Genomic DNA, 115,343 nt, shown 5'->3' on the forward strand with positions numbered 1-115,343 from the left:
AGGCGCGGCCAGGCAGGCGCGGGCCGACCGTCGCGTGGCCGGCCGAGCACCGCATCCGGGCAATTGTTGGCACGGATGCGGTCATAGCGCTCGGCATTGATCTCGCGCGGCTGGAACTCTGGCCCACCGCCGATGAGCACGAGCATCTGGGGTACCTCGGGCCCGACCTCCTCGCCGAGGAACCCGATCTTGCAGAAGCCGCGCGGCGCATCCTCGCGGAGCCGACGCGACCGATCACCGGGGCGCTACTTGACCAGCGCAATGTGGCGGGGCTCGGCAATGAGTATGTGACCGAGATGTGCTTCATTCGCGGGGTGCTGCCGACGCGGTCGGTGGCGGAGGCTGGCGAGGTGCACGAGTGGCTTGAACTCGGTCGCCGCTTGCTACTCGCAAACCGCGACCGAGTGGAACGCACGTTCACGGGCAATCTGCGCGACCGCAATTGGGTGTTCAGTCGCGGCGGTGAACCGTGCAAGCGGTGTGGCACGACGATTCTCGAGGGCAAGCACGACTCGGGGTCGCGGCAACGGGGCGCGCAGTGGCGCGACTCAACCTGGTGCCCGAGTTGTCAAGGGTGATCTCGATCCGCGCATCGCGCTACTCGACCAACCAATCTTCCAGAGCTGGTGGGCCTCGATACGCTTCGCTACTCGACCAACCAAATTGAAAGCTTGGTTGGTCGAGTAGCCGGAGCGAAGCGCAGGTGTATCGAGACCCCGCCCACACCGCCTAATCCTGACGAATCAGCGCCAGCGCCGCATCCCGCACCCGCGCCATCGTCTCCGCATCAGCCGCCTCAACGTTCAACCGCAACAGCGGCTCAGTGTTCGACGGACGCACATTCGCCCACCACCACTCGCGGCCACCAAACGAGAACGTCAAGCCATCGAGCTCATCCACCGAAGTGTCGGCACCCCACGCCGAAACCAGCCGCTCGTACGCCGCCGGCACATCCTCGACGACCGAATTGATCTCGCCCGAAGCGACATACGGCGTCTGCTCGGCAGCAATCTCCGACACGCGCCGCGACGCCGAACCCACCTCGGCAAGCACGTGCATCGCCGCAAGCAGACCGTTATCGGCACCCCAGAAGTCCCGGAAGTAGTAGTGCGCCGAGTGCTCGCCACCAAACACCGCACCGGTGCGCGCCATCTCGGCCTTGATCAGCGAGTGGCCAACGCGGGTGCGCACCGGGTTCGCGCCGAGCTGCTCAATCGTCTCGACCACGTGACGCGAGGTGAGCAGGTTGTGGATGATGTACGCATCCTCGTCGCCCGCGCGCGCAATCTCGCGGGCCGCAACGATCGCGCACACCGCCGAGGGCGACACCGCGCCGCCGCGCTCGTCAACGACGAAGCAACGGTCGGCATCGCCATCAAAGGCGAGACCGAGGTCGGCGTCTTCAGCAACCACGCGCTGCTGCAGGTCAACGAGGTTCTTCGGGTCAAGCGGGTTCGCTTCGTGGTTCGGGAAGTTGCCGTCGGGCTCGAAGTACATCGGCACGATCTCGATCGGCAGTTTCGGCAGCCCCGCCTCGCGGCCAAGCACCGCCGGCACCGTGAGTCCGCCCATACCGTTACCGGCGTCAACGACGATCTTGAGCGGACGAATCGCCGAGAGATCGACGAGCGAACGCAGGTACTGCGCGTAGTCGCTGAGCACGTCGAGGGTCGACTCCCCCGCATCCTCAAGCGGCTCAATGCCCTCGTGCAGGTAGACCGCCGCACGGTCACGAATCGCCGACAGGCCAGTGTCGAACGAGATGCCCTGGGCGCCGGCGCGCGAAATCTTGATGCCGTTGTAGGCCGCGGGGTTGTGGGATGCGGTGAACATGGCAGCGGCCGCGTTGCGGACGCCCGAGGCGTAGTAGTTCATGTCGGTCGAGCAGAGGCCAAGCATGACCGGATGCGCGCCGCGCGTGCGAGCGCCGCGCGCGAAGGCCGCAGCGAAGCCGGGCGACGAGTCGCGCATATCGTGACCGATCACGATTTCGGCACCCGCGAGGCCGAGCTCGTCAGCGGTCGCAGCACCGAGGGCGGTGACGAGCGGCTCGGTCATGGTTTCGCCCACGAGCCCGCGCACGTCATAGTTCTTGACGATTGCGTTGAGGTCACCGGATGCGGCGGGATCTGCCGCGGGAATCGGGGTAGTCATAACCCTCGATGCTAGTCGCGAGCGTGCTTCGAGTGCCTCAGCACGCGGGTTGATGCTGATGAACTGGTGCGTGAGGGGCCTCGATACGCGGCTACGCCGCTACTCGACCAACCAATCTTTCTGGGCGGGTGGGCCTCGATACGCTGCGCTACTCGACCAACCAGTCCTCCAGGGTGCGCGAGTCAGTCGCGCGGGGCGCCGATCGGCACGGGCTTGATCAGCGTCCAGCCTGCGGGCACGCTCGTCTTCGCGGCGTGCAATTCGCAGAGGTCGTAGCTGTGCGGTTCGGCGCGATAGGCAAGCGGGCCGAGCGCCGCCATCCGATCGGTGTAGTCGAAGGTGAGCGTGTAGGCCGCACGCCGCGAGCACGTCACTCGACAGCAGGGGCGAGTTCTCATGCCGCTCACGATAGCCCCGCAAGCCGCCCCTGCCCTGCTGCCGCGCGGGAACGCCAAGATGCGGCGTAAGCTGGCCGGTATGCCCCGTTCACGTCGTCAAGTCGCGAGCAGCCGGCGATCGCGCGGTTCGCGCAGTCGGCACGGCCGCGAATTGCGTTCGAGCGCAGCGGGTCCGTTCCTGCCACAGCTCACCGGCCGCATCCCGCGCTTCATGCAATCGGTGGCCGAAACGCTCGGCTACCTGCAGGCCATCGCGCCCGAACTCATGGCCGATGTGCGCATCTCGGTCGCGCCGATGCCGGCGAGCGACCAGCATCGCGATGGCATGGATCGCTGGCAGATTCGGCCACCGAACGAGGTCATCCTCTACCGAGTGCCGATCGAGCGCCTCGCGCGATTGTCACTCTCGAGCCAGGCCGACCAGCCCCGCTACCGCGAGTATGTGGAGCGCACGGTGGTCATGGCCGTGAGCGAGTTGCTCGATGGGCGTCTCGACGAGTTCTTGACCCGCGATTTCTGGGGCGACGAGTCATAGAAGCGACTCGCGACTTCCCCTCATCCGAGTGACCGCCGCTCAAGTTGAGTGGCGGTCACTGCGTTTAGCGAATCACGCGCCCGCGCCTAGCGGAACACCGTCACCGGTTCGGCATCCGGGTTACCGGTGAGCACCGGGATGCTCGCAAACTTGGCATTGCTCGTCACGTGTAGCGCCGCGTACATGCCAACGGCACCCTCGATCGTCGCCTCGCCAGCCGCCACGTCGACCGACACCGCGCCATGTGCTGGGATGCGATGGGTCGCGCCATTGACCACGATGTCGCGTGCTTCATCAGTCGGGTTCGCAATCGACAAGCGCGGTGCATCCCCCGCCGGCACCGGCACGACCTCGCGGTCGCGCATCGGGTTCGGGGCGGCGAGGGAGGCGAACTCGGTCGCATCAATCGGTGCCACGCGTCCACTTGCGACAATTGGCACATCGGAGTCAAAGCGCACGGTGTAGATGCCCTCGGGCACGGCGCCGAGCGGGAAGTTCACGACCTTGCCGGGTTCGAGTTCGAGATCGAGCTCGTGCGCGATCGCACCATCGGCAGTGATCAGCTGCATGGTCGCCTGCGCCACTCGTTCGCCCGTGTTGAGCACCCGCACGCTCGTGCCGAGGCGGGTCGGGTCGGTCTCGTCAACGTTTGGCCGGTTTGCGATCCACATGCCGGGGAGCACCTGCGTCGTCGCCGGAAGCGCCGTCGGGCCCGTCACTTCGATGCCGACGGGCTGCAGCGTTGAGGTGATCGTTTCGTGGAGGAATGCCGCGACGGTCGACCCGGTCGCGGTGATCTTCAATGTGATGGCCGCAAGGTCGGGCGCGATACCCGCAAGGCTCACCTGCTGGTGGCCACCCTCGGGAATCACCATCTCTGGGATACCCGGGCTGATCGCGCCGGAAGGTCCGTACGCCTCGAAGTTCACGCGTGCGGGCGCGGCCCCGGGGTTCACGATGTCGAGCACGAGCGTGTGACCGAGTTCGGTGGATCCGGCCGAGAGCCACTGCGTTGGCGCGGGTTGGATGCAATTGGTCATCGTGTAGCCGCGGGTCTTGTCGGTCGCAATGTCGATTGCTTGCGCGATGCTTGCGCTAGTGGCTTCGCCGTCGGATGCGGGGAAGACGTAACTGCTCGGGCCCTGCTCGCCGATGGGCGTGGCAGATGCGGTCGGTCCCACGGTCGTGACGGTCGGCTGGCCGACCGGCACGGCTTGGCCGGCGACGTTGGTGAGGCCGAGCTGCTGGAGCGGTCCGGCGCAGACACGCACCTGGTCGCCAGCGAGGGGCTGCACTTCCATGCCCTGCGGGGTGATGCTCAGGCTCGGGAGCGGCATCCAGCCCAGGGCCCACACGGTGCCAGCGACGACGCCGAGACCGGCGATGGTGCCGACGGTGCGGTTGACGGCGTTGATCGTGGCGCTGCGACGGCGGTCGGCGGCGGCGCTGCGGCGGCGCTTACGGGCTGCGGTGGAACCGACGGGCCGGCGGCGATCGTGTGCCGCGAGCGGTTCGGCGGGCAGATCGTTGGTCGGCCGCTCACTGGGGGCCTCGTCAGGCCGCTCGCTGAGGTCTTCGTCGGGCCGCTCGCTGAGGTCCTCGAAGTGCGCGGCGTCTTCGACGGGCAGGGGCGCTTCGAGAGCCTCAGCGCGCGCATCCGCCTCAGCGTGCCGCTCGCTGAGGTCCTCGAAGTGCGCGGCATCCTCAGCCGGCAGCGGCGCTTCGAGAGCCTCAGCGCTCGGGGTTGCCTCAGCGCGCGAAGTCTCCTCGACCGACTGCTCACTGAGGTTCTCGGCGTGTGCGGCATCCTCCGCATGTGCGTCGGCGTCGTCGCGTCGTTCTTCGGTCATCGGGCCACCTCCGAAGTCTCCTGTCCGGTGACTTCACCGGTGGCCGCATCCGAATACACATCGACCGATTCTTGGTCGACGCCGTACTTCACGCGCCGACGTCGGTTACCCCGGTCAAGGTTCTCCCAACGCTCGGTCTCCACCATCGACGCCGCTCGCGCCCGCGAGGCGAGTCCACCCGTCGGCAGCGCAAGCAACAGCACGAAACCGAGCAACGCAGTCTGCACGAGCAGCATGAGCCGACCAAACGCATCCTGCCAATTCGTGACGCTGAGCTGAGTCGCGATGTTCGGATCAGTCGGCTGCTCAGCCGCATTGACCACCTGGAAGAGCGAACCGAAACCGCTGATGTCACTCACGGTCTGCACGGCCTGGTTCGTCGACAGCGCCGTCACCATGCGCTGCTCGAGGGCCGCACCACCGGCCGAGGCCGGCTGCACGAGCACGAAACCAATACCGAGTTCGTGCAACATCGCGGTCGGGTTCGTCGAGCCGCTCGAAAGGAAGCCGACGGCGAGCTGCGCGAGTTGCGCGCTGCGCTCAGTGGCGCCCGGGTTCGTTGAGGCGAGCGTCGAGATCTGGTCGAGCTTCTGGCCCGAACCGCGTTCGAGACGAACCTGCATCGTGTGTCCGTCGAGCGGCGTCACCACGAGCGTGCCGAGCTTCGTCGCGGCGCGACCCTGCGCATCCACGAGTGCCGGCAGGGTACGACCATCGGATGCGGCGACCTGCGCGAGTCCGTTGTATTGCGCCGGCGCGATGGGCACGATCACGAGCACCGCGGCGATGAGCGCGAGCGCGGTGAGCGGTGCGCGCAGGGGTCCGATGTTGGCGGCACCCGCAACGGCCGCGACGAGGAGACCGAATAGTGCCAGTGATTGCGCGGGAGCGACATAGAGCGGCACAGCCACGCCGCCGACTGCGGCCACGGCGATGCCACCGGCAACCCCGGCGGTGACGGCGCCGAGGGCGAACATCACGAAGCCGGCAAGCGCGAGCCGCCAGCCACTGCTGAGCAGGCCCACGATCGCAAGCACCACGAGCGGCAGCAACAGGATCGCCAGCACGAGCCACACATCGACCGAGCCGAGGCCGAGCGTGCGCAAGAACTCCGGCCACCCACCGAGGCGCTCATCGGGCAGACCAAAGACGGTGTGCCAGCCGCGCGTCGGGGTGACCGCGACCGGCAGGCTCGGGTCGGCGAGCACGGCGAAGGGGCGGCCACGGTTGATCTGCGTGATGATGAGCGGCAGGAACATCGCGGCGGCCGGCACCGGCAAGAAGATCTGTCGCACCCAGCCGCGGCCCGAGCGAATGAGCGCGAGCACCCAGATCACGAGGAGCGCCGGGAGCAGCATCGGCGAGCACGCGGCGATCGCGACACCGAGGAGCGAGGCGGCGGCGGCCGCGGCCCAGCTGCGCGAGGCCATGAATCCGGCGACGACGAGCCAGGGCAACAGGATGTGCACGAGCACGGCACCGAGGCGGCCGTCGGCGAGGGCGACGAAGAGTGTCGGCGACAGCCCCCACACGAGCGCGGCGAAGGCACGCACCCAGGCGCGGCGGGTGAAGCGGGCGACCGCGAACCAGGCGCCGACCGTGGCAATCGGCAGCGCCAAGAACCAAATGATCGTGATGATGAGGCTCGGCTGCCAGAAGGTGAGCGTGCCAAGCACGGCGAGCAAGAACTGGAAGGGGTCGGCCACCCCGATGCCGCCGCCGGTGTCACGCAGGCCGTAGCCCGTGTTCGCCCAGAGTTCGCCAATCGAACTCGACAGCGGTAGCAGCGCACCGCCAGCAATGACACCGGTACCAATGAGCGGGAAGAGCAGAATCACTGAAGCGATGAGCGCGATGAGGAGCACCCAGCCGCCACCGCCGGTAATGAAGTTGTAGCGGTCGCGGCCCTGTTGCAAGAGCGCTCGCTGTTCATCCCGCAGCCCCGCCTGCATCTTGCGCCACTCAGGTCGCGAGATGCGCAACCGGTCGAGTGCTGAGAGCGGCTGCTTGCGGGTCGCGGCGAATTGGCGGCGGGCACGGGCCGCGCGGGTGCGACCAAACATCACGGTGAGTGCGGCGCGCAGGTCGGGCAGGATGCGGCCGGGCTGCTTCCGGAGCAGGTGCATCACCGCGCGGCCAACGACGGCCGGCAGCATGAGTAGCCACCGCACGACGAACTCGAATGAGTTTGACCAGGAAAGCTGTCGGTGCAGTTCGGCGGTGCGCGTGAGTCGGTAGCGCTGCAGTGAGCGGGTGCGTCGGCCCCATTGCGAGGTGCCGGGGGCGTCGAGACCGAGCGACTCGACTCGAGCATCCGGGGTAAGCAGTACGCGACCATCGCTGAGCCAGGTGCGCACGCTAAAGTCGAGCGATTCGTCGACGGCGCTCAGGCCCGAGTCGAAGCCGCCGAGCCGGTGCCAGGTTTCGCGGCGTACGAGCATGCCTTCGGGCGCGACAGCGAGCACATCGCTGAGTGACTCAAACTGGCCCTGGTCGAGTGCATCCTGGTGCAATTCGACAGCGGTGCCGGTGCGGGTGACCGAGCGGCCATATTCGACGAGCTGGCTCGGATCGTCAGGGTTGATGAGCTTCGGGCCGGTGACCTCGAGCGAGGGGTTGCGTTCGGCGGTGTCGAGCAGCGCCGCGAGCGCTTCTGGCTCGGCGACATTGTCGGCACCGAGCAGCCAGTACCAATCGTTCGGCGGGTCACCCTCGGTCGCTTCGACCAGCGTCTCGGCGAGTTCGTACTCTTCAATGGCGGCAGTGACTGCATCGCCGAAGGAGCTATCGGCATCGACCGTGACGAGGAGGTCAGGTTCGGCGGCCCGCATCACCGCGAGCGTCTCGTCGCGCGACTTGATGTGCACCATCACAGTTGCATTGGGGCGCACTGTTTGCGCCCCCAACCCGGCGATGGTGCGCTCGAGCTGGGTGGCGGCATTGTGTGCCACGACAATGGCGGTGACTCTAGGACGCATCGCCTGAATGGTAGTTCGGGCCGCTAGACGGACCTGGATTCACCCCGGCGCGCCCGCAAGTACGGGCCGGGTGGTCAAAGAACATGTGATTCTGCTCAGTTGATCGAGCCCGGCGTCACTTGGAGTGGTGTGGTGCGTGGTGCGCCGAGCTGGATGCAGTTCGGCCTAGGCCTGTCGGCGCAGCTTCCGGCGTTCGCGCTCTGAGAGCCCGCCCCAGATGCCGAAGCGCTCGTCGTTCTCGAGCGCGTACTCGAGGCATTCGGCGCGCACGAGGCACGATTGGCAGATCTGCTTGGCGTCGCGGGTCGAGCCGCCCTTTTCGGGGAAGAACGCCTCGGGGTCGGTTTGCGCACACAGCGAATCTGCCTGCCACGCCAGCGGATTGTCATCGCCGACATATCCCTGGGTTCCAGGTACGCCAAGTTCAAGCGGATCCACGTACCAGTTCGCTGGTACCGGCCGGTTCAGTCCGTGTGCCATATCACAACTCCCACGCTTAACCTCGGACGACTTGCCCGAGCCACCGCTGTAATTACATCGGTGTAAGGCGATCCACGTCAAGTCATTAGGGCGGAAACCTTAAGGCAACCGTTGAGACTTTGCCGGGATTCACAGCTGAGGAAATTCGGCGTGTCGCCCTGAGCTTTCCCACAACACGCCGGCCATCTCAGCGAAGTGACGGCGCTCAGTCGAGCGGAAGCACCGCATCCGCGGATAGCCCCGCCGTCGCGACCACGAGGTCAACGTCAGTGCCGCGCACGCGCAACTCCCCCTCATCCGGGGTGACAAACATCGCGCCGCCGAGACCGAGCGTGATCTCTTCACCGCTCGGTGCGAGCAACTGCGCGTCGCCACGTAGCGCGAGCACAATCGCCGGGCCCGGGATGCTCACGGTCACGTCAAGAGCACCCCCCTCGGATGCCCGCACTCGCTGCAACCGGAAGTCCGGCTCCTCGGGTCGATAGTCGAGCACGCCCTGCGCGTCGACCACCGGCTCGAGCCGCGGCGGCGCCATCGGCTCACAGGAGAGCACGGAGAGGAGCTCCGGTGCATCTACGTGCTTCGGTGTGAGCCCGCCGCGCAGCACATTGTCGCTCGCGGCCATGAGCTCGATGCCGACGCCGTCGAGGTAGGCGTGCAGGATGCCCGCACGCACGTAAAGTGCCTCGCCACGGCGCAACTCGACGTGATTCATGAGCAGCACCGAGAGCACAGTTGCGTCGTCGGGGTTGGCGATGCGGATGCGGCGCACATTGTCGCGTTCGCAGCGGTACGTCTCGGAGCCGCGCTCGACCCAGGCATCGATCGCTGGGAGCGCGTCGCGGGCGGCCCGCGGCTGGGTGAGCAACCAGGCGAAGATCGCGCGCAGCTCGTCGACGCTCGTGAGCGCCTCGATGCGGGCGGCGAACTCGGCAAAACCTTCAGCGCATCCGGCCTCGTCGGCGAGCTGCGCAATGTCGGCCACGAGCGCGCGCACCTCGTCAAAGGCGCGGAATCCCGCGAGCGCCGACATGGTCTCGCTCAGCGCGATGAGGAGTTCGGGCTTGTGGAACGGATCGCGGTAGTTGCGGTTCGGCGCATCAATCGGGGTGCCGATTGCGTTTTCGGCAGCGAAGCCGCGCTGGGCTCCGTCAAGTGGTGGATGCACCTGCAGCGAGAGCGGTTGCCCGGCGGCAAGCACCTTAAGCAGGAATGGCAACCGCGGGCCATCGCCACGACGCAGGCCCTTTGCGTATTCGCCCAGGGCACGTTCAGGTTCGGTGGCGATCCACTCAGCGAGGTCGGTAGCGCCGTTCGTGCGCGCCGGCTCGAGAATCTGCGAGGGTGAGCCGTGGTGCGCGCCAAGCCACACCTCAGCCTGCACCGGCACCTCGTCGGCACCGAATTCGGGGTCGCGTACGACACCGGTGGCACCGAGGTACTCACTGAGCTTCCCCCGCGCACCCCACGCATAACGCAGTGGTGTGTTCCCGAGTCGTACAAACATCCTTGCGAGCCTAGCGCGTCACGGTTGCGCATCATCGACAACAAACCGGCAATACGGCGGCCTTTCGGCCTACGCTCCGAGACATTGCCGCGGCGCAACGATGCTCGCGATGCCACGAAGGAGCCCCCTCTATGACCGACCAGTTCACGCCTCTGGCCGCTGATTTCACCGCCCTCGCCGCCGAGCTTGCCCCGGTTGAGCAGGAGTTTCTCGCCTCACTGCGCGCGCGACTCGAACGCGATATTGCGCCGATCGTCGATGAGCACTGGGAAGCCGCGTCGTTCCCGAGCGAACTGCCGGGCATCCTTGCTGAGCAGCGGGCGTGCGGTCTCGGGTTTGCCGAGTCGCGACCGTTTGAGAACTCGGCGGTGTTTCGCGGCTGGGTTGCGTTCGAACTCGCGCGCGTGGATGCCTCGGTCGCGACCTATGTCGGCGTGCAGAACGGTCTCGCCATGGGCTCGATCGCGCTGTGTGGTTCGGCCAAGCAACGTCAGCGGTGGTTGCCGGCGATGGCGGCGGGTGACCTGATTGGTTCGTTTGGCCTCACCGAGCCGGAGTCGGGTTCGGATTCGGCGCGCGGCCTGCGCACGACGGCTCGCCGCGAGGGCGATGAGTGGGTGCTCAACGGCTCGAAGCGGTGGATCGGCAATGCCACCTTCGGCGACCTCACCATCATCTGGGCGGTCGATGAGGCCGATGGCCAGGTGAAGGGCTTCGTCGTGCCGAATTCGACGCCGGGGTTCGTTGCCGAGAAGATCGAGCGCAAGATGTCACTGCGCATCGTGCAGAACGCGCAGATCACGCTGACTGATGTGCGCATCCCGGCCGATCACCACCTCGAGCACGCGACGTCGTTCAAGGATGCGGCGCGCGTGTTGCGCGAGACCCGCGCCGAAGTCGCGTGGCTGGCGGCGGGGCTTGCGGCCGGTGCGTACGAGGCGGCGCTCAAGTACGCCGTCGAGCGCGAGCAATTTGGTGCGCCGATTGCGCGCCGCCAGCTCGTGCAGGAGCACCTCGTGATTGCGCTCGGCAATGTGAACGCCGCGATCACGCTCTGCGCTCGGGTGTCGCAATTGCTGGATGCAGGTGAGCAGACTGATGAGCAGGCGGCACTCGCGAAGGCCACGGCCACGCGCCTCATGCGTGAGGCGGTCGCGCACTGCCGCGAGGCCTGCGGTGGCAATGGCATCGTGCTCGATTACGGCGTGGGCCGCTTCTTCGCCGATGCCGAGGCGATCTACTCGTATGAGGGCACGATGGAGATGAATACGCTCATCGTGGGCCGCAAGGTTACTGGTCAGGCAGCGTTCGTGTAGCGCGACTATCGAAGCCGCGATGCGATTGCCCGATATAGCTACCGCTTGCGGTCGAACAGGATGCCGTAGGCGCGCTTCAATAGCGGACGCGGTAGCCGACGGTACCCCTGCCGGAGCGCAAAGTTAAGGACCGCGCGGGGGCGGGAGATCAAGCCGTAGCGAACCAAGTTGGCTTGCATGCGTCGTTCGCTAGTTCCCATCACAGAACCTGTTCGCCGGTCGAACATCGAGTCTCCCGCGTTAAACAGGACCACAGGCTCCTTGGTGCTTCGCAGGGCATAGCCGTGCGAAAGCAACCGGGCGAACAAGTCGTAGTCCTCCATATAGGGCAGGTCTTGAACACCACCAACTGCGGCAACTGCGTCCCGATCGAGAATCACTGTTGGATGGTTCATGGGATTGTTCAGCTTGGCGTACTGCGCAATCTCGCCGGGCTCCGAGGGCAATTCGCGCCGCCTAATGATTACCGATGGGTCCTCATCGAACTCGAGCATCGCGCCACCAACCACTGCATACTTGCCCGACTGGACAAGGGGCCACTGGCGCTCAAAACGATCCGGCAATGACAGATCATCGGAATCCTGGCGAGCAATCCAACGGTGCCTCGCAGCGGCGTAACCAGCACGAAGTGCTGCCGAAAGACCGCGATTCTCTTCGAATCGAATGGTGGTTAGCTGATCGCGCGGTTGTTCAGCGAGAAATGACTCAATTTCCGGTTGAACAGGACCGTCAAACACCACGATGATTTCTTCTGCCGGCCAGCTTTGCTGCGCAACACTCTCGTAGGAACGGATGAACTCCTCCGGTCCCACTTTTTCGTACACGGGCAGTACCACCGATAGTGGCAACGGCGTTGAGTCCGGTTTCGAGTCAGTCATGAAAAAAATTGCCGTCTTTCGAACGATGGCGGTCAGCTCAGATTGGGTTCACGTCTGCTCTGCGCACACAGGAACTTTCGTAGCGAAAACGATACCACCGACCTCAAACCAGGCTTCTGTCTGAGATTCCTGGCTAACCAGACCCCGCACGCGAACACGGCTAATGAGTTGCGAGCCAGCCGCTCCACGAAGACTGGACCATGTCTTGAAGCCCGAGTCGTGCGTGCCAACCGAGTTCATCCCGAGCTCGGCCGACATCAGCAATCAATATTGCAGGATCCCCCGGTCGCCGAGGACAGATCTCGGCTTCAATCTCGTTTCCAGATACTTTCGAAACCGCGTCGACAACTTCGCGTACAGATGACCCAGTACCTGTACCAATGTTGTACTCGCTGGAAATGTCACGACCGTCAGTTAGCGCATCGAGCGCAACGAGGTGTGCTTCAGCAAGGTCAATGACATGTACATAATCACGAATGCAGGTTCCATCTGCTGTCGGATAGTCATCACCGAAAACCTTCGGAGCCTCACCGGCAACGATCTTTTCGATGACCATCGGAATCAAGTTGAGCGCTACTCGGTCACTGAGCATTGCGTTGGCGGCACCGGCAACGTTGAAATAGCGCAACGACACCCCTCTCAACCATCCGGCCTTCTCCGCTGCTTTGATCAGATGCTCACCGTAGAGCTTTGTTTCACCATAGGGATTGATCGGAGACTGCGGCGTCGTTTCGAACACTGGATTGGCGTCTGGTTCGCCGTAGACCGCGGCCGAGGACGAAAATACGATTCGCCCAACGCCAGCGGACTCCATCGCCAACAGTAGATTCGACAGGCCGCCCAGATTGTCGCGGTAGTAGCGTGCGGGCTCAGAAACCGACTCACCAACTTGTTTCCGCGCGGCAAAGTGAATAACTGACGTGACACTGTGCTCACGCATCATGTCAGCGATCGGCTCAATACTGCTGGTGTCGGCAATGTCAAGGTTGAGCAGTGGCAACCCCTCGACCCGTTCCGCGATGCCGGTGATCAAGTCGTCAACGACTACGACCGAGTCACCGCGTTCACGCAACAGAGTAACGACGTGTGCACCAATATATCCGGCACCCCCAGTTACCAATACGGTCATTGCCTGTCCTCCACTTGCATTGGCAGTTCGATTGGCCCAGTCGCATCAAACATCGACTCGTTGCCCTTGGTGTGGGTGGCTTCGAAGCGCAGCGATCCCGTCTTGCGCAGTTCGGCCTCCATGAGCGCGACCTTGCGCGCGAGCACCGTGATGGTGCGGTCGGTCTTGCGGTCGTGGGCCGAAGTCGTGACGACATAGGCGACGAAGAAAACGATGAGGAGGTAGAGCAAGAGGTCGGTGCCACGACCGACGCCGAGCCAGTTCGCGACCGCCGAGGTGAGTTGCGGGAAGGCGATGGCGACAATGCCGCCGAGCAGGCCCAGCACCCAGAAGATGCGGCGGATGGCGAGGCCGCGAGCGCCGCGGCCCGGGAAGATGATCGCGATGGCCGCGATGGCGAAGGCCGCGATGAGTACGACCTTGATGATGATTTGGCTCGTGTCCATGTCGCCGCCTTACTTAAACATGAGGTCGGAGAGGATGTTCACCGAGTTCCACAGCGACTGCCCCTTGGCGCGGGAGTAGTCGGTGTAGATAATGTGCACCGGCTCTTCAGCGTAGCGCAGCTCGTTGAGTCCGATTTCGTTGACGATTTCGGAGGCGTGCGCCATGCGGTTCTGGTTGATCGCGATGGATGAGGCCGCGGTGCGGTTGAGTGCGCGCAGGCCGTTGTGGGCGTCGGTGAGGTCGACGCCGGATGAGAAGCGCTGGAAGATCACCGCGAGCTTGAGCACGATGCGCTTGAGCGCGCCGGGCTTCGTGCGGTTGTCGAGGAAGCGCGAGCCGATGACGACGTCGAGTGGTTCGGTGGCGAGGCGCACGATCATGCGCTGCGCATCCACGACGCGGTGCTGGCCGTCAGAGTCAAAGGTGACGAAGTACTTGGCGCCCGGCTGAGCGAGCGCGTAGTCGAGGCCGGTGCGCAGGGCCGCGCCCTGGCCGAGATTGATCGGATGCTCGACGATGTCGACGCCGGCGGCGAGGGCTTCTTCGACCGAGTTGTCGCCGGAGCCGTCGTTGACGCAGACGATGTTGGGGAAGGTGCGCTTCGCCTCGAGCATCACCTCGCGGATGACCTGGCCCTCGTTGTAGAGGGGCACGACGAGCCAGGATGCACGGGAAAGTTCGTCGTTCCAGCCTTCGGCAATCTCGTCGCTCGGCGCGGTGGCCGAGGATGCGTGGTCAGTCACGTTCGGTTCCGTTCTGCGGTTGCGTCGCGGTGTTGGCAAAGGACTCGTGACGCTCGCCACGGTCGAACAGGATGGCGTAGACGCGCTTGAGGATCGGGTGCGGAAGGGCCCGAAAGGCTTGGCGGCCGACGAAGTTGAAGATGGCTCGCGGGCGGGAGATGAGTCCGTAGCGCACGAGGTTCTCTTGCATCTTGCGTTCGGCCTGCGCCATTTCGCGGCCGGTGCGGCGGTCAAACATGCTCTCGCCGGCATTGAAGAGGACGAGCGGATCTTCGAGGTTGCGAAGTGCGTAGCCGCGGGCGACGAGTCGGGCGAAGAGGTCGTAGTCCTCCATGAGGTGCATATCGCGCACAGCGCCGACTTCTGCGACGGCTTCGGCATCGAAGATGACGGTGGGGCTATTCATGGGGCTGTTCGACTTCGTGTACTTCACCACGGCCTCGGGCTCGGCAGGTAGACGCCGCATCCGCACCAGCTGCGTCGGGTCGCCGTTCGCGAACTCGATCATCGCGCCACCAACGGCCGCGTACTTGCCCGATTCGATGAGCGGCCAGAGCTTTTCGAAGCGCTCCGGCATCGAGACGTCGTCGGCATCTTGCCGGGCAACCCAGCGGTGACGTGCAATCTTCATGCCCTCGCGCATGGCTTGGGCGACGCCACCGTTGACGGGGTTTCGCAGCACGCGCAAGGTCGGCTCGTCGGCTTCAGCGGCCTCGAGCGCGGCGTTCAATTCTTCGGGCACTGGGCCGTCAGCAACAACGATGATGTCGTCGACCGGCTTCGTCTGTTCGAGAACGCTGCGGAGGCTTCGTTCGAAGTCGCTCGCCGGCACCCGGTGGTACACCGGCAAGATCACTGTGATCGGCAGCATGCGACTGAGTCTATCGGTGCAACTCCAGGCTGAGGGCCAAGCGCGGGCGCGGTGCAAGAATGGAGTTCATGTCCGCGCCGCTCCCCTCCCCAGTGTCGAGGACTGGGCCGCGCGCGTGGTGGGGTGCTTGGATGCGCGGAGAGCTCGCATTCACTCGCACCATGGCGCTCGTTGCGGCAACGCTCGTCGTAGCGTTTGCCGGCGATATGTTGCGCTACACGATTGGCTGGCCCGGATATGGCGCAGTGGTGCTTGTGCTAACCGTGCTCCTGGGCGTCGCGTTCGTGCGCCGACGCTCCCCTATGCGTCCGCGCCACCTGCCTTTCGCACTCGTTGCCTTTGTGCTGTGGTGTGGGCTCTCGGTGATCTGGTCGCAGTATCGCGGCGAAACACTCGTGGCCTGGGGTCTGCAACTTCTCACCGCCTTCGCGGGGCTCACAATGGCGGTTTCGCTAACGCGGTTCCAGTTTCTGCGCGCTCTGGGTGTGGGGATGCGCCTGCTCGTCTACGGATCGCTGGTGTTTGAGGCCTGGGTCGCGGTGTTCTCACCGGGCGGATTGATTCCGCCCAGTTACTTGCGAGATGGCACTCTTTCGCAGTTCTTGGGGCCAGATGCGCCGACGACTCCTGCTCAGGTGCCTGCCAACTTCTATTGGAGCTATGGCCACCTTCTTGATGGTGGCGATTTGCAGGGCCTGCCTGGAAACCGAAACCTGCTGGCGATGATTGCACTCATTGCGGTCGTCATCACCGTCGCCGAACTTTGGGATCGTCAGATCGGTGTTACTCGAGCGGTCATTGCCATCGCTGCCGGTGTCTTCGTCTTGCTTCGAACGCAGTCAGCAACTGTGGTTGTTGCCCTGGCGTTTATCGTGCTTGGCGCCGCACTCGTGCTGGCCGGACGGCACCTCCGCCGCAGGGGTAGATGGGTCATGTACGCCACGGTAGGTGGGATTCTTGTTGCCGGGGCAACGCTAGTCGTGATCTTCAATAATGAGATCTTTGCGCTGATGAATCGGTCATCCGATATGTCCGGTCGCGGCGATATCTGGCGTGCAGTGATCAATCTTGGTGACGACAGTCCTTTGGTCGGACTCGGCTGGATCAGCTACTGGGCACCCTGGTTGCCTCAGTTCAAGCACCTCGCTGTTGTCGAGGGAACGTCGTATCACCAGGCGCATAATTCATTCCTCGACGTCTGGATGCAAACGGGCTTCATCGGGCTGGTGTTCTGCAGCGTGCTCGTTTTCACGGCGCTCATTCGGACCTGGTGGATCGCAATTGACCGCCCTGACACTCCGCTAATTGAGTCAGTTCGCGAGCACGGGCACCCGCACCTGGCAGGCATGACAGCGGTGCCATTCCTCATCATGGTCGCGTTGGTGGTTCAAGCCATGACTGAATCACGTTTGCTGATTGAAGGCGGCTGGTTATTCCTCTGCTACGCGTCAATCTACGCAAAGCTACGAGTGCAGGACCCCTCGCTCCTGCCCCGCAAGACGCTCACGGCCCGAACCGGTCCAATCAACGTCATCGTGGACCCCGTCCGCGACATCTAGCTCAGCCGACGAACGACTTCGATTCCTCGGGCGAGTTCTCAAGGGCTGGGCGTCGAACGATTCGCCACGCGAAGTATGCAGTGACCGCACCCAGAACGATCGCAACCAGCAACCATCCCGGAGTGCCAATGACCGGTGCCTGCGAATAGATGCGACCGTCATCGGCAAAGGAAAGCAACCGCGACAGCGGGTTTCCAAAGCCAATGTATTGCCTGTGCAAATTGGCGACAAGCGACACAATATGCGCGCAGCCGAGCGTGACGGCAATCGTGATTCCGAGCCGCGCAGCCAGAGGCTCGGTGATGCGATCGAAATTACGAGCGAAGGCAATGGCCGCAACAAACATGAGCACGACCCAGAGGGGAGAGCCATAGCGCCCCTGCCAGATGAATCCATATTCCATCACAGAAGAAGCCTGCACGAGGGCCGGCATGATCCACAGTGCCGCGAGCGCGGCGATTGTGCCCCAGCGGTGGTGACTCCGCACACGCGAGAGAAGTGCCGCAGCGACGAGTACTGCCGAAATGACCAGGAACATCGACACTGCCCACCGTGATTCGACATCCATCCAGCCAAATAGGGCAAACATCGATCCAAAGAACTCCGGGAACCTCCAGAGCATGAAGAGGAAACCGTTCGGGAACGAGAAGACTCCAGCACCCCACATCGGGCTCGCGCCTGTCAGCGAGTCGAGGGAGAGCATCAGCCATAGGTTGCCTGCGATTCCAGCAAGAACTGCGATCACGGCGATCACGACCGGCGGCTTGCCGATGAAGCGTAGCCAACGGCGCCAACCGGCAAAGATGAAGCCGATCAGCACGATGACCCCAAGCCAAATCCACGCGAGATGTCGCATCTGCACACCAAGGGTGCCCGCCACGAGCATGATGCTCGAAAGTAGCCACAAGAGCCGCCCTCGAGCCTGGGTTTCGAGCGCAACAAGGTATGCGGCCGTAAACGCCGCCAGCGTAGCAATCTCAGCACCCTGCGGGTTGACTCCACCCATATAAAAGAGCGTCGACGGCGTCACTACTGCCATACCGACAAGTACGGGCAGGCGACGATTCGGCAGGAATGAGAGCGCCCATATCGCAAACGCAAGGAACAGTGAGGAGAATAGGGCGCTGACCAAACGCATGACAGTGACGCTTGCGAGGTCGTTGGCGATGAGTGACGGCCAACCGACCACTGCGTAGTAGACCGGGTTGTATCCCCATGCACCAGTCGATGCATCGAATACGGAACCCGCTGGTTCGTCGATGTTAAGTTCACACGTCGAAACTGGCTCGGTACCAATGAATGCGTTGCAGCGGAGGTCGTGTAGCTCTGCGTAGACCTCTGCAACCTTAAACTCCCGGTCAGCGTGATTAGTCGCGTCGGTGCTGATCGTGCCAAACGGGTCCCCATGAACTACCGCTACTGCCTTGATGACGTGTGCAGGTTCGTCGGGAACGGTTGCGATGGGATTCGAAATCGCCCATGTGCCCGAGAGCGCGAAGAGGAGGAGGAAGCTCCAAAGCAGAAGCGACACCCGGTTACCGGTGAGAAGTCGATCAACTAGACGGAATCGGGGTGAGGACACGTTCTGCACGCCGCCAGTCTATGGCAGGTGGTTCGCTACGAGATCCGTCGCTAGTCAAGCACCGCTCTCAGTGGCTCACTCCGCACTTCACCGTCGACATTCGAGTAGACGAGCACGAGGTCCCAGGTGCCGCCGGCAAGGGCAGGATTACTGAGGTTGAGGCGACAGGTGGTTGTGTTTCCACTCACCATGCCTCCTGCGCCCACTTTGTGCTCAACTTCACCACCCGTGACGCGAAGTGAGCAGGTTCCACCATCTTCGGCAACTCCAAGCACGAGGCCAGATGCGAAAAGAGTCGACGTTGCTGCGTCCCACTCCCAGTTCTGCAACTGCACTTCAAGCAAGTCTGTTGCGTCAGCCGTTTCGACCTCAGGTGCATATGCGACTACAGGTGCACCGGCAGGCGGCACCACCGAAAGCACCTGTGCTCCGGGAAGTTGGATTTGCCCGAAGGCGAGGCCGAGCGCAGCAAGCGCGAGTGCGATGGCAAGTGCGATCGCAACGATGATGACGAGCACGCCGCTCAGCGATGCGGACTTTGCCTCCTGCCGGCCAGGCGCTGTGGCTTCGGGTGTGCGATTGCGCTCGATTGTTTTCGGTGCCATTACGTCAGCTCACTACCGGGTCTGGATGGTGAAACAACCAAACCTTGTGTCCTTGCCTGCGCCCTGATTGAGGGCGTCGATACAAACGGCATGCCAGCCTGGCTTGAGTCCCAATTGAACGGCATAACCGGTGTTGTTCGAGAGCGCCGGGTAATAGCGCTTGACGTCGCTTCGCGGTCCGTTCGCAACGTAGTTATAGATATTTCCGTCGACTGTGAAGCGCAACGTCACGGGGCTAGTCGGGCGATCAGCATCTGCAGCCCAACCGGTGACGAGGAGTCCGCCCGAGACCAAGGAAATCTTGTCAATCGAGCCCATCGGATTTGATCCGAGGACGGTTACCGTCTGACACCCCAGAAAGAGATCTTGCGTGCCCCCAACATCAACCGCCCATGCGCAGACCCGTTGCGAGCCTTGAGCCGCAGCAATTGAGGTTGAGAAGCCGGAATATCCGGCCTGTGAATTGATCACCCGGGCTACATCCGTGCGAGCAATTCCGGTGCGAATGATGGTCGAATTGCCACCCACTTCAATTCGCACCTGATTACTCGACGGGCTATCAACGTCGAACGCCCAGCCGTCGACCTTGACCGCGCCTGCGACACCGACTACTGATTCCAGGTTCCCCTTCGGTGGGGTGTTCGTGAGAGTCGTGACCGTGACGGACTTACATCCGAGCGGCTTGCGGCTTCCGCCACCCGTGTTATTAAGGGTGACGCACACTGCATGCGTACCAACAGGCAGAGAAAGGGTGCCCTCGAATCCGGTATTCGAACCAGCTTCTGGATAACTGGCTGTAACGTCGGGACGCGACTTGTTCGCCCGCAAGAACTGACCCTTACCGTTGGCGGTCACCCAGACATACACCGGGGTTGAAAGGTTGTCGGGCTCGAAGGCCCATCCCGAGACGTTGACACCACCGGGAATCGCGCTGGCGACATCGAAACTGCCAATTGGGTCAGCGGGAGACACTCCAGTAACCGAAACGGTCTTGCAGCCCTTGCTTGTGTGCTGCCCGGCACCAATGTTGCTGTAGGTGACGCAGACTTCATGGTTGCCCGAGGTCGCCGGTAGCCGCTCCGAGTATCCAAGATTGCCGCTGAACCCGGGCAATGCGGCCGCGACATCGGGACGCGGCTTGTTCGCGTAGATGTGCTGACCCTTTCCGTCGATTGTCACCCACACATAGAGCGATTGCTTCACATTGTCGGGATCGACGGCCCAACCAGATAGCTCAATCTCGTTGACACCACCGGCAACGACATCAAGACCGCCATAGGGATTCGATTTCGTCGACACGGTTCCACCGCTGGTTGTCGAACCGAACCAGTCGGTGTACATGCGCCAGAAATTGCGATTGCCGTAGGCCGAGCAACCATCACCTGTGCCGTAGAGGTTGTTCAACGCAGCGCGGTTCGGTACGTACGGCGTGTAGATGTAGAGCGAAGCAGTGGCCTGGTTCTCGATATACACGTTCTGGCCGCCGCAAGAGGCATTGGGGTTGTACTGGATGTAGTTCGTACGCCCAGCTCGGTACCCATAGTCGTTCGGGTTCTGCGCGTACCTCTTGAGCTGCGCGGATGCGTTATACACCTGGTTGAAGAACCCGCCATAGTCAGGGTGGCACCAGCCTGGACGCGAGGGATCATCCGGGCAGTAGTAGCCCATTGCCCGCTCATAGCGCCAGTCGCCGGGGCCGTTCATGCTGACAAGCGACGTCTCTTTCTCGAGCAGGACGAGGAGCGCCTTAGGCGAGATGCCACATGCGACAGCAACATTGACGATGATCTGAGCTGCCGTTTCGCCCGCACGGCCGGTGTACGCGTTACAGCGCGAGGTCGCCGGTTGCGAAATCGTCGTTTGACGAAAGTCCTTCAGACAGTTGCTCGTGCAGTAGCGGCCCTTGTCATTGAGGAACGCCTGAACCTCTGCAGCCGACATCGACATGCTGTCATAAAACAGCGCGTCGGCGATGATCATGCCTGGATTGAACTGCGAGGCGTCCGCTGCGCTTGCTTCCGGCGCACGGTCATCGGCGGATTGCGCCACCACGAGGAAGGTTGCGAGGAGGGCGGCGATCCCCAGCCATGCGAGAACGCGCTTAACGCGGGTCATGCATGTACCTCGATGGTCGTCACTTCAGAACGTCCAAAGACCTCTTCGTTTGCGTACTCGACGGTCACATCCCAGACGCCTGATGTGAGACCGGTGATCACGCGGGTCGGACAGACGGTGGTCTGCGCGTCTGGCAATGCTTCAGCTTCGACGCTGACCTCGGTGCCGTCGGCGGCAACTGCGCGATAGATGCAGCTACCCTCGCCGATGTAATCGCTTACGAACGAACGAACTTCGATTCCACCTTCGCCCTCGAGGTATTCGACCCCGATGATCACCAGGTGCACCTCGCGGCGAGTTTCCACTGGTGCGGTCGGGTCAGCGGTTGGCGCGACAGACTCGGCTTCAGTCTCCGTCGGCACCGCGTCGGCCGTAGGCGTTTCGGTTTGGATTACCTCGGTGATGGTCGGTTCAGGATCATCACCTACGGGGGTGCAGCCGACAAGCGCACCAGCAACCAAGAAAGTTGCTGCGCTTGCCACCAACGTCGAACGAAGGACGCTAGCCCGATTAAGCAATTTCACAGACATGATTTTCCTGCTCCTCGGCGTGTCGGCCACAGATTCACTTCAGAAACACTAATCACATTCGCAACAAGAGTCACGCGAGCGCAAGAATACTGGACTCCGTCAATGTTTGACAGGCAAGTTGCAGAATCGGGAAAGTGACAAGGGCTCGACACGAGAGGTCGAGCCCTTGACGTGAACGGCGCTGCTAGATCAGTGCCGAACGAAGCGCCTTGAGGTACGTACTCCCCCAACGCTGGGTCGGTTCGAGGACTGCCCCCTCCGCCCACTCATTCCACGCATTCACGATTACGACGCGATGTTCCTCGTCACGGTTTGCAACCGCCTCAACGCAGGCACGCATCCAACGACGGAACGTGTAGGGATTGGCGCCGTACCAAACGTCCGGTTCCCACTGCCGTCGAGCCGTATTGTCGAATCCGGTCATCGCACCTGGGAAGTCAGTTTCGGGGAGGTCCGTTGCGAGGCGTGCGACACCACCGTCACACATCCCGGCATAGCTGAAGATGTTGCCGTTGAACCGGGCCGACACACCTAGGCCAGCGTGGCCAAGCGGCACATACGGGTGGTTGTGCGGAGGGAATGCGAGCGCGCCCTGAATGCCGGCTTCGAGGTATGACTGATTGAGCCCATCGAAGTTTGCGCCCACGTCAACGGACATGAGGTGGAGTTCTCCGACCCCCTCTTCACGAGCGCGTCGACGCCACGTCTCGATGACCTCGGAATAGTTCGGAATCTGTGCAATGCGGTAAATCGCGACGACAGCCGCACCGTCCACCCGGAAGTAGCGTGGATCTTTGAGCAAGGGCATCACATCGTCGATGAACTGGTCAGCCGGCACCTTCTCGTACTCTTGCGCAATGAGCACGTTCTTGGTGTCGCCGTCCCAACGGCGCGTCCAGTTCTCGTTCGCCCACATGATGCAGAACGGCTGATCGAGATCCGATTCGACGAGCCGCTCAATTGGCATCTCCATGAGCTTCTTGCCCGAGAACCAGTAGTAGTAATACATGAATGCGTTGATGCCGTGAGCTCGCGCCATCTCGGTCTGACGTTCACGAATCTCATCGAGGCGCAGGTCATAGAACCCAAGCTCACCCGGCAAAAACGGTTGGTTCTGTCCGCGGTAGACGGGCTTGGCCTTGGTGAGATTCGTCCACTCAGTGAAGCCCTTGCCCCACCACTGATCGTTCTCGTCAAACGGGTGAAATTGCGGAAGGTAGAACGTCACGCAGCGCGCACGCCAGGCGGGCGCTTCGAGTCGACGCCCCAACTCTTCGGCACCGTAGCGGTAACCGACTTCGAGATCTTGTCGCTCGACAATCGAGTAGCCAGCCTCCTTCGAGAGCATGCCGATCATTCGCTCAACCGCGTGCGCGGTTGTGCCGTCGACTTGCCCTGCTTCTTCCTCGAAATCTTGGCGATCAAGCATGAGCGAGCGCAACCCCTGAAGCACGAACCCGCGCACCCAGTAAATCGAACCGGAAGGAAACTCGAGGTCCCGGCGGTCATAGCCAAGTTGCAAGCGTCGCAGCAGCTCAGCGACGATGGCCTCGTCTCCGCCCCACTGATCGGCTCGAGCGATCGAGCCCTGTGAAGTAACGACACCGAGCTGAGGGTTGTCGTGGAGGGTTGAAATGATGTCGATCACGTTCTCGCTCGAGCCAAGCAAGTCGCGATAGAAGCCCTCCTTCCACTCCGCGCCACTACCGGCAAGCGTTCCGTGGCTTTCACGCCATTCGCTCTTCTTCGTGTGGATCTTCAACACGATGTCGTAAGGGTCAAGGAATCCAGCGTTGACGACCTGGACGAGCGGCCAGATGTCACGTCCGTGATTCTCGACCGGAAGCACGCGGAGATTCACGGCCCCCGAGTCCCGAAGCGGGGCTTCGTCGAGTTCTTCTCCAGAAGCATTCGTAACGACGAGATCAAACGGCACGGGGATGTTTCGGAGCTGCTCGCAAATCTCAGCGACAAGATCGACGTAGTAGACGTGCAAATGGACACCAACTGGCGCGGGTGCCTCAAACGGCTGGTGATCTACGCGCCACTTGGACGGGAACCCGACAAAATGCGCACCGTAGTTTCGTGAGAGGAAGCCATTGAATGAAGCCGCGAGGTCAGTATGTCCGCTCTCGATTGTTCGACCGGCGATCGCATCACCAATCTTCTTACGACCGCTGGTGATCCGACGCTGAATTCCAGCCTTCGTGATCCGACGCATCCATCTACCTTCTTCCTATTTCCGGCGTGCGCCGGCTACATCCAAGTCGCAATGTCAATGTCGAACTCGTCGCGGAGCACCTGCGGCACCCGATCTCCAAGCGTCACAACTTCAGGTCGGGTCAACAGCTCGCGCTTGATGAATGGCACTCCGACGAGCAGCGTCTCGCGCCAGCCGTCGATCATCGGGTTGAGGCCCGGGTGAACGACGCGTGGGGCCTCGAGGAAAGCTGTACTGACGAATCCCTCGTTGTAGAGCCTCGTTGACAGACCGAATTCGTATCGATCGATCACTCGCTGCTTGGTGGATTCGACTTTCACCGAGGCCCAATAGTCCTGGAAAGTCGTCGAGGTCAGGACCGTCGGAGTGAAGCCAAGAAAGAAGCTCTGCAGGTGCGGTGCCACCTGGAAACTACGCACCATTCCCCACCAGTCGCCATAGCTTGCCTCAAAGTCAGCCAGCACCGCATCGAGCGACCAGAATGGGCCGACAAGCGAATCATTGATTTGTAGCACCCGCTCAGCGGAGAAAATCTGTGGGCAGAGGATGAACGCAGTCGCCCAACTGCCGAAGTCATAGCCAATGTTGGGCTTGCGCAAGACTGCCACGTTCGCTGGCAATGGCTCAGGCCACTCAAGCTCGCCTGGCTCGGTGCACGCACTCGACACGAGCACGAAGTAGTCGTGTTCCGCGAGTTCGTGCACGAGCCGCGAAAACGATCGTGTCATCTTTCGCGTAGTCGAGAATTGCGCGACAACAGCGATGCGTTTGACGGCTACGGGTACCCGAACGTCGCCTTCCCATCGCACCTGCGTGCGAATGCCTTCAACGAATGCGCTCCGCATGAACTAGCCGCGGGTCCGTCGCATGACGACGCGCAATGGCGTCGTGACCTTCCAAGACCGAGAATGCCGAAGGTCCTGCAACTGCTGAGCGAACAGCTTCGCAGTCGACTGCTCGGCGTCAACGCGCTTGGCCAGTTCCGCATTGCGCTCACGTAGCTCACGGACTGTCAACTGCGCCGCAAGTAGTTCACCACGCAGACGCGCAAGCTCGTCCTCATGCGATGCCATTCCCGCATCCCTTTCGTTTGGTCATCTGTCGCATCAGTCAAGTCTACGCAGTCTGGGCGCTCCGACCTCGCTAACAGGCCTCCGGGCAGGCGCTCGCTAGAATCAAACGATTACGGCCACTTGGCCAAGTGCACCCGCGGCAATCGCGGGTCCGTCAGACCGAAACGAGACATGACTCAATCTCAAGACGCCGCCGCTGCGACGATCGAGCGCAACCGTCGCCTCAGCCAGGAACCCCTGCGCGAGACCGGCATTCGTGGCAACTTCTTTAGCGGGTTCTTCATTGCGCTCGCTGACATTTGGAACCGACGCGAACTGCTTGATCTCCTCATCAAGCGCGAGATCAAGGCTCGTTATAAGGACTCCGCACTCGGCTTCCTCTGGGGCCTTGTACGCCCGCTTACCCAGTTGCTGATCTACTACCTCGTGCTCGGCCACTTCCTCGGCGCAGCTCGCAACATCCCCGAGTTTGCTGTGTTCATCTTCGCCGGCCTCACGCTCTACGGTCTGGCTGCCGAGATCATTGGCTCGATGACCGCATCCATCGTGGGCAACGCGGGCCTCGTCAAAAAGGTCTACTTGCCGCGCGAGATCTTCCCCTTCGCCGCAGCCGGATCAACCGCGTTCAACTTTGGGATGCAGATCCTGGTGCTCCTCGGCGCCGCAATGATCTCGGGCACGCTCGTGCTCGGCTGGCACTTCGTCTATGCGATCGCGGCCATCGTGGTGGTCATCGTTTGGTCGCTCGCATTTGGTCTCGCCTTCTCGGCTCTCAATGTGTACCTGCGTGACATGCAGTACCTCGTCGAGGTCGTGGTCATGCTGCTGATGTGGTTCTCACCGATCGTCTACTTTTGGCAGTTCGTGGGCACCACCGCAAGCGACTTGGGGCTACCGCCGTGGGTCGCCGAGGTCTATCTCAACAACCCGCTCACCCTTGGCGTATTGGGATTCCAGGCTGCGTTCTGGGCGCCGGGAGCCAACGGCACCCCACAGTTCCCAGACGGTGTTCCATTCCCCGAGCACCTCATGCTGCGCATGGTTATCGCGACCGTGATCGGCCTTATCGCACTCTTCCTCGCGCAGCGACTGTTTAGTCGTCTGCAGGGCAACTTCGCTCAGGAGCTCTGATTTCTGTGACTTCCCCCCTCGTAGCCCCTGCTGCTGAAGAAGCCCCGATCGTCATCGCAGTTGAGAATGTCTCGAAGCGCTTCATCATTCACCAAGACAAGTCGATCAAGGATCGCCTGCTGCATCCAAACCGCACGCGCAAGCACGCGGAAGACTTCTGGGCGCTACGTGACTTGTCAATCAACATCGATGCCGGCAACACCATCGGACTGATCGGCCCGAACGGCTCCGGTAAGTCGACGTTGCTCAAAGTTATCGGCGGCATTCTCGCGCCGACGAGTGGCCGAGTCTTGCACCGTGGTCGGATCGCAGCTCTGCTTGAGCTCGGCGCCGGTTTTCACCAAGACCTCACCGGCCGTGAAAACGTCTATCTCAATGCCTCCATCCTCGGAGTATCGAAGGAAGAGACTGACGCTCGGTTCGATGAGATCGTCGAGTTCTCAGGTATCGAGAAGTTCATCGACACACAGGTGAAGTTCTATTCGTCCGGAATGTATGTACGGCTTGCCTTCTCCGTTGCTGTTCACTGCAATCCCGATATCTTGCTCGTTGATGAAGTGCTTGCGGTCGGTGACGAACCCTTCCAAAACAAGTGTTTGAACAAGATTCGCGAGTTTCAGGAAGAGGGTCGCACCATCATCATGGTGACGCACAACCTCTCTCAGGTCACCGACTTCTGTACGCGCGCGCTCGTGCTCGGACAGGGCAATGTGATCTACGACGGCGCACCGGATGACGCGGTCGCGATTCTTCGCGAGGGTTTCCGCACGATTGAAGAAGCAAGCGTGGTTCGCGAGCGTCTCGAGCGTGAACGCGCCCGTGAAGAAGAGGCAGCCAATCGGCACGCGCTCGGCAAGATCACTGATATTCGAACTATGCCGTCACGCACACCCATGCACCCTGGTGACGATCTCGAAGTAGAAGTTGACTTGGAGGTTGCACGCGATTTCGAGCGCTGGAACCTTGGCATCTCGCTCACCAACGGCCTCAAGCAGATGGTGTTGATGACGACAACTTCTCGCGCCAACCCGAATTACGAGCCAATCAACGCTGGCCAGCACACGATCCGCTTTGCACTTCCGGGCCTCATTCTGCCTCGCGGGGAATACACGGTGAGTGCAGCTTTCTTCGATGAGACGCACTTCGAGGTGCATCGACTCGATGACGCCGGTGCTTTCCTCGCTGAAACAGATGATCGAAGCGCCGGAATGCAGTACACACCGGCAGCCGTAACCGTGAGCTAGCTACCTGGCCGATCGCACGAAGGAGCCCAACGTGACTGGACCAAAGCCAATCGTCATGACCCTCATGGTGCGCGATGAGGTCGACGTCATAGCGGCAATGATCGAGCACCATCTCGCCCAGGGCATTGACCTCATCATCGCTACTGACAACGGCTCTGTCGATGGCACGCGTGAGGTGCTCGCCGACTATGCGGCGCTGGGAGTGGTCGAGCTCCACGATGATCCGCGGCACGAAAAGCAACAGGCCGAAGTCGTCACACGTATGGCACGACGCGCATACGTGGAACACGGCGCGGAATGGGTCATCAACGCGGATGCTGATGAATTCTGGTTCGCGAGTGCTGGCGGAACGGTGGCAGCGGCCCTCAGGAATGCACCGACATCGATCGAGAGCTTCGATGTGCCGGTGCACAACCTTTTCGGGCGGCCACTCGAATCCGGCTCGGCCATCAGGTCTCATGTATGGCGTGACGAACGAACTGAATCAGAACTCAACGCTGTTGGCCTCCACGCCCACCCAACTCAGGACTGCGTACATCGAGGGAATGCCCTCGTCGAAGTGGTCCAAGGGAATCACGCGACGAGCTTGCCGCTGACTCCTGCCGCCGATGTCCCTGAGTCCGCTCGACTCGAGGTGCTCCACCTCCCCTATCGCACTTGGTCGCGCTATCAACACCGCGTCGAAACCACAGCCGCTGCCTATTCGGTCTCTGGCCGTACGCCGTCACCGCGCCATCACGGAATGCGAGATGCGCGCTGGCACGAGCGCGGTGAACTCGACCACGTGTTCGTTGCCCGCCACCCGGTGATTGATGCGGACGGCACAACGAGCACTCCAGGCTTTGTGCACGATGCACGCCTGCGTGAAGAGTTGGAACAGTTGCTCCTAAATGGCGCACGGCTCCCTGAACGGCTTGGCGAATCTTTGGCCGACCCAGTGTGGATGACCGACGAACGTGAGCTGCGCAAGCGCTTCGAAGCGGTGGGCCCGTGGATGGTCGAGGCTGCCGAATGGCGCGCCAACACTGCCTATCGCGAGGCTGACTTCTACAGCGCGGTGCTCAAGCGGGAGCAAGCCGATGAACGAATTGAGCAACTTGATGCAGAACTTGCGGCTACTCGTGCGCAGGCAGCTTCTGCATCTGCCACTGTGAACGACCTCAACACCTACATTGCGAGACTGCTCGGCAACCCGGCCATTCGATTGACTGCACGCGTGCTCACTCCTCGATACGGCTGGCACGAACGCAAGAATAAGTTTTTGAAGGTGGCACGGTCAGTCGTCAGCCGACCGCGCGTTCTGATGCAACGACTCCTCAGAAAGGGCTAGCGGATTGCTACGACACGATATTCGCCAGCTCCTGGCCTCAATTGGGCCGCTTCGCCGAGCCGTGCTTCGCTTTCGTGGCGATGGGGCGACCTCAGACGATCACTCAAATGCCAGGTGGAGTGCCGAGGATCTTGGCGAGAGATCCCGCCTGTTACAGCGCGCCGAAGCCTTCACTAAGTTCCACGAGCTGTGGCCTTCTCCGCCTACTCCAGTTCAACTCTTTGGCAAGCCTTCAATCGGGTCAATACCACTCATCATCTGCCTCTGGAATCGACCGAAGCAGATTGATGAACTACTTGAGCGTATTGATGCCCAAGTAGGCGTGGGCGGTGAACCTCGGCCTCGCTTGCGCCTCATCTTCTGGAACAACTGCGCGCCAGATCAAGATTGGTACGAAGAGCGAATCGCGGCCTTCCGCCCGACGGGAGCAATTGACAGTATCGAGCTCGTTGCGAGTCCGCATAACATTCGCGGCGTCGCTCGTTTCATCGTCGCTCGATGGCTCTACACGGCAGGTGTTCGAGGTAACTTCCTCATGCTTGACGACGACGAACTCATCGGTCCTCACGCACTCAGCGAGCTTCTCCTCGCGGGCGGCGAGCGAACTATCGCCAGTTTCTGGTCTTGGCGGGCGAACCCGGATGACTACTGGCAACGGGAACGCGCTCTCAACGGCGAAGAAGCCGACTATGCCGCGACCTGCGGTTGCGTCTGCGACATCGAACTTGTCGCCGACGACGAGTTCTTCACCGCGCTTCCTGAGCTTGGCCTATTCATCGAAGACGCGTGGATGAGTCGACTGGCACTCAGTCGTGGCTGGAACCTGCGGGCCAAAGACATTGAAGTGGAATTTGTGCTTCACGAAACCAATCAATACGGCCCGCTCATTCTCGATAAGGTTGCCTTTTGGTCTTCCCTGAACGAGCAGTACCCGCTGCCGAAAGCCGAAGAGCGTCGACTGATTCGCAACCAGTAGCTCTTGCCCTGCGCTAGTAGTTGGGTGCCGCGGAAGCCCAAAGGAATCCTTCATAGGTTTGATATGGAGAATTCCAATATTCCAACGCTGTTTGCAGCCCAACGAATCGGAAGTGCCAGGGCTCGTACATGATCCCAGTGATGTGGGTTTGCCCTTGCGGATAGCGCAGGATGAACCCGTAGCGCCATGAGTTGGCCGCAAGCCACTGGCCCGCCCGTGTGCCGCCGAAGCACGTGTCGAGAGTGCAACCTTCAGCGAATGCCCCCAGATCGGCAGCGAGACCAGTTTGGTGCTCGCTGTAGCCGGGTCGCATCGTGTCTTGATCGCGGTTGGGGCCCGCATTTTGATAGAGCTGGGATTGCAACCCATAGCTACGGAAGCCACTGACCAGGTTGAGATAGATTCCGGCTCCGACAGCATCGGCATACATTCGTTGCAACTGCGTCATCGCGTCTCGCCGAAGTGCGTGACCATTGATCGATGGCACACCAACTGCGGAGGCGTAAACCAAATCGTGTGGATAGTAGTCCACCGGCTGCAACGGGTTTCGTTTGTTCACGAGCACGGTCAGGCTCGATGGTGAGGTGGTGTCTTTCGGCACCGCGTTTCCCCACGGAAAGCACACGGTCGTGACCGAGCGGGGTTGAATTCCTGCACCAACTCGCACGATCGTTGCCGTACCCGAATGGGTAGTGGTGCCGAGCAAGCGATTCGCCGTGTCAACGACTTGTTGAGTGGTGCAGTCACTTCGCGTGAGCAGGATCGGCGCCCCTCCAGCAGCAAGCGCGGAACCAACTAGAGCATCGGGGAAATTCGAAGCCGTCGCAACGTGGACACGCATCGGTACCGACCTCACCAAGCGGTTGAGGACCGCCACATTCGTGGCAAACCTGTCTCCACCGGCAAGTCGTTCCGAGGTCACCCCTGCGAGTCCCGCTGGTTGAGGCCCGGGATTGAGGATGTTGCTACCACCAACCATGAAATAGTGACGCGGTTTGATTTGAGCGATGGCATCCCACGTCGCCAAGGTGAACTCTGACGATGTTCCAAGCAACACAGGGATTCCTCTAGCTGCAGCGACTCCAGCCGCCGACAACGCATCAGGGAAGTTCCATCCTGTGGCGACGAACACTTCCCCAACGTTTGGAAAGTACCGAGTTGCAAGTAGCGCCGCGGTTTCATGCCGGTTACTGCCGGCGATTCGTTCCACTTCGGTGTTTGGCAGGAGTCGCTGGATTTGTTCTACGACCGACTCCGGAACAGCTGGAGTCCCGCCGATAACGATCACCTCGGCCGGAGCCTGCCGTTGGAGTGCCGTTACAGTCGCCCCAGGAACGAAATCGCCATGCGTGAGCAAGATAGGCGCCCCAAGCTTCGCAGCGACCGGCCCGGCAGCAAGCGCATCGGGAAAATTCGCGCCTGTCGCGATTATGACGGTGCCGCCAGTGCCAGGGTGCACTCGCTGTGCCACCTGCGCGGCAGTTGCGAACCGATCAGCGCCAGCGATCTGGACAGTCTGAATTGTCGCGGCAACTGCCGTCCGAGCGGCCCCGCCCATGACCAGCAACGGCACCGCAAGCAATAGCACCAGGGCCAACGCTAGAGGCACCCGCGCGCGCCGCTGCAACATAATTACTTGCCGTAGGCGTCGCGCTGTTCGAGCAGGTGGAAGATGTACTCTCCGTAACCCGACTTTCGGAGCGGTGCACCTAGAGCAGCGAATTGCTCATCATCAATCCAGCTGGCACGCCACGCGATCTCTTCGATGCATCCGATCTTGCGGCCCTGGCGATCTTCAATGACCTTGACGTACTCGGCCGCCTGCATCATCGACTCGAACGTTCCGGTGTCGAGCCAGGCGGTGCCGCGGTCAAGCACGTGCACCTGCAACTTTCCCGCGTCGAGATATGCCGAGTTCACCGACGAAATCTCGAGTTCACCACGGTCGGAAGGCTCGACGGCCTTCGCAATCTCGATGACGTCGTTGTCGTAGAAATAGAGGCCGGGAACCGCGTAGTTCGACTTCGGCTTGGCGGGCTTTTCTTCAATTGATAGCGCCTTCATGTCATCGTCAAACTCGACGACGCCGTAGGCCTTCGGGTCAGCAACCTGGTAGGCAAAGATGAGTCCGCCATCGATCTCTCCGTGGGCACGCAGCGACGAGCCGAGACCCGTGCCGTGGAAGATGTTGTCACCGAGCACGAGTGCAACACCGTCGTCGCCGATGAACTCTTCGCCGATGATAAACGCTTGGGCGAGGCCATCGGGCGACGGCTGCACGGCGTATTCAATGCGCATCCCGAGCTGCGAGCCGTCACCGAGGAGCGCCTTGAACTGCGCGTTGTACTCGGGCGTCGTGATGATCAACACCTCGCGAATATCGGCCATCATCAAGGTCGACAGCGGGTAGTAGATCATCGGCTTGTCGTAGATGGGCATGAGCTGCTTCGAGATGCCCTTGGTGATCGGCCAAAGGCGTGTGCCGGAGCCGCCGGCGAGGATGATGCCCTTCATGGCTACTTCGCTCCCTCGTTGAGTTCGGCGTAGAACGCGAGACATGCCTCGTAGTCGGGCAGGATGCCCTGCTCTTTTGCGGTGTTAAGGCCTGGGGCCTCGGTGTCCTTCGGGGAAAGCAGGAGCTCTTCAACCGGGAAGGGGAACTCGAGCCCGATGGTCGAGCAAGTCGGCTTGACGCCATGCTCGCGGCCAGGCGCATACGTGGTCGAGCAGAGATAGCTCACCGTGGAGTCATCTTCTAGCGCGACGAAGCAGTGGCCCAGACCTTCAGCGATGTAGATCGCCTTGCGGTCGACATCGTCGAGGCGAACCGAGTCCCACTGACCGAACGTTGGCGAGCCGACACGGATGTCGATGACATAGTCGATGACGGCACCACGGGTGCAGGTGACGTACTTCGCCTGGCTTGGCGGCACATCGGCGAAGTGGATGCCGCGCACCGTGCCACGCTTCGAGATCGAAGTGTTGGCCTGCTTGAGGTCGAGCGGATGCCCAACTGCCTCGGCGAGCTTGTCGAAGCGGTAGTACTCGAGGAATACTCCTCGGTCGTCAGGGAACTGCTTCGGCGTGATCTCGAAGCTGCCGGGAATGCTGAGTTCGCGAATCTCCATGAATGCAGTCTATGGCGGGCCTACCATGGGGAACGATCTGACTCCGGTCTTCCGCCATCTGAATCGACGATATGCCCGCCACCCCTCACTCGCGCCCCCGCATCCTGGTGCTACTCACGACGCACAACGGAGCTGAGTTTCTCGATGAGCAACTCGACTCTGTGCTGGCGCAAGAGGATGTCGACGTGACCATCATCGTGTCGGACGACAATTCGAGCGACTCCACTCCTGCGTTGTTGGCTGAACGCGCAAGCGAAGATGATCGAGTCCAATTGCTCGAGCAGGGCCACTTTGGTTCCGCGGCTTCAAACTTCTTTCGACTCATTCGGGAAACCGACGCAACGGGATATGACGCGATTTCTCTGTGCGACCAGGACGACATTTGGGAGCCTTGGAAGCTCGGCCGCCACTACGAGTTGCTCACGCGACCGCAAGGTGTCAATGGTCGAGGTCCACTTAGCGCGGTTTCATCGAACGTGACGGCGTTCGCCGTTGATGGCGGTGAAGTGCTCATTGCAAAGAACCAGCCGCAGCAACTCGCCGACTATGCCTTTGAATCTGGTGGCCCGGGTTCAACGTTCCTTCTCACACCTGGCGCTTATGAATTGGTTCGTGCTCGACTGCTCATACCCAATGGTGCTGCCTCAAAGGTGCGCTCGCACGACTGGATGATCTATGCGCTCGTGCGCGCTAGCGGCGGGCGATGGTTCATCGACGGCGAACCATCCGTTCGCTATCGCCAGCATGCAGACAACCTCCTCGGGGCGAACGAGGGATGGCGACAGAACTGGCGCCGTCTTCGTCAGATCGCCGACCGAACGCATCGTGACGATGCGCGACTCATCATTGCCGCGGCAAGAGAAGTAGCCCACGGAGCGACCGCTGAACGGCTTGACTGGCTCACACACGCCGTAAGCCGCACTGACCCGTCAGCCCGTATTCGGCTTGCTCGGCGAGCCCGACAACTCCGGCGACGTCGACGTGACCAATTGGCTCTTGCCGCGACTATCGTTTCTGGTGTCTGGTGAGTATCGAGTTTTAATGCTGGTATCCAGCGACTCCGAGCATTAGGCTCCGGAAAGTTTGTGTAAGTCGATTCCCAGGAGGTTGTGTGGCCATCACTGCACCGACCAATTCGGCAGCGACGAAAACTCCCGCGGCAGCAGGATTCATTCCCGAGATCCAGGGATTGCGCACAATCGCGCTATTACTCGTCGCAACTTTTCATATTTGGTTCGACCGCGTTTCAGGCGGCGTCGACATTTTCCTGCTCATCTCGGCTTATCTCATGACCAGGTCATTGACCGCGCGCGCAGAAGCGGGGCGGTACACCCGACCAATTGGGTTCCTCGCGAAGAAGTTTGCCCGACTCCTGCCCGCTGCAGCGGCAGTCATCCTACTTACCCTCGTCGCCACCGTTGTGCTTCTGCCCGCGAATACCTGGGAGGGCAACGCAGGAGATGCGGTGGCATCGGCGCTCTACGTCGAGAACTTCCGATTGCAGGCCGCCACGGTCGACTATTTCGCGGCCAACGATGCCCTTGCTAGCCCATTCCAGCATTTCTGGTCGCTTTCAATTCAGGGACAAGTGTTCGTCGCTTGGGCATTCCTGCACCTGCTTGGCGAACTGGTCGCGCGGACTACGAAAATTCCTGTGCGGTGGGTGCTTCTCGCCGGATTCCTCATTATCTTTGGCGTTTCGCTCGCGCGCTCGGTGTGGCTCACTGAGTTCAACCAGGTCTACGCGTATTTCGACACATGGTCTCGCCTCTGGGAGTTCGCGGCTGGATCTCTACTCGCCCTTGTGCACCCATGGATTCGCATCCCCCGCGCGCTCCGAGCAATCATGTCTTGGGTCGGCATCGCAGGCGTGCTCAGTTGTGGATTCCTGTTGCCCGTTGCATCGAGCTTCCCCGGATATGCCGCGCTGTGGCCCGTCGTGTCAGCTGGTTTGATCATTCTTTCCTCGGGCGGCGAAGCCCCTGCCGGTGTCGGCCGGGTGCTCGCGGCACCTGTCCTCGCTCGAATCGGCAACTACACGTATGCGCTCTACTTGACACACTGGCCCGTTCTTGTCTTCTTCTTGAACCAGCAGGGCATCAACCACGTGGATGCCTGGCAGGGCTTGGTCGTGCTTATACTCGCGACAGTCGTCGCTGTCGTGGTCGTGCGCCTTGTTGAGCGCCCGGCCGCAAGCTGGGTCGCCAAGCCTCGAACCGCTGCCATGGCCTCGCCGGTTACCAAACGAGTGATTAGCTGGATCCGGGACGTTGGCTGGCGAGCCCCCGCCGTGATCGCGACCTCGCTTGCTCTTGTGTTCGGTGGCTTTGCAGCGATCACCGCTCAACTCGAACGTGTCCGCCTCGAAAACCTGGAGCTAATCCAGAGCGCCGATATCTCGGCACTGGGCGCAAATGCCCCGCTTGATGCTGAATTCGAAATGCCGTTGCAAGACCCGGCCTATGTCAAGGACGATTGGGTCAACGTTGGCCCCGACTGTGCACCCGACGACCCCTACCGCAGCGCGCTTTGCTTTGAGATATTGCCCGAAGGCGGGACCACTGAGCGGCTCATTCTCACCATCGGCAACTCGCACTCGACTCAGTTCACAGGCGCGCTACTCGAGGTTGTCGAACGCCACCCCACCTGGGAATTGCGCACCCGGGTGGCACCCGGATGCAACTTCTCGCTCTACCTGCAAGTCGAAGAACCCGACGACTGCGCAGTGATGTGGAACAACGCGAGCGCCTTCATCGCAGACAACAACCCCGACATGGTCGTCGTGTACGCAACTTGGTGGGGCCCCGGTTACGGCGACATCCGAGTTGACGGAATCGAAGAGTGGCTTGTCGCGATGCGTCTGGTAGCGCCAGCAACTGAGTTCGTCGTTGTGCGCGATAACCCGCGACTCGACATCTCCCCCTTCGACTGTGCGGTCGACTTGGGCTTCGATGATGTGAATTGCTATGGCCAGTTCGAGCAGGCTGACCAAAGCGCGTGGCAGAAGGAACTCGAATCTCTAGGCAACACCACATGGGTTGATCTCACCGATGCGATTTGTCCAGGTTCGTTTTGCGCACCCATGCGCGGTGGCGTCGTGACTTACCTGGATGACAACCATCTCACCGAAACCTACGCTCGGACATTGGCACAGCATCTCGCCGACATCCTGAATCCGAGTGTTTCCTGGTGGCCGTCAGACGCATACGCAGGTGAGCTGATTGACCGTACACCAGGAGGAGGAATTCAAGATCGGCTCAATAAGTAGGGAAACCCCGCTAGTTATGCTGAGCCATCAGTGGCAGGCTTTTGCCTGAGACGGCAGGAGAACGATGGCAAGGCACGCGCACGAGCAACCGCAAAGGCGGCATGCGCTGGCCAGTATCGAGTTCCGAATCGCGATAGTGCTCGCGGTCGTGTTAGCGATTGTTGGCGGCTTGTCCTTTCGGCCCACCGCCGCGGACCTCATCCCCTTGGGCCTTGCGCCCGAAGTCATGACTTCACCGCAGCCTGAGCCAGCTGCCCCGCCGAAAGCTGACGACTCTCTAAAAACCAAGACCGAAGTGAGCCCCTGGTCAATGCTTGGGGCCAACGCAGCGCTCTCACCCAACGGAAGCACCCCCGCTTCCGGCATTCATGAGCCCGGCTGGGCGGAGGTCGGCCAACACTGCAGCGCCGATGATCCATATCGAACTTCAGTCTGTTTCGTGTTGCCGCCTCAGAACGGCGGCGAGCCCGAGCGGATGATCTACACGATCGGCAACTCTCACACGGTCCAATTGACTGCGGGGCTACTCGAAGTCATCGAGCGACACCCGACGTGGGGAGCGCGCGTCCAAGGAGTTCCGGCTTGCCCGTTTGCTTATCGTGCAAACCCCTCAGACGCATGCGAGGAAATGTGGAAGGTCGGCACCCAGTACATCCTGGATCGCCAACCGGACCTCGTTGTCGTCATGGCGACACGTTCGAGTTCTGACGGGCCCGAAAACCTTCTCCCCGGCCTCGCCGATTGGGTCCGCATGATCACCTCACAGACAACGACCAAGGTGCTCCTTGTTCGAGACAACCCACGGTTTTCAAGTGATATTCATGAATGCGCCAAGCTGCATGGGCCGCATGACCAGTCCTGCGCCTATCCATACCACTACGAACCCTTGAATGATCAACGGCAACTGCTCGAAGATGCTGGCGGAATCTACGTCGACTTGAACCAGGTGATCTGCCCAGATGGCGCATGCCGTCCCGTGATCGGCGGCGTTTGGACGTTTCTCGATGAGAACCATCTCGGCGCTGACTACTGGCGCACGCTCATCGGACCACTCTCACTACGAATGCACACAGCGATTCCTTGGTGGCCAAAACGTCCCTATTTGGGCGAAATGCTCGTTCGCCAGAAGCTTCCAACTGCACCAGTGATCTGACAAGCACAACGGGTCCCGAATAGAAGTATTGCCATGCGATAGCCTGGCTCAAACCATGCTGAGATTCGTCTCAGCGGGAAGTGAGCCATGACTGACGGAAAAACCACTGCCAAGACGCTAGCGGCAGCGGAGGCGACCAAGCCGTCACATGTCCCCGAGATTCAGGGGTTACGCACCATTGCGTTGCTCATGGTGGCGACATTTCACATCTGGTTCGACCGGATTTCTGGCGGTGTCGATGTCTTCCTTGTCATTTCGGCTTATCTGCTAACCCGCTCACTCGTTGCGCGCGCCGAGTCTGGCTACTTGACAAGGCCCGTGCGCTTCATCGTCCGCAAGTTTGCGCGGCTTGTTCCAGCTGCAGCCGCCACCATCGGCTTTACCCTGCTTACCGCCTACGTTCTCCTTCCGGCTTGGATGTGGCCCGGAATCGCTCGCGACGCGATTCCAGCGGCCCTTTACACAGAAAACTGGCATCTACAGGCACTTCAAGCAGACTATTTCGCGAATAGTGTTGCCAATGCCAGCCTCTTCCAACAGTTCTGGTCGTTGGCCATTCAGGGGCAGGTATTTATCCTCTGGCCTGTTTTGCATCTGCTAACGGAACTGGTTGCAAGGGCTACGAAAACGTCCGTCCGTCGGCTACTCATCGCCGTCTTTGGATTGATTTTCGTCGTGTCAATCAGCTGGTCAGTTTGGCTCACTGCCGTCGACCAACAGCACGCCTATTTCGACACGGGCGCACGCTTGTGGGAGTTTGCGGGCGGTTCGCTTCTCGCGCTGCTCCAACCCTGGCTTCGCTTTGGGATGGGCATCCGCGCCATAATGTCTTGGCTTGGCCTGATCGGTGTACTTTCGTGCGGAATCGTACTTCCGGTGGAGGCGACATTTCCCGGCTTCGCTGCGCTTTGGCCTCTAATCTCCACAGCGCTTGTCATTGTCGCTGCAGATGGACCCTCGGCAAAGTGGAGCGCCCATTGGCTGTTGTCGAACAAGGGTTTGGCAGCCCTCGCACGCTACTCATATGCGCTCTACCTCACGCACTGGCCCGTCTTGGTAATGTTTGCGATTCTCACCGGCGTAGGTCAACCGGGTGCCCATGAAGGTCTTTTCATTCTCCTCATGGCCGGTGCGTTCGCAGTGGCGATCTACAGGTTCGTCGAGAACCCGCTATCGAAGTGGGTCGCCAATGCGGGCCCGCCGACGCCGCACTCACCCAAGCTCCTGTTCCCGTTACTGCGCCCCGCTGCGGTCATAGCGCTTTGCACCGCAGTTGCGCTTGTCGCAACAACCGGGATTAGGACGACATCCGCACGCGGTGACCAGGAGTACCTCGCCTTCATCGCTGAAGTCAATGCGTCACAGTTCGGGCCAAACACTGATCCGAAACTTCCGCCACCGGTACTACCAACAACGCTCGACGCAGCCGATGACGCTCGCGAGCCAGGCATCCCGTGCGCGCCTGAAGACCCGCATACAACTCAGAACTGCTTCGTTGTCGAAGCCATCGGCGACGGGTCGTCCGAACGCTCGATATTTGCACTCGGGAATTCACACATCCACGTGTCGTCTGGGATGTATTTGGAATCTGTTTACACGCACGAGAACTATGCGGCGCGCACTCAATACGTGTGGAGTTGCACGATCGATCGTGTCGACGAGCTTGGGCACCTCTGCGGCGCCCTATGGGAATCCGGTGCGAACTACATCGCCGATGAGAACCCCGATCTCGTCATCGTCTTTGGCACACAATCCACTCCTGAGGGTGAAATACCTCAATGGAATCTCATCGATTGGATTCGAAGCGCGAAGCTCTCCTCGCCGGAAACACAATTTGTCGTCATACGAGATACCCCGCGATTTGAAACTGCGCCCCTCGAATGCCTGCTCAGAAACGGCATCGGTGCTGCCGCCTGTGAGACCCCTTTGACTGGCAGCACCGACCCCAAATTCCTCGAAGCACTCAGTGCACTCGAGGTCGTGTGGGTTGACCTGAACGACCAGATTTGCCCCGACGGAGTCTGTTCTCCGGTCGTGGGCGGTTTAGTGACCTACGCGGACACCAATCACATCACGGATGTGTTCGCACGATCGCTTGCGACCAGCTTTGACGCACAGGTCGCAGAAAAGGTCTCTTGGTGGAACGCCGACAGGTAGCCCACACGCAGGATCAAGGCAGAATTCCTAGCCTTGAGTTACCGTCGAGCCGCAGCCGCCCGCGCGTACGCATCCAGGTGCAATTGAGCGCAGCGCTCCCAGGTGAATTCCGCCGCGCGCGCCAAGCCAGCCGCACGTAGGCGATCTCGTTCATCGTCGTTTGTAATGAGTTCTTCAAGTGCGTCCGCGAGCGCCTTCGGGTTCGGCTGGGCATAGACCACCGCATCCCCACCGACTTCGGGAAGGGCCGTAAAGCGGGTAGTGACCACGGGCGCGCCGCTGGACATTGCCTCGAGTACGGGAAGACCGAACCCCTCGGCAATTGACGGATAACAGAATGCGACCGCTCCCCCAAGCAACGCCCGCAATTGCTCGAGCGGCAGGTAACCAAGTTCGCGCACACCGCTGAGCGGATCGGCCGCGGCCTTGTCGAGCAACTCCGCAGCCTCTTCATCCCAACCGCGCTGGCCCGAGAGCAAGAGCAGCGGCGCTTCGTCACCGAGTCGCTCGCGCAAGATGCCGTGTGCGCGAATCAGTTGCGCAACCTGTTTGCGCGGCTCGATTGTGCCGAGAAAAGCGATGTAGGGACGATCACCAAGGTCGTGCGCGTCGCGGAACGCGGCGATCTCATCGGCACTTGGTTCATGGAAGATTTCGCGGTCGACGCCATGCAGAGCAACCGCGATCGCGCGACGAGGCTTACCGGCATGCGCTTCGATTTCGCTGGCGGTGGCAGCCGATGGGGCGATGAGCGTGACGTTCGCCCGCACCCCCTCGCGGATCCAGCGACGGAAGAACTCGCGCTTGACCTTGGTGTGCGCATCCGGGTCGCTGAAGAAGGTGGCGTCGTGCACCGTCACCACACGCGCCAGCGGAGTTGCACGCGGGAAGGTGTAGTGGGGCGAGTGGATGACTTCGGCTTGCAGATCGGATGCGAGGCGGAGTAGGCCGGTTTGCTCCCAACCGAAGCGCAGACCCTTCTTACCGATGAGGGCGGGTGCTGCGTGGATCTCGGCATTCGGGGCGAGGGCGCGGAAGTGTTCGATGTGCTCCGGGCGAGCGACGAGGAGGGGCTTTTCGCCAAGTGCGTGGAGGCCGCTCACGAGGCCTTCGAGGTAGCGTCCGACGCCGCCGAGCTGGGTAGGGATGGAGGTGAGGTCGATGAGGGTGCGGGGGTTGCGGGTGGGTCGAGGGGTGGTCTCGATACGGCCCTGCGGGCCTACTCCACCAACCAGTGAGCCCTGCGGGCCTACTCGACCAGCCAGTGGGTCGTTCGGGGCTACTCGACCAGCAACATTTGGCTCCGGCGCGGCTCGACCGGCGGCGGGCGGGAATGGCGTGAGGCCGGCGAGGGCACCGCGGGCGCGGGCGCGGCCGAGCTGGCGTTCGTCGGCGCTCTTGCGGGGATCAAGTGAAGTGACGGCACCCTTTACGGCACCGACCGCCGTGCGGACCGTTGCCTCGGCGCGCATCTTGGCGGGGCCATTGCGACGCGCGTTCCAGGCGCGGTTGCGGGCGTTCCACTCGACAAAGCGAGGGCTCGTGGTGCCAGAGCTCGAGGCATGGGCATGAATCGAGATGGCTTCGGGTACGTATTCGATCGACCAGCCAGCTTGGCGCAGGCGCATCGAGAGGTCGGTGTCTTCGTAGTACATGAAGTACGACTCATCGAAACCACCAAGCCGTTCAACTGCACTGGCTCGCAGGGCACAGGCACCGCCGTGGAAGCCGTAGACGGCGCGAGGGAACTCGGTGCCGACCGGAGCGAGCCAACCGCGGTCGAGGCCGTTGCCTGAACGCGTGAGTTGGTTGCCGGTGGAATTGAGGAGTTGTTGGCCTTGTTCGCCGGGGGTGGTGCGGCGCCAGGTGCTGCCGTCGTGGGCGGTGAAGATGGTTTCGGGGGTGGGGTTGGGGTCTCGATACGCTTCGCTACTCGACCGACCAAAGGAGGAGTGAGCTTCGCTGCCCTTCGAGTGCCTCAGGGCACCGCTCGACCAACCAACCTTGGTGAACTCGCCTGCGAGTCGAACCTGGGCGGTGACGGCGCCGAGCGAGTCGTCGCGATCGAGCGCCGAGACCAGCGCGGCGATGAAGCCAGGCTGATAGTCCGCATCCTGATTGAGCACGAGGTATGCGTCGGCGGCGTACGCGGCCATCGCGCGGTTGGCGGCGGCGCCATAGCCGAGGTTCTCAACTAGCTCGAGCACAGTGACTTCTGGCACCTCGGCGCGAATGAGCGTCACGGTGTCGTCTGTCGAACCGTTGTCGACAGCCACGATGCGGAGGTCGGCATCGACCTCTTGTGCGGCAAGGGTTCGCAGGGCAGCGACAGCTTCGTCACCGCCGTTCCACACGACGACGATTGCGGTGACGCTTGTGATGCCGGTCATGGGGTCAACGGTAGCGGGGTGGGCTGGTTGTGCTTCGAGAGCCTCAGCACACGATAGGGCCGAGCCACAGCACACGATAGGGCCGAGCCTCAGCACACGATAGGGCCGAGCCTCAGCACACGATGGGGCCGAGCCTCAGCGCAAGACCGGGACCGTCCCGGTAGGCTAGAGGGATAATTCGTGTGCCCAGATTCGCCGGGCGCACCGACCCTGGAGGAACTCCATGAAACTGCTCGTAACCGGTGCGGCCGGCTTCATCGGCTCGAACTTCGTTCGTCGCGCACTCGCAGATGAGCTTCCCGGTGTCGAAGGCGCCGAGATCATCGTGCTCGACTCGCTCACCTACTCGGGCAACGAAGAGAACCTCGCCCCGATCGCCGACTCCCCCCGGTACGAGTTCGTCCACGGCGACATCCGCGACGCTGAACTCCTCGACGAGCTCATGCCGCGCGTCGACGGCGTCATCCACTTTGCCGCAGAATCGCACGTCGACCGCTCGGTGCTCGACGCATCCATCTTCGTTGAAACCAACGTGCTCGGCACCCAGCGCCTCCTCGACGCCGCACTCAAGCACGGCATCGGCCGCTTCGTACACGTGTCGACCGACGAGGTCTACGGCTCCATCGAAGAGGGCGAATGGACCGAAGAATTCCCGCTCGAGCCGAACTCCCCCTACGCCGCATCCAAGGCCGGCAGTGACCTCATCGCCCGCAGCTACCACCGCACCCACGGCCTCGACGTCGTGATCACGCGCTGCTCGAACAACTACGGGCCCTACCACTTCCCCGAAAAGCTCATCCCGCTGTTCGTCACCAACCTCATGGACGACAAGCACGTGCCGCTCTACGGCACCGGCGAGAACGTGCGCGACTGGCTGCACGTCGACGACCACTGCCGCGGCATCGCCCTCGTGTTCGCGAAGGGCCGCTCGGGCGAGGTCTACAACATCGGTGGCGGCACCCAGCTCACCAACGTCGAGATCACCGAGAAGATCCTCGAACTCATGGGCAAGGACTGGTCGTACGTCGACCACGTCGAAGACCGCAAGGGCCACGACCTGCGCTACTGCGTCGACATCACCAAGATCGAAACCGAGCTCGGCTACACCCCGCAGGTGCCGTTCGAGCAGGGCCTCGCCGAGGTCGTGCAGTGGTACCGCGACAACCGCGCCTGGTGGGAGCCGCTCAAGGAGCGGGCCGCGCTCGCATGACCCGCTATCTCATCACCGGGGCCGCCGGCATGCTCGGCCAAGACCTCCAGCGCGCCCTCGCAGGCCGCGACGTCACCGCGCTCACTCGCGCTGATCTCGACATCACCGACCAGGATGCAGTGACTCGCGCCGTCGAGGGATACGACGTCGTGCTCAACGCCGCCGCGTACACCGCCGTCGACAACGCCGAAACTGACGAGGACGCCGCCTACGCCATCAACGCGACCGGCACCGCCAACCTCGCCCGCGCGGCAGCCGCCGCCGGCGCGAAGTTCGTGCAGTACTCGACCGACTACGTGTTCCAGGGCAATGCCTCCGAGCCCTACGACGAGGACGCCCCACGCGACCCGCTCAACGCCTACGGCCGCACCAAGGCCGCCGGTGAAGAGCAGGCGCTTGAGGTGCATCCTGATGGCACGTATGTGTTGCGCACCGCGTGGCTCTACGGCGCAGGTGGCCCGAACTTCGCGAAAACCATGGTGAAGCTCGCCGGTTCGCACCCCGAGATCACCGTGGTTGACGACCAGCTCGGACAGCCGACCTACACGCGCGATCTCGCCGAGCAGACCGTGCGTCTACTCGACGCGGAGGCTCCGGCCGGCATCTATCACGCCACGAACTCGGGCGAATGCACCTGGTTTGATTTCGCCCGCGAGATCTTCCGCCTCTCGGGCAACGACCCGGAGCGCGTGAAGCCGACCGACTCGGCCTCGTTCGTGCGCCCGGCCGCCCGGCCCGCCTACTCGGTACTCGGCCATCGTCGCTGGGCCGAGGCTGGCGTGCCCGAGATGCGTCCGTGGCTCGAAGCGCTGGAAACCGCCGCTGAAGACGGAGTGCTAACCGAAACATGGTGACGCTGAGCTTTATCCTCGACCAGCTCCTCGGAGATGTGCCCGGCGGCATTGGCCGCTATACCGAAAACCTCGCCCGCGAGGTCATTCGGCGTGCGCCAGATGGGTGCGAGGTCGAGGGGCTCACGTCGCTCATCACCACCGAGCAAGAGCAGGCGCTGCTCGACCGCTTCCCCGGCATTGCTCGCGTGCGCTCGTCGAAGCTCTCGCGCAAGGCGCTGTCGAAGTCATGGCAGCACGGGATGCTCACGAACGCGTTCGGTGGCGGGCTCATCCACGCACCGAGCCTGCATGCGCCGCTGCGCGACCACGCCTCGGGCGACCTCGCCCAGGTGGTCGTGACGGTGCACGACACCGTCCCGTGGACGCATCCTGACACCCTGACGCGCAACGGCGTGCGCTGGCACAAGGCGATGCTCAAGCGCGCCTGGCAGTACGCCTCAGCGGTCGTCACACCGACGCATGCGGTGGCGGAGCAGCTCGCTGAGATCTACGACTTCGGCGACCGCCTGCGGGTGATTTCGGGTGCGGCCTCGCCGGATGTGGCGCTGCCAAGCGACGAGGAAGAACTCGCGCGCATTGCCGAGACGCTCTCGCTGCCGAGCGACTACATTCTCGCGATCGGCACGCTCGAGCCGCGCAAGGGCCTCGATCGGCTCGTGAAGGCGCTTGCGCTACCGCAGCTCGAGGATGCGGTGCTCGTGCACGTCGGCCCGTCGGGCTGGGGCGAAGTGAACTTCGACCAGCTCTGCGCAGAGGCGGGCGTTGATCGCGCGCGGGTGCGCGATTTGGGATTTGTCACGGATGCGGAACTCGCAGTCGCACTCGATCGCGCGACGGTGTTATGCATGCCCTCGCTCGATGAGGGATTCGGTCTGCCGCTACTCGAGGCGTTCAAGGCGGGCACGGCGACGGTGCACACTGATGTACCGGCGCTCATGGAGGTCTCGCAAGGCTCGGGGCTCAGTGTGAAGCTCGAGGATGCGTCGACGTTTGAGCAGCGGCTCGCGGTGGCGCTGTCGAATGTGCTGCGGGATGAGGAGCTGCGGCAGCAGCTTGTGACCGCGGGGCTCGACCGGGCGCCGTTCTACTCGTGGGCGTACTCGGCCGACCTCGTCTGGCGGTTGCACGCGGAGATTTAGGCGGGCGGGGCGGGGCGGGGGTCTCGATACGCCTCCGCTGCGCTGCGGCTACTCGACCACCCAGTGTTGTTTGGTTGGTCGAGTAGGCCGAAGGCCGTATCGAGACCCCGCCTGCAAGTCTTCCCTGGTTGGTCGAGTAGGCCGAAGGCCGTATCGAGACCCCGCCGCCTACTCCGCAGGCGGCACGTACTCGCCCTTGAGTGCCTGGCCGATGAGGTCGCGCGCATGCCCATAGTCAATGGGTCCCGCATCCACATCGAACTCCGGCGGCGCGATATTCAACCGCACATTGTCGTCGCGGCTCCGAGACTTCAGCGCGAGATCAGCAAACACACCAACCTCACCCTCGGGCAGATCAGTCTCGACGACCTCATCCAGTGCATCCAAAATCGCCTGCGTGTGCGTGAGCAGCTTGCCGGGCAATTGCGCGATCACCGCATCCTGCAATTCGCGCTGTCGTTCCATGCGCGCGTAATCGGTCGTCTCGTAGCGCGAGCGCGCGTACCAGAGCGCATGGTCACCGTTGAGCACCTGCACACCCGGCTCAATCCAGTGCTCCGGCGGCGTCCAGCCCGGGTTTGTGCCATCGTCATTGATGCCCATCGCGACGCGTTCCTTGACGTCGATCGTCACCCCGCCCATCGCGTCGATGAGCGTCGCGAAGCCCTGCATGTCGACGAGCGCGTAGTAGTGAATGTCGAGGCCGGTGATCCACTCGACGGCGTCGCGCGTTGCCTCAATGCCCTTCTCAGAGCCCTGGCTGGCCGCATCCGGGTAGATGTCGTAGTCGTAGACCGTGACCTCGGTGTAGACCGAGTTGAGATAGCAGACATCGACTTCGCACGAGGTGTAGTCCTCGGGATACCTGTCGTTCATGGGCCCGCTCGAGAAGCCGAAGCCCTGCAGCGTGCGCGGGAGGCCGATCGTGACGAGGTTGCCGGTGACGACGTCGAAGCTCATCACGCTGATTGAGTCGGGCCGCAGGCCCTCGCGATCGGCACCACGGTCGCCGCCGAGCAGCATGATGTTGAGGCGACCATCGCTCGGCATCTTAAAGCCGGCGTTCGGGCCGCCAAAGAGCGCCGCGACCGCACCCTGCGCCTGCTGAATCTTCGCGGCACCGAAGCCGCCAACGAATACCGGGATGACCGCGAGCACCACCGCGATGACCGCGATGAGACCGCGCGCGAACGCGTCGACGCGCACGAGGTTCGTCTGCCGCAGCGTCTCGAACATCGTCACGAGCATCCAAATGCCGTAGGCGAGCACGAGCGCCGCGAGGATGCCGAGCCCGAGTGAAGTCGTGAAGACGAACAGCAGCGGGCCGCGCAGGAAGAACCACATGAGCGCCATGATGATGAGCGCGAAGATCACGCCGAACCAGATGCGCAGCCCCAGACGGCCAAAGCGGCGGTTGCCTGCGAGCAGCGGGCCGAGCCCCGGGATAAGCACGTTCGACGCGACGAGCCACCACGCCCGGCGCGTCATCAGCTCGGGCTGTGACTTATCAGGGTGGCGCAACGGCAGAGAATTGGTCATCTTGCCATCCAGGCTAGGCGACGCGGCCTGTGGTGCCGGTAGGGCGGGTCGAGTTTCACTCACGTAGAGGTGACGCCGAGGGAATATTCCCTCGGCACCCAGCGGAGGTGAGTAAGAATTCTTTGGCCGTGCCGCATTCGGCGCGGTGACTGCGATCAAGGAGGATCCATGACCATTCAGGCGGTTCCCTACTTCAGCCTCCCCGGCACGGCGCGCGAGGCGATGGAGTTCTATCACTCGATCTTCGGCGGTGAGCTCACCGCCCACACCTTTGGCGAGTTTCACGCGGTCGAAGAGGGCGACCCGGCGACCGACTACATCATGCACACGTCGATCGTTGGCGGCGTGGTCACGCTCGGCGCGAGCGATTACGACCCGCGGTTTGGTGGCGGTAAGCCGCACGAGTTCGGCAACGCCCTGAGCGTGTCGCTCTGGGGCAACGACGTGGATGAAGGACGTCGCTACTTCGAGGCGCTCGCCGAGGGCGGCACGATTGCGACGGCCTTTGAGCCGCAGGTGTGGGGCGCGAGCTACGGCGAGCTCACCGACAAGTTTGGTGTGACCTGGAGCGTGAACGTGGCGCCGCAGATGGGCTAGGCGGGTCTCGATACGCTTCGCTACTCGACCGACCAGGGAAAACCTGGTTGGTCGAGTAGATGGAGCCGCCGGGTCTCGATCTGTCGCTTCGCTCCTACTCGACCAACCAGTAGAACGCCAGCCCTAGAGCTGGGCTTTGAGCGCGGCGTTCTTGTCGGCGACCATCGCGGTGAGGCCGTCGGCGTACGCCTGCAGGCGATCGGCGACCGCCGCATCCGAGGCACCAATGATGCGCGCGGCGAGAATGCCGGCGTTCTTCGCGCCACCAATCGATACCGTCGCGACCGGAATACCAGCCGGCATCTGCACGATCGACAGCAGCGAATCCATCCCATCGAGGTACTTGAGCGGCACCGGCACCCCAACGACCGGTAGCGTCGTCATCGATGCAACCATGCCCGGCAGATGCGCCGCACCACCGGCACCCGCGATGATGACCTCGAGGCCGCGACCCCGCGCATCCCGCGCATACGACACGAGCTTGTCGGGCGTGCGGTGCGCCGACACCACCTCGACCTCACTCGCGATGCCAAACTCCTCGAGCACCTCGCGGGCCTCGTACATGACTCGCCAATCCGAGTCAGATCCCATGATGATGCCCACGCGCGGCTGATCAGCCATTACTGCTCCTCGTCGTCGAAGCACGCGGCGGCTGCGCGCGCCTGATAGGTGACCTCAGTGAGGTCGTAGCCACTTACAGTGACGTGTCCGACCTTGCGGCCGGGACGCGCCGACTTGCCATAGGTGTGCAACTTCGCCGCCGGATGGTGCTGCCACGCGCGAGCGAACCGGTCAGTAATCGCCTCGTGCTGCGGGCCGCCAAGAATGTTGATCATCACGGCGTGCCGGTTCGTCGGCGACGCATCGCCAAGCGGCAGATCGAGCACCGCACGAAGATGCTGCTCGAACTGGCTCGTGGTGGCGCCGTCAATGGTCCAGTGGCCCGAGTTATGCGGCCGCATCGCGAGCTCATTCACGAGCAGGCGCTGGTCGGTCGTCTCGAACATTTCGACCGCAAGCACGCCGGTCACACCAAGGCCAGTTGCGATGCGCTCGGCAATATCGTGCGCCACTTCAGCAAGACGATCGGATGCACTGGCGACACCCGGAGCGGGCGCGAAGACTTCCTTACACACGCCGTCGCGCTGCACGGTCTCGACGACCGGCCAGGCGACGAGTTCACCGCTCGGGCGGCGGGCGACGAGCTGCGCGAGTTCGCGACGGAAGTCGACGAGTTCTTCAACGAGCAACGCATCGAATTGCTCAAACCAATCGGCGCCCTCCTGTCCGCCGCGCACCACGCGCACACCCTTGCCGTCGTAGCCACCGCGCGGCGTCTTGAGGATCGCTGCGCCGCCGTGGGCGTCGATGAACGCTTGGAGCTCATCCGCGCTGTGCACTGCTGCCCACTCGGGCAGAGGCGCGCCGATCTCGGCGAGCATCTCGCGCATCGTGATCTTGTCTTGCGCGGCGATGAGCGCATCCGGCCCCGGCTGCACCGAGACACCCGCGTCGACGAGCGCGCGGAGCACCGCTTGCGGCACGTGCTCGTGGTCGAAGGTGATGACGTCGACACCCTTGGCGAATTCGAGCACGGTGTCGACATCGCGGTAGTCACCGACGGCGGTCGCGGCGATCGCGGAAGGTGAGCCCTCGGTCTCGGCGAGCACGCGGATCTCAATGCCGAGCGCAATCGCCGCGGGCACCATCATCCGCGCGAGCTGGCCGCCACCGACGACACCAACAATCGGAACTGCCATAGCTGGAACCTGCCTTCTGTGCTCGCGCGTGCGTGGTTTGGGAGTCGCGGCACGCTAGCGACCATTCTGTCACTTGGCGATAGGGGGCGTGGCGCGGTCTCGAGCCACCAGGGTTGGCGACGTACCGCATCCGGATGATCTTTCGCATCTGCGTCGAAAACGCGACATAGACTGCGGCTCATCTTCCGCATCCGATAGTTGAGAGCCGTCTTGCCAAATCGTCACGCTGATCGCGCCCCCGCACCCCGCGAGGATGCGCACGATTGGCATGACTCGAAAGCTCCGACCACCGGCGGCATCGCGCTCATCGCGGCGGCCGCGGCTGATTCGGATGCGCATCCCGGTGACGGACCACGCACGTGGACCGGGCCGTGGTTTCGCAGCCTGTTTGCGCAACTACTGAAGTTTGGCGTGGTTGGCGGGTCGGGCATCCTCGTGGATCTTGGCGTATTCAACCTGCTGCGCGCGACGGTGCTCGGGCCGGACCAGGTCGTCTGGGGGCCGATGGCGGCGACGGTGATCGCGACCTGCGTGGCGATCGCATGGAACTGGGTCGGCAACCGGCTCTGGACCTTCCGCGAACACCGGCGCAGCGACGCCGCCACGCGCGAAGGGCTCGAGTTTCTCGCGGTGAGCCTCGCGGGCATGGTGATTGGCTTACTGCCCCTGTGGCTCACGCACTACGGGCTCGGGATGACGAGTGCTTGGGCCGACAACATCTCGAAGATGGTCGGAATTGGGCTCGGGTCGGTGTTCCGCTTCGCGCTGTATCGCTGGTGGGTGTACGCGCCGCATCGGGCGGCGGCGAAGGCCTAGGTGGGGCGGGGTCTCGATACGCTGCGCTACTCGACCAGCCAGAAAAACTGGGTGGTCGAGTAGGAGCGGAACGACAGATCGAGACCACAGGGCTGCGCGAGGGGTCTCGATACGCTGCGCTACTCGACCAGCCAGGGGGCCGCGCTAGTGCGCAGGCAGGCCGGCGAGCTCGCGCAGGGCGCCGGCGACGGTGACGACGTTCGGCACATCGCGCAGTTCGACCCGGCGACCATCGCGGGCGATGAGCCAGACATTGCCCGATCCGAATAGCGCCTGCCAGCCATTGCGGCGCATCTGCACTTCAACGACATCGAAATGCGCCATCACCTGGCGGCGCGAATTGAACAGCCCCGTAAACCGGGTCGTCGCGATATTCGTGATGACCACGCGATTACGCAGCCACGCCAGGATCGGCAGCAGCCCGAGCACCACGGCCGCGATGCCCACGACAATCGCCCAGGCAATCCACGAACCGCCCTCGCGCAAGCCGCGCATGGCGTAGCCAATAAACGCCCCGGATGCGATGAGCACGAGACAGGGCAACACCAGCCCGCGCGCATGCTGATGCAACTTCGCGAGCTGAAACTCGAGCTGCTGCACTGGCGGCCGCGGCGCGCCCACCGGCATCCCCATCGGTGCGCCGGTCGGATGCCAACCCTGTCCCCGAGCCACACCTGACGGCGACGACTGCGGCATGCCCGGCCCGTGCGGCGCGCTCACTGCGTCCACCCGCCCTCGAGCGGTCGCACATGTTCGACATCGCCAACGTTGACGAGACGCGTGCCGTCCGCATCCTCGATCTCAAGCTCGCCGCCAGCGCCAATGCCAACAGCACGCCCTTCAAGCAGGTCATTGCCCGGCAGCGTGATGCGCACCCGCGCGCCCACGGTCGAACTCACTTCGGTGAGTTCCGCACGCAGACCCGCGGCATCCGCATCCCCGCCCGCGGCGGCGAGCGCCACCATGCGCGTGGCGAGCGCGCGCACGATCGCGGCCGCGAGCGCATCCGGCTCGACCGACGCACCCGAAAGCAGCAGCGACGTCGAGGTCGGCGTGGGCAGTGCATCCTGCTCGAGCGCCACATTGACGCCAATGCCGAGCACGCAGGCGAACGCGCGGCCGCCGTCAACGACGCCGAGTAACTCGCCGAGGATGCCGCAGACTTTGAGTCCGTCAATCAGCACATCGTTCGGCCACTTCACCCGCACGCGATCGGCGAGCTGCGGTGCGAGCGTGCGCACGGCCTCGACGACGGCAAGCCCGCCGGCGAGCGACACCCAGCCGATCGAGTCACGGGCGGCGGCCGCATCGAACTCGAGATAGACCGACATCGCGAGGGATGCACCGGGCGGCGCCGACCACTCGCGGTCAAGTCGGCCGCGCCCCGCGGTCTGCGAGGTCGTCGCGATCGTGTGGAAGGGCGAGAACCGCTCCCCGTGGTCGGTGAAGCGCTCGCGCATCCGGCTATTGGTCGAGTCGAGCTCGTCGAAAAGTTCGATCGTGGCGGCCGGGGCATTGGTGAGTTCGACACGTGTGATCTGCGCCATGACTCCCCCTCTGCTTCTTCGGTGCTCATTCGGTGCTCATCCGGTGCTCGCACCAGGGTAGAGCCCGAACGTTGACCCCGAGCGACTCCCTCGCCGTGGGCGGCTGGGCGCGCGAAACCGCTGCGGCAACTTTTGGAGGTTTCCACGACAAAACTAGCCTCGGAACGCAAGGATGCATCCACCGCTGAACGGCTCGCGCTGTGTATCGTGGTGAGGATGAACGAGCAGCACCCCGACGCACCCGCGGTTGACCTCACCACCGCCGGCCGGATCAACGACCTCAAGCGCCGACACGCCGAAGCGGTGACTGACGCCGAGGCTCGCGCTGCCGACAAGCAGCACGCCAAGGGCAAGAACACGGCCCGCGAGCGCATCCTGGGGCTACTCGACCCCGGCTCGTTCGTCGAACTCGACGAGTACGTGCGCCACCGCACCACCGCCTTCGGCATGGACAAGAACCGGCCCTACGGCGACTCCGTCGTCATCGGCACCGGCACCATCCACGGCCGCAATGTCGCGGTGTACTCCCAGAACTTCACCGTCTTCGGCGGCTCGCTCGGCGAGGTCGCGGGCGACAAGATCATCAAGATCATGAACCACGCCCTCAAAACCGGCGTGCCGATCATCGGCATTCTCGACTCGGGTGGGGCGCGCATCCAAGAAGGTGTTGTCGCGCTCGGCAAGTACGGCGAGATCTTCCGCCTCAACACCGCTGCCTCGGGCGTGATCCCGCAGATTTCGATCATCATGGGCCCGGCTGCTGGTGGCGCCGTCTACTCGCCCGCGCTCACCGACTTCGTCATCATGGTCGACAAGACCTCGCACATGTTCGTCACCGGCCCGGATGTGATCAAGACCGTCACCGGCGAAGACGTCGGCATGGAGGAGCTCGGTGGCGCGCTCGCGCACAACCGCACCTCGGGTGTCTCGCACTACCTCGCGGCCGATGAAGAGGATGCGCTCGACTACGCGCGCAACGTCATCTCGTATCTGCCTGACAACAACCTCGCCGAGCTGCCGACCTACGACGCGGAGTCGGAGCTTGAGATCACCGACCACGACCGTGGCCTGAACACAGTGATCCCCGACTCGCCGACGCAGCCCTACGACGTGCTCAAGGTGATCGAGTCGATCGTTGACGACGGCGAGTTCCTTGAAGTGCAGGCGCTCTACGCGCCGAACGTGGTGATTGGCCTTGCCCGCATTGAGGGATCGCCCGTCGGCATAATCGCCAACCAGCCGAACCAGATGGCCGGCACGCTGAACATCGCCGCCGGTGAGAAGGCCGCGCGCTTCCTACGGATGTGTGACTCGTTCTCGATTCCGATCGTCACGCTGGTCGACGTGCCCGGCTACCTGCCCGGCACCGACCAGGAGTGGTCGGGCGTCATTCGCCGCGGCGCGAAGCTGCTCTACGCCTACGCCGAGGCGACGGTGCCGCTCGTGACGGTGATTCTGCGCAAGGCCTATGGCGGCGCGTACATCGTGATGGGGTCGAAGCAGATCGGTGCCGACCTCAACTTTGCGTGGCCGACGGCCGAGATCGCCGTGATGGGCGGCTCGGGGGCGGTGAACATCCTGTACCGTCGCGATATTGCCGCGGCCGCCGAGAAGGGCGAGGATGCGGTGGCGCTCGGCAAGAAGCTCGCCGACGAATACACGTACAACGTTGCCTCGCCGTATCTGGCGGCGGAGCGCGGCGAGATCGACTCAATCATTGAGCCGGCCGGAACCCGCGTGACGATCACCAAGGCGCTGCGGTCGCTGCGCTCGAAGCGCGCGTCGATGCCGCCGAAGAAGCACGGGAACATCCCGCTGTGATCAGGCCAAAGCAGCCGCGCGTTGCGGTACCCGACCTTGACATCACCGACTCGCTCGAGCCGGGCGATGCGCGTTTGCTTGCGGGCAAGCCCACCGAGGATGAGCTCGCGGCAGTGACTGCGGTGCTCGCGGTGTTGTTTGAGGCTGGTGTGGGGCTTGACCGTCCGCGTGACGAGGTTGTGCGGCTGTCGCCGTGGGAGCGTTCGCAGCGCCACCTGCAGGGTGGCGGCGGCGCCGGCGACCCGTTCGGCGGGCGCTTCCGCCGGTAGCTGGCTGTGCGTGCCGCCGTGGTGCCGTGCGCCACACCACCTGGGTGGTCGAGTAGGAGCGAAGCGACGGATCGAGGCCACGTGCCGGCACCGTGCGCCGCTAATCCGCGCGCTCCCGCCTAAACCGCGCGTTGCAGCGCGCGGATTAGTCGGGAGCGGGCGGATTAGCGATCGCGCTGGTGTCGATTCGGCGGGAGGTCGATTCGCTTCGCTACTCGACCAACCAGGGAGCGTCCCCACCCTTTGCGAACCTCAGGGCACTGCCGGCCCCACCAGATGATGCCTACGCCCGCACGAATGCCGCGACGGCCTCAACGTGGTGCGTGTTCGGGAAGAGATCAAACGCCTCAATGCCGCGCAGTTCGTAACCGCGCTCCCGCAACATCCCGGTATCGCGCGCCAGCGCCACCGGATCGCACGCCACGTACACGAGCTGCGCCGGCGCAAGCTCACCCAGTGCATCCACGACCTCGGCGCCCGCGCCCGAGCGCGGCGGATCAAGCACGACCGTGCCCGCGTGCACGGCATCGCGAGTCACCGCATCCGAGTCAAGCAACCCACGCAAGTAGCGATCAACGCGCGCGGTCACCGCGCCGCTATCGCGCCACTCGGCGAGGTTCTCTCGAGCGAACTCCGTCGCGGCCGCCGCCGACTCCACCGACACGACGCGTGCATGATCGCCGACCACCTCGGCGAGTGCTGCGCCGAGCAAGCCAACGCCACCGTAGAGATCAAGATGCAGCGCGTTGTCGTCAATGAGCGCACGGTCGATCGCCCGCTGCGTCGCCGCGTAGAGCGTGGTCGCAGCGTGCCGGTGCACCTGCCAAAATCCGTCCTCGCGCACGAGAAACTCGCGCTTGGCCACCCGCTCCCGCAGCACCTCGGGATCACGCGCGCGACGCCCGTCGAGGCGACGACGCATCCGCACTTCAAAATCGGCGGGCGCCACAAAGTCGAGCCGGCCAGGGCCCCGCGACCCCTCGCGGATTACCCCGAGCGCGAGCTCTTCGATGTCGTTGAACGCAAGCGGGAGCGACTCAACCGGGATGATGTGATGCGAGCGGGCAGCGTACGGACCGACCTGGCCATCAGCGTCGATGTGGAGCGTCACGCGGGTGCGCCAGTGGCGGCCGCGGTTGTCGTCGTCGCCGGGGAGGGCTGCGACCTCGACCTCGGAGTCAATGCCGCCGAAGCGATTGAGGGCGTCGGTGAGCACGCGTCGCTTGAGTTCGCGGCCAAAAGCCGGTGAGGTGTGGCCGAGCTCGGCGCCTCCGACGCGGTCGTCGGGATCGCGGTCGATGCTTGCCTCGGCCCAGACATGCTCGAGCCGTTCGGGGGATGCTTCGAGCACCTCGACTGCCTCGGCGCGCGCGAAGCGCTTCTTGAGTTCGGTGACGCGGGCGCGCACTCGCTCGCCCGGCAGCGCATCCGCGACGAAGACGACGCGCCCCGAGGGGTGGCGCGCGACGAACACGCCACCGTGCGCGACGTCGCCGACCTCGAGCTCGACGGTGTCGCCGAGGGCGAGATCTGAGGATGCGGCAGGCTGAGTCACGCTGACAAGCCTAGTTGTGTTGGTGGTGCGTCAACGGATGGGCGGAATTCGGGTTGATGAGACTGCTGGGGAGGTCATCGGGCTGGAATCCGCCCCTCGCTTGACGGGCATCCTGGGGATGCCGCCGATGTCGGTGGTGGTGTGTCTCGGAATCTGCGTTTTTCGGGTCGATGGCCGCTGTGGAGACGTCATCGACGCGGAAAATGCAGATCGCGCAACACGCCTCCGTGTGCGCGCCTGCACGGAAGTGCCGAATCGACGTCGATGATGCTTGTGGCGGCAACATGCACCCTGATTTGGCACTTCGCCGCAGATGCTCATCCGCGCCGAGGCGGCTGAAACCCCAACGGCAACTCCGCGCATCCTGCATCCAGCCAGCGAATCGACGCAGCGGCGACGCTACGCTGGCGCTCATGCGTCTGGTCCTCGCTTCCACCTCCCCCGCCCGTCTCGCGGTGCTTCGCGCCGCTGGCATCGAGCCGCTCGTGCGTCCGAGCGATGTCGATGAGGATGCGGTGCTCGCCGCAGCCGGGCCGCTCTCGCCTGCCGAGACGGTACTCACGCTCGCAAAAGCGAAAGCGCTCGCCGTGGCGGATGCGGGCGAAGCGCTTGATGGCCTGGTGCTCGGCGGCGACTCCATGTTCGAAGTGGATGGGGTCATCTATGGCAAACCCGGAACCCCCGAGATTGCCCGCGAGCGTTGGGAACGCCAGCGCGGTCGCACCGGCACACTGTGGTCGGGCCACTGGCTGGTTGACCGCCGCGAGGGTGCGAGCGGTGAAGGCATTGGCGCCGTGAAGTCGGCCGAGGTGACGTTTGTCGACGACCTCGACGATGCCGAGATCGAGGCCTACATCGCCTCGGGCGAGCCGCTCTTCGTCGCCGGCGCCTTCACGATCGACTCGCTTGGCGGTGCGTTCATCGAGCGCATCGATGGTGACCCGTCGACGGTAATCGGTATCTCACTGCCGGTGATCCGCCGCCTCACGCGCGAGCTCGGGGCCCAGTGGACCGACCTGTGGAACCGGCCGAGAGCCGCGTCGTAACGATCTGGGTGAGAACCCTCGTTCAGGATGCTTTCGACACAGCGTTGCCCATAGCCTGACCATGACGTCCCGCCGCCACAGACAAGGGGTCAACGTGTCTCGTCAGCTTCCCTCGACTCGCAACTCGCGACTGACCGACCTCCTTGCCTTGGGCACGAGCGCCATGTTGCTCGCGACACTGACGGCATGCGCCCCTGACGCATCCCCCGCCCCGACCGAATCCATCGCGACGCCCGCCACAACTTCGCCTGCGACGGTTGAACCGTCACCAACTCCCACCGACACGGCCGACGCATTAGAGATGAACTGTTCCAGTGTTGTTGTCGATAACCGGTTCACGGCTACCGACGACGCACCCGCGTGGGGACTTAAGGAACAGGTCGCTATGGACGGAGGCATGGTGACCCCGATCGTTAGAACCGCTGACCACGGCGACATTTCGATAACCATCGACCGCGGCGTCTCGTGCCTAGCCTCTGGTATGGGTCAAGAGGCGTTCGAGTCGTGGACGTATGTGGAGTTCGACTCCAGCCAAAACGCTGCCCTCGAAGCTTGGACCGAGACGTTCAGTCAGACATGGCAGACCGTGACTCCCGACATCAAAGGGTTTCTCGGAGACCCCGACCCGCGAGCGACCTATTCGCGACCGTTTATCGTGATCGGCGACGGCTGGCTGGCTCAGGGCGCGGGCAGCAGATGGGAGACCGCACTCACTGCCTTCTCGGGCGAGCTCAGATCTGTCGACTCGAATGATGCCGTGTCGGAAACGGCGATGACGCTCTCGTGCAGCATGTTCTTCGCGCCGTATGTGGATGGTTCGGGGAAACCGCCAACCCCGATCTACTCGCCTGGATTCCAACACCTGGCACCTACGTCGGGCGACGACTTCCGATTTGTCACGCTTCCGGATGTGTCGAACATGCCGGAAAGCTACGCCAATGTGTATTGCGACGGCATCCTCTGGTTCGAAGGCGATCCGGAGACTCAGGTGCCCGACGAACCGACCTCACGCAATGACGAGTGCGTCCTCTATGAGCGCGGCCCAGATTCATTCACCGCGATCTGCGGAGCTGGCTGGGCCGAGATTACGGCGCCGCTCGAGTTTGCGGCGCAGGTGTTGTCGCCGAAGTTCCGTGGTGTGACGTAACGAGCTGCGTCGGTGCTCCGAGCCCCTCAGCACTCGGGCGGGCGCAAAGGTGGGCGGAAAGGCGAAGTACCCCACCCATGGGTGGGGTACTTCGCCTTGAGAGGGGTAGTTACGCTTCGAGTGCCTCAGCGCGCGCATCCACCAGCTAGGTGGTCTGCGACTCCGCGTCGTCGACCGCATCCACGGCACCCGCGAACTGCGAGTCGTAGAGGCGGCGGTAGGAACCGTGCGCCGCGAGCAGCGACTCGTGGTCGCCCTGCTCCACAATCCGACCCTGCTCCATCACCAGGATGAGGTCAGCGTCGCGAATCGTCGACAGGCGGTGGGCGATCACGAAGCTCGTACGGCCCTCGCGCAGCGCCGCCATGGCCTGCTGCAACAGCACCTCGGTGCGGGTGTCGACCGAGCTTGTGGCCTCATCCAGGATGAGCACCGCCGGGTCAGCGACGAACGCGCGCGCAATCGTGATGAGCTGCTTCTCACCGGCCGACACGTTTGACGCATCCTCGTCGAGCACCGTGTCGTAGCCCTCGGGCAGCGAGTGCACGAAGCGATCGACGTAGGTCGCCTTCGCGGCCTCGAGAATCTCCTCGTCGGTCGCCGACTCGCGGCCGTAGCGGATGTTCTCGCGAATCGAACCCTGGAAGAGCCACGGATCCTGCAGCACCATGCCCGTGCGCGCACGCACATCGTGGCGACGCAGCTCCCCAGTCGCCTGGCCGTCGAGCAGAATGGCACCCGCATCCACGTCGTAGAACCGCATGATGAGGTTCACGAGTGTCGTCTTGCCAGCACCGGTCGGCCCCACAATCGCGACCGTCTGCCCCGGCTCCACTGAGAACGAAAGATCGCGGATGAGCTCGCGCTCGGTCGAGTACGAGAAGTCGACATCGGCGAACTCGATGCGGCCGGGGCCGGGGATGAGCTCGGGCGCGTCGACCGCATCCGGCACCTCGTCTTCGGCGTCGAGCAACTCAAACACGCGCTCGGCCGAGGCGGTCGCCGATTGCACGGTCGCCGCCATGCTGCCGAGCTGCGCGATCGGCTGCGTGAACTGCTGCGAATACTGGATGAACGCCTGCACATCGCCGATACGTAGCTGTCCGCTCGCCACCTGCAAGCCGCCGAGCACCGCAATGCCGACGTACGAGAGGTTGCCGGCGAACTGCATGAGCGGCATCATCGAGCCCGAGAAGAACTGCGCCTTGAATGCGGCCCGGTAGAGCTCTTCGTTCTCGCCGTCGAACGCCTCACGCATATCGGCTTCGCGACCGTACACACGCATGAGCGCGTGGCCTGAGAATGACTCCTCGACGCGCGAGTTGAGGCGGCCCGTCTTCTTCCACTGCTCCTTGAACGCGGCCTGCGACTTCGGACCGATGATCGCGAAGATGACGCCCGTGATCGGCAACACCACGAGTGCGACAAGTGCCAGCTGCCACGAGATCGAGAACATCATCACGAGCACACCGATCACGGTGAGCAGCGACGTCACCGCGTAGATAAGCGATTGCTGCAGCGAGTTGGTGATGTTGTCGACGTCGTTCGTAACGCGACTGAGCAGCTCACCGCGCTTCGTGCGGTCGAAGTAGCTCAGCGGCAGGCGGTGAATCTTGTCTTCGATCGAGGCGCGCAGGCGGTACATCGCCTGCACAACGATGCGGTTGAGCGTGTAGCCACTGAGGTAATCGAGGATGTTCGCCGCGAAGTACATGAGGATCACGATGAGCAGCAGCTGCCCGAGCCGCACGAAGTCGACGCCGGCGCCGGGCACGAAGTGCTCCATCGCGGCGATCATGTTCGCAAAGTCGGTCTGCCCCTGCGCCTCGAGTCCGGCGACGATCTGTTCCTTCGTCGCATCCGCGGGCATCTGCGCCGAGATCACGCCCTCGAAGATGACGTTCGTCGCTTCGCCGAGCACCTTGGGCGCGGCCACGGTGAGCGCCACCCAGCCCACACCGAGCGCGGTCGCGAGCCAGAACAGTCCCGCCCACGGCGAGAGCAGCCCGAGCAGTCGCTTGAAGCTCGGCCAGAAATTCTTCGCCGGGCGGGTGTCGCCGGCGCCGCCCCACTCGCCCGAGGATGCGGCGACGGCGGCCTCGTCGAACTCTTCCTCGACCGCATCCACGGTCACGTCAGGCTTGGTCTTCTTACTCATGACTGTGCCTCCGCGCCGAGCTGCGACTCGACGATCTCCCGATAGGTCGGGTTCGATTCGAGCAATTCTTCGTGCGTACCGTCACCGACAATGCGGCCGTCTTCAAGCACGAGGATGCGGTCAGCCTCGGTAATCGTCGACACGCGCTGGGCGACAACAAGCTTCGTCACCTCGGGCAGCGCCTGCCACAGGGCGTGGCGCAGACGCGCGTCGGTCGCGAGGTCGAGCGCCGAGAACGAGTCGTCGAACACGAGGAGCGACGGCTGGTGGATGATCGCGCGGGCAATCGAAAGCCGCTGGCGCTGGCCACCCGACACGTTCGTGCCGCCCTGCGCAATCTCCGAGTCGAGCCCATCCGGCATTTCGCGCACGAACCCCGCGGCCTGCGCGAGTTCGAGCGCAGCCCACATCTCTGCATCCGTGGCACCCTCGCGCCCAAACTCGAGGTTCGAGCGCACCGTGCCCGAGAACAAATAGGGACGCTGCGGCACGAGACCGATACCCGACCAGAGGGCTTCGGGAGCTGCATCCCGCACATCGATGCCACCAAGACGCACGACACCCGAGGTGACGTCGAACAGGCGAGGCACGAGGTTGACGAGCGTCGTCTTACCGGCGCCGGTCGAACCGATCACGGCGACGGTTTGGCCGGGCTCGGCACGGAAGGTGATGTTGTCGAGCACCGGATGCTCGGCGCCCGGGTAGGCGAAGCCGACGCCCTCGAACTCGAGTTCGCCCGGGCGTGGCAATTCGGCGACGCCGTTCGGCTTGATCGTGAGCGAGGTGTCGGTGTCGAGCACCTCGCCTATGCGGTCGGCACACACGGCCGCGCGCGGGATCATCGTGGTCATGAAGCTCACCATGATCACGCCCATGAGGATCTGCATCACATAGGCCATGTAGGCGAAGAGCGTGCCGATCTGCACGCTGCCGTTGTCGACCTCGAAACCACCAAACCAGATCACCGCGGCGATGGTGAGGTTCATCACCATGGATGCGGCAGGGAACACGAGTACGAAGAGGTTACCGATGCGCATGCCGAGATCGGCCATGTCGCGGTTCGCGACCTCGAAGCGCTTACGTTCGATGTCTTCGCGCACGAAGGCGCGCACGACGCGGATGCCGGTGAGCTGCTCGCGCAGCACGCGGTTGATCGCGTCGAGCTTGTCTTGGTAGGTGCGGAAGAGCGGAATCATGCGGCTGACGACGGCACCGACAATGATGAGGAGCACCGGCACGGCAACGGCGATGATCCAGCTCAGGCCGACATCCTGGCGCAGTGCCATGATGATGCCGCCGATTGCGAGCATCGGCGCTGAGACGAGCATGATCATGCCCATCTGCGCGAGCATCTGCACCTGCTGCACATCGTTGGTGTTGCGGGTGATGAGCGAGCCGGCACCGAAGCGGCTCACTTCGCGTTCTGAGAACGCTGAGACGCGCTCGAACACATCGCGGCGCAGCAGCTTTCCGAGGCCCATGGCAGCCTTCGCGGCGCAGAAGATCGCGATGATGTTCGCGGCGATCTGCAGGAACGACACGAGCAGCATGAAGCCACCGGTGCTCCAGATGTAGCCGATGTCACCCTTGGCGACACCGTTATCGATGATGTCGGCGTTGAGGGTGGGCAGATAGAGCGCGGCGAGCGCCTGCGCGAGTTGGAATACCAGAACACCGACGACGTATGGCCAGAACGGTTTGAGGTATTTGATCAGGAGTTTCCCGAGCATTGATACGTCCTTTTGGGATGCACGAGCGGGCGTGCGGTGATGCCGGCCGCAGGTTGTGCGACAGATCATCCTGCCACGAAGCAACGCCGAGGGAAACGTCCAGATGGTACGGGAATTCGCTGATCAGCCCTCGTGTCGCAGGCGCAGTAGCCAAGATGCGGCTTCGCCGGTGTCGCGCTGCCAGAGTGAAGTGCGCTCAACGCCGTCGATGCGGGAGCGCACGATGGCAGTGGCGGGCGAGGTAAGGATGACGCGTAGTTCGGTGAGTTCACCGGTGATCGGGCGGCCCACCTGTTCGAAGTCGGGGTGACGGCGATCGGATGCGTCGGCTCGCTCGAGCGCGGCAATTTCGCTGAGCGCGTGGGATTCGGGGGTGAGGTTGGCTGTGGCGGCGTCGGCTTCGATGTCACCGTCGGCGTCGAGGTTGTCGAAGAGGGCATCGTCGAAGAGCGCGTCGTCGAAGAGGGCGTTGAGGTCGGTGGCGGTGGATGCGGTGTCGTCGCGAGTCGTAGGCGCGGCGGTCGGTGCCGGGGCGGTCGGCGTCGCGGCCATGGGTGCGGCGGCAGCTGGCTTGCCGGACTCAGCCGATGCATCCGGGCCGGCGCTGGGAGCCGCAGCCGCGGCACCCAACCCTGGCCCTGCATCCGGTTCGCGGCCCTTCGAGTACGCCTCGGCAGCTGCCCGGGCGCGCGAGTCAGCGGCCTCGTTGAGGTCGTGGCCAGCGTGACCCTTCACCCACTCGAACGCCACGTCGCGCCCTGCGAGCGCGGCGTCGATGCGCTCGAGCAGCTCGCGGTTCTGCACCGGCTTGCCGTCGGCTTTCTTCCAGCCCTTGCGCTTCCAGCCGGGCATCCACTTGGTGACCGAGTTGATCACGTACTGCGAGTCGCAGAGGATGCGCAGGCTCGCGCCGGTGTCGGCGGTGTGCTCGAGCAGATCGAGCACGGCCATGAGCTCGCCCATATTGTTCGTGCCGCGCGGCCAGCCGCCCGAGCGCCAGGCGCCGTCACTCGTCACCCACGCCCAGCCCGCCGGACCGGGGTTGCCGAGAGATGAGCCGTCTGCCGCCGCGAGAATCTGCATCCCGCTATCGTGCCAGGTCGGGATGCGCAGGGAATGACCCGGGGCCAGGCGCGTTGGCCTAGGTGACCCCTTCGGGGAATCTGAGCGTCTCGCTCGATAACGCAAGGAGTTCTGTGACCACCCGCACGCAGGCCGCCCCGGCTGGCTCAGCCACCAAGATCGGTGGCATCACGCTCAGTGGCGCGTTGATCGCGCCACTCGTCATCGTTTCGGCGATGCCGCCGCTTGGCACCGCGGCCTACCTACCGGCGCTGCCCCAGGCCGAGGCTGAAGTCGGCACTTATATCGGGTCGATTCAGCTCACGCTCACCGCCTTCATCATTGGCATGGCGCTCGGCCAGCTCGCACTCGGGCCGCTGTCTGACCGACTCGGTCGACGGCCGTTGCTGCTTGCGGGCATCATCGCGTTCGTTGCCGCGAGCGCCGGACTCGCGTTCGCGCCGACACTCGAAGTGATGATCGCACTGCGGGTCGTGCAGGGATTCGCCGCGGCCTCGGGCATGGTGCTCGGCCGGGCGATCGTGAGCGATGTGGCCTCGGGCGAGCAGGCAGCGAAGACCATGAGCATCATCATGGCGGCGGGCGTGGTGGTGCCGGCATTGGCTCCGCTACTCGGTGCCGGTGTGCTCGCGTTCGCGCAATGGCGCACCATCTTCCTCGTGCTTGCCGGACTCGGGGCGCTCGTGGGCGTGTGGGTGTTGCTGCGTGTGCCCGAGACCCTGCCACGTGAGGCTCGCGGTGCCGGACGCCCGGCGCGACCCGCTGGAAACGGTGCCGTTCAGTCGAGCTTGCCCCGGTTCATCCTGTTCGTGCTGATTGTGGCGCTTTCGTTCTTGTCGATGTACGCGTATGTGTCGGCGGCGCCGCTAGTGTTCCAGCAGGTGCACGGCTTCTCGCCGACGGGCTATGCGGTGGCTGGCGCGGTGCTCTCGTTCGTGATGGGTGGCGTTGGTTTCTTGGGGACGCGCATCCTGGGCCGCTCGACGCGCTTCGGTGTGATCACACCCATGCGCGCGGTGACGCTTGGCGCCGGGATGCTGTTTGTTGGCGCGGCACTCGTGGCGCTTGCGGTCATGCTTGGCGCGGCGGCTGGCTGGTTGATCGCGGCACTTGCCGTGGCGGTCGCGCCGATCCCGATTCTGCAGGGCAGCGCCAGTGCGCTCGCGATGGATGTGAGTCCGTTCAAGGCTGGCGCATCCTCGGCCATCATCGGCGCCACCATGTCGGCATTCGGCGCGGCGGCACCGCCGATCGTCGGGATGCTCGGGGCCGATGCCCGGCCGATGGCTGCGGTGATGGGTGGTGCGGCGGTGCTGGCACTGGTGGCTGCGCTCGTGGCAGGGCGCCGCGCATCCGCGCCAGTGGACGCAGCCGCGCGCTGAGTAGTACGCGCGCCGAGGATGCTCCACGGCCGACTTCCGGCCCACCGCACCTCCGGAGCTGCCCTAATCCGCTTGCTTCTGCCTAATCCGCGCGTTGCAGCGCGCGGATCAGGCGGGAGCGCGCGGATTAGCGGGCGAAGGGTGCCCGGCTGCGGCGGCCGCCCGCATCCCGCGCCCTCGCCGCATCCTTGGCCGTACCGGATTGTCACGAGTGAGGCCCCATATTGGCGATGCGGCACTATCTCGGCTCAGGCGTGACAATTCGGTACGCCTCTGTCGCTAGCGCGTCCTTCCCGGGCGGGATGCTCTGTGCTTCGAGAGCCTCAGCACACGGGATTGGACACCTCAGCGCGCGGTGCGGGGTAGGCCTGAGTGCGCCGACACCGCCCGGCCCGGAGGAATCCGCAACGGCACGCGCGAAACATTGTTGCCACCCGCCAACCGGACCCACCCGGTAGGCCATAGGGTAGAGAGTTATGGCCCGCATCAAGAAGCTCCTCATCGCCAACCGCGGTGAGATCGCAGTCCGCATCATCCGCGCCGCGCGCGACGCCGGAATCTCCTCCGTCGCCGTCTACAGCGACCAGGACCGCGACGCACCCCACGCCCGTCTCGCCGACGAGGCCTACGCACTGCGCGGCACCACTAGCGCCGACACCTACCTCGTCGCCGAAAAGCTCCTCTCAGTTGCCCGCCGCTCGGGCGCCGACGCGGTGCACCCGGGCTACGGCTTCCTCAGCGAGAACCCCGACTTTGCCCGCGCAGTCATCTCGGCCGGCCTCACCTGGATCGGCCCCTCCCCCGAAGCGATCGAGGCACTCGGTGACAAGGTCACCGCCCGCCACGTCGCCGAACGCGTCGGCGCGCCCCTCGCCCCCGGCACCCTCGAACCGGTGCAGGGCGCGGATGAGGTCATCGCCTTCGCCCGCGAGGTCGGCTTCCCCGTTGCCATCAAGGCGGCCTACGGCGGTGGCGGCCGCGGCCTCAAGGTCGTGCGCGAAGAGTCCGAAATCGCGGATGCATTTGACTCGGCCACCCGTGAAGCCGTCGCTGCCTTCGGTCGCGGCGAATGCTTCGTCGAGAAGTTCCTCGACAAGCCGCGTCACCTCGAAACCCAGTGCCTCGCGGATGCGCACGGCAACGTCGTGGTCGTCTCCACCCGCGACTGCTCGCTGCAGCGCCGCAACCAGAAGCTCGTCGAAGAAGCGCCCGCGCCGTTCCTCACCGACGAGCAGGTTGCATCCATGTACGACGCGTCGAAGGCGATCCTGCGCGAAGTTGGCTACCAGGGCGCCGGCACCTGCGAGTTCCTCCTCGCCGCCGACGGCACCATCGCCTTCCTTGAGGTGAACACGCGCCTGCAGGTGGAGCATCCGGTCACCGAAGAGGTCACCGGCATCGACCTCGTCCGCGAACAGTTCCGCATCGCCGAGGGTGAAGAACTCGGCTATGACGACCCCGAGATCGTCGGCCACTCCTTCGAGTTCCGCATCAACGGTGAAGACCCGGGCCGCAACTTCATGCCCGCGCCCGGCAAGATCACCACGTTCAACGTGCCCTCGGGCCCGGGTGTGCGCATCGACTCGGGTGTACGCCAGGGCGACGTGGTCTCGGGCGCCTTCGACTCGATGCTCGCGAAGCTCATCGTCACCGGCGCCACCCGCGACGATGCGCTTGCCCGCGCCCGCCGCGCGCTCGACGAGTTCGAGGTCGCGGGCCTGCCGACCGTACTCCCCTTCCACCGCGATGTCGTGCGCCAGCCGGCGTTCATCGCTGAGGACGGCAACTTCGGCGTCTTCACGCGCTGGATCGAAACCGATTACGACAACCAGCTCGACGAATGGTCGGGCGAGTTCGATGAGATTCCCGAGCCCGGTTCGCGCCGCGATGTCGTCGTCGAGGTGAACGACAAGCGCATCGAGGTGTCACTGCCCGAGCGCCTGGTCATTTCGGCCGGCATTCAGCACGGTGGCGTTGGCCGCAATATGGCCGGTCACGCGCCGCGCCGCCGTTCGAAGGGCGCGGATGTGTCGGAGTCAGGCAACGCCGTCACGGCACCGATGCAGGCCACGATCGTGAAATTCGCTGTCGAAGAGGGCCAGTCGGTCGTCAAGGGCGACCTCGTGGTCGTGCTCGAGGCGATGAAGATGGAGCAGCCGTTGCAGGCACCGCGTGATGGCATTGTGCGCTCGCTCACTGGCAACCCGGGCGACACGATCGGCGCGGGCACCCTGCTGCTCGAAATCGCTGACGAATAGTCGCACATCACAGGCGAGGTGGGCCGGTACTTCTGCGGAAGTAACGGCCCACGGTGTTTTCCACGCAGTGATCTCCACGCAGTGTTTTCCAGGATGCGATGACACCGAACCCTTGCGCACCACCACCACTTGCACTACTGTACTAAGTAACTAATACAGCAACACACACCGACCAGGAGGCCCCATGGAGTTCAATCCCGGCACTCCGATTTGGGCGCAACTCGTCACCGAATTCTCGCGACGCATCGCCACCGGCGAGTGGCCGGCAGGCTCCCGCATCCTCGCAGTGCGCGAGCTCGCCAGCGAAGTCGGAGTGAACCCGAACACCGCCCAGCGCGCCCTCGCCGAACTTGAGCGGCTCGAACTGTGCCGCACTGAACGCACGGCCGGCCGTTTCGTCACCGACGACGCCGACCGCATCGACGTCGTGCGCGCCGAGCTCGCCACCGAAGCGGCACGCGCCTATGTCCGCACAGCTCGCGGCCTGCAGATGCCGCTACCCCACGCCCAAGCTCTGATCGAAAAGGAATGGCATGACCATGACCACGACGACAATGAGGAGCCCCGAAATGCCTAACGCGGCCCCCGAATTCCAGCACACCGAGGCCACGCCGACCATCCGCATCCGCGGCCTCCACAAGCACTTCCGCACCACCGCAGCGCTCGATGGCGTCGACCTTGAGCTCGGCAGCGGCCGCATCGTCGGCCTCCTCGGCGAAAACGGATGCGGCAAGACAACCCTGATGAAGGTGCTCGCCGGCGTCCTCGCCGAGTACACCGGCGAGGTCGAGATTCTCGGCCACACCCCCGGCGCCTAATCGAAGGCTGTCACCGCATTTCTGCCCGACGCCGCCTTCCTCTCCGACAGCTGGCGAGTAACCTACTGCCTCGACTACTTCAACGACTTCTTCCCCGACTTCGACCGCCAAAAGGCACTCGATCTCATCGGCTTCTTCGGCCTCGACCCGAACCTTCGCCTCAAGGAAATGTCGAAGGGAATGCGCGAGAAAGTGCAGATCGCGCTCATCATGTCGCGACGCGCGAAGCTCTATCTGCTCGATGAACCGATCAGCGGCGTCGACCCGGCTGCCCGCCAGATCATTCTCGACGGCATCCTGCGCAATCTCGAGGAGGATTCGCTCCTCATCATCTCGACCCACCTCATCCACGATCTCGAGCCGATTCTCGACTCAGTCGTGATGATGCGGCACGGACGGGTCGTACTCACCGGCGATGCCGACGATCTTCGTGCCGAACACGGCGTCAGCATCGACCAGCTCTTTAGGGAGGTCTACCAATGATTACCAAGCTGCTCAAGCACGAGGCAATCCGCACCCGCGGCCTCGTCCTCGCACTCGTCGGCGGCGCGCTCGCCATCGTTGCGGTCTCGGCACTCCTCATCATCACGAAGTGGCCGGTGCTCAGCCAACTCGGCATCTTCATCGGCGCGGCTGTGACCCTGATGCTCATCCCGGTCGCACAGTTCGCGCTCGCTGTTGACTATTGGCGCTCGAGCTATCGAGCCAATGGCTACCTCACGCACTCGCTACCAGCGCGCGGCAGCACGGTGTTCGCCGCGAAGCTGATCTGGGCGAGCATCATCACGATCGTGGCGATCATCGTCACCCTTGCGCTCATCCTGATGCTCTACCCGGCGATCATGCTGAACCAGGGCGGCGACCCGAATCCGTTCACCGCGCTCGGCCAACTCGGCGAGGCACTCAGCACCTTCGCGCCCGCTTGGCTCATCGTGCTCATGGCGCTTGGCATCGTGGTGTTCTACCTGAGCTGGCCGGTGCAGCTGTTCTACACCGCCTCGCGCGGTAGCGAAGAGCCAATCAACCGCCGCGGCGCGGCCGGCCCGATCATCGTCTACGCGATTCTCTACACGGTTACGCAGGTGCTCAGCGCCGCGGCGATCTTCGCCCTACCGTTCGGCCTTGGGATGGATGGAGACAAGCTCGGCATCATCGGCTTCGACCCGCTCGTGACCCTGACGAATGATGCGGCGATCATGCCGATCGGCTTCTTGCCGGTGATCTTCGTGATCACGCTCTACTGCCTCTGGCGCACCGTGCGCTCGTGGAACCGGCGCGTGAGCCTCGTCTAATCGCATCCCTGGCCCTTCCCGACAAACCTGACTCTTGTTCTGAGCCTTCCCGCCATACCTGGGCCGTAAACCGGTCAGGTATGGCGGGAAGGGTCAGGTTTGTCGAGGGCGGCGCACGCTTCGAGGGCCTCCGCGAGCAAACAAAAGCGGGGCGACACCTGAAAGGTGCCGCCCCGCTTTGTTGCGTGAGACTACGCGCGCAGCGCCGCTGCGAGCTCGTCGAACGCCGAGACGTAGGCGTCGATCGCCGCGTCGTCGTGGGTGACCGAGAGGGTCCACTCTTCTTCACGACCCGGGGTCATGAAGATGCCGCGGTTCATGTTGAACAGCCACGCGAGGTCGGCGAGGGGGCCACCGGTGCGGGCGTTTGCCATGTACGACTCGTAGTCGACGACCTTGTTCTCGCTGAACACGACGCAGCCCTTCGAACCGATACCGACCGTGTAGGCGGTGAGGTCGTAGCGCTTGATGACGTCGTCGCAACCAGCGAGGATGCGGTCGTTGAGGTACGCGAGGTGCGCGTAGGCGTCGTCGGTCATGACTTCCTGCAGCGACGCGCGAGCGGCCGCGAGGGTGAACGGGTTGCCGTTGTAGGTACCGACCTGGTAAACCGTGCCGTCCTCAACGATCTTCGAGAGCTCTTCGGTCATACCGATGGCACCGGCCGGGAGGCCGCCACCGAGCGCCTTGGCGAGGGTGACCATGTCAGGCTTCACGCCGAACTTCTCAGTCGCGCCGCCGGGAGCGATGCAGATACCGGTCTTGACCTCATCGAAGATGAGCACGATGCCGTACTTCTTGGTGATCTCGCGAACAGCCTCGAGGTAGCCGGGCTCGGGGAGCACGACGCCGAGGTTCATCATCGCGGCTTCCATGATGACGACTGCGGGCAGGCGACCCTCGGCCTCGAGGGCCTGGATGCGCTTCTCCATCGTCTCAGCGTCGTTGAACGGCACGGCGACGGTCATGTCAACGGTGGCCTGCGGCACGCCGGCGCCGTAGGCGATCGAGGCGTAGTTGTCGCGCGGGCCGATTTCCTGCTCGTCGATCCAGCCGATGTCGACCATGACGGTGTCGTGGTGACCGTGGTACGAACCGAAGATCTTCATCACGGTGTCGCGGCCGGTGTAGGCACGGGCGATGCGGATCGCATCCATCGTGGCTTCCGAACCCGAGTTGGTGTAGCGCCACTTCGGCAGGCCGAAGCGCTTGGCTAGCTCGTCACCGACGACGATGGCGTCTTCGGTCGGAGCGGCGAAGTGCGTACCCATCGGGTAGCGCGCCTCGAGTGCCTTGCCGATGGCGGGGTGTGCGTGACCCTGCACCATCGAGCCGAAGCCGTTGTGGAAGTCGTAGTACTCGTTGCCGTCGACGTCCCAAATGCGCGGGCCGTCACCCTTCTCGATGTAGATCGGCCACGGCGAGTGGATCTGGTACTGCGAAGCCACGCCGCCCGAAAGGCTCTTGCTGGCGTCTTCGTAGAACTTCTTCGAGCCCAGGGTGGCCTGGTTGAGGCGCTCGGCCTCAACGGCGTGGAGTTCGGCGATGCGCTCGTTGCTAATGGGAGTACCCATTCGTATTCCTCTTTCGTGCCCGGCCTGCGGCTTGGGGGTTGTCTGAGATATGTCGAATCGACCGGCCTGGCGTCGGTGACAGGGTATGGCCGCGAACGGCCATACGAGCAATTATAAATGTGATTCACAAAACTGCACACTCGGCAATTTTTCAGGCTTGCCGGGTGCGAAAAAACTCCCGGTCAGGATGCACTTTGCTGAGCAGGTGCGGCCCGACCGGGAGCTTTTTCGATGCGTTTTCGTTAGTCCTCTTCGCGCACGTGCATGGCCCGCGCAGCGTCAACCATCGAGCCAGAAAGCGACGGATAGACCGCCCACGAGGCAGCGAACTCGTCAACCGTGAGGCGCTGTTCGATCGCGATCGAGAGCGCGAGCAACAACTCGGATGCACGGGGCGCGACGATCACGCCGCCAATGATGGTGCCGAGGTTGTGACCGGCAATGAGCTTGACGAAGCCGTCGCGGAAGCCCTGCATCTTGGCGCGCGGGTTAGAGGCGAGGTCGATCTTGTACACGCGGCCGGTGCGCACACCGTCGATGATGTCGGCAGCCTGCCAGCCGACCGTCGCGATCTCGGGGTAGGTGAAGATGTTCGAGGCGACATTGCGCAGGTTGATCGGATGCACCTCGTCACCGAGCGCGTGGAAGACCGCGGTGCGGCCCTGGGTCGACGCCACCGAGGCAAGCGGGAAGAACGAGGTGCAGTCACCAGCGGCGTACACATTCGACAGCGAGGTGCGCGCGACGCGGTTGACGACAATGTGACCCGACTCGGTCGTTTCGATACCGGCTTGCTCGAGCCCGAGGCCCGCCGTGTTCGGAATCGAACCGACGGCCATGAGGCAGTGCGAACCGCGCACCTCGGTGCCATCCGACAGGGTCGCCACCACGCCGTCGCCATCGCGCACGACCGATTCGGCACGAGTGCGCGAGAGCACGTTCATCCCATTGCGCTTGAAGACCTCTTCAATCACGTCGGCAGCATCCGCGTCTTCGCCGGGGAGCACGCGATCACGCGAGGAGATGAGCGTGACTTCCGAGCCGAGCGCGCGGTAGGCCGAAGCGAACTCGGCACCGGTGACACCAGAACCAACCACGATGAGGTGCTCAGGCAGCGTCTGCAGATCGTAGAGCTGCTTCCAGGTAAAGATGCGCTCGCCATCGGGCTGGGCACTCGGCAGTTCGCGCGGGCTCGCACCCACCGCGATGACAAGCGAGTCGTAGTCGACGCGGTCGAAGTCGGTGCCGCCTGGGCCCGCCGACACCGCGATCGCGCCTGCATCGAGGCGACCGTCACCCTCGATGATGCGCACGCCGCTGTCTTTGAGCTGGCGGCGCATGTCATCCGATTGGTTCTGCGCGAGGCGCAGGATGCGCTGGTTCAGCTTGCCGAGGTTCACGGCCACCGAAGGGCGGCGCGGGTTGTCGTGCTCATCGCGCACAAAGAACTGCACGCCGAGCTCGTCTGCATCTTTGATGGCAAGGGCCGCTTCAGCCGAAGCGATGAGTGCCTTCGAGGGCACAACGTCGGTGAGTACCGCCGCGCCACCGACTCCGGAACGTTCGACAAGGGTGACATCGGCGCCAAGTTGGGCGCCGGCAAGGGCTGCTTCGTATCCGCCGGGACCGCCGCCGAGAACGACGATGCGGTGCTTGGTTTCCTGGCTCAATGCGCTCATGGGCACCATCCTGCCACGGGCCTGCGGCCGCGAGTGTACGAGGGGCAACGCCTTGCGCGCATCGGCAAGCCCTGGGCCCACTTGGTTGATCGAGTAGTGCCCACCACTTGGTTGATCGAGTCGGCCGTAGGCCGTATCGAGATCGCACCCTGGTCTCGATGCGCTTCGCTTACTCGACCAACCAGAGGGGGCGAAGGTCTCCATGCGCTTCGCTTACTCGACCAGCCAGAGGTGGGGGCACCTTCAGGACACGCGCTCTAGGCTTTCGCCATGGCTGAACTGAATGCGCTCAACCCCCTCGACGCCCCCGACTCCGACCCGCGCGAAGTCGCGCAGCAGGCGGCGGCCGTGATTGCCGAACTCACCGGAGTTGCCCGGCATGACATCGCCCTCACCCTCGGTTCAGGATGGGGTAAGGCCGCTGACGAACTCGGCGAGACCGTCGCGCTCATCCCGGCCGCAGAGATCCCCGGCTTCTCAAAGCCAGCGCTCGCTGGCCACTCCGGCACGATCCGCTCAATTCGCCTCGCGAATGGCAAGCACGCCCTCATCATCGGCGCGCGCACCCACTATTACGAGGGTCACGGTGTACGTCGCGTCGTGCACTCGGTGCGCACTGCGGCCGCCACTGGCGCGAGCATCATGGTGCTCACGAACGGCGCCGGCGGTCTCAACCCCGCCTGGGCACCCGGCACCCCGGTACTCATTCGCGACCACATCAATCTCACTGCCGACTCGCCACTCGAAGGCGCCACGTTCGTCGACCTCACCGACCTCTACTCGCAGCGCCTGCGCCAACTCGTGCACGGCATCGAAACGCTCGACGAGGGCGTCTACGTGCAGTTCCGCGGTCCGCACTACGAAACCCCGGCCGAAGTGAAGATGGCCGGCATCATCGGTGGCGACATCGTTGGCATGTCGACGGCCCTCGAAGCAATCGCCGCCCGCGAAGCCGGGATGGAGGTGCTCGGCCTCTCGCTCATCACGAACCCGGCCGCGGGCATCTCGCCGACGCCGCTCAACCACGAAGAGGTCATCGCTGCGGGCAAGGCCGCCGAAGACCGGCTCGCGCGCCTGCTCGCTGACGCCGTCACGAAGGTCACGAGCGAGGAGGCCACCAAATGAGCAAGATTCCCCTCGGCCGCACCGCGCAGGCTGCCCTGCGCAGCTCCGCAAACTCGTGGCTCGAACAAGACCCGGATGCATCGACGCGCGCCGATCTTGAGGCACTGCTCGCACGCCTCGGCGACCTCAATGAGCCGGGCGTGACGATTGCCGACGACGATGCATCCGATCGTGCCGCCGCCTGGCGCGAGCTGCGTGACCGCTTCGCCACCCGCCTCACCTTCGGCACGGCGGGCCTGCGCGGTCGCCAAGAAGCCGGCCCCAATCGCATGAACCGCGTTGTCGTTGCGCAGGCCGCCCGCGGCTTTGCCGACTACCTCCTCGGCCGCGCTGGCACCGCCCGCCCGAGCGTCATCATCGGCTATGACGCGCGCCATAACTCCGAGGTCTACGCCCACGACACCGCCGAACTCATGCAGGCCGCCGGCGTCAACGCGACGATCCTGCCGCGCGCGCTACCGACTCCCGTACTCGCCTTCGCCGTGCGCCACCTCAAGGCTTCCGCCGGGGTCATGGTCACCGCGAGCCACAATCCCAAGTGGGATAACGGCTACAAGGTCTACCTCGGCGACGATGACCAGGGTTCGCAGATCGTACCGCCCGCCGATGCCGAGATCGCGGCGGCAATTGAGGCGGTTGCGACGACGAAGCGAGTGGATGAACTTCCCCGCGAGACTGCCTATGCCACGGCCGACGAGTCGGTCGTTGACGCGTATATCGCGGCCACTGCATCCGTGCTCACCGGCGACGTCACCCCGCTCAAGGTGGTCTACACACCGCTCCACGGTGTCGGCTGGGAGACCTTCGCGAAGGTGCTCGAGAGGGCCGGGGTCGAAGCGCCGATCGTCGTTGAGCCGCAGCTCACGCCCGATGGCGACTTCCCCACGGTCGACTTCCCGAACCCCGAAGAAGCCGGTGCCCTCGACCTCGCCTACGAAGTCGCGACCGAGGTTGGCGCCGACCTCATCATTGCCCACGACCCCGACGCCGACCGCCTCGCGGTCGCCGTACCGACGGCCGAGGGCTGGCACCGCTTTGGCGGCAACGACATCGGCAAGCTCCTCGGCTGGCGCGCCGCGTTGGCAAGCCCTGGCGAAGGCACCCTTGCCACCTCGCTGGTCTCCTCCCCGGCGATGTCGAAGGTCGCCGAACGCTACGGCCTCGACTACCTCGAAACTCAGACTGGCTTCAAGTGGATCTCGCGCGCGCCCGGCATCATCTACGGCTACGAAGAAGCCCTCGGCTACCTCGTGAACCCCGAGACGGTGCGCGATAAGGACGGCATCTCGGCCTCAATGGCGATTCTCGAACTCGCTATGGCGCAGGCACGCCTCGGCAAGACCCTGCTCGACCTCGACGATGAGTTCGCCGAAACCTTCGGCGCCTTCGAGTCGCGGCAGGTGGCCATCCGCTACGACGATCCGACCGCCCTGCCAGCGGCGATGGCGAAGCTGCGCGCCACCCCACCGACGGCCGTTGGCGAGGTGCCGGTGACCTCGTTCGTCGATCTCGCGACCGAACCCATCCCCGCCGAGATTTTGCGCATCGAGCTCGCCGATCGCACGCGCATCATGGTTCGCCCCTCGGGCACGGAGCCGAAGATCAAGTCGTATATCGATGCGACGAGCGATGAGGGCACGCTCGCTGAGCGCCAGGCGACTGCCGCCGCACGCGCTGACGCTACGGCCATCGGGATGCAGCAGCTCCTCACCTAGGCAGGAATAGTTCGCCTCGGCCCGCGTTGATGTATGCAAGTGCATGATCTTCGCGGGCCGAGTTGCTCGCATCCAGCGCCAACGACCAATCAACTAGCCCCGCATCTTCGGAGGACGACATGACCGACCAGACCGAACAAGATACCCCCACCAAGCTCGCCAACGTCGCCTTCGGGCTGCACACCTTCGGCGACCTCTCCACCGACCTTGACGGTAAGCCCCTGTCGCAGGCGCAGTCGATCCGCAACCTCGTGGACCAGGCCGTACTCGCCGACCAGCTCGGCATTGACGCGTTCGGCGTCGGTGAGCACCACCGCCCCGACTTCGCGGTCTCCTCCCCCGAGACTGTGCTCGCCGGCATCGCCACGAAGACCGAGCGCATCCTGCTCGCAACCGCCGTCACCGTGCTCTCGAGTGACGACCCGGTACGCGTCTTCCAGCGCTTTTCAACCGTGGATGCACTCTCAAACGGTCGCGCCGAAGCCATCGTTGGCCGCGGCTCGTTCACTGAATCGTTCCCGCTGTTTGGTTTCGACCTCAGCGACTACGAGGTGCTCTTTGAAGAGAAGTTCGATCTCTTCCTCAAGCTCGTGCGCGAGGAGTCGGTGAGCTGGCAGGGTACGACGCGTGCCGCACTCAACGACGTCACCGTGCATCCGCGGATTGAGAACGGCCAGCTGCGCACCTGGGTTGCCGTTGGCGGTTCACCGCAATCGGTCGTGCGCGCAGCCCAGCACGAAGTGCCGCTCATGCTCGCGATCATCGGTGGTGCGCCTGAGCGCTTTGAGCCGTTCACGCGTCTCTACCGCACCGCGCTCGAGAAGCTCGGTGGCGATGTCACGCTGCCGATTGGTGTGCACTCGCCCGGTCACATCGCCGACACTGACGAAGAAGCACGCGAGCAGATCTGGCCGCACTACGAGACCATGAACAATTCGATCGGTCGCGATCGCGGTTGGATGCCGGTGAGCAAGGGCCACTTCCGCGAAGAAATTGAGTACGGCTCGCTCTATGTCGGTGCGCCCGAGACCGTGGCGCAGAAGATCGCGAAGACGGTGCAGACGCTTGGTCTTGAGCGCTTCGACCTGAAGTATGTGACCGGCACGCAACCGCACGAGCAGCTCATGCACTCAATTGAGCTCTACGGCAAGGTCGTGGTGCCGCGCGTGCGCGAGCTGCTCAAGGAGTCGGGCTACCTGGCGTAGGTGGGTGCGGGGGTCTCGATACACCTCCGCTGTGCTCCGGCTACACTTCGAGAGCCTCAGTGCACCGCTCGACCAGCCAAGAATCGACCCAGCGGGGTCTCGATACGGCCTACGGCCTACTCGACCAGCCAAAATTTCCTGGTTGGTCGAGTGCGGCCGCAGGCCACCCCACCTGGTTGGTCGAGTAGCGAAGCGTATCGAGACCCCCGCATCACCGCGCAGGACTACGCGCGTGTCACCTTCGGCAGCGCCTTACGGATGAGCTTCACGAGCGCTTCGGCACCGTCAACCCGCACCGCCTGCCGCACCAGCTCCGGGTTGCGCTCCAACGAGGTCGCAATGCCCGCGATCACATCAAGATGCTCGGCGGTGCTCGTCGTCACAATCGCGATGACGAGCCCCACCGGGTCGAAGTGCGCGTGACCAAAATTCACGCCATCGGGGAAGGTCACCGCAGCCAGCCCAGCCTCAACCGAGTCACTGCCCGGTTGCGCGTGCACGAGCGCCAGGTTCGGCGCGATCACCATGTACGGCCCGTACTTGTCGATCACCTCGACCAGCCGTGCTGCATAGCCAACTTTTGCGCATCCGGCATCGACGAGGAGCCCACCCGCGATGCCGACGGCCTCGCGCCAATCGTCAGCCCGCGCACCGTGCCAGACGAGCGAGCTATCGAATTTGAGTTGCGGCTGTGCCTTCTTCACCGACGTACCTCATCGAAACCATCCGCAATGAGGTCGGCGAGTTGCTCGCGATCTTCAACCGGCAAGAAGGCGGCGTCGATGGCGTTGAGCTGGAACACCTCGAGGTCATCGAGGTCATAGGCAAACTCATCCGCGAGCCGCACGAGTTCGAGCGATGGCAACGTGGCACTCATGAGCCGGTTGTCGGTGCTCACGGTCACCGCAAATCCAAGCTGATAGAGCAGGTCGAACGGGTGGTCGCCGAGATATTCGGCGTCGCCGGTCTGCAGGTTCGACGACGGGCAGATCTCGAGCGCCACTCCCCGGTCGCGCACCCACTGCGCGACCGGACCGAGCGTCACGAAGGTACCGGATGCATCCTCGCCGCCGATTTCGAGGTCGTCGACAATGTTCACTCCGTGCCCGAGGCGCAGTGCCCGCGCGTCGAGGAGCGCCGACTCGATCGAATCGAGTTCGCCGTCTTCACCGGCGTGGCAGGTGACCGGGAGCCAAGCTTCAGCGGCGATATCAAACGCATCGCTGTGGTCGCTCGGCGGGAAGCCCGCCTCGGGGCCGGCGAGGTCGAAGCCACAGACGCCACCAGCAACGAGGGCGCGGTGGCGAATCGCGAGCTCGGCGATCTCTTCGGCGCGATCGGCCTGACGCATGGCGCAGAGCAATTGCTGCACCCGAATCTCTCGGCCCGAAGCGGCCGCCTCTTCGGTGCCCTGAGCAAAACCTTCGGTAACCGCGGTGACCGCGTCGTCAAGACTCAGGCCCCGGCGCAGGTGCTGCTCGGGAGCCCAACGAATCTCGGCATAAACAACGCCGTCTGCCGCGAGGTCAACGACCGCTTCGCGAGCGACCCGGCGAAGTGCCTGTGCGGTCTGCATCACACCGACGGTGACCTCGAAGGTCTGCAGGTAGACCGGCAGCGACCCAGAGTCAGCAGACTCGGCAAACCACTGCGCGAGGCGATCGGGCGTGGTTTCGGGCAGATCGAGACCAACCTCTTCGGCCAATTCGATGATGGTCGATGGTCGCAGGCCGCCATCAAGGTGGTCGTGGAGCAACACCTTGGGCAGGAGCCGAGCATCGGTACCGTCGGCGAGAACGAATTCGTCGTCGGCAAATTGCGGCATTCGGTTCCTCTTCGAATCAATCCGGTGGTGACATCTCAGACTAGCGCTTCCAGAATTCTGGACGTGTGCAGTTTTCCGGCATCTGCGCGGCCGATCCACGCCGAGAATTCAGCCAATGGCAACTTGAATGCACCTGCATCAACCCTGCAGCCTGGACGGTCGCCAGGTAGGATCTGCTCTCAGTGTGCATTTGAGTGTGACCAAACCTGGATGCATCCAAGCGCCGGCGCGAAAGCAAGCGGCGCGAGACCAAAGAAGCCACGGCGGGCTCCGCCCGTCGGAAGAGTGGAACCTGCATGCGGTCAGCAGTGCCAGTCAGTGATCAGCCAATCAGTGATCGATCGACCAACCTCGGTCGACGGATGGGAGCGGCGCCCGTCACGCTGCTGCTCGCCCTCGCCTCACTCCTCGGCCTGAGCGCCCAGTCGGCGGCGGCCGCTGAAGTCGACATCATCGTCGCCGACTCGATCAAGATCGAGAAGTCGAGCGGGGATTCGACCACCCCGATCACGCAGTGGGAAAACGTCAAGATCACCTACGGGTTCGACACCACCGGCAAGACCGTGGCCCCTGGTGACACGTTTGCACTCAAGCTGCCCTCGGTGTTCAACCCGACCCAGTTGAGCTGGCCCGTCTACCACACCGACGGCACGCACATCCTTGACTGCGCAACGACCGACGCGAACGGCGCGACCATCACCTGCACGTTTACAGACGACATCCTCAACGCCGACGGCAGCAATAAATACGACTTCCTCACCGGCGAGATTTGGGCGACCGCACAGGTCGTCGCCAAGACCGACACCGGTTCGGTGACCTTCGGCACCACCGTTGGTGATGTTGACGTGCCGCTCCCCGGTGGCGCCGTGCAGCCCGCTGCTCCCGGCCAGCCGAGCGACATTGTGAAGTGGGGTTGGTTCACCAACGCCAGCCGCAACGAGATTGTTTGGCAGATCTTCATCCCAGGCGACAAGGTCGCGCTCGACAACCCCATCCTCGTGGTTGACGAAATGGGCTCGGGCCAGACCCTGTCGACCACGCGTCCGATGACACTGCGGGTGCTCACCGACCGCGCGAACGACATCTGGCAGGACGTGCCCGGCGCGATCACCCTCGTGCCCGACTCGGCAGTGCCCGGCAAGTTCGAAGTGCGCATTGACCAGACGAAGCTCAACGCGAACGACCTCTACGTGCTGCGCTACTACACCGGCACCGTCGCGCCGACCATCGGCCAGACCTATACCAACAAGGCAACGGTCAATGGCGTTGCTCGCGAGCAGCAGGTCACGCGCTTCGAGAACGGCGGCGGCAAGGTCGATGGCCCCGGCTTCGGTGGCTTCGGCGTGCTCAAGCAGGCAATTGCGGGCGAGGCTGCTGACCTTGTGCCCGCTGACATGACGTTTGATGTTGTCGCGAGCTACACCCTCAACGGCCAGCCTGTTGAGACGACGATCGCCGTCACCCCGAACGGCGAAGCCGGAGAACTCCGCGGCCTGCCCGTGGGCACCGTCGTGACGCTCACCGAGCCGCAGTTGCCGATGATTGACGGTGTGCTCTGGGGCACCCCCGAATTCTCGGCACCGGTTGACCCCGACAACCTCGTCGAGATCAGTGGCGATGGCAAATCGGCGACGGTCACCATCGGCGACCAGAAGTTCGTCTATCTGCAGCTGGTCAATACCGCCGACAAGGTACCCGTTCCTTCGATCAAGATCGTGAAGAAGGATGTTGACGGAAACGACGCTGACACGACGGACGAAGCCGTTGACCTCACCGCGAAGCAGGGCGAGGTCGGCCTCGACTTCACCATTACGAACGACGGCACTGAGCCGCTCGTGAACGTCGTGGTGTCGGATGCGGTTACCGCTGGCGACGCTACGGTCACCGGGCTCACCTGTGACTTCTCGGCGCTTGGTGGCCCGGCCACCGGCACCACCTGGTAGGGCCCGTTCGCTCCCGGTGACTCGTTCCCCTGTACCGCAAACCTCGCGGGTGTGAAGGCCGGTGTCGCGCACACCGACCTCGCCAACGTGGTTGGTGTCGGCCAGTACTCGCAGGTGGAGGTTAGCGACGACAACCCGTACAACGCGTTCGTGACGCCGGAGCAGACCCCGCCGCCGACGACGCCGGAGACGACGCCGACGACCACCACCCCGGTGCCGCCGGCCTCGGCACCGCCGGCACCGCCGGCAGCTGGTGGCACCCCGCCGCTCGCAAGCACCGGCGCTGACAACTACGGCATCGTCGCAGGCGTGGCGGCCCTGCTCACCGCAGCTGGCCTCCTGACCCTCGCACTGAACCGCCGCCAGCAGGCGTAACGCACGCACACACGAGTGGGGCCCGTGACCGCATGGTCACGGGCCCCACTGTTTGTGCGCACAAGGGTGGCACGTACCCCGTGCACCCCTTCTGGAACCTGATGCGTCCCTACTGGAACTCAAGTAGACCCTTCCGGAACCAGGCACCGACGAGTGCCGCGGGAAAGCCCTGATCACCGCATCCCGTTCGCGAACCATGCGACCAAGTCAGGTTCCATTTGGCGCCACACGGGTTCCACTCGACACCAACGCAAATTGGGGCCTCCCGCTCGATTGCGGGAGGCCCCAATTTGATCGCTGGCTGCTAGAGCACACTCCGCAGGAACGCCTTCGTGCGCTCATGCTCCGGCGCATCCAGAATCTGCGCTGGTGGCCCCGACTCAACGACGACGCCACCGTCCATGAATACCACCCGATCAGCGACCTGGCGGGCGAATCCGATCTCGTGCGTGACCACGATCATGGTCATGCCCGCGGCCGCGAGATCGCGCATCACATCGAGCACATCGCCGACCAGCTCCGGGTCGAGCGCCGAAGTGGGCTCATCAAAGAGCAGGAGCTCCGGATCCATCGCAAGTGATCGCGCAATGGCCACACGCTGTTGCTGACCGCCAGACAGCTGCGCCGGATAATGACCGGCACGGTCGCCGAGGCCCACGCGCTCAAGCAACTCGACAGCGCGCGCCTTCCCAGCCGAACGCGCCATTCTCCGCACGCCAATCGGGGCTTCCATGACATTTTCAAGCGCCGTCATATGTGGGAAGAGGTTGAAGCGCTGGAACACCATGCCGATTGATTTGCGCTGTTCGGCAATCTTCGCCGGCGCCAATTCGTGCAGCACGGTACCGCGCTGCTGGTACCCGATAATTTCGGCGCCAACGACAACTCGACCGCCATCAATCGTTTCGAGGTGGTTGATGCAACGCAGCAGGGTCGACTTCCCCGAACCCGAAGGGCCGAGGAGCACGACTACCTCACCGCGATGTACCTCAAGATCAATGCCCTTGAGCACCTCGTTCTGACCGAAGTGTTTGCGAATTGACTCCAAGCGCACCAGCGGCGCATCACCGTCAATGGTCCGGGTGGCTTGCGTCCAGGGGGTTTGCTGCTTGCTCATCGTTCGTTCTCCACTCGTGGTTCCTCGACGGCCGTCTCGCTACTCGTCGACGTGGATGCGGTGCCGGGGTTCACCTGTCGAGTTGCCCGCTTCCGGTTCGATGCTCCGGCGACGCCGCGTCCGAAGTAGCGCTCAAGCCAGGCCTGCGGAATAGCGAGTAGGGAGGTGAGCACGAGATACCAAATGCTCACCACAATGAGCAGTTCCACCTGCTTGAGGTTCTGCGCCGAAATCTGCATGGCGACCGTGTACACCTCAAGCACGGCAATCACCGAAAGCAACGAGGTGTTCTTGAGCATCGATATCAACTCATTGCCCATCGGCGGAATAATCACGCGCATCGCTTGCGGCAAGAGCACCCGCCGAAAGGTGCGCACCGGAGTCATGCCGAGCGAGGCCGCAGCTTCCTGCTGACCGGCATCCACCGAGAGCATGCCCGAGCGCACAATCTCAGCGGAGTACGCGGCCTGGTTGAGCGTGAGGGCGAGCAAGCCCGCAATAAACGGCGTGACAATCTGGTTGGTCGGGAGCGACCAGAACATGACCTCGGTGAAGGGGATACCAAAGCCAAGACGCTCATACAGCAACCCCAGGTAGCCCCAGAGCACCACCTGCACGAGCAACGGCGTACCGCGGAAAGCCCAGATATAGACGGCTGAGACCGCCACCATGACGGGGTTCCCGATCATCCGCATCGCCGCGAGCAGGATTGCGAGCACCGTCGACACCAGCATGGCGATCACGGTGAGGATGATGGTGAGACCTACACCACCGAGGATGCGGGGGCTAAAGAGGTACTGCCCGATTGCCGCGAAGTCGAGCTTCTCATTTGTCGCGATTGACTGCGCGAACGCGAGGAGCGCAACGAGAACGATGACTGCTCCCACCCAGCGCCAGGGGTGTCGCAGGGGACGTACGGTGAGTTCATCCGCGTCGGTGCCGGTCATCGGCGTCCGCAGATCGGGGTTGGCGGTCGTCGTCATCTTCATCGCTCCGCAAGGTTGAGGTCTACCTGCTTCACGGCGTACTGCGTGAGGCCGTTCTTTTCGAGCAGGGTGGCGTAGCTACCGTCAGCTTCAATTGACTTCATCGCGAGGAGAATCGCGTTACTCAGGCCCTCATCGGCCTTGAGCACGCCGATGCCGGTGTACACCGGGTCGAAACCGTTGGGCATCTCGGGGAATTCAAGGAGTTCGAAGAGCGTGCCATTGCCGGCGGTCTGCACGAGATTCGCCATGATCGGAGCGTCACCGATAAATGCATCCGCGTTGCCCGCCTGCACTGCGGTCTGTGAGTCAGGCACCGACGCGAGTTCGTGAATCTTGATCTCGGGCTTGCCGGCAGCCGTGCAGTCGTCATTGAGACCGACCAGGATGTCCCCGGTGGTCGAAGCCTTTTGCGAAGAAATCGTGAGACCGCACAGATCGGTCACGGTCTTCACACCATCGGGGTTGCCCTTCGGCACAGCGATGGCAAAGCCCGCGTAGAGGTATTCGATGAAGTCGAGAGTTGCTTGGCGTTCGAGCGTGTCGTTCATGCCCGAGATGATGATGTCGTTCGTGTTCGCCTGCAGACTCGCGATGACGGTATCGAAGGGTTGCTTATTCACCTTCACCGGAATGTCGAGCTTTTCACCGATGGCGTAAGCCAGGTCGACGTCGAGCCCGACCGGGTTGCCGTTTTCGTCGTCATACGCGAACGGCGGGTAGGGGTAGTCAATGGCCACGTTGAGGACGCCAATGTCTCGGATATCGGCCGGTAGCGCATCCTTTGCCGCCTGATCAACGCCGCTCGTGAGCGGCTCGCGCTCAGCGGCGCCACCAGCGGCACAGCCGCTCAGCGCCAGGGGCGCTACCGCAAGCAGTGCGATAAGTGCACGGTTCTTCATGATGTTGTCTCCTCAGAGTGCGCGCACTGCGTTGTGCGCTGGTCGGAACTGCCTTGGCAGCGTTGCGGTGGTGTTCATCACTTGGATGCAGTGAGTTGCGGATTGCGCCAGTCGTACCCACCAGCGGGCTCGTGCAGGCGCAGCAGGTCAGCCACTTCTTCACGGCGGGCGGCGAGCCGGGCTTTACCGTTCGACACCATGACGACCGCCGGGCGCAGCGCGCCGTTGTAGTTGTTCGTCATGGTGTAGCTGTAGGCGCCGGTCACCGGCATGACGACGATGTCGTCGACTCGCGGGCTCGGCAGGCGGGCATCGTCGATGAGCAGGTCACCCGACTCACATTGGCGGCCTACGAGCTGAACCTCCGTGTCTGGTGCTTCGTCGGCACGATCAGCGAGGATCGCGTCGAAGCGAACTCCGGTAAGCGGCACCTCGAGTTGGTCGGCCATGCCACCGTCGACTGCGACGAAACGCTTGCCGGTCTGCTTTACCACCACGACCCGGTAGGCGGTCACGCCCGCGCGAGCAACGGTTGAGCGACCCGGCTCAATGAGCAATTGCGCGTCGGCCGGCAGGTGCTTACGGGCGGCCGCAATGAGTGCATCCAGGTACTCGTCGACCGAAGGCGCGATTTCGTGTTCGTGGTAGGCGACTCCGAGGCCGCCGCCGAGGTCATACACCTTGAGACCGCCGATAGGCGCGAGGGCCGCGACCGCCTCAGCGAATTGCCCGGTGTTGAGAATCTGCGAGCCGATATGTACGTGCACCCCGACAACGTCGAGCCGATCGTGGTCTCGGAGATCTTCAATGAGCTCGTGCACCCGGGCGGGCGGCAGGCCAAACGTCGAGTCACTCCCGCCAGTGTTCATGCTCGCGTGCGTCTGTGCATCCACGCCCGGAATCACGCGGAGCAAGAGTCGCTGCTTGTGCGTCGCGGGAACCAAGCGCTCGAGGCGATCGAGCTCATCCTCGCTATCAACGACAATCATGTGGACGCCAACTTCGATCGCGCGCGCTAGCTCATAGTCGGTCTTCGCGTTGCCGTGAAAGTAGATGCGCTCGGGGTCGACACCCGCCGCCAACGCGAGCTCAAGTTCCCCACTGCCAGCGATATCAATGGCCATGCCTTCGGCAGCGGCGATGGCATAAATCGCGACGAGTGGCGCGGCCTTCGACGCAAACAAGACATCAGAGTTTGGCCAGCGTTGCCGCATCCCGTCGACGTAGCTGCGCATCTGCGCCCGAAGCGCTTCCTCGTCGTAGATATGGAGCGGGGTGCCATACTCCGCCACGAGCTCACTTACGGCAATGCCACCAATTCGCAGTTTTCCGTTGGTCACTTCGGCAGTTGCCGGGAGCACGTGGCCAAGGCGGTTCATGAGCGAACGACGCGTTGTCATCGTCGGATCCTTTCGATCGCTGAAGCGACGTTGCCTCAGCACAGCACTCACGCTACGAGCGCCGTGACCCGAATAATTTGGTGGTATCGCTAAACTTTGAATATGGATCTAGCGAGTTCTACAGATTTGCCCGGCAGTGATGAGGAGACCACGCTCACGATCGAGACGCTGCTCACCACGGATGCAGCCGCCACTTGCGTACGCATTGCGAGTCCGTCGCAGGTCGATACGCCCGTACTCGCGGTCGACTACTTCGATGCGGAAGCCGATGAGTCGATCGCCGAAGGTGTGCTCACAATCCTGCCGTCGTGGCGCCTGATCGATCGCACTACCCTGCGGCGATTGCACGCGACCGCCGCAGCCCGCCGCGCGGCCGGACTCGCCATTCGCGGCGGCGGCCAGGATGAATTCCTCGACACGCTTGGCGAACAACCGCAACTGCCCATCCTGCGCCTGCGAGACGGGGTGAGCTGGACCGAGTTTGAGGCCGTTGTCACACGAGCCATCGGTGAGCACGCGCCGGGAATCTCCGCAACGCTCCTCCAGCCCGACTACCTCTACGCGCTGGCCGATTCCGTCGCCGAGGTGTTCGGCGGGGCCGTCGCGATTGAAAACCATGCGCGCACGCTCCTCGCCTATTCCACGGTGCCGGGTCAACACATTGACGAGCTCCGATTCGAAAACATCCGCACGCGCCAGGTTCCTGATTCCTCGCGAAACTACGAGCAGTATCGCGAAGTGCTCCGCGCCGATGGACCCGTGCGATTTCCGCAGTTCGAAGACGAACTCGCGCGCGCGGGCATCGCAATTCGGGCCGGAAACCTGCAACTCGGCAGTATCTGGGCGATTGATCCTGATTGCACAGACACGCAGGCACCGCTGCCCGAAGCTCAACACGAAGTCCTCGAACGTGCCGCGCGCCTGGCGGCTGGACACCTGCTCGCAAGCTGGCGAGCCCTCGATGCCGAATCTCGACGACGCGAGCAAGCACTCGCGCGTCTGCTTGATGGTGATGCCGCGGGCGACGAACTCGCTGCGCTCGACCTCGCACCCGACGCGCAATTGCGTCTTGCGGCACTGCGCTTTGTCGGCGAGAGCGGTGGCCCGGCCGATCAACGTCAGCTCCACACCTTCGTTGACCGCCAATTGCGCGCCCGCGTCTCAGTCGCCGCCGTCGCCTTGGTGCGAGGCACCTGCTATGTGGCGACCGTCGGCGGCACGCCAGAACGCTTGCGGGATGCTCTCGCCGCGACCCTGCGCGCGGCCGCGCGCGCGTTCACGACGCCGGTGCGGGTGTCGATCTCGTCACCGCTCTTGGCCGAGGATGAACTCACCACGGCCCGCCGCGAGACCGATTCGATCTTGCGTCTGCAGCACGACCCAAAGCATCCGGTGCGTTCGAGCGCTGATGTGCACGCCGCGCTTTTCGCACAGGCTATTGCGGCGATGCTCGACGAGCACCCGCATCTGCGCCACCGGGCGTTGGCAGCCGCCAGCGATCGGCGTACCCGAGAACTGCGCGACACCCTGCTCGCCTGGTTTGAACACGGCGGCGCCTCGGGAGCGGCGCAGTCGCTGCAAGTACACGAAAACACGGTGCGCTATCGCGTCAAACAGGCGGTCGACGAGTGGCAATTGCAGCTTGACGAGCCGGATGAGGCATTTGCCCTTTGGGCCTCGCTCATCGCGGCACGTTCGGCTGACTAGTTCGCCGCCGCTAGTTCGCGCTCACGCGCTCCGCGACGAGCGGCGGCAACTCCACCTCGGTGCCGACCGGCGCGAAGTCGACCGCACCCTCGAGCGATTCAAGCGCCCGCTCAAACTTTGCGGCATCGTTCGCGTGCAGTGTCCAAAGCAGGTCGCCGCGGCGTACCGTGTCACCCGGCTTCACCGCCAGGTCAATACCGGCCGCGTGCACGACCGGGTCCTGAGCCCGCGCACGCCCAGCCCCGAGGCGCCAGGCCGCGACGCCGAAGGAGTACGCATCCTGTCGTGTCACCACACCATCAGCTTCAGCGCGCACTTCGAGCGATTCCGCAGGCGTCGGTAGCGGCGCATCCGGGTCGCCGCCCTGGGCAATAACGAAGCCGCGCCAAGTGTCCATCGCCTGGCCACCGGCCAGATGCGACTCGACATCCGCGTCGTGCACTCCGGCGAGCTCGAGCATTTCGCGCGCGAGCGCCACGGTGAGTTCAACCACATCGGCCGGTCCGCCACCAGCGAGCACCTCGACCGACTCGCGCACCTCGTTGGCGTTGCCAATCGTGAGGCCGAGCGGCGCATCCATGTTGGTGAGCAGGGCCGAGACGTTCACGCCCGCGTCGGTGCCGAGATCGACCATGGTGCGAGCCAACTCACGCGAGCGCTCAAGCGCCCCCATGAACGAGCCGGAGCCGTACTTCACATCGAGCACGAGCGCACCGGTTCCCTCAGCGATCTTCTTCGACATAATCGACGAGGCAATGAGCGGAATCGCCTCGACGGTGCCGGTGATGTCACGTAGCGCGTAGAGCTTCTTGTCGGCGGGGGCGAGGCCCGAGCCGGCCGCACAAATCACCGCTCCGACGTCTTCGAGCTGCCGCATCATCTCGTCGTTCGTGAGGTTCGCGCGCCAGCCCGGAATTGATTCGAGCTTGTCGAGGGTGCCGCCGGTGTGACCGAGACCGCGCCCCGAAAGCTGCGGCACGGCCACCCCAAACGAGGCCACGAGCGGCGCCAGCGGCAGGGTGATCTTGTCGCCCACGCCACCGGTCGAATGCTTATCGGTCGTCGCCTTCGACAGCGACGAGAAGTCCATCCGCTCGCCCGAGGCGATCATTGCCGAGGTGAGGTCGTGGATCTCACGGCGCTCCATGCCACGAATGAAGATCGCCATTGCCATTGCGGCCATCTGGTCGTTGCCGACGTAGCCGCTCGTGTACCGCGAGACGAGCCAGTCGATCTCTTCGGTCGAGAGCGCTCCACCGTCGCGCTTGCGGCGGATCAGGTCAACAACGTCAAATGCTTCGGTCACAGCTTCTCCTTAGTGACAAGAACGGATGCGGCTCAGCGCCCGAGGTTCTCGGGTCCGAACGACTGCGGCAAGATCGCTTCAAAGGGCAGGATGCCCGCGGGGGTGTCAACGAGCATCCCCGGTGCTTTGAACTCATTGAGGAGCTGTCGGCAGCGGCCACAGGGCATGAGCAAGTCGCCCGCGCCATCGCAGCAGCTGAAGGCAACGAGCTTGCCGCCGCCGGTCGCCGCGAGCTCCGACACCATGCCGCATTCGGCGCACAGGCCCACGCCATAGGCGGCGTTTTCGACATTGCAGCCCGCGACAATGCGGCCATCGTCGACGAGCGCCGCGGCACCGACCGGATAGTTGGAATAGGGGGCGTACGCCCGCGCCATCGCCGTGGCGGCGGCGGCGCGGAGCGCATCCCAATCGATCTCAGTCATGGCCCTACTTGATATATGGCACGCCGTCGGCGGCGGGTGCACGCGATTGACCGACGAAGCCGATCACCGCAAACACTGTGATGATGTACGGCACCATCGCGAGGAACTCGCTCGGCACCGCGGCGCCAACCTGGCTCGCGAGCGCCGCGGCGGCGTTCGCGAATCCGAAGAGCAGCGCGGCAGCCGTGGCGTAGATGGGGTGCCAGCGACCGAAGATCACCGCGGCAAGGGCGATATACCCGTGACCCGAGGTGATGTTGTCGCTGAACTTTCCCACCTCGCCGAGGGTGTAGAACGTGCCACCGGCACCGGCGATGAGGCCCGAGAGGATCACCGCGTTGAACCGGGTGCGGTTGACGTTGATTCCGACGGTGTCGGCAGCCTTCGGATGCTCACCGACCGCGCGGGTGCGCAGGCCCCAGCGGGTGCGGAACAGCAGGAAGGTGAGCAGTGGCACCGCAATGAGCATGAGGTAGGTGATGAGCGTGTGCTGGAACAGGAGCGGACCGAGCACCGGGATATCGGAGAGGAGCGGGATGTTCCAGCGCGGGTACTTCACCGGGTTGTTGAAGATCTCGGGGCGGTCGCTCATGAAGCCCTTGAGAAAGAAGCTCGTGAGGCCGATGACGATCATGTTGATGACCACACCGACGACGACCTGCTCGACCCAGTACTTAATGCCGAATACGGCGAGGATGAGCGAGACGAGCGCACCAGCAATCATCGCGGCGATGAGACCGACGTAGGCGTTCTGCGTGAGCGATGAGACGAGCGCACCGGTGAAGGCACCCGCGAGCAGCTGACCTTCGATGGCGATGTTGACGACGCCCGCGCGCTCCGAGACGATACCGGCCATCGCACCGAACACGAGCGGGGTCGCGAGGGCGACGGTGCTCGTGAGTAGCCACGTGAGTGCCACCGGCACCGCAGCGCCGTTACCGATCCAGAGGATGAGGATGTTCAGCCAGAAGAACCCGAAGATCGCGAGGAACCAGATCGAGATGGGCTTCCGCTGCCAGGCGCGTAGCGCCGCGAATGCGGTGATGGCGATGAGCGGGATGCACAGCAGCAGGTTGGTGAACTGCGATGGCACGACCGCCTCTGGCCGCTGGTCGCCCACGATGTTGATGCCCGTCATGTTTTCGGGCGCCACCATGAGGGTGAACGGGATGAGCGCGATGAGCGTGAGCACCGCGAGCAGAATCGGCGTCTTCCACTTGCGCGGAGCGGTCGCCGAGGTTACCTGCTCGGGGTGGTCTGCCGGGACGGTGGGTGTGGTCGCGGAGGTCATGACGCGTTCACCTTCTCGTTCTCGTTCTTAGAGTCGTCTTTTCGTGCCCCGACGAGGCGGTCAGCGAGGCGGATGCCCGTGGGCTTCGGCAGGCGGAAGATGCTGCGGATGAGCGGCGGCGCAGCCACGAAGAGCACGATGATGCCCTGGATCACGGGGATGATGTCGCGGGAGATACCAGCGTTCACTTCCATGGCCGCAGCACCGGCGCGCAGCGCACCGAACAGGAGCCCGGCGAGCACGACGCCGACGGGATGGTTTCCGCCGAGGAGCGCCACGGTAATCGCGCTGAAGCCGATGCCTTCGTCGACCTTGTCGGTGAAGCCGCGCGGGTAGACGCCGAGCACCTGGGTCGCCGCGGCGAGACCGATGAAGGCACCCGAGAGCGCCATGGTGACGACGGTGACCGTCTTCACATTGATACCGGCGGTGCGGGCGGCGTGCGGGTTGATCCCCACGGCGCGGATGCGGAAGCCAATCGTCGAGCGCTCGAAGATCCACCAGAACACCACCGCGGCCGCAATGACGAGCAGGATGCCGATCGAGACACCACCAATCGAGGGCATGACTGCCGTTTCGAGCATCGGCTTCGACTTCGGGTTACCTGCCGCATTCGGGCCGTTGAACAGCGGTTGCTTGAGCAGGTAGGTCACCGACCACAGGGCGATCCAGTTGAACATGATCGTGAGGATGACCTCGTGGGCACCGGTCTGTGCCTTGAGCCAACCGACGATCGAAGCCCAGATTGCGGCACCGGCGATACCGGCAAGAATCGCGACGACAAGGTGCAGGCCCAGTGGCAGCTGCCACATCGCGCCGACCCAACCTGCCATCATGGCACCAGCAAGCAGCTGTCCCTGACCACCAATGTTGAACAGGCCAGCGCGGAACGACACTGCAAGGCCGAGACCGGCCGCGATGAGCGGCGTGGCGAAGGCGAGCGTCGACAGCAGCGGCGTGAAGCCGGTGCGCGGGTGGTAGATCGCGCCCTGGAAGATCGACTGATAGGCCGAGCCGATGACTTGGCCAATCGCCGAGAAGGTGTCACCGGGTGCGGCGAAGAAGTAGCCCATCGCGTTGATGACGCGCTCTTCGGTGAACACCACAATGAGTGAACCGATGAGAATTGCCGCGAGCACCGCGAGTAGCGAACGCAACAGGTTGCCGCCGAGGATGTCGCGCCACACGCCCTGCCAGGGGTGCTGATCGACCTCCTTGAGCTCCTTTTTCGTGGGCTCCGGCGGCGGCACGGGAGTGAGTTGTGCGTCGGTCACGCGACGGCTCCTTCCTCAGAGAGCGTGTCATGCGGGATGCCAGCCATCATCTGGCCAAGGACTTCGCGGCTCGTGGTCGGTGGCACGATGCCCATCGAGCGGCCGCCGTACATCACCATGATGCTGTCGGCGAGCTCGACCACCTCGTCAAGCTCGGTCGAGACAATGAGCACCGGGATGCCCGAGTCGCGCGCCGCGATGATCTGCTCGTGCACGAACTCGATCGAACCGACGTCGAGACCGCGAGTCGGCTGGGATGCAATGAACATCTTGAGCGGACGGCCGAGTTCGCGGGCGAGCACGACCTTCTGCTGGTTACCGCCCGAGAGGCGGCCCGCATGCGTCTCAATCGACGGCGTGCGGATGTCGAACTCGTCAATCGACTTCGCGGCGAAGTCCTTGATGGCGCCGAGCTTCAGGCCACCGACGCTGGAGAATTCCGCTTGGTCGATGCGGTCGAGCACGAGGTTCTCGGCGATGGTGAATTCACCGACGATGCCATCTTTCGTGCGGTCTTCGGGCACGAACCCGACCCCCGCATCCAGAGTCTTGCGCACCGTTTGCGTGAGCAGTTCTTTGCCGTAGAGCGAAATCGAACCGCGCACCTGCGGCTGCAAGCCGAGAATCGCTTCGGTGAGCTCGGTCTGGCCGTTGCCCTGCACACCTGCGACAACGAGCACCTCGCCCTCACGAATTGTGAACGAGAGGTCGTTGATGCGCAGCGAGTTGTCGGGGGCGAACACCGTGAGGCCGTCAACCTTGAAGGCCTCCTCGCCAAGCTTCGGCGGATCTTTGTCGACGCTGAGGTCGACGGCGCGGCCCACCATGAGCGCCGCAAGTTCTTCATTGGATGCGGTGGGCTCGGCAGTGCCGACCACCTTGCCGCGACGGATCACCGTGATCTTGTCGCTCACCTGACGCACCTCGCGGAGCTTGTGCGAGATGAACACGATCGAGGTGCCCTCCTTGCGCAGCTCATCCATGATTTCCATGAGCTCGTCAGTTTCCTGCGGCGTGAGCACGGCGGTGGGTTCGTCGAGCACGAGCACCTTCGCATCTTGCGAGAGGGCCTTGATGATCTCGACCCGCTGCTGGGCACCGACCGAGAGCTCTTCAACGAGCGCATCCGGGTCGATATTGAAGCCGAAGCGCTCAGAAATTTCGCGCACGCGCGTGCGGGCGGCGTCGAGGTCGAGGACGCTGAGGCCCTTGACCGGTTCATGGCCGAGCATGAGGTTTTCGGCGACGGTGAACACCGGGATGAGCATGAAGTGCTGGTGCACCATGCCGATGCCCGCGGCCATCGCGTCACCCGGTCCGTCGAAGTCCTGCACGACATCGTCGAGCAGAATCTCGCCCTCTTCGGGGTCGTAAAGGCCGTAGAGCACGTTCATGAGCGTGGACTTGCCGGCACCGTTTTCGCCGAGGAGGGCGTGGATCTCGCCGGTTTCGACGATGAGATTGATGCGGTCGTTGGCGGTGAAGTTGCCGAAGCGCTTGGTGATGCCGCGCAGTTCGAGTTTCATGACTCCATCCCAGGGTCGGGGCAGTGGTAGTGGCCGCTCGATCGTGTCGATTGGCTGGGATGCAGTTGAGCCCGCCGAAACTCAGGTTTCGACGGGCTCAACGCAGTGTTCAGTGCGAACGCAGTGTGGACCGTACGAGGACGGTTACGCTGCGGGCTTGGGCGACGACGGCGAGACAACCTCGATCGAGCCGTCGATGATGCCGGCCTTGATCTCGTCGAGCTTCTCGGTCATACCGGCCGGAAGCTGCGATTCGAACTCACCGAAGCCCGAGAGCTTCACACCGTCGTTCTCGAGGGTGCCGGTGTAGGTGCCGGCGGCGAAGCTGCCGTCAACGGCGGCCTTGATGGCGTCGAACACGGTGACGTCGAGACCCTTCTGGATCGAGACGAACACGCGGTCGGCAACCGACGGGTCGGCCACGGCGAGGTCGCTGTCAACACCGATGATGAGGGCTTCGCTGTTCGCGTCCTTGATGGCCTCAACGCCACCCTGGTAGAGCGGGCCACCAACGGGGAGGATGATGTCGGCACCCTGGGCGAGGAAGCCCTCGGTGATCGACTTGGCCTTCGACTGGTTCGAGAAGTCACCGACGAACGAACCGGTCTGGGCGTCAACATCCCAGCCGAGCAGCTGCACGTTCGCGCCGTTCTGCTCGTTGTAGTACTTGATGCCGTCGTGGAAGCCGTCCATGAAGATGGTCACGGTCGGCAGCTGGGCGCCACCGTAGGTCGCGACGATGCCCGACTTCGACTGGCCAGCCGCGGCGTAGCCCGCGAGGAAAGCGGCCTGTGCGGTGTCGTAGTTGAGGCCGAGCACGTTGTCGGCGGTGACCCAGTCGACGTCGACGATCGCGAAGTGGGTCTCAGGGTTCGCGGCGGCGGCCTCGGCGGTCGCGTCGGCGAGCTTGAAGCCCACGGGGATGATGATGTTGCAGCCGGCCTGCGTCATGGCGGTGAGGTTGGCGGTGTAGTCACCCTCCGACTTCGACTCCGCAGTCTTGATCTGGATGCCGAGCTCCGACTCGGCCTTCTGCAGACCGGTGAACGAGAGTTCGTTGAACGACTTGTCGTCGAAGCCACCCTCATCCGACACCATGCAGGCGAGGAAGTCGCTGGCGCCTTCGCCGCCACCGGTGCCGCCGGTTGCGTCGGGGCTGCCGGGAGCCTGGCCACAGCCAGCAAGAGTGAGAGCGCTTACTGCAGCAACGCTGACTGCAGCCAGCAGCTTCTTACGAGTGATCACGATGGGTCCTCCTAGCTTGAGCCGCCTCTGCGCGGACTCGTCTGGCGAAAGTGTAGCCAGGCTATTCGCACCAAACTGGGGGTTGGCATGCATCGAAACTGAATCGTGTTCATAGGGCACTTCCAGTTGTGGATGTTGCACATATGCGCGAGGGCGTCTCGATACGCTTCGCTACCCTTCGAGAACCTCAGGGCACCGCTCGACGAACCAATAGCCTGGGTGGTCGAGTAGCGGCCGCAGGCCGCGTATCGAGACCCCCGCAGCCAACCCCCTAGAGCACCTCGGGATGCTCCGATTTGCCGAGCGCAGCCACGATCTGCTTCACATCCTGGGCGTGCTCGCGCGTGGTGACGAGCAGCGCATCCGGAGTATCCACGACGATGACATTTGGGATGCCCGCCACCGCAATAATCCGCTCAGTCTGGCCGATCACGAGGCCCGTCGACCCGGTCGACACGACCCGATCGACATCACCAATCACATTGATCTCAGCATCCGAGTCGGCCCCGAGGTGCACACGCGAGACGGCCGCGAAGTCGCCCACATCATCCCAGCCAAAGAAGCCCGGGATCACCGCGAGCGCACCCTGCTTCGCCGCGGGTTCAGCGACGGTATAGTCAATCGCAATCTTCTCGAGGCCCGGCCACACGCGCGCCGTGACCTCATCGCGCGCGTCGGTGTCCCACGCATCCGCGATTTCTTCAATGCCAGCCGCGAGTTCGGGTGCGTTCTCGGCGAGCACTTCGAGCAGGCGCCTAGCGCGGGCAATGAACATGCCCGCGTTCCAGAGGTATTCACCGGATGCGAGATAGCGGCGCGCAGTGGCAAGCTTCGGCTTCTCGACGAAGGCTTCAACGGCACGAGCCGAGGGCGCATCCTCAATGACGAGCGGCTCACCGGCGCGGATATAGCCGAAGGCCGTCGAGGCTTCGACCGGCTGAATCCCGAGCGTCACGATGTAGTCATCTTCGGCCGCAGCGACAGCCTCACGCACCGCCCGGCGGAAGCGTACATCCGAGTGCACGAGGTGGTCGGCGGCAAACGAACCAATGATCGCGCCCGGGTGACGGCGCTCGAGAATCGCGGCCGCAAGACCAATGGCCGCGGTCGAGTCGCGTCCCTCGGTTTCGAGCACGATGTTCGATTCGTCAAGCTCAGGCAGCTGGCTTCGCACCTCGTCGGCGTGCTTGCATCCGGTCACGACCATGATGCGATCGGCGCTGCACAGTGGCGTCAGCCGTAGCCAAGTCGAGCGCAAGAGCGTTTCGCCGGTGCCAGCCACATCGTGGAGAAACTTCGGCTGGCTGGCACGGCTCAGCGGCCATAGCCGCGAGCCCACGCCACCGGCCGGAATGACCGCGTAGAACAGGTCGAGGTTCGAAGACATGCCCACCAAGGTAGCGGCACGGCGCGTCGATTCCCCAGCGCCTGACCGTTGACTGGGGTTCTCCCCCGGTTCATGCTGAGGCTACCTATTCACCTTAGGGTCATTCTTTATGCGAGTCGCCGTCGTCACCGAAAGCTTCCTCCCCACCGTCAACGGTGTGACGAACAGCGTGAAGAAGGTGCTCGACCACTTGGCCCTGCGCGGCCACGAGGCAATTGTCATTTGCCCGGCCGCCGATGCGCCGGCAAGCTACGCCGGGTTCCCGGTACGCGAGGTCGCAGCGCTTGGGATGCGGGACTTCCCCGTCGGTCTGCCGTCGGCAGCAGTCGAACGCATCCTCGATGAATTTCAGCCCGATATCGTGCACGCCGCCTCGCCGATGTTGCTCGGTGGCCACGCCGTGCTCGCGGCGAAGCGCCGCGGCATCCCCACTGTGGCCATCTTCCAGACTGATATCGCCGGCTACACCTCGCGCAATGGCGTCGGCGCGATGCGCGAGCTCGCCTGGACCGTCATCCGCTACGTGCACAACAACGCTGATCGAACGCTCGCGCCGTCGACCGCATCCATTCGCGATCTCGCGCGCAATCGTGTCGAGCGCGTCGAGCGCTGGGGCCGCGGCGTCGACCTCGTGACCTACCACCCGAGCAACCGCGAAGAGGTGGCGACGAAGAATCTGCGCGCCGATCTCGCGCCGAATGGCGAGGTGGTTATTGGCTACGTCGGGCGGTTGGCGCCCGAGAAGCAGGTCGAGCGGCTTGCGACGTTGCGCGGTATTGATGGCATCCACATCGCCATCGTGGGTGACGGTCCGAGTGATGCCGCGGTGCGCGAGGCGCTGCGAGGTATGCCGGTGACCTTCCTCGGCCGCCAAACCGGCAACGATCTCGCGACCGCCTACGCGGCGTTCGATGTGTTTGTGCACACCGGCACCGAGGAAACGTTCGGGCAAACGCTGCAGGAAGCCCACGCATCCGGCCTGCCGGTAGTGGCACCGCTCGCAGGCGGGCCGATCGACCTCGTGACCCACGGTGGTGACGGCTACCTCTTTGACCCGAGCCGCCGCCGCGGTGCCGATTCGATGCGCCGCTATGTCGCGCGCCTTGCGGGCGACTCGGCGCTGCGTGCCCGGATGGGTGAAGCAGGCCGCCGGCGCGTGCTCGACCGGTCGTGGGAGCGCATCTGCGATGAGCTACTCGAGCACTACCAGGCCGTGCTCACGCCTGCCACCGCACTGCGCGCCAGCCGCTCGCTTTACTGAATGGCATTCGTTTCGGCGGGGAATCCCGACCGATGATTCGGGGTAACCTGGATGCACAGTTGTCTGCCCTGCGCGAACATCACGCCGGGTACTCCTGCCCGAGCGACACCGCAGAGCCGCCGGGGCAAACCAACACAGAAGGGTAGTTCCGTGTCAGCTGTTCAGACCGGCACCCCCACCCCGCCTCCGAGCACCGCAAAGAAGAACGCCATTGCTGGCCGTCTCTACCGCGGAAACGAAGGAATGTGGTCGTGGGTGCTTCACCGCATTACCGGTGTCGCAATCTTTTTCTTCCTCCTCGTGCACGTGCTCGACAGCGCGCTGCTGCTCGTGAGCCCCGAGGTATATGACACGGTCATCGGCGCCTACAAGACGCCGATCATGGGTCTCGGCGAGCTCGGCCTCGTCGCGGCGATTGTGTACCACGCCTTCAACGGCATCCGCATCATCCTGGTGGACTTCCTGCCCGGTGGTACCCGCATCCAGCGCGGCCTGTTCTGGGGCGTCATCGTCCTGTGCGTCGCGGTCATGGTGCCGTTCGCCATCGTCCACCTCCAGAACGTGTTCTCGCACTAGGGCTAAGGGAGACTCGAAATGACTATCGAAACTGTCGAATATCCCCGCACCCCGATGTCGGAGCGCAAGCCCGGCACCAACTGGGAGCGCATCGGCTGGCAGTACATGCGGGTGTCGGGCGTGCTGCTCGTCATCCTCGTGTTCGTGCACCTCTACTCGAACCTCATCGCCGGTGACGGTGTGAGCCAGATTGGCTTCGCCTTCGTCGTCGAGAACAAGTTCTCGGTGCCGTTCTGGCTCATCTGGGACGGCCTCCTGCTCGTGCTTGCCCTGATCCACGGCACCAATGGCATGCGCACGCTCGTCAACGACTACGTCTACAAGCCCGGTCCCCGCAAGGCCCTCACGGTGACGCTCTGGATCGCTTGCGCGGTCGAGATCATCCTCGGCCTCATCGTGCTCATCGCCTTCGCGGTCGAGCCCTGCATCGCGGGCCCCGGCTCGGCAAGCATCTGCGTGTAGTTGGCCGGCCCCGGTCGATCGCCACAGGAATCGTAAGGAAGAACAGAAACAACATGGCTGCTGAACAGCTCAAGGATGAGACGAAGGTCGTTGACGGCGTCACGATCCACTATCACCGCAACGAAATTGTCATTGTCGGCGCCGGTGGCGCGGGCATGCGTGCGGCAATCGAGGCGGCCGAGCAGGCCGGCACCGGTGCCGTCATCGACGTGGTGACCAAGCTCTACCCCACCCGTTCGCACACCGGTGCGGCCCAGGGCGGCATGGCCGCGGCGCTCGCCAACGTCGAAGAGGACAACTGGGAGTGGCACACCTACGACACCGTCAAGGGTGGCGACTACCTCGTTGACCAGGACTCGGCTGAGATCCTCGCGAAGGAAGCCATCGAGGCGGTGCTCGACCTCGAGAACATGGGTCTGCCGTTCAACCGCACGCCCGAGGGCAAGATCGACCAGCGTCGCTTCGGTGGTCACACCCGTGACCACGGCAAGGCTCCCGTGCGTCGTGCCTGCTACGCGGCCGACCGCACCGGTCACATGATTCTGCAGACGCTCTACCAGAACTGCGTCAAGCACGACATCCGCTTCTTCAACGAGTACTACGCCCTCGACGTTGCCTTCACCGAGGTTGACGGCGAGCGACGTCCGTCGGCGGTCATCGCCTACGAGCTCAAGACCGGCGACCTGCACGTGTTCCAGGGCAAGTCGATCGTCTTCGCAACCGGTGGCTTCGGCAAGGTCTTCAAGACCACCTCGAACGCCCACACCCTCACCGGCGACGGCGTCGGCATCATCTGGCGCAACGGCCTGCCGCTTGAGGACATGGAGTTCTACCAGTTCCACCCCACCGGTCTTGCCGGCCTCGGCATCCTCCTCACCGAGGGTGCTCGCGGTGAAGGTGCAATCCTGCGTAATGACTCGGGTGAGCGCTTCATGGAGCGCTACGCACCGACCATTAAGGATCTCGCCCCGCGTGACATCGTCGCGCGTTCGATGGTGCAGGAAGTGCTCGACGGCCGCGGCGCTGGCCCCCACAAGGACTACGTCTACCTCGACTGCACCCACCTCGGTGCCGAGGTGCTCGAAACGAAGCTCCCCGACATCACCGAGTTCGCTCGCACCTACCTTGGCGTCGACCCCGTGGTCGAGCCGGTGCCGGTCTACCCCACCGCGCACTACGCCATGGGTGGCATCCCGACGAACAACGACGCCGAGGTGCTCCGCAACAACGACGACGTCGTGCCTGGTCTGTTTGCCGCCGGTGAGTGCGCCTGCGTGTCGGTGCACGGTTCGAACCGTCTCGGCACCAACTCGCTCCTCGACATCAACGTCTTCGGTAAGCGTGCCGGCCGCTCGGCCGTGAAGTACGCGCAGTCAGCTGACTACGTGCCGCTGCCCGACGACGCTGACGAGTTCGTGCGTACCCTCGTCGCCAACCTGCGTAAGGCCGAGGGCACCGAGTCGGTGGCAGAGATCCGCAAGGAACTCCAGGAGACCATGGACCGCAATGTCCAGGTGTTCCGCACCGAAGAGACCCTCGAAGAGGCGACTAAGGCCATCCACGAGCTGCGTGAGCGCTACCGCAACATCAACGTTGCCGACAAGGGCCACCGCTTCAACACCGAACTCCTCGAAGCGATCGAGCTCGGCTTCCTGCTCGACCTTGCCGAGGTCGTCACCTATTGCGCGCGCAACCGCCAGGAATCGCGCGGTGGTCACATGCGTGATGACTTCCCGAACCGTGATGACGAGAACTGGATGCACCACACCATGGCGTACCTCACCGGTGACCGCCGCTCGGCCGACCCGTCGGACCACATCACGCTCGACAAGAAGTCGGTGCGCATGACGCACTACGTGCCGCAGGAACGTAAGTACTAGGAATCGAAGGGAGACATAGCAATGACTGAAACCGCAGTGGTCGAAGCCAAGCCGGAAGAGCCAGAGAAGCCCTTCGACATTGAGGTGCACGTGCGCCGGTACAACCCCGAGACCGACTCGGAGCCGTACTGGGACGTCTACACCGTGCCGATGTACTCGACCAGCCGCATCCTTGACGCCCTTCACCACATCAAGTGGGAACAGGACTCGAGCCTCGCCTTCCGTCGCTCGTGTGCACACGGCATTTGCGGCTCGGATGCCATGCGCATCAACGGCCGCAACCGCCTCGCCTGCAAGACGCTGATCAAGGACCTCGACCGCACGAAGCCGGTCTACGTTGAGCCGATCAAGGGCCTCCCCCTCGAGCGCGACCTCATCGTCGACATGGACCCGTTCTTCGAGGCCTACAAGGAAGTCAAGCCGTTCCTCATCGCCTCGGACAAGCCCGAGAAGGAGCGCATCCAGTCGATCGCTGACCGTGACATCTTCGATGACACGACCAAGTGCATCCTCTGCGCTGCGTGCACCACCTCGTGCCCGGTGTTCTGGACCGACGGCCAGTACTTCGGCCCGGCAGCGATCGTGAACGCGCACCGCTTCATCTTCGACTCGCGTGACGAGGAAGCCACGACCCGCCTCGACATCCTCAACGACAAGGAAGGCGTGTGGCGCTGCCGCACCACCTTCAACTGCACCGAGGCCTGCCCTCGTGGCATCGAGGTGACCAAGGCGATCGCCGAGGTCAAGCAGGCAGTTCTGCGCGGCGGCCGCTAGTCCGCACGTCCGCACGTCAAGAGTGGGCCGCATCCTTCGGGATACGGCCCACTCTTTTGTCTTGCGGCGCGCACAAGGCGCGCGCTCGCGCTAATACGCGCGCTTCCGCCTAATACGCGCGCTGCAGCGAGCGTATTAGGCGGAAGCGCGCGTATTAGCCAGCAGGCGAGGCAACCGATAGCCGTCACGAAGTAGCGGCACCCGCAGAATCTGTGCACAGGCCCGCGATACCGGATGCATCCACAGGAGTAGCCTGCGTTCATCCAGGATGCGTGCGTGTGCGGTCTCATGCATCCATGAATAAGTACCGCTCAACTGGTCGCGCCGACGCCAACCGACAGGGGTTCTCAGATCGGTCGCTCCGTACTTCAGTCAGTCGCGGCGAGCTCGCCAAAATTCGTCGCGGTGCCTACGGCGGGCCAATCGAGCAGCTCCCGCCCGCATCGCAACATCGCGCCCTGGTCGTGGCAACTGCCCGCGAACTCGGGCCCTCCACTGTCATTAGTGACTGGAGCGCGGCAGTGATGCACGGACTTCCAGTACATGTCAGCCTTCTCACACAGGTTCGTGTCATTCGGTCAGGTACCTGTTCCAACGTCGCGGGACGTCCAACCCTCGCTCGCAAGGCCAATCTTCAACCGCACGAGGTGGTCCTGATCGATGGAGTTCCGTGCACCTCACTCGCACGAACCGTCTTCGATCTCGCGGGCACCGATCATTTTCCCGATGCACTCGCAATCGCCGATGCCGCACTCCGCGCTGGAATGTCAGCGGACGATCTTCCGGTAGGCGGTCGTGCTTCGGCGCGGCGTGCGTTGGTGACCGAGCACGCAAATCCCTTTCGTGAGTCGTATCTCGAGTCATACAGTTTCGCCCGCCTCATTCAGCTCGGTATGCCGTTGCCAGAGCTGCAGCCGAAACTGCTAGGCGCAACCGGCCTCTTGCTCGGCCGAGGTGACTTTCTCTGGCGCGATCAGGGAGTCATAGGTGAAGTTGATGGGCTAACGAAGTACACCGGCGCATATGGAAAGTCCCCGGAACAGACCATCAGCGATGAGAAGAACCGGCACCAGAACATTGAGTTCGACGGTTGGGTCGTCGTGCGCTGGGGATTCGCGCTCATGCGCGGCCACCAGCGTGGTTTTGCCGATCGCATCCAAGCAGCCCTCGCACGGGGCGCGGCGCTCCCCGCGCCACGGAGCCGCATCCTTACCCCTGATGACCCCGAGTGGCACGAATGGCACCCGAGCGGGCGTTGAGACGGAAGTGTCCGCGCTAGTACGCGCGTTCCCGACTAATACGCGCGCTGGAGCGGGCGTATTAGTCGGGAACGCGCGTATTAGCGGCGAGGATGCGTGTCAGGCGGCGGGCGAGTCGCCGCGGTGGAGGCCGTTCGCTTTCACGGAGGTGAGGCGGCCGAGGTTGTCGAACTCGGTGGTGAGTTCGAACCACTGGCCCTCGGCGTCGGTGAGGCGCCAGACCGGGGCGCCCGGGCCTGCATCCGGTCGCCGCTCGAAGCGCCAGCCGGGCATCAGGTTCGCGAGACCCTCGAGCGACCACGCGACATCATCCACATCCGAAAGCAACCGCGGAAGCTTGGTGAACACATCGATCATTGTGGGTTCGGGCATGGCCTCAGACCAGCCGGTAAGCGCCACAACGCCGCGTGATCCCGCGGAGCCGGACGGCATCGAGTAGTAGCGCCAGGCCGGTCCGAGCACCTCGACCGCGGCCGCGCCCACATCGTGCGAAAGTGCCGCGATTCGTTCCTTGGAGTCCATTGATCCCAGTTCGTACGGAACTTCATCATTCGTGAACTCCGCTAGTCGGTGTAGCTCACCGAACGCGCGAAACTGGTGCACTGCAGAGTCGGGCTTCACTCGCTCGCCGAACAGCGGCGCCCAGCCCCAGAGCATCGTCGCCGGATCGACCGCGATTGACGCGACGAATTCGACGTGCGCTGTGACGGCGCCACGATCCGAGGAGAACACCATCACACCGTCAAGCAGATCGACATCGAAGCGGTAGTCACCGAGCCGTTCATCGAGATGATCTGAGAACAATTCCTGGCGAATGGCCGCGAAGAGTGCGGCGTGCTGACCGACACGGCGAATCTGTTGAGTCATGACATTGACGCTAGAGGGCTGGATGCGTGACTGGCGCGGATTCTCGGGCAAGTTCCAGCGACGTCAGTCGCCCTGGCGACGGCGGCTCGCCCCGGAGCACGACGCTCTACCGAGGGCAGTGACGCGACACTACGACTAATACGCGCGTTCCCGCCTAATACGCGCGCTGCAGCGGGCGTATTAGGCGGGAACGCGCGTATTAGTGGGATGCGGAGGCGGCGCAGGCGGGAGCGCGCAGGCGGGCGCGCACACACGGCGCGCCGCGCATCCGGCCTACGCCGGGAAGGCGAGCTCGCGAGCCTCGGCGCCGTGGTGGGCGGCGAGAGCACGCTTCGCGGCGGCCCGAGCCTGCTCGAGCGTCACCGACTTCAGCGCCACCCGCACCTCCGCGAACGCCGGCGGTGCCATCGATAGCGAGCGCACGCCAAGTCCCACGAGCACGATCGCGAGCTGCGGGTCAGCGGCCGCCTCGCCACACACGCCCACGGGCTTGCCGGTCGCTTCGCCGGCATCTCCGATGAGCTTGAGCAGGCGCAGCACCGACGGATGCCACGGGTCCTGGAACGACGCGACCGTACCGAGCACGCGGTCGGCCGCAAGCGTGTACTGCGTGAGGTCGTTCGTGCCCACCGACACGAAGTCGCTCGACTCGAGCACCTGCTCACAGAGCAACGCCGCCGAGGGCACCTCGATCATCGAACCGGCAACTTCAACCCCGATCTCGCGCGCCAGCTCGGTGAAGTACACCGACTCCGACGCCTCAGAAATCATCGGTGCCATCACCCAGAGCTTCGCACCCGTCTGCGCGGCAGCATCCCGAAGTGCCGTGAGCTGGTCCCGCAACAGCTGCTCACGCACCTTCAGGATGCGGATACCGCGCATGCCGAGCGCGGGGTTCGCTTCGATCGCGTCGTTCAAGAACGGCAGCGGCTTATCGGCACCGGCGTCGAGCACGCGCGCGACAACCTTCTTGCCGGCAAACGGTGTCATCATCTCGACATAGTCAGCAAGCTGCTGCTCGTAGCTCGGCGCCACATCGCGGTCCAAGAACAAGAACTCAGTGCGGAACAAGCCCACACCCTCAGCGCCAAGCTCAACCGCTCGTGCCGCGTCCGCCGGCTTGCCGACGTTCGCGAGAATCTGCACGGCCGTGCCATCAGCAAGCACTCCTGGCTCGGCCGGCGCCGAGGCAATCGCCTGCTGACGCTCGATCGCAGCCTGTGCATCCGCAATCTGTGCCTCAGACGGGTCGACGATCACGACGCCAGCCGCCGCATCCACCACGAGCATTGCGCCCTCTTCGATGTCGTCGGCTCCGGCGACCGCGACGACCGCTGGCAGCCCCTTCTCGGCAGCAATGATGCCGGTGTGCGCCTTCGGTGAGCCATCGCGAGTCACGAACGCGAGCACGCGGTCGAGGTCGAGCTTCGAGGTGTCGGCAGGTGCCAAGTCGACGGCAACCAGGATGAACGGCTCGTCTCGCACGGGCACCTCGGGCGTCGGCACCCCGGCAATTCGAGCCCGGATGCGCTGCGACACGTCACCGAGGTCGGTGGCGCGCTCGGCCATGTAGCCGCCCATGCTCTTGAGGAGCTCGGCGTACTGCGCGAACGACTCGAACACCGCGCGCTCGGCGGTCTTGCCGCCGGCGACGGCATCGTTCACGAGCGTTGAGATCGACGGGTCAGAGGCCATCATCGACTGCGCCTCGAGCACATCGCGCAACGAACCCTCGGCCGCGGCCGAACGTTCGGCGAGTTCGGCGCGCACCGCATCGAACGCTTCCGCGGCCCGCTGTTGCTCCGCCGCAACGTCGCCGGTGAAGGCACTATCGGCCGGTTCCGGCAAGGGATGCGGCATGCGCACGGCGCGACCGATCGCGGTTCGAGTACCTACACCGTGTCCATGAAGTTCCACCGTTGGGCTCCCGTCTGCAAGTTGAACGCGTAGTTGATCAAGCCTAAATCTCAACTCACGTACGCTGACTGTGTGGCCGAGACGACAGCGACTCCCCCATTTGGTACCCGCCGACAAGATCCCGACGTGCCTGAACGCATCCCGGCATTTCTGCCGCTGCCAAAGTTCGACAAGGATGCGACGCTCGTCGATCGTGCGAAGGGCTACGGCGTCTGGCTGAGATCAACCCGGCCGCTGCGCGTCGTGCAGCACTGGAATGAATCGCGCGGAGGCCTGCTCGCTGGCGGCATGGCCTATGCGGCGCTCTTCTCGTTCTTCGCCGCGATCTGGGTTTTCTTCTCGATCGCTGGCATCGTGCTCGCAAACCGCCCCGACCTGGTCGAGCTGATTATCGAGTTCCTCGCCGATTCGGTGCCGGGCCTCATCGGCGACGGTGGCGTAATCAGCGCCGACACGCTGATGAACATGAGCGCCTCGTTCACGATTGCGGGCATCATCGCGCTCGCCTCCACCCTGTGGACTGCGCTCAACTTCTTGAACGGCGCCCGCGTCTCGGTGCGCGCCGTGTTTGATCTGCCGCCGAAGGCCGAGACGAACATCGTGCTCATGAAGCTGCGCGATGTGGCGATCGTGGGCTTGTTCGGCTTCACGCTCATGCTCTCGGCGATGATCACGGCGGCAAGTTCCGGCCTCATCGCTTGGGCGGTGCGCGACTTCCTCGCGATCGACCTCGGCGGCGGCCTGCAGTTCCTCATCCGCGGCGGTTCGATCGTCATCGGTGTGCTCTTCGATGCGGTGGTCTTCGCGCTCGTGCTGCGGGTGATGTGTCAGATTCGCATCCCGAAGCGGTTCTTGTGGTCGGGTGCACTCGTCGGCGGCATCGCCACCCAGGTGCTCAAGCAGGCCGGGTCGCTCCTACTCGGCGGCGCCTCGTCGAACCCCCTGCTCGCGACCTTCGCGGCCCTTCTCGGTGTGCTCGTTTTCTTCAACTTTGCGTGCATGGTGCTGCTGCTCACCGCCTCGTGGGTGAAGGTGTCGATGGATGATCACCACGTATCGCCGCGCCTGCTCACTGCCGACGAGGCCGATGAGATCGCTCGCGCGACCGAGCGCGAGGCGCGGAAGGAACGGCTCGCGGTCGAGAGCATCCGAGTACTGGATGAATTTGAGCAGACCCCGCGCTGGCGTCGGGGACGTTTGCGTCGCCAGTACGAGTCGATCGTGGCGCAGCAACAGCGGCTCGAGCTTGAGGAGCGGCGTGAGCGACTTGGCTTCGATGAACAGGGTCGCCACGATGTTGAGGGGTTGAGCAAGCGCACGAAGCGCGAGGGCCGCAAGACGAAGTCGAATGAGGCGGGTTCGTTTGGGAGCGGCCAGGCCCACGATAAGGATGAGCAGGAGCGGTAGGGCGCGGGGTTTCGATCCGTCGCTGCGCTCCTACTCAACCACCCATTTTGTGGGTGATCGAGTAGCGAAGCGTAGCGAGATCCCCCACCGACCTCGCACCACCTAGAATCGTCGGCATGTCTGCCCTTCGCATTGCCACCGTCAACGTCAACGGCATTCGTGCCGCATATCGCAAGGGCATGCCAACCTGGCTCGAACCGCGCGGCATCGACATCCTCGCGTTGCAAGAAGTGCGCGCGAGCCGCGCCCAGGTGGATGCACTCCTCGACGAAGCCGGCCCTTCGAACTGGAACGTTGTGCTCGATGAGGCGACGGCCGCCGGTCGCGCCGGCGTCGCGGTCGCCTCGCACCGACCGATTCTTGCGACCCGCACCGCCCTCGGTGCCGACGACTTCGACTCGGCGGGCCGCTGGATCGAGGCCGACTTCGACATCGACGGCACACCGCTCACGGTCGTGAGCTGCTACGTGCACTCGGGTGAGGTCGATACCCCGAAGCAGGAAGAGAAGTGGAAGTTCCTCGACGCCATGGCCGTGCGGATGCAGGAACTGCGCGCTGAGCACGAGCACGTCGTTGTGCTTGGCGACTTCAATGTCGGCCACACGACGCTCGACATCAAGAATTGGAAGGGCAACGTCAAGCGTGCGGGATTCTTGCCGCGCGAGCGTGGTTACTTCGACCGGCTCTATGGCGAGTTCGAGGCGCCCATTGAGGCCGTGGATGCATCGGGCGGCACGGGACTCGGATGGGTCGATGTGGGGCGCGCGCAGGCTGGCGAGGTTGATGGCCCGTACACGTGGTGGTCGTGGCGCGGCAATGCGTTCGACAACGACACGGGTTGGCGCATTGACTACCACGCGGCGACGCCGACGCTGGCGGCAAAGGCGACGAACTATGTGGTCGATCGCGCGGCGGCGTATGACCAGCGCTGGAGCGACCATGCTCCGGTGGTGGCGGATTACGTGCTGTAGGGGCGGGGGTCTCGATACGCCTTCGGCTACTCGACCAACCAAGGGGGGGTGCTTCGCGCTACTCGACCAACCAGAATCGCTGGGTGGTCGAGTGCCGGAGCGCAGCGGAGGTGATCGAGACCACGCGCCACGCACGCCGACTAGCATGGTGAGGATCATCCTCGTCTCAAGTCAGGAATAGTGCACCCCCATGTCACAGCCCGTCATCTACTCCGGTATGCAGCCGTCGTCGGAATCACTCCACCTCGGCAACTACGTCGGAGCCCTGACGAACTGGCTGAAATTGCAGGATGAAGCCGACGCCATCTTCTGCGTCGTCAACCAGCACGCGATCACCTCGAAGTTCGAGCCCGAGCAGCTGCGCGAGCGCACCCTCGGCACCGCCGCGCAGTACATCGCGGCCGGCATCGACCCGGCAAAGTCGATCCTCTACGTGCAGTCCGATGTGCCTGCCCACGCCCAGCTCGCCTGGATCCTCGGCACTATGACCGGCTTCGGCGAAGCCGGGCGCATGACGCAGTTCAAGGACAAGTCGCAGCGCTTCGGTGCCGACGCCACCACCGTGGGCTTGTTCACCTACCCGGTGCTCATGGCTGCCGACATCCTCCTCTTCCAGACCGAGCAGGTGCCCGTCGGCGAAGACCAGCGCCAGCACATCGAACTCACCCGCGATCTCGCTGAACGGTTCAACTCGCGCTACGGCGACACCTTTGTCGTGCCCGAGGGCTACATCCCGCCGTCGAGCGCAAAGATCTACGACCTGCAAGACCCCACCGCGAAGATGTCGAAGTCGGCCGCGACCGACGCGGGTCTCCTCTCCATCCTTGATGCCCCGAAGGTGACGCAGAAAAAGATCATGCGCGCGGTCACCGACGCCGATGGCGAGATTCGCTACGACAAGGATGCGAAGCCCGGCGTCTCGAACCTCCTCACGATCTACTCGGTGCTCTCGGGCCGCTCGATTGCCGATATCGAAGCTGAGTACTCGGGCCGCGGCTATGGCGACCTCAAGAAGGGCCTCGCCGAGGTCGTCGAGGGCACCTTTGCGCCCATCCGTGAGCGCACCGCAGAGCTCCTCGATGACCGCACCGAACTCACGCGCCTCCTGCGTGACGGCGCCGACCGTGCGAACGAGCGCGCCGAGGCCACGCTCAAGCTCGTCCACGAGCGCATCGGCTTCCCGACGGCGGTCTGAGCGTGAATCCGAGTGGTCGGCACGCGTTGCCGGGGCACGATGGCAATGTCCGCGATGCCCTCGTGGTCATCCCCACCTATAACGAGCGCGAGAACATCGCGACAATCGTGAGCAAGGTGCTCGCTGCATCCACGCGCATCGATATTCTCATTGTCGACGACGGCTCCCCCGACGGCACCGGCACCATCGCCGACGAGATCGCTGCGACCAATGGCCGCGTCACGGTGCTGCACCGCGAGGGCAAGCAGGGGCTCGCGACTGCCTATCTGCAGGGCTTCGAGCTCGGGCACGAGCGCGGCTACACGTACCTGCTCGAGTTCGATGCCGATGGTTCGCATCCGGCCGATCGGCTCCCGGCGGTGCTCGAAGCACTGGATGCGGGAGCTGACCTCGTGCTCGGCTCGCGCTGGGTGCCTGGTGGCGGCACTGAGAACTGGCCGCGTTCGCGGGAGCTCCTCTCGCGCGGTGCCTCCATCTACGCCCGCTGGTGGCTGAAGTCGAACATCCGCGATATCACCGCTGGCTACCGCGGCTACCGCGCAAGCGCACTTCGCGGCGTTGACCTCAGTGGCGTGGGCTCGGCCGGCTACTGCTTCCAAATCGAGATGGCGTGGCTATTCGAGCGCACCGGCCACAAGGTCGTTGAAGTGCCCATTCGCTTCATCGAGCGCACCAAGGGCATCTCGAAGATGTCGCGCGCGATCGTGCTCGAAGCCCTCTGGCGCGTGGCCGCCTGGGGCATCGGCTACCGCGCCCGCGGCCTGCAGCGACGCCTAACCGGTCAGTGACCGGCACCAATTTGCACCTGAGCACAAGAAGAGTGGAGAACCGATCATGAGCGAGACGGCGAGTTCCGCGGCCGAACCCCGCATCCGGTTCGAGGTCGAAACGACCATTCCGACGAACCACGGCGACTTCCGCTTTCGTGCCTACACCGACACGGTCACGGGCGATGTGCACCTCGCGATCTGCTCGGGTGTGCCACGCGACGGGATGCTCGTGCGCGTCCACTCCGAGTGCCTCACCGGTGAAGCATTTGGCTCGATGAAGTGCGAGTGCGGCCCGCAGCTCGATGCGGCGCTCAACATCATTCAGGCCGAGGGCGGCGCGGTGCTTTACCTCCGCGGTCACGAGGGTCGCGGCATTGGGCTGCTCAATAAGTTGCGCGCCTACCGCCTACAAGAAGACGGTCTCGACACGGTCGATGCGAATCTCGCGCTGGGCCTCCCGGCTGACGCGCGCGACTTTATTGGCGCGGCGAAGATCCTCGATGATCTCGGCGTTGCCGAGGTGCGCCTGCTCACCAACAACCCGCTGAAATCGCAGTCGCTTGAGGAGCATGGCATCCGAGTTACCGCGCGGGTGCCACTCGAAGTTGGCCGAAACGTCATCAACGATGACTACCTTCGGGTTAAAGCCGAGCGGATGGGGCATCTGTTCGGCGACCAATCGAGCTAACCGAGGGGCCCGTCATGCGTTCAGAATCATCGCGACTGCCGCACTCACTTCGCGAGGCCGAACTCACTGCCGCCGGGTTCATCCGGGTCATCGGTCGCGATGAACGCGCCGATATCGTGTCAATTGACCCGGATGCGGTGGTTCCGCCGCCCTCCGCAACGCTCGCCTATGCGCTCGTCGCGCCAGTACTCGTCGCCATCGCGGTTGGGTTCGCCTGGCTCACCGCCTGGGTTTGGCAGTTCTTGGCCGCGCAGGCCCCGGGCATTGGCCTCGAGTGGCTCGCGGTGTTGCCGGCATTCATCGCGCTCTGGTTCGCTTGGCTCTCGGTGCGGCACCTCTGGCGCTGGGGTACGCGCGGGCGCCGGATGCAACGCGCACGTTCGTTCGCGCAGCTCCAGCAGCAGCCGTGGCGGCCGACGATGACAACGATCACCGAGGTGCGACAGTACCGCTCGCGTCGCCAGGTGCTGCGCTATTCGGTGCTCGTATCGGCCGAGTATCAGGATGCGGTGCTCGTAAATCCGCCCGGTGCGGTCGGGCGCGGGCAGGAAGTATTGCCTTCGGTCGGTGATCAGGTGTGCCTGTGGCGACTCGATGATGGGACGCTCTTCGCCCAAGTGGCGGGCGACGGTGCTGCGCCCGCACAGTTGTTTGTGCCGGCCGCAGCCGCGACCTCGGCACCGCAAGCACCCGCACCGCAACGGCCCACGAAGCCACAACCTAGCGAGTTCCCTGGCGACGCGCGCACCGCTCGCAAATACTCAACCGGCATGCTGCGCGTTGTGGCACCGCGCGAATCAGCCGATCACCTGCCCGACTCGGTGGAGCCGTTCATTGGCGCCTCGCGCCCCGCCTGGTTCCAGATTGGCGCGATGCTCGTTGCGCTCACGATCGGCGTCGTCAGCGTGCGCCTCTTCGTCGAGGCGTGGCTCTGGACCTGGGTCGCCCTCGCCGCAGCCATCATCATCGCGCTCATCTCCATCCCGGTGCTTGTCCGCGACGCCCGGGCGCGCGCCTATGACGAGAGCCAGCTGCGCCACGGCTTCCCGCAACTCATGCGCACTCGCCCCACCGCCTACGGCGTCGTCGTCGAAACCGGGTCGTCTGACAGCGAGGGTCAGATCACCGCGTACTGGGCGGGCGTCGAAGTGGGCGCCGAGGCGTTGCTCTTACTCAGCCCGCAACGTGCCCACCACCGCTTCGGCGCCGAGCAACTCCCCCAGGTCGGTGACCGGGTCTCAATCTGGCGCCTGCCCGACGGTTTCACCATCGGCCAGCTCGATCGCATCGATGGTTTCGGCTCCCGCCGTAATGTGCGGGCGGCGACCGAAGCGCTCGTCGGCCAGGTGCACGCGGGCGAACTCAGTGCATCCGAGTTCTATGCTGAGCGATACCGACTACTCACCCAATAACATCTCGTCCGTTTGGACGAGACCGGAGCGGTGAGCCGGTTTTCAGCGGCACATAGGATGAGCGACATGGAAATCCTGCGTACTATCCTGCTCATCCTCCACTTCGTCGGCATCGCCGCCCTGCTCGGTGTCTGGTTCTCGCAGATCAAGTCGATTTCGGCGGGCAACGCCCGCATCCTCCCGGGCATGATGCACGGTGCCTGGACGATGCTCGTGACGGGCCTGGGTCTGGTCACCTACCTCGAACTCGCGACCGATGTCGAGATCAACCATATGAAGATCGGCATCAAGCTTGCCGTGCTCATCGCGATCGTCGTGCTCGCGCTCATCAACCGCAAGAAGGAGCGCGTGTCGGCCGGCGTCATGTGGGCGATTGGTGGCCTCACCCTCCTCAACATCATCCTCGCCGTGGCGATGTAATCACCGCGACGCTTCGAGTGCCCGAGCGCACCCGAACTACTGAAGCCTCCCCTCGTTCATATGCGAGTGGGAGGCTTCAGCTGTGAGTGGCGAATTGAGCGAGATGGCACGGCGTCGGCCTGACGGGATCGCTCGCATTGTGAGCCACCTCGCTCGTGTCGATGAGCCGCCGAAGGATGCGGCCGACTTTATGCCGCCGCGCGCCACCATGATTCCGGGGCTCGTGCTCCTACTCGTTGCCCTCGGCGGCGCCGGCTGGGCGCTCTGGCACGGAATTTCGCTCATCGTCGAGCGGCCACGGCTCGAAGTCGTGCCGCCCGATCACACCCTGAACACCATCGGGATCTTTGTCGTCGCCATCGCCGCGCTCATTGTGGCTGCGCACACGCTCCGGGCGCTCATCCATCGCCCGGCACTGCGACGCGCCTATCTTGCGATTGAGCGTGGTGCTCTTGGCGAGCCGAGCATCGGCAGTGTCGTGCGCAGCGTCTCGAATGTCGACGAAGACATCGTGAGCTATTGGATCCTCATTGACGTGGATGGTCAACGGCTACTTTTCCGCCAACCGCGTCACTACAACGTGCGGGTCGCGCAAACGGATCTGCCCGTTATGGGCGATCTCGCCTGCGTGTGGCCGGTCGCCGATGACTATTACATCGCGCAGCTCGAACCGCGATCATTCAAGGCAAAGGGCAGGTCACGTGGCTGAACTCAATAGCGATTATCCAGTCGGTTTTCCGTCGGGGCGCACGATCGGTCCAGCCCGAGTTGTCGACCACGATGATCGCGCGGACACGCCTCCCCGCAGCGCAAGCCTGTTCCTCCCGCCGAATGCCACGCCCATCGGCTGGATTCTGCTCCTCCTCATCGCCCTCGGTGCGCTGGCCTACGGGCTCTCCGAAATCATCACCAGCTATTCGGCACAATTGCGCGACTTCGAACGCCTCGGCGATGGGTTCTGGCGTGCGATCTCGGTTCCCGGCGCAATTGCCGTTGCCGGTCTCGTCGTCGCAGCCATCTGCATCCGCAAGCTCACGCTCCAGCCGGAGCGGCGCGCGGCGTATCTCGTGCTGCAGCGCGGCAACTTGGGTGAGCCGCGTCACGGCACGGTCACCGGCTTCAATATCGACTATGGCGAGAACGGTGCCGCGCGCTATCAACTCGGTGTCGACGTGGATGGGGGAACACCTCAAGTTTTCGGAGCCGCGCTCGGTGGAAGTGCGCATCGATCAGGCCGATCTGCCGAAGTTTGGCGACCCGGTGTGGGTGTGGCCACTCACGCAGCGCACCATGATTGCGCAACTCGAACCGCGATCAAGGCGGCGCGGCTCGTCAAGCTAAGTTGACAAGCTCGCGACTGTCAACCAAGATTGACACGTGACGAACACGGCAACCAACGAAGACCAACCCGATAAGTCGCTCCGACGCATCCTCGAACTCGTCGAGCAACAGCGCGCCATCGAACGCGAGCTCTCTGCCGCCGTACGCCAAGCCCAACTTGCCGGCTACTCCTGGCAGGCGATCGCCTACCACCTCGGAGTCACGCGCCAGGCCGCCCACAAGAAGTACGGAAAGCTCAAGTGACCGACACCGCCACCGAGCCCACTGCATCCGCCGCCACCGCCGCAAAGCCGAGCCGCCGCGGGCGCACCTCACGCGACCGCAACGCCGACGGCACGCCGCGCGCGTCACTCAAGCAGCTGTGGCCCTACCTCTTCCGCGACAAGCCAATGATGTCGCTCATCATCGGCATCTCAGTCATCGGCAGCGCGTTCTCGCTCGCGCAGCCGGTGCTCATGGGCCTGCTGATCACGCAGGTCGAAGGCGGCTCGCTCGAGGGCTGGATCGTCTGGGCACTCGTTGCTGTCGTCGTCGGCGATGCGATCCTCAGCGGCCTGCAGCACTTTCTCTTGCAACGCATGGGCGAAACGATCGTGCTCGACGCCCGTCGCAACCTCATCCGCAAGCTCTTCCACCTGCCGATCAGCGAGTTTGATGCCCGCCGCACCGGCGACCTCGTCAGCCGCGTCGGAAGCGACACCACCCTCCTGCGCGCCGTGCTCACGCAGGGACTCATCGAAGCGATTGGTGGCGCGCTCACCTTTATCGGCGCGGTCATCGCAATGCTCTGGCTCGACTGGGTGCTCTTCCTCATCACCTTCGCCTGCATCTCGGTCTCGCTCGCAGTGGTGTTGTTGCTTTCGCGCAAGGTCATGGCCGCATCGGCGGCAGCACAACAGAAGGTTGGCGAACTCACCGCCGCCACCGAGCGCGCGATCTCGTCAATGCGCACACTGCGCGCAACCGGCGCGGTCGAACGCGAACAAGAACGGGTCGTCGACGACGCGGTGGGCGCCTATCGCCGCGGCCTCGACATCGCCGCCATCTCGGCGGTCATGGTGCCGGTCTCGACGCTCGCGATGCAGCTGTCAATGGTGCTCGTCCTCGGCATCGGCGGCGTGCGCGTCGCCGCGGGCGACCTCACGATTGCCTCGCTCGTGTCGTTCATCATGTTCCTGTTCATGATGATCGCGCCGCTCGCACTCATGTTCGGTGCCATCTCGGCGATCGCCTCTGCCCTCGGTGCGCTCGGACGCATCGAAGAAATCGCGGCGCTCCCCGACGAAGAGGCGCGCGATGACGAGTTCCGCCCGCGGGTCACGCTCGTCGGCCCGGCAAACGTCGACGCCATGCCCGACGCTCCGGCCCTCGAATTCCGTGAGGTGTCGTTCCGCTACCCCGAGCAGGTCGTGCGTGCCGCTCGTGCGAAGCAGGATGCATCCGGTCGCTTTGATCGCTACGTCGCGACCACCGGGCGGCGCGCGAAATCTGCCGCCGATGTGCTGCTGCGCATCGACGAGAGCGAGCCGATTGAGTCACCGCTCGTGCTCGACAGGGTGTCGTTTACCGTGCCGCGCGGCGCAAAGGTCGCGCTCGTTGGGCCCTCGGGGGCTGGTAAGTCGACTACCCTTGCGCTCATCGAGCGGTTCTACGACCCGACTTCGGGGTCGATTTCGCTCGGTGGTGTCGACCTGCGGTCAATCTCGCGCGCGCAACTGCGGGCGCAACTCGGCTATGTGCAGCAGAATGCGCCGACGCTCGCCGGCACCATTCGTGACAATCTGCAGCTCGGCCGCCCGGATGCATCAGATGACGAGTGCGTGGAGGTACTCCGCGCCGTCAACCTCGGGAGCGTGCTCGATCGCTCGACCCAGGGGCTCGACGCTGAAGTTGGCGAAGCGGGTGTGCGGCTCTCGGGTGGTGAGCAGCAGCGTCTTGCGATTGCTCGGACGCTCTTGGCCGCACCCCCGGTGCTCTTGCTTGATGAATCGACCTCGGCGCTCGATGGCCGCAATGAGGCGCTCATGCGCGAGTCGATTGAGCGGGTGGCGCAGGGCCGGTCGATGGTGATGATCGCGCACCGCCTGTCGACGGTGATTGATGCCGACGAAATTGTGGTGATGGAACACGGTCGGGTGATTGGCCGCGGCACGCACGCTGAGTTGTTGGAGACGACGCCGCTCTATCGAGAGCTGGCTCAGCACCAGTTGCTCGCGCCGCGTTGACTTTTTCGTCACGTATACGGGCGCTCGAGGTATATCCACCTCGAGCGCCCGTATACGTGAGCGAGACGAAACGCGACCCTGGAATAACTTGACTGTCTATGCGTTGACATAGACATGACTGAGCAGCAACCACGCACCATCGGGATCTTCGGCCCCGGCCGCGTCGGCACCGCCATCGCGCGCGCCGCAATGGCAAAGGGCGACACGGTATTCATCACCGGCACCCAAGACCCGGTGACCCAGCAGATGCTGCTCGACTTCGTCGCGCCCGGCGCGATTGCCGCCTCACCTGAAGAGGTGGCGGCCGCTGACCTCATCGTCGTGGCGGTGCCACTGCCGAAGTTCCGGGCGGTGTCGCCCGAACTCCTGCGCGGCAAGGTCGTCGTGGATGCCATGAACTATTGGAGCGGCACCGACGGCAACCTCGCCGACTTCGACGACACTGAACTCTCATCAAGTGAGGTCGTCGCCGAGCACTTTGCCGGCGCACACGTCGTGAAAACCTTCAACCACGTGGGCTACCGCGACCTCGACCCGGCCGTGATTGCGCGCCGCGAGACGCCGGTCGGGCTCGGTGTTGCTGGTGATGACGCGGATGCGGTGGCGGCAGTTACCGAGTTCGTCGAGCGTCTTGGCTTCGCGGCTGTACCGTTTGATTCGCTGGCTGCGGGTCGAGCGTTCGAACCAAGCGGGCCGATCTTTGGTGGCCTGCTGGCGGCGGATGAGCTGCGTGCGCGGCTTGCGGGTGTGACGGTGCGGTAGGCGCGGCGGGCGTCTCGATACGCTTCGCTATTCGACGGCCCAAGCGCTTGGCTGGCCGAGTTGTTGGTTGGTTGAGTAGCGCGTAGCGCGTAGCGAAATCACCCCGCTGAACCACCCCACCTAGACTTCCCTTCATGAACCGAGTCACCCAGCGCCGCCCCGCAAGCGTCATTCGCGCCGATGGCTCAGTCACGCGTCGTCGCGAAACCCTCGCGGGCGAGGAGCCGCTCGAGATCCGTGTCAATGGCAAACCCCTGGCGGTCACGATGCGCACTCCGGGCGACGATTTCGACCTCGTCGCCGGGAACCTCGTGAGCGAGGGATTCGTCACCCTCCCCGAGCTGCTCGCCAATATGCGCTACTGCGGCGGCGCCATCGTCGATGGCACCAACACCTACAACGTCATTGACGCCGCCATCCTCGGCCTCGCACCCGACGCCATCAGCGAGCGCCGCGTCGTCACCACCTCGGCCTGCGGCGTCTGCGGCACCACGAGCATCGATGAAGTGCGCCGCCAATCACATTTCCCGCCCGCCGACGAGGATTTCCGCATCCCGGCCGCGACACTCCTCGCACTGCCTGACCGCCTGCGCGAATCGCAGGACCTCTTCGAACGCACCGGCGGCCTCCACGCCGCTGGCCTGTTTGATGAGCAGGGAGAACTCCTCTGCATCCGCGAAGACGTCGGCCGCCACAATGCCGTCGACAAGGTGATTGGCTGGGCCCTGCGCGAAGGCCGCCTCCCGCTGCGCCGCACCATCCTGCAGGTCTCGGGGCGAGCCTCGTTCGAACTCGTGCAAAAGAGCCATCTCGCGGGCATTCCGATCATGTCGGCGGTGAGCGCGCCTTCCTCACTCGCCGCTGATCTCGCCGAGGAGGTCGGCATCACCCTCGCGGGATTCAGCCGCGGCGACCGCGTCACGATCTACACGCATCCCGAAAGAATTGACGCTGGCTAAGCCTGCACACATCCAGCCTCAAGGGCCGGGGCGTACGGTGCGAGTATCAACTCGTTGATGCCGGCACTCGGATGGAGGTGGTGGTGATGACTGCGCTCGCAGCTGAGCGACTGCTCTTCGTCGTGATCGACGCCACCGGGCTCGATGCGAAGCACGACGACCTCGTTGCCATCGCGTTCGCCATTCTTGACGGCAACCTGATGCCCCTGGCCCCCGCGACCGAGTTTGCGATTGCCCCGCCGCCGGGCTGGCGCGAGCGGGCGAGCACACCGGCGTTTGACCGCTTGCGCCGCCTCGGCCTCGACCGCGAGTGCGACACCGCCAAGGCAGTGACGGTCGCCGAAGCCGACCGACGCATCGCCGCCCTCATCGACGAGCACTGCGACGAACGCATGCCCATGCTCATTTGGGATGCGGCCGA

99 protein-coding genes and 3 pseudogenes (2 of these 102 cut by a window edge) are annotated in these 115,343 nt (G+C 63.8%); 53 read left to right on the forward strand and 49 right to left on the reverse strand.

Going from position 1 to position 115,343, the window contains the following annotated elements; translation table 11 throughout:
- A protein-coding gene (locus EG850_RS06965; RefSeq protein ID WP_124971911.1) for a DNA-formamidopyrimidine glycosylase family protein crosses the window boundary here: on the forward strand, positions 1 to 578 show its 3' portion. 241 nt of this gene lie to the left of the window's left edge; 578 of the gene's 819 nt are visible here — the last part of the coding sequence; its start codon lies off the left edge, out of view; the stop codon is at positions 576 to 578.
- A gap of 151 nt (positions 579 to 729) precedes the next feature.
- Here the strand turns inward: EG850_RS06965 and EG850_RS06970 are convergent, their stop codons facing one another.
- Both EG850_RS06970 and EG850_RS06975 read right to left on the reverse strand, forming a co-directional pair.
- Positions 730 to 2,154 (reverse strand): phosphomannomutase/phosphoglucomutase, encoded by a 1,425-nt coding sequence (locus EG850_RS06970; protein ID WP_124971913.1) that lies wholly within the window; start codon positions 2,152 to 2,154, stop codon positions 730 to 732.
- A 182-nt stretch (positions 2,155 to 2,336) separates the two neighbouring features.
- A complete protein-coding gene (locus tag EG850_RS06975; RefSeq protein WP_124971915.1) occupies positions 2,337 to 2,552 on the reverse strand; it encodes a DUF3499 family protein in 216 nt (71 codons plus the stop codon).
- A 79-nt stretch (positions 2,553 to 2,631) separates the two neighbouring features.
- Here EG850_RS06975 and EG850_RS06980 point away from each other — a divergent pair, with 79 nt between their 5' ends.
- A complete protein-coding gene (locus tag EG850_RS06980; RefSeq protein WP_124971917.1) occupies positions 2,632 to 3,087 on the forward strand; it encodes a hypothetical protein in 456 nt (151 codons plus the stop codon).
- A gap of 86 nt (positions 3,088 to 3,173) precedes the next feature.
- Here EG850_RS06980 and EG850_RS06985 read toward each other — a convergent pair whose 3' ends face one another.
- The 4 genes from EG850_RS06985 to manA form a co-directional block, all read right to left on the reverse strand.
- Entirely contained in the window at positions 3,174 to 4,937 is a 1,764-nt protein-coding gene (locus EG850_RS06985; RefSeq protein WP_124971919.1) for a DUF5719 family protein, read from the reverse strand.
- The gene (locus EG850_RS06990) at positions 4,934 to 7,915 is read right to left on the reverse strand and encodes a glycosyltransferase (RefSeq protein ID WP_124971920.1); all 2,982 of its coding nucleotides are present in this window, start codon (positions 7,913 to 7,915) and stop codon (positions 4,934 to 4,936) included. Before EG850_RS06990 ends, EG850_RS06985 begins: the two co-directional genes overlap by 4 nt.
- A gap of 165 nt (positions 7,916 to 8,080) precedes the next feature.
- On the reverse strand, positions 8,081 to 8,395 hold the full coding sequence (locus EG850_RS06995) for a WhiB family transcriptional regulator (RefSeq protein WP_124971922.1): 315 nt from the start codon (positions 8,393 to 8,395) through the stop codon (positions 8,081 to 8,083).
- Positions 8,396 to 8,600: 205 nt separating this feature from the next.
- Positions 8,601 to 9,902, reverse strand: coding sequence for a mannose-6-phosphate isomerase, class I (manA, locus tag EG850_RS07000; protein WP_124971924.1), 1,302 nt, complete (start codon positions 9,900 to 9,902; stop codon positions 8,601 to 8,603).
- Positions 9,903 to 10,033: 131 nt separating this feature from the next.
- On the opposite strand from manA, the gene EG850_RS07005 reads away from it, so the two are divergent.
- Positions 10,034 to 11,218 carry an acyl-CoA dehydrogenase family protein gene (locus tag EG850_RS07005; protein ID WP_124971926.1) on the forward strand — a complete coding sequence of 395 codons (1,185 nt, stop codon included), beginning with the start codon at positions 10,034 to 10,036 and terminating at the stop codon, positions 11,216 to 11,218.
- Positions 11,219 to 11,256: 38 nt separating this feature from the next.
- Here the strand turns inward: EG850_RS07005 and EG850_RS07010 are convergent, their stop codons facing one another.
- The 5 genes from EG850_RS07010 to EG850_RS13530 all read right to left on the reverse strand — a co-directional run bounded on the left by EG850_RS07010 (position 11,257) and on the right by EG850_RS13530 (position 15,286).
- The gene (locus tag EG850_RS07010; RefSeq protein WP_124971928.1) at positions 11,257 to 12,096 is read right to left on the reverse strand and encodes a glycosyltransferase; all 840 of its coding nucleotides are present in this window, start codon (positions 12,094 to 12,096) and stop codon (positions 11,257 to 11,259) included.
- A 160-nt stretch (positions 12,097 to 12,256) separates the two neighbouring features.
- Positions 12,257 to 13,225, reverse strand: a complete 969-nt coding sequence (galE, locus tag EG850_RS07015; protein WP_124971930.1) for a UDP-glucose 4-epimerase GalE — start codon at positions 13,223 to 13,225, stop codon at positions 12,257 to 12,259.
- Positions 13,222 to 13,671, reverse strand: coding sequence for a DUF2304 domain-containing protein (locus EG850_RS07020; protein ID WP_124971932.1), 450 nt, complete (start codon positions 13,669 to 13,671; stop codon positions 13,222 to 13,224). Before EG850_RS07020 ends, galE begins: the two co-directional genes overlap by 4 nt.
- 9 nt (positions 13,672 to 13,680) lie before the next feature.
- The gene (locus EG850_RS07025) at positions 13,681 to 14,415 is read right to left on the reverse strand and encodes a glycosyltransferase family 2 protein (protein ID WP_268878153.1); all 735 of its coding nucleotides are present in this window, start codon (positions 14,413 to 14,415) and stop codon (positions 13,681 to 13,683) included.
- A complete protein-coding gene (locus EG850_RS13530; protein WP_124971936.1) occupies positions 14,408 to 15,286 on the reverse strand; it encodes a glycosyltransferase in 879 nt (292 codons plus the stop codon). Before EG850_RS13530 ends, EG850_RS07025 begins: the two co-directional genes overlap by 8 nt.
- Positions 15,287 to 15,354: 68 nt before the next feature.
- Here EG850_RS13530 and EG850_RS07035 point away from each other — a divergent pair, with 68 nt between their 5' ends.
- Positions 15,355 to 16,845 (forward strand): O-antigen ligase family protein, encoded by a 1,491-nt coding sequence (locus EG850_RS07035; protein WP_214609528.1) that lies wholly within the window; start codon positions 15,355 to 15,357, stop codon positions 16,843 to 16,845.
- A 1-nt stretch (position 16,846) separates the two neighbouring features.
- On the opposite strand, the gene EG850_RS07040 is transcribed toward EG850_RS07035, so the two are convergent.
- The 7 genes from EG850_RS07040 to EG850_RS13420 all read right to left on the reverse strand — a co-directional run bounded on the left by EG850_RS07040 (position 16,847) and on the right by EG850_RS13420 (position 24,971).
- Positions 16,847 to 18,436, reverse strand: a complete 1,590-nt coding sequence (locus EG850_RS07040; protein ID WP_124971940.1) for a DUF2142 domain-containing protein — start codon at positions 18,434 to 18,436, stop codon at positions 16,847 to 16,849.
- A gap of 41 nt (positions 18,437 to 18,477) precedes the next feature.
- Positions 18,478 to 19,032: a hypothetical protein gene (locus EG850_RS07045; protein ID WP_124971942.1), complete on the reverse strand. Its 555-nt coding sequence runs from the start codon at positions 19,030 to 19,032 to the stop codon at positions 18,478 to 18,480.
- Positions 19,033 to 19,044: 12 nt separating this feature from the next.
- Positions 19,045 to 21,147, reverse strand: coding sequence for a hypothetical protein (locus EG850_RS07050; RefSeq protein WP_124971944.1), 2,103 nt, complete (start codon positions 21,145 to 21,147; stop codon positions 19,045 to 19,047).
- Positions 21,144 to 21,707: a hypothetical protein gene (locus EG850_RS07055; RefSeq protein WP_124971946.1), complete on the reverse strand. Its 564-nt coding sequence runs from the start codon at positions 21,705 to 21,707 to the stop codon at positions 21,144 to 21,146. Before EG850_RS07055 ends, EG850_RS07050 begins: the two co-directional genes overlap by 4 nt.
- A gap of 154 nt (positions 21,708 to 21,861) precedes the next feature.
- Positions 21,862 to 23,898, reverse strand: a complete 2,037-nt coding sequence (locus tag EG850_RS07060; RefSeq protein WP_124971948.1) for a glycoside hydrolase family 99-like domain-containing protein — start codon at positions 23,896 to 23,898, stop codon at positions 21,862 to 21,864.
- 35 nt (positions 23,899 to 23,933) lie between these two features.
- Complete coding sequence (locus EG850_RS07065) at positions 23,934 to 24,626, reverse strand: rhamnan synthesis F family protein (RefSeq protein WP_185714975.1); 693 nt, start codon at positions 24,624 to 24,626, stop codon at positions 23,934 to 23,936.
- Positions 24,627 to 24,746: 120 nt separating this feature from the next.
- Positions 24,747 to 24,971 (reverse strand): hypothetical protein, encoded by a 225-nt coding sequence (locus EG850_RS13420; protein WP_124971952.1) that lies wholly within the window; start codon positions 24,969 to 24,971, stop codon positions 24,747 to 24,749.
- Between the two features lie 171 nt (positions 24,972 to 25,142).
- Here EG850_RS13420 and EG850_RS07075 point away from each other — a divergent pair, with 171 nt between their 5' ends.
- The 4 genes from EG850_RS07075 (at position 25,143) to EG850_RS07090 (ending at position 29,652) form a co-directional block, all read left to right on the forward strand.
- The gene (locus tag EG850_RS07075) at positions 25,143 to 26,102 is read left to right on the forward strand and encodes an ABC transporter permease (RefSeq protein ID WP_124971954.1); all 960 of its coding nucleotides are present in this window, start codon (positions 25,143 to 25,145) and stop codon (positions 26,100 to 26,102) included.
- A gap of 5 nt (positions 26,103 to 26,107) precedes the next feature.
- A complete protein-coding gene (locus EG850_RS07080) occupies positions 26,108 to 27,346 on the forward strand; it encodes an ABC transporter ATP-binding protein (RefSeq protein WP_124971956.1) in 1,239 nt (412 codons plus the stop codon).
- 31 nt (positions 27,347 to 27,377) lie between these two features.
- Complete coding sequence (locus EG850_RS07085) at positions 27,378 to 28,676, forward strand: glycosyltransferase family 2 protein (RefSeq protein WP_124971958.1); 1,299 nt, start codon at positions 27,378 to 27,380, stop codon at positions 28,674 to 28,676.
- 535 nt (positions 28,677 to 29,211) lie between these two features.
- On the forward strand, positions 29,212 to 29,652 hold the full coding sequence (locus EG850_RS07090) for a hypothetical protein (protein ID WP_124971960.1): 441 nt from the start codon (positions 29,212 to 29,214) through the stop codon (positions 29,650 to 29,652).
- 94 nt (positions 29,653 to 29,746) lie between these two features.
- Here the strand turns inward: EG850_RS07090 and EG850_RS13750 are convergent.
- The 4 genes and pseudogenes from EG850_RS13750 to EG850_RS07105 all read right to left on the reverse strand — a co-directional run.
- Positions 29,747 to 30,319: pseudogene (locus EG850_RS13750) on the reverse strand (M15 family metallopeptidase); the annotation flags it as partial.
- Between the two features lie 60 nt (positions 30,320 to 30,379).
- Positions 30,380 to 31,282, reverse strand: a pseudogene (locus tag EG850_RS13755) (cell wall-binding repeat-containing protein); the annotation flags it as partial.
- Between the two features lie 2 nt (positions 31,283 to 31,284).
- A complete protein-coding gene (gene rfbA / locus EG850_RS07100; RefSeq protein WP_124971964.1) occupies positions 31,285 to 32,166 on the reverse strand; it encodes a glucose-1-phosphate thymidylyltransferase RfbA in 882 nt (293 codons plus the stop codon).
- Positions 32,167 to 32,168: 2 nt separating this feature from the next.
- On the reverse strand, positions 32,169 to 32,780 hold the full coding sequence (locus EG850_RS07105) for a dTDP-4-dehydrorhamnose 3,5-epimerase family protein (RefSeq protein ID WP_124971966.1): 612 nt from the start codon (positions 32,778 to 32,780) through the stop codon (positions 32,169 to 32,171).
- Between the two features lie 71 nt (positions 32,781 to 32,851).
- On the opposite strand from EG850_RS07105, the gene EG850_RS07110 reads away from it, so the two are divergent.
- The 4 genes from EG850_RS07110 (at position 32,852) to EG850_RS07125 (ending at position 39,358) form a co-directional block, all read left to right on the forward strand.
- A complete protein-coding gene (locus EG850_RS07110; protein ID WP_124971968.1) occupies positions 32,852 to 33,808 on the forward strand; it encodes a glycosyltransferase in 957 nt (318 codons plus the stop codon).
- A gap of 83 nt (positions 33,809 to 33,891) precedes the next feature.
- Entirely contained in the window at positions 33,892 to 36,048 is a 2,157-nt protein-coding gene (locus EG850_RS07115; protein ID WP_185714977.1) for an acyltransferase family protein, read from the forward strand.
- Positions 36,049 to 36,112: 64 nt separating this feature from the next.
- On the forward strand, positions 36,113 to 37,201 hold the full coding sequence (locus EG850_RS07120) for an SGNH hydrolase domain-containing protein (RefSeq protein WP_124971973.1): 1,089 nt from the start codon (positions 36,113 to 36,115) through the stop codon (positions 37,199 to 37,201).
- 87 nt (positions 37,202 to 37,288) lie between these two features.
- Positions 37,289 to 39,358, forward strand: coding sequence for an acyltransferase family protein (locus EG850_RS07125; RefSeq protein WP_124971975.1), 2,070 nt, complete (start codon positions 37,289 to 37,291; stop codon positions 39,356 to 39,358).
- A gap of 38 nt (positions 39,359 to 39,396) precedes the next feature.
- Here the strand turns inward: EG850_RS07125 and EG850_RS07130 are convergent, their stop codons facing one another.
- Positions 39,397 to 41,748, reverse strand: coding sequence for a glycosyltransferase (locus EG850_RS07130; RefSeq protein WP_124971977.1), 2,352 nt, complete (start codon positions 41,746 to 41,748; stop codon positions 39,397 to 39,399).
- 223 nt (positions 41,749 to 41,971) lie between these two features.
- Between EG850_RS07130 and rfbB the strand changes: the two genes are divergently transcribed.
- From rfbB to EG850_RS07145, 3 genes are read left to right on the forward strand one after another with little or no spacing between them, the layout of a single operon-like run.
- Entirely contained in the window at positions 41,972 to 42,958 is a 987-nt protein-coding gene (gene rfbB / locus EG850_RS07135; RefSeq protein WP_124971979.1) for a dTDP-glucose 4,6-dehydratase, read from the forward strand.
- Positions 42,955 to 43,812, forward strand: coding sequence for a dTDP-4-dehydrorhamnose reductase (gene rfbD / locus EG850_RS07140; protein WP_124971981.1), 858 nt, complete (start codon positions 42,955 to 42,957; stop codon positions 43,810 to 43,812). Before rfbB ends, rfbD begins: the two co-directional genes overlap by 4 nt.
- Complete coding sequence (locus EG850_RS07145) at positions 43,806 to 44,951, forward strand: glycosyltransferase family 4 protein (RefSeq protein WP_124971983.1); 1,146 nt, start codon at positions 43,806 to 43,808, stop codon at positions 44,949 to 44,951. Before rfbD ends, EG850_RS07145 begins: the two co-directional genes overlap by 7 nt.
- A gap of 168 nt (positions 44,952 to 45,119) precedes the next feature.
- On the opposite strand, the gene EG850_RS07150 is transcribed toward EG850_RS07145, so the two are convergent.
- Entirely contained in the window at positions 45,120 to 46,490 is a 1,371-nt protein-coding gene (locus EG850_RS07150; RefSeq protein WP_124971985.1) for an LCP family glycopolymer transferase, read from the reverse strand.
- Between the two features lie 168 nt (positions 46,491 to 46,658).
- Here EG850_RS07150 and EG850_RS07155 point away from each other — a divergent pair, with 168 nt between their 5' ends.
- Positions 46,659 to 47,087, forward strand: coding sequence for a VOC family protein (locus EG850_RS07155; protein WP_124971987.1), 429 nt, complete (start codon positions 46,659 to 46,661; stop codon positions 47,085 to 47,087).
- A 123-nt stretch (positions 47,088 to 47,210) separates the two neighbouring features.
- Here the strand turns inward: EG850_RS07155 and purE are convergent, their stop codons facing one another.
- On the reverse strand, positions 47,211 to 47,708 hold the full coding sequence (purE, locus tag EG850_RS07160; protein ID WP_124971989.1) for a 5-(carboxyamino)imidazole ribonucleotide mutase: 498 nt from the start codon (positions 47,706 to 47,708) through the stop codon (positions 47,211 to 47,213).
- Entirely contained in the window at positions 47,708 to 48,847 is a 1,140-nt protein-coding gene (locus EG850_RS07165) for a 5-(carboxyamino)imidazole ribonucleotide synthase (RefSeq protein ID WP_124971991.1), read from the reverse strand. The genes purE and EG850_RS07165 overlap by 1 nt, the downstream gene beginning before the upstream one ends.
- Before the next feature lie 210 nt (positions 48,848 to 49,057).
- On the opposite strand from EG850_RS07165, the gene EG850_RS07170 reads away from it, so the two are divergent.
- Positions 49,058 to 49,663, forward strand: a complete 606-nt coding sequence (locus EG850_RS07170; RefSeq protein ID WP_235829240.1) for a GtrA family protein — start codon at positions 49,058 to 49,060, stop codon at positions 49,661 to 49,663.
- A gap of 144 nt (positions 49,664 to 49,807) precedes the next feature.
- On the opposite strand, the gene EG850_RS07175 is transcribed toward EG850_RS07170, so the two are convergent.
- Entirely contained in the window at positions 49,808 to 50,383 is a 576-nt protein-coding gene (locus EG850_RS07175; RefSeq protein WP_124971993.1) for a PH domain-containing protein, read from the reverse strand.
- A complete protein-coding gene (locus EG850_RS07180; RefSeq protein WP_124971995.1) occupies positions 50,380 to 51,210 on the reverse strand; it encodes a biotin--[acetyl-CoA-carboxylase] ligase in 831 nt (276 codons plus the stop codon). Before EG850_RS07180 ends, EG850_RS07175 begins: the two co-directional genes overlap by 4 nt.
- Before the next feature lie 216 nt (positions 51,211 to 51,426).
- Between EG850_RS07180 and EG850_RS07185 the strand changes: the two genes are divergently transcribed.
- The gene (locus tag EG850_RS07185) at positions 51,427 to 53,031 is read left to right on the forward strand and encodes an acyl-CoA carboxylase subunit beta (RefSeq protein WP_124971997.1); all 1,605 of its coding nucleotides are present in this window, start codon (positions 51,427 to 51,429) and stop codon (positions 53,029 to 53,031) included.
- Positions 53,028 to 53,300, forward strand: coding sequence for an acyl-CoA carboxylase epsilon subunit (locus EG850_RS07190; protein ID WP_124971999.1), 273 nt, complete (start codon positions 53,028 to 53,030; stop codon positions 53,298 to 53,300). Before EG850_RS07185 ends, EG850_RS07190 begins: the two co-directional genes overlap by 4 nt.
- 283 nt (positions 53,301 to 53,583) lie before the next feature.
- Here EG850_RS07190 and EG850_RS07195 read toward each other — a convergent pair whose 3' ends face one another.
- Positions 53,584 to 54,855: a class I SAM-dependent RNA methyltransferase gene (locus EG850_RS07195; RefSeq protein WP_124972000.1), complete on the reverse strand. Its 1,272-nt coding sequence runs from the start codon at positions 54,853 to 54,855 to the stop codon at positions 53,584 to 53,586.
- A gap of 413 nt (positions 54,856 to 55,268) precedes the next feature.
- Here EG850_RS07195 and EG850_RS07200 point away from each other — a divergent pair, with 413 nt between their 5' ends.
- Both EG850_RS07200 and EG850_RS07205 read left to right on the forward strand, forming a co-directional pair.
- Positions 55,269 to 55,901, forward strand: a complete 633-nt coding sequence (locus EG850_RS07200) for a Maf family protein (RefSeq protein WP_124972002.1) — start codon at positions 55,269 to 55,271, stop codon at positions 55,899 to 55,901.
- A gap of 385 nt (positions 55,902 to 56,286) precedes the next feature.
- A complete protein-coding gene (locus tag EG850_RS07205) occupies positions 56,287 to 57,048 on the forward strand; it encodes a hypothetical protein (protein ID WP_148097113.1) in 762 nt (253 codons plus the stop codon).
- 145 nt (positions 57,049 to 57,193) lie between these two features.
- Here the strand turns inward: EG850_RS07205 and EG850_RS07210 are convergent, their stop codons facing one another.
- The 3 genes from EG850_RS07210 to EG850_RS07220 all read right to left on the reverse strand — a co-directional run bounded on the left by EG850_RS07210 (position 57,194) and on the right by EG850_RS07220 (position 62,019).
- The gene (locus EG850_RS07210) at positions 57,194 to 59,206 is read right to left on the reverse strand and encodes an ABC transporter ATP-binding protein (RefSeq protein WP_124972006.1); all 2,013 of its coding nucleotides are present in this window, start codon (positions 59,204 to 59,206) and stop codon (positions 57,194 to 57,196) included.
- Entirely contained in the window at positions 59,203 to 60,936 is a 1,734-nt protein-coding gene (locus EG850_RS07215; RefSeq protein ID WP_124972008.1) for an ABC transporter ATP-binding protein, read from the reverse strand. The genes EG850_RS07210 and EG850_RS07215 overlap by 4 nt, the downstream gene beginning before the upstream one ends.
- Positions 60,937 to 61,059: 123 nt before the next feature.
- Entirely contained in the window at positions 61,060 to 62,019 is a 960-nt protein-coding gene (locus tag EG850_RS07220; RefSeq protein ID WP_124972010.1) for a ribonuclease H family protein, read from the reverse strand.
- A 113-nt stretch (positions 62,020 to 62,132) separates the two neighbouring features.
- Between EG850_RS07220 and EG850_RS07225 the strand changes: the two genes are divergently transcribed.
- From EG850_RS07225 to EG850_RS07245, 6 genes are all read left to right on the forward strand, one after another.
- Positions 62,133 to 63,401 (forward strand): Bcr/CflA family efflux MFS transporter, encoded by a 1,269-nt coding sequence (locus tag EG850_RS07225; RefSeq protein WP_214609530.1) that lies wholly within the window; start codon positions 62,133 to 62,135, stop codon positions 63,399 to 63,401.
- 476 nt (positions 63,402 to 63,877) lie between these two features.
- The gene (locus EG850_RS07230) at positions 63,878 to 65,659 is read left to right on the forward strand and encodes an acetyl/propionyl/methylcrotonyl-CoA carboxylase subunit alpha (RefSeq protein ID WP_124972012.1); all 1,782 of its coding nucleotides are present in this window, start codon (positions 63,878 to 63,880) and stop codon (positions 65,657 to 65,659) included.
- 184 nt (positions 65,660 to 65,843) lie between these two features.
- Positions 65,844 to 66,236 carry a GntR family transcriptional regulator gene (locus EG850_RS07235; RefSeq protein WP_124972014.1) on the forward strand — a complete coding sequence of 131 codons (393 nt, stop codon included), beginning with the start codon at positions 65,844 to 65,846 and terminating at the stop codon, positions 66,234 to 66,236.
- Positions 66,229 to 66,477: an ATP-binding cassette domain-containing protein gene (locus EG850_RS13535; RefSeq protein WP_214609531.1), complete on the forward strand. Its 249-nt coding sequence runs from the start codon at positions 66,229 to 66,231 to the stop codon at positions 66,475 to 66,477. Before EG850_RS07235 ends, EG850_RS13535 begins: the two co-directional genes overlap by 8 nt.
- Before the next feature lie 21 nt (positions 66,478 to 66,498).
- A complete protein-coding gene (locus EG850_RS13430) occupies positions 66,499 to 66,960 on the forward strand; it encodes an AAA family ATPase (RefSeq protein ID WP_214609534.1) in 462 nt (153 codons plus the stop codon).
- Entirely contained in the window at positions 66,957 to 67,769 is an 813-nt protein-coding gene (locus EG850_RS07245) for a hypothetical protein (protein WP_124972016.1), read from the forward strand. The genes EG850_RS13430 and EG850_RS07245 overlap by 4 nt, the downstream gene beginning before the upstream one ends.
- Positions 67,770 to 67,960: 191 nt before the next feature.
- Here the strand turns inward: EG850_RS07245 and EG850_RS07250 are convergent, their stop codons facing one another.
- Both EG850_RS07250 and EG850_RS07255 read right to left on the reverse strand, forming a co-directional pair.
- Positions 67,961 to 69,343 carry an aspartate aminotransferase family protein gene (locus EG850_RS07250; RefSeq protein ID WP_124972018.1) on the reverse strand — a complete coding sequence of 461 codons (1,383 nt, stop codon included), beginning with the start codon at positions 69,341 to 69,343 and terminating at the stop codon, positions 67,961 to 67,963.
- A gap of 242 nt (positions 69,344 to 69,585) precedes the next feature.
- Positions 69,586 to 71,031: an NAD(P)H-quinone dehydrogenase gene (locus tag EG850_RS07255; RefSeq protein ID WP_124972020.1), complete on the reverse strand. Its 1,446-nt coding sequence runs from the start codon at positions 71,029 to 71,031 to the stop codon at positions 69,586 to 69,588.
- A gap of 261 nt (positions 71,032 to 71,292) precedes the next feature.
- On the opposite strand from EG850_RS07255, the gene EG850_RS07260 reads away from it, so the two are divergent.
- The 3 genes from EG850_RS07260 to EG850_RS07270 all read left to right on the forward strand — a co-directional run bounded on the left by EG850_RS07260 (position 71,293) and on the right by EG850_RS07270 (position 75,067).
- A complete protein-coding gene (locus tag EG850_RS07260; RefSeq protein ID WP_124972022.1) occupies positions 71,293 to 72,147 on the forward strand; it encodes a purine-nucleoside phosphorylase in 855 nt (284 codons plus the stop codon).
- A complete protein-coding gene (locus EG850_RS07265) occupies positions 72,144 to 73,862 on the forward strand; it encodes a phospho-sugar mutase (RefSeq protein ID WP_124972024.1) in 1,719 nt (572 codons plus the stop codon). The genes EG850_RS07260 and EG850_RS07265 overlap by 4 nt, the downstream gene beginning before the upstream one ends.
- A gap of 119 nt (positions 73,863 to 73,981) precedes the next feature.
- On the forward strand, positions 73,982 to 75,067 hold the full coding sequence (locus EG850_RS07270; protein ID WP_124972026.1) for an LLM class flavin-dependent oxidoreductase: 1,086 nt from the start codon (positions 73,982 to 73,984) through the stop codon (positions 75,065 to 75,067).
- Between the two features lie 224 nt (positions 75,068 to 75,291).
- Here EG850_RS07270 and EG850_RS07275 read toward each other — a convergent pair whose 3' ends face one another.
- Both EG850_RS07275 and EG850_RS07280 read right to left on the reverse strand, forming a co-directional pair.
- A complete protein-coding gene (locus EG850_RS07275) occupies positions 75,292 to 75,771 on the reverse strand; it encodes a PTS sugar transporter subunit IIA (protein WP_124972028.1) in 480 nt (159 codons plus the stop codon).
- A complete protein-coding gene (locus EG850_RS07280; protein ID WP_124972030.1) occupies positions 75,768 to 76,892 on the reverse strand; it encodes an adenosine deaminase in 1,125 nt (374 codons plus the stop codon). The genes EG850_RS07275 and EG850_RS07280 overlap by 4 nt, the downstream gene beginning before the upstream one ends.
- Positions 76,893 to 77,254: 362 nt before the next feature.
- Between EG850_RS07280 and EG850_RS07285 the strand changes: the two genes are divergently transcribed.
- On the forward strand, positions 77,255 to 78,835 hold the full coding sequence (locus EG850_RS07285; protein WP_185714978.1) for an Ig-like domain-containing protein: 1,581 nt from the start codon (positions 77,255 to 77,257) through the stop codon (positions 78,833 to 78,835).
- A 51-nt stretch (positions 78,836 to 78,886) separates the two neighbouring features.
- Positions 78,887 to 79,210, forward strand: coding sequence for a hypothetical protein (locus tag EG850_RS07290; RefSeq protein WP_124972034.1), 324 nt, complete (start codon positions 78,887 to 78,889; stop codon positions 79,208 to 79,210).
- A 304-nt stretch (positions 79,211 to 79,514) separates the two neighbouring features.
- Here the strand turns inward: EG850_RS07290 and EG850_RS07295 are convergent, their stop codons facing one another.
- The 4 genes from EG850_RS07295 to lysA all read right to left on the reverse strand — a co-directional run bounded on the left by EG850_RS07295 (position 79,515) and on the right by lysA (position 83,615).
- Positions 79,515 to 80,327, reverse strand: a complete 813-nt coding sequence (locus EG850_RS07295; RefSeq protein ID WP_124972036.1) for an amino acid ABC transporter ATP-binding protein — start codon at positions 80,325 to 80,327, stop codon at positions 79,515 to 79,517.
- Complete coding sequence (locus EG850_RS07300) at positions 80,324 to 81,310, reverse strand: amino acid ABC transporter permease (protein ID WP_235829242.1); 987 nt, start codon at positions 81,308 to 81,310, stop codon at positions 80,324 to 80,326. The genes EG850_RS07295 and EG850_RS07300 overlap by 4 nt, the downstream gene beginning before the upstream one ends.
- A gap of 2 nt (positions 81,311 to 81,312) precedes the next feature.
- Positions 81,313 to 82,215, reverse strand: coding sequence for an ABC transporter substrate-binding protein (locus tag EG850_RS07305; RefSeq protein ID WP_124972040.1), 903 nt, complete (start codon positions 82,213 to 82,215; stop codon positions 81,313 to 81,315).
- 77 nt (positions 82,216 to 82,292) lie between these two features.
- Positions 82,293 to 83,615 carry a diaminopimelate decarboxylase gene (gene lysA, locus EG850_RS07310; RefSeq protein ID WP_124972042.1) on the reverse strand — a complete coding sequence of 441 codons (1,323 nt, stop codon included), beginning with the start codon at positions 83,613 to 83,615 and terminating at the stop codon, positions 82,293 to 82,295.
- Between the two features lie 102 nt (positions 83,616 to 83,717).
- Between lysA and EG850_RS07315 the strand changes: the two genes are divergently transcribed.
- Positions 83,718 to 85,322, forward strand: coding sequence for a PucR family transcriptional regulator (locus EG850_RS07315; protein ID WP_124972044.1), 1,605 nt, complete (start codon positions 83,718 to 83,720; stop codon positions 85,320 to 85,322).
- Between the two features lie 10 nt (positions 85,323 to 85,332).
- On the opposite strand, the gene EG850_RS07320 is transcribed toward EG850_RS07315, so the two are convergent.
- From EG850_RS07320 to EG850_RS07350, 7 genes are all read right to left on the reverse strand, one after another.
- Positions 85,333 to 86,628, reverse strand: coding sequence for a thymidine phosphorylase (locus EG850_RS07320; RefSeq protein WP_124972046.1), 1,296 nt, complete (start codon positions 86,626 to 86,628; stop codon positions 85,333 to 85,335).
- Between the two features lie 32 nt (positions 86,629 to 86,660).
- On the reverse strand, positions 86,661 to 87,053 hold the full coding sequence (locus tag EG850_RS07325) for a cytidine deaminase (protein ID WP_124972048.1): 393 nt from the start codon (positions 87,051 to 87,053) through the stop codon (positions 86,661 to 86,663).
- Positions 87,054 to 87,057: 4 nt separating this feature from the next.
- Entirely contained in the window at positions 87,058 to 88,344 is a 1,287-nt protein-coding gene (locus EG850_RS07330) for an ABC transporter permease (protein WP_124972050.1), read from the reverse strand.
- Positions 88,341 to 89,618, reverse strand: a complete 1,278-nt coding sequence (locus tag EG850_RS07335) for an ABC transporter permease (protein WP_124972052.1) — start codon at positions 89,616 to 89,618, stop codon at positions 88,341 to 88,343. The genes EG850_RS07330 and EG850_RS07335 overlap by 4 nt, the downstream gene beginning before the upstream one ends.
- A complete protein-coding gene (locus tag EG850_RS07340; protein WP_124972054.1) occupies positions 89,615 to 91,144 on the reverse strand; it encodes an ABC transporter ATP-binding protein in 1,530 nt (509 codons plus the stop codon). Before EG850_RS07340 ends, EG850_RS07335 begins: the two co-directional genes overlap by 4 nt.
- 144 nt (positions 91,145 to 91,288) lie before the next feature.
- Positions 91,289 to 92,389, reverse strand: coding sequence for a BMP family lipoprotein (locus EG850_RS07345; RefSeq protein ID WP_328588376.1), 1,101 nt, complete (start codon positions 92,387 to 92,389; stop codon positions 91,289 to 91,291).
- Between the two features lie 271 nt (positions 92,390 to 92,660).
- A complete protein-coding gene (locus EG850_RS07350) occupies positions 92,661 to 93,776 on the reverse strand; it encodes a mannose-1-phosphate guanylyltransferase (RefSeq protein WP_124972058.1) in 1,116 nt (371 codons plus the stop codon).
- Positions 93,777 to 93,885: 109 nt separating this feature from the next.
- Between EG850_RS07350 and EG850_RS07355 the strand changes: the two genes are divergently transcribed.
- From EG850_RS07355 to EG850_RS07380, 6 genes are all read left to right on the forward strand, one after another.
- A complete protein-coding gene (locus EG850_RS07355) occupies positions 93,886 to 95,037 on the forward strand; it encodes a glycosyltransferase family 4 protein (RefSeq protein WP_124972060.1) in 1,152 nt (383 codons plus the stop codon).
- Positions 95,038 to 95,187: 150 nt separating this feature from the next.
- Positions 95,188 to 95,613, forward strand: coding sequence for a succinate dehydrogenase, cytochrome b556 subunit (sdhC, locus tag EG850_RS13540; RefSeq protein WP_407920585.1), 426 nt, complete (start codon positions 95,188 to 95,190; stop codon positions 95,611 to 95,613).
- Between the two features lie 18 nt (positions 95,614 to 95,631).
- Positions 95,632 to 96,075, forward strand: coding sequence for a succinate dehydrogenase hydrophobic membrane anchor subunit (locus tag EG850_RS07365; RefSeq protein WP_124972064.1), 444 nt, complete (start codon positions 95,632 to 95,634; stop codon positions 96,073 to 96,075).
- Between the two features lie 53 nt (positions 96,076 to 96,128).
- Positions 96,129 to 97,955 (forward strand): succinate dehydrogenase flavoprotein subunit, encoded by a 1,827-nt coding sequence (gene sdhA / locus EG850_RS07370; protein ID WP_124972066.1) that lies wholly within the window; start codon positions 96,129 to 96,131, stop codon positions 97,953 to 97,955.
- A gap of 21 nt (positions 97,956 to 97,976) precedes the next feature.
- On the forward strand, positions 97,977 to 98,729 hold the full coding sequence (locus EG850_RS07375; protein ID WP_124972068.1) for a succinate dehydrogenase iron-sulfur subunit: 753 nt from the start codon (positions 97,977 to 97,979) through the stop codon (positions 98,727 to 98,729).
- Between the two features lie 818 nt (positions 98,730 to 99,547).
- On the forward strand, positions 99,548 to 99,988 hold the full coding sequence (locus EG850_RS07380; RefSeq protein WP_124972070.1) for a hypothetical protein: 441 nt from the start codon (positions 99,548 to 99,550) through the stop codon (positions 99,986 to 99,988).
- A gap of 99 nt (positions 99,989 to 100,087) precedes the next feature.
- Here EG850_RS07380 and EG850_RS07385 read toward each other — a convergent pair whose 3' ends face one another.
- Positions 100,088 to 100,855, reverse strand: coding sequence for a DUF6882 domain-containing protein (locus tag EG850_RS07385; RefSeq protein WP_124972072.1), 768 nt, complete (start codon positions 100,853 to 100,855; stop codon positions 100,088 to 100,090).
- Positions 100,856 to 101,128: 273 nt separating this feature from the next.
- Positions 101,129 to 102,772 (reverse strand): phosphoenolpyruvate--protein phosphotransferase, encoded by a 1,644-nt coding sequence (ptsP, locus tag EG850_RS07390; RefSeq protein WP_124972074.1) that lies wholly within the window; start codon positions 102,770 to 102,772, stop codon positions 101,129 to 101,131.
- 72 nt (positions 102,773 to 102,844) lie between these two features.
- Between ptsP and EG850_RS07395 the strand changes: the two genes are divergently transcribed.
- The 14 genes and pseudogenes from EG850_RS07395 to EG850_RS07460 all read left to right on the forward strand — a co-directional run.
- Complete coding sequence (locus EG850_RS07395; RefSeq protein ID WP_124972076.1) at positions 102,845 to 104,179, forward strand: YihY/virulence factor BrkB family protein; 1,335 nt, start codon at positions 102,845 to 102,847, stop codon at positions 104,177 to 104,179.
- Between the two features lie 116 nt (positions 104,180 to 104,295).
- The gene (locus tag EG850_RS07400; RefSeq protein WP_124972078.1) at positions 104,296 to 105,150 is read left to right on the forward strand and encodes an exodeoxyribonuclease III; all 855 of its coding nucleotides are present in this window, start codon (positions 104,296 to 104,298) and stop codon (positions 105,148 to 105,150) included.
- Positions 105,151 to 105,340: 190 nt separating this feature from the next.
- Positions 105,341 to 106,345, forward strand: coding sequence for a tryptophan--tRNA ligase (gene trpS, locus EG850_RS07405; protein ID WP_124972080.1), 1,005 nt, complete (start codon positions 105,341 to 105,343; stop codon positions 106,343 to 106,345).
- 2 nt (positions 106,346 to 106,347) lie between these two features.
- Complete coding sequence (locus EG850_RS07410) at positions 106,348 to 107,133, forward strand: polyprenol monophosphomannose synthase (RefSeq protein ID WP_235829243.1); 786 nt, start codon at positions 106,348 to 106,350, stop codon at positions 107,131 to 107,133.
- Positions 107,134 to 107,212: 79 nt separating this feature from the next.
- Positions 107,213 to 107,803, forward strand: a pseudogene (gene ribA / locus EG850_RS07415) (GTP cyclohydrolase II); the annotation flags it as partial.
- Between the two features lie 14 nt (positions 107,804 to 107,817).
- Positions 107,818 to 109,215, forward strand: coding sequence for a hypothetical protein (locus EG850_RS07420; RefSeq protein WP_124972084.1), 1,398 nt, complete (start codon positions 107,818 to 107,820; stop codon positions 109,213 to 109,215).
- Between the two features lie 66 nt (positions 109,216 to 109,281).
- Entirely contained in the window at positions 109,282 to 109,635 is a 354-nt protein-coding gene (locus EG850_RS07425) for a hypothetical protein (RefSeq protein WP_124972086.1), read from the forward strand.
- A gap of 139 nt (positions 109,636 to 109,774) precedes the next feature.
- Positions 109,775 to 110,344: a hypothetical protein gene (locus EG850_RS07430; protein WP_214609532.1), complete on the forward strand. Its 570-nt coding sequence runs from the start codon at positions 109,775 to 109,777 to the stop codon at positions 110,342 to 110,344.
- Positions 110,337 to 110,981 (forward strand): hypothetical protein, encoded by a 645-nt coding sequence (locus EG850_RS07435; protein WP_124972090.1) that lies wholly within the window; start codon positions 110,337 to 110,339, stop codon positions 110,979 to 110,981. Before EG850_RS07430 ends, EG850_RS07435 begins: the two co-directional genes overlap by 8 nt.
- A gap of 31 nt (positions 110,982 to 111,012) precedes the next feature.
- The gene (locus tag EG850_RS07440; RefSeq protein WP_124972092.1) at positions 111,013 to 111,219 is read left to right on the forward strand and encodes a hypothetical protein; all 207 of its coding nucleotides are present in this window, start codon (positions 111,013 to 111,015) and stop codon (positions 111,217 to 111,219) included.
- Positions 111,216 to 113,201: an ABC transporter ATP-binding protein gene (locus EG850_RS07445; RefSeq protein ID WP_124972094.1), complete on the forward strand. Its 1,986-nt coding sequence runs from the start codon at positions 111,216 to 111,218 to the stop codon at positions 113,199 to 113,201. Before EG850_RS07440 ends, EG850_RS07445 begins: the two co-directional genes overlap by 4 nt.
- A gap of 114 nt (positions 113,202 to 113,315) precedes the next feature.
- Complete coding sequence (locus tag EG850_RS07450) at positions 113,316 to 113,963, forward strand: NADPH-dependent F420 reductase (protein WP_124972096.1); 648 nt, start codon at positions 113,316 to 113,318, stop codon at positions 113,961 to 113,963.
- A 134-nt stretch (positions 113,964 to 114,097) separates the two neighbouring features.
- Positions 114,098 to 114,922 carry a formate dehydrogenase accessory sulfurtransferase FdhD gene (fdhD, locus tag EG850_RS07455; RefSeq protein WP_124972098.1) on the forward strand — a complete coding sequence of 275 codons (825 nt, stop codon included), beginning with the start codon at positions 114,098 to 114,100 and terminating at the stop codon, positions 114,920 to 114,922.
- An 86-nt stretch (positions 114,923 to 115,008) separates the two neighbouring features.
- Positions 115,009 to 115,343, forward strand: partial view of a 3'-5' exonuclease family protein gene (locus EG850_RS07460; protein ID WP_124972100.1) — the 5' portion only. Its footprint extends 322 nt past the window's final position; only the first 335 of its 657 coding nucleotides appear in the window; the start codon lies at positions 115,009 to 115,011; its stop codon lies beyond the right edge, outside the window.

Origin of the sequence: Gulosibacter macacae (genome assembly GCF_003865375.1) — a bacterium.
GTDB classification, from domain to species: Bacteria; Actinomycetota; Actinomycetes; order Actinomycetales; family Microbacteriaceae; genus Gulosibacter; species Gulosibacter macacae.

Excerpts from the sequence above, each read along its gene's own strand:
- EG850_RS07350 (WP_124972058.1), bottom strand. The coding sequence starts at position 93,776 with ATGTCTTCGAACCTCGACCTGTTCTACGCGGTCATTCCGGCCGGTGGC.
- EG850_RS06970 (WP_124971913.1), bottom strand. The coding sequence starts at position 2,154 with ATGACTACCCCGATTCCCGCGGCAGATCCCGCCGCATCCGGTGACCTC.
- purE (WP_124971989.1), bottom strand. The coding sequence starts at position 47,708 with ATGGCTGATCAGCCGCGCGTGGGCATCATCATGGGATCTGACTCGGAT.
- EG850_RS07020 (WP_124971932.1), bottom strand. The coding sequence starts at position 13,671 with ATGGACACGAGCCAAATCATCATCAAGGTCGTACTCATCGCGGCCTTC.
- EG850_RS07205 (WP_148097113.1), top strand. The coding sequence starts at position 56,287 with ATGGACGGAGGCATGGTGACCCCGATCGTTAGAACCGCTGACCACGGC.
- EG850_RS07245 (WP_124972016.1), top strand. The coding sequence starts at position 66,957 with ATGATTACCAAGCTGCTCAAGCACGAGGCAATCCGCACCCGCGGCCTC.
- EG850_RS07045 (WP_124971942.1), bottom strand. The coding sequence starts at position 19,032 with ATGGCACCGAAAACAATCGAGCGCAATCGCACACCCGAAGCCACAGCG.
- EG850_RS07145 (WP_124971983.1), top strand. The coding sequence starts at position 43,806 with ATGGTGACGCTGAGCTTTATCCTCGACCAGCTCCTCGGAGATGTGCCC.
- EG850_RS07060 (WP_124971948.1), bottom strand. The coding sequence starts at position 23,898 with ATGCGTCGGATCACGAAGGCTGGAATTCAGCGTCGGATCACCAGCGGT.
- EG850_RS06975 (WP_124971915.1), bottom strand. The coding sequence starts at position 2,552 with ATGAGAACTCGCCCCTGCTGTCGAGTGACGTGCTCGCGGCGTGCGGCC.
- EG850_RS07220 (WP_124972010.1), bottom strand. The coding sequence starts at position 62,019 with ATGCAGATTCTCGCGGCGGCAGACGGCTCATCTCTCGGCAACCCCGGT.
- trpS (WP_124972080.1), top strand. The coding sequence starts at position 105,341 with ATGTCACAGCCCGTCATCTACTCCGGTATGCAGCCGTCGTCGGAATCA.
- EG850_RS07400 (WP_124972078.1), top strand. The coding sequence starts at position 104,296 with ATGTCTGCCCTTCGCATTGCCACCGTCAACGTCAACGGCATTCGTGCC.
- EG850_RS07295 (WP_124972036.1), bottom strand. The coding sequence starts at position 80,327 with ATGAGCAAGCAGCAAACCCCCTGGACGCAAGCCACCCGGACCATTGAC.
- EG850_RS07355 (WP_124972060.1), top strand. The coding sequence starts at position 93,886 with ATGCGAGTCGCCGTCGTCACCGAAAGCTTCCTCCCCACCGTCAACGGT.
- EG850_RS07255 (WP_124972020.1), bottom strand. The coding sequence starts at position 71,031 with ATGGTGCCCATGAGCGCATTGAGCCAGGAAACCAAGCACCGCATCGTC.
- EG850_RS07385 (WP_124972072.1), bottom strand. The coding sequence starts at position 100,855 with ATGACTCAACAGATTCGCCGTGTCGGTCAGCACGCCGCACTCTTCGCG.
- EG850_RS06985 (WP_124971919.1), bottom strand. The coding sequence starts at position 4,937 with ATGACCGAAGAACGACGCGACGACGCCGACGCACATGCGGAGGATGCC.
- EG850_RS07420 (WP_124972084.1), top strand. The coding sequence starts at position 107,818 with ATGCGTTCAGAATCATCGCGACTGCCGCACTCACTTCGCGAGGCCGAA.
- EG850_RS07215 (WP_124972008.1), bottom strand. The coding sequence starts at position 60,936 with ATGCTCGGGAAACTCCTGATCAAATACCTCAAACCGTTCTGGCCATAC.
- EG850_RS07120 (WP_124971973.1), top strand. The coding sequence starts at position 36,113 with ATGGCAAGGCACGCGCACGAGCAACCGCAAAGGCGGCATGCGCTGGCC.
- EG850_RS07130 (WP_124971977.1), bottom strand. The coding sequence starts at position 41,748 with ATGACCGGCATCACAAGCGTCACCGCAATCGTCGTCGTGTGGAACGGC.
- EG850_RS13535 (WP_214609531.1), top strand. The coding sequence starts at position 66,229 with ATGCCTAACGCGGCCCCCGAATTCCAGCACACCGAGGCCACGCCGACC.
- EG850_RS07185 (WP_124971997.1), top strand. The coding sequence starts at position 51,427 with ATGAACGAGCAGCACCCCGACGCACCCGCGGTTGACCTCACCACCGCC.
- EG850_RS06995 (WP_124971922.1), bottom strand. The coding sequence starts at position 8,395 with ATGGCACACGGACTGAACCGGCCGGTACCAGCGAACTGGTACGTGGAT.
- sdhA (WP_124972066.1), top strand. The coding sequence starts at position 96,129 with ATGGCTGCTGAACAGCTCAAGGATGAGACGAAGGTCGTTGACGGCGTC.
- EG850_RS07075 (WP_124971954.1), top strand. The coding sequence starts at position 25,143 with ATGACTCAATCTCAAGACGCCGCCGCTGCGACGATCGAGCGCAACCGT.
- EG850_RS07340 (WP_124972054.1), bottom strand. The coding sequence starts at position 91,144 with ATGAAACTCGAACTGCGCGGCATCACCAAGCGCTTCGGCAACTTCACC.
- EG850_RS07365 (WP_124972064.1), top strand. The coding sequence starts at position 95,632 with ATGACTATCGAAACTGTCGAATATCCCCGCACCCCGATGTCGGAGCGC.
- EG850_RS07300 (WP_235829242.1), bottom strand. The coding sequence starts at position 81,310 with ATGACGACGACCGCCAACCCCGATCTGCGGACGCCGATGACCGGCACC.
- EG850_RS07150 (WP_124971985.1), bottom strand. The coding sequence starts at position 46,490 with ATGACCAATTCTCTGCCGTTGCGCCACCCTGATAAGTCACAGCCCGAG.
- galE (WP_124971930.1), bottom strand. The coding sequence starts at position 13,225 with ATGACCGTATTGGTAACTGGGGGTGCCGGATATATTGGTGCACACGTC.
- EG850_RS07165 (WP_124971991.1), bottom strand. The coding sequence starts at position 48,847 with ATGGCAGTTCCGATTGTTGGTGTCGTCGGTGGCGGCCAGCTCGCGCGG.
- EG850_RS07210 (WP_124972006.1), bottom strand. The coding sequence starts at position 59,206 with ATGAGTAAGAAGACCAAGCCTGACGTGACCGTGGATGCGGTCGAGGAA.
- EG850_RS07035 (WP_214609528.1), top strand. The coding sequence starts at position 15,355 with ATGTCCGCGCCGCTCCCCTCCCCAGTGTCGAGGACTGGGCCGCGCGCG.
- EG850_RS07325 (WP_124972048.1), bottom strand. The coding sequence starts at position 87,053 with ATGACTGAGATCGATTGGGATGCGCTCCGCGCCGCCGCCGCCACGGCG.
- EG850_RS07110 (WP_124971968.1), top strand. The coding sequence starts at position 32,852 with ATGCCCGCCACCCCTCACTCGCGCCCCCGCATCCTGGTGCTACTCACG.
- EG850_RS07065 (WP_185714975.1), bottom strand. The coding sequence starts at position 24,626 with ATGACACGATCGTTTTCGCGGCTCGTGCACGAACTCGCGGAACACGAC.
- EG850_RS07305 (WP_124972040.1), bottom strand. The coding sequence starts at position 82,215 with ATGAAGAACCGTGCACTTATCGCACTGCTTGCGGTAGCGCCCCTGGCG.
- EG850_RS07450 (WP_124972096.1), top strand. The coding sequence starts at position 113,316 with ATGACTGAGCAGCAACCACGCACCATCGGGATCTTCGGCCCCGGCCGC.
- EG850_RS07180 (WP_124971995.1), bottom strand. The coding sequence starts at position 51,210 with ATGGCGCAGATCACACGTGTCGAACTCACCAATGCCCCGGCCGCCACG.
- EG850_RS07250 (WP_124972018.1), bottom strand. The coding sequence starts at position 69,343 with ATGGGTACTCCCATTAGCAACGAGCGCATCGCCGAACTCCACGCCGTT.
- EG850_RS07315 (WP_124972044.1), top strand. The coding sequence starts at position 83,718 with ATGGATCTAGCGAGTTCTACAGATTTGCCCGGCAGTGATGAGGAGACC.
- EG850_RS07375 (WP_124972068.1), top strand. The coding sequence starts at position 97,977 with ATGACTGAAACCGCAGTGGTCGAAGCCAAGCCGGAAGAGCCAGAGAAG.
- EG850_RS07155 (WP_124971987.1), top strand. The coding sequence starts at position 46,659 with ATGACCATTCAGGCGGTTCCCTACTTCAGCCTCCCCGGCACGGCGCGC.
- EG850_RS07235 (WP_124972014.1), top strand. The coding sequence starts at position 65,844 with ATGGAGTTCAATCCCGGCACTCCGATTTGGGCGCAACTCGTCACCGAA.
- fdhD (WP_124972098.1), top strand. The coding sequence starts at position 114,098 with ATGAACCGAGTCACCCAGCGCCGCCCCGCAAGCGTCATTCGCGCCGAT.
- rfbD (WP_124971981.1), top strand. The coding sequence starts at position 42,955 with ATGACCCGCTATCTCATCACCGGGGCCGCCGGCATGCTCGGCCAAGAC.
- EG850_RS07090 (WP_124971960.1), top strand. The coding sequence starts at position 29,212 with ATGCTTGACGACGACGAACTCATCGGTCCTCACGCACTCAGCGAGCTT.
- EG850_RS07260 (WP_124972022.1), top strand. The coding sequence starts at position 71,293 with ATGGCTGAACTGAATGCGCTCAACCCCCTCGACGCCCCCGACTCCGAC.
- EG850_RS07280 (WP_124972030.1), bottom strand. The coding sequence starts at position 76,892 with ATGCCGCAATTTGCCGACGACGAATTCGTTCTCGCCGACGGTACCGAT.
- EG850_RS07285 (WP_185714978.1), top strand. The coding sequence starts at position 77,255 with ATGGGAGCGGCGCCCGTCACGCTGCTGCTCGCCCTCGCCTCACTCCTC.
- EG850_RS13530 (WP_124971936.1), bottom strand. The coding sequence starts at position 15,286 with ATGCTGCCGATCACAGTGATCTTGCCGGTGTACCACCGGGTGCCGGCG.
- EG850_RS07125 (WP_124971975.1), top strand. The coding sequence starts at position 37,289 with ATGACTGACGGAAAAACCACTGCCAAGACGCTAGCGGCAGCGGAGGCG.
- EG850_RS07200 (WP_124972002.1), top strand. The coding sequence starts at position 55,269 with ATGCGTCTGGTCCTCGCTTCCACCTCCCCCGCCCGTCTCGCGGTGCTT.
- EG850_RS07105 (WP_124971966.1), bottom strand. The coding sequence starts at position 32,780 with ATGGAGATTCGCGAACTCAGCATTCCCGGCAGCTTCGAGATCACGCCG.
- EG850_RS06980 (WP_124971917.1), top strand. The coding sequence starts at position 2,632 with ATGCCCCGTTCACGTCGTCAAGTCGCGAGCAGCCGGCGATCGCGCGGT.
- EG850_RS06990 (WP_124971920.1), bottom strand. The coding sequence starts at position 7,915 with ATGCGTCCTAGAGTCACCGCCATTGTCGTGGCACACAATGCCGCCACC.
- EG850_RS07230 (WP_124972012.1), top strand. The coding sequence starts at position 63,878 with ATGGCCCGCATCAAGAAGCTCCTCATCGCCAACCGCGGTGAGATCGCA.
- manA (WP_124971924.1), bottom strand. The coding sequence starts at position 9,902 with ATGTTTGTACGACTCGGGAACACACCACTGCGTTATGCGTGGGGTGCG.
- rfbA (WP_124971964.1), bottom strand. The coding sequence starts at position 32,166 with ATGAAGGGCATCATCCTCGCCGGCGGCTCCGGCACACGCCTTTGGCCG.
- EG850_RS07425 (WP_124972086.1), top strand. The coding sequence starts at position 109,282 with ATGGAAATCCTGCGTACTATCCTGCTCATCCTCCACTTCGTCGGCATC.
- lysA (WP_124972042.1), bottom strand. The coding sequence starts at position 83,615 with ATGACAACGCGTCGTTCGCTCATGAACCGCCTTGGCCACGTGCTCCCG.
- EG850_RS07005 (WP_124971926.1), top strand. The coding sequence starts at position 10,034 with ATGACCGACCAGTTCACGCCTCTGGCCGCTGATTTCACCGCCCTCGCC.
- EG850_RS07265 (WP_124972024.1), top strand. The coding sequence starts at position 72,144 with ATGAGCAAGATTCCCCTCGGCCGCACCGCGCAGGCTGCCCTGCGCAGC.
- EG850_RS07050 (WP_124971944.1), bottom strand. The coding sequence starts at position 21,147 with ATGACCCGCGTTAAGCGCGTTCTCGCATGGCTGGGGATCGCCGCCCTC.
- EG850_RS13420 (WP_124971952.1), bottom strand. The coding sequence starts at position 24,971 with ATGGCATCGCATGAGGACGAGCTTGCGCGTCTGCGTGGTGAACTACTT.
- EG850_RS07270 (WP_124972026.1), top strand. The coding sequence starts at position 73,982 with ATGACCGACCAGACCGAACAAGATACCCCCACCAAGCTCGCCAACGTC.
- EG850_RS07010 (WP_124971928.1), bottom strand. The coding sequence starts at position 12,096 with ATGACTGACTCGAAACCGGACTCAACGCCGTTGCCACTATCGGTGGTA.
- EG850_RS07330 (WP_124972050.1), bottom strand. The coding sequence starts at position 88,344 with ATGACCTCCGCGACCACACCCACCGTCCCGGCAGACCACCCCGAGCAG.
- rfbB (WP_124971979.1), top strand. The coding sequence starts at position 41,972 with ATGAAACTGCTCGTAACCGGTGCGGCCGGCTTCATCGGCTCGAACTTC.